The sequence below is a fragment of the Gammaproteobacteria bacterium genome (assembly GCA_009845905.1).
In the GTDB taxonomy this organism is placed as follows: Bacteria; Pseudomonadota; Gammaproteobacteria; order Steroidobacterales; family Foliamicaceae; genus Foliamicus.
The window spans coordinates 804,919-890,134 of record VXYS01000004.1; the positions used below are offsets into that span (position 1 = coordinate 804,919).

Here is an 85,216-nt window from a genome sequence, read left to right on the forward strand (position 1 = left end):
TATGGCCCCGAAACTCATTCCGGAAACGTGAAAGATGCGGTTGGTCGTGTAGGGGTTGGGACCGTCTGCGCCCACCGTCACCTTCGAGGTGTCGCGGCACTCCTCTTCCAGCAGGCCGAAGGGCGCGTTGGCGAAGATGGCCGTGCCCGGCCAGCGCGTTTCGCGGGTTGAACCGAATGGCACGGTCATGGAGCCGGCGCTGGAAGCACGGCCGACCCAGTTGCGCTGGGCCCGGTTGAACGGCATTTCCTCCCGGTCCATCGCGAACATGTACTGCCGCATGAACTCGCCCATGACCTCGAAAATCCGGCGGAAACGGCCGATGACCGGGTAATTTCGGCGAACGGCGTTGGCGGTCTGCGCAAGGTCCACGATCAGCAGCACCAACAGCACCAGCAGCGTGGTCCCGACCGCAAGCAGAAACAGGCGCGTCAGGAGTTCGACGGCTTGATCAACGAATTCCATCATGCTCAACCCCCATGCGGCCACCCGGTCACGGAAGGGGCGGCCTGGTGTGCTGTCCGACGGCACACAGTGGGCCTGGCAGGATTCGAACCTGCGACCAAGTGGTTATGAGCCACCTGCTCTTACCACTGAGCTACAGGCCCTCCGAAGGCCCGAAGTATAGCCGCTCCGGCTATTTTCGCCGGGCCGGCCCTGGCACTCCGGATCCGGTGTTGCGAGAAGCGCTGGGTGCGAAGGCGTCCCGCCTTCGTGGAGGGCGAGACGCCCTCCCCCCGACGTTCAGCGCCGGCGTTTGCGCCAGGCGCCGGGGCCGGTGTTACCCCTGATGGGATAAGAGTAGGGAAGCACGGCCAGCCGGGCGAGATGCTGGCGCTGCGGATCATCGGATCGCGCCGCCTCCAGCAGTTCGCTCCACACCTTGGGCCGATCGGCAAACCGGGCCTTCAGAATGCTTCCCGAGTGGGGAGCCAGACCCTGAATGTCGCCGAAATTCAGATCGCGCACGGGCTCTCCTTCCTGGCCTGCGGCGCCCAGCCAGAGCGACGAGAGCGTGTGCTTCTGCTGGGCGTCCTGGGTGAGCCAGGTCATCAGCGCCGCGCCGAACACCTGCTCGGCGGCCACGTTCCCGCGCATGCCCCGGTCCTCTCCCTCGCCGCTGTCGCGCACCGTCTCCGCCTTCTCGACGGCGCCGCGGGTAACGGTAACCAGCAGCAGCGGAACGCTGGCCACCAGATCGCGCTGCGAATCCGTCAATGCCCTTATTTCGGCGCACAACTTGTCGGGCAGCCCATACCTGCTTCCGGCTTTGTCGCGGTCAAGTCGAGCAATCAAATCGACAAAGCGACGGTTGATTTCGAAGATCTCTTCCAGTCGCTTTCGTTCTTCTGATTCGTCTGCCATTCGTTACTCCTTGCGGGTTCGACATATTGTCGTTGTTTTTCTTTCCTTTACTATTCAGACAAACACCGCGTTCGCGATCAACCCCGAAAAAGTGGCCTAATTGCCCAATTTTTCGATTGCATTCGCAGTTGGAATTCGGTAGAAAGCCTGCCCCATGCGCGTCACGCAAAGCCGTTATGACGGCGAACTGGACCGTTTCCATCTGGCCATCCGCATGCTCGGCCTGCAGGCCCGTACGAGCACAATCGGGCGGTACACGGGCCTTTCGAGCGACCGCATACGAAAGGCTTATGTCAGCTACGTGGCCGAGCACGGCAAGAACAGGCTGCCCCGGCGCAAGCGGGGCCGGCCGCCCAGCCGCGTGGCCCATTTCTTCAAGACCCGCCACCGGCATTGCGAATCGACCGTGCTGGTTTCGCTGTTCATGCACGCCGGACTGCTCGTGCCCGACGGCCCGGCCCGCTGCATGGTGCCGAGCACGCTGAGCCTGCTGTCGCAGGGGCGCCGCCTGTGCGACGCCTACGAAATGCACCGCCGCATGATGCCCGGCGGAGAAATGTCGCTGGAACTCGCCGCCACCCTGCTTCGCGCCCTGGGGGAGACGCACGAACTCGTGATCACCGAGTGCGATTACTGCGGCGCGTTATATGTCCACGACGCGTACGCCCTCGACTACGGGCGCAGCCCATTCTGCGATCCGCCCTGGCCGGGCGGGCGGACGCAGTTTCAGGAGCGCTAGCGGTCCCGGCTACCCGGCCAGTTCGGCCACGAAAGCGTCGAAGCTGCGCAGGGAATGGCCGACCGCCTCCTGTGACGCGGCCACCTCGGCTTCGCTGGCCGCGGGGCCATGTGCCTGCTGGGCCAGGAACATCTTCTTGAGCGATTCCAGCAACCAGGGCGCGAGGAAGGCCTTGACCGACTCGCCCCATTTCTCCACGTCGTCGCCGCCGTAGAAGACCTCGCGCCCGAAGTGCCTGGCGTAGACGGCAGCGGCGCCGGGGCCGCTGATCGTGTCCGGGCCGTGCAGGTCGTATTCCGCCCCGTTGTGCCCGTCTTCCGTCAATGCGCGCACCGCGCAGTCGGCGATATCGCGGGTGTCAACGCGGTTCTGGCCGATCGTCCCGATGGGCATCGGATAGACGCCGAAGTCCTTGACGACGCGCACCACCGACAGATCGGTCTGGTTGAAGTAACTCGGGCGCAGGATCGTGTACTCCGCGCCGCTTTCCCTGATCGCCGCCTCGATGGGCAGTTTGCTGCGGCTGTGCGGAATCGGGGGTTCCTGGTCCGGGTTGTGCACCGACAGGTAGACGATTCTCCCGACGCCGGCCGCCTTCGCCGCGTTGACGGCGTTCAAGCCGCGCTGCGTCTCCGTTTCGCCGTTGGCGGTGATCAGGAAAAACCGGTCCACGCCGTCGAAAGCCGCATCCAGGCCGCTGCCCGTTTCCAGATCCGCCACGGCCCCTTCCGCGCCTTGCGGAAGGTCGCCGAGCTTGTCTTCCGAGCGGCTCAGCGCGCGCACCGTTTCACCCGAGGAAAGCAGGGCCGCCACCGTCGGGCGGCCGACATTGCCGGTCGCGCCGGCTACGAGAATGGTCATATGAGGAGGTTCCGTCTGACTGCAGGAAATCGCACGGTACATGTTATAAACACGGTCGCAGCATCGCAAGGAATGAGCATCCTGACCGACATTGAAAACCGGGCCGGCCTTGCCCGCGTCACCTGCGGCTGGAAGAAGCCGGAACTGCCGCTTTCCTGGGTGCGCCGCTACTGGCGGGACGTCCACAGTCCCGCCATTTCACGCCGTGCCGGAATCTACGACTACCGGCACTACCAGTACGACGAGGTCGATCCCGCGCTGTTCGGCGCGGTCGGAGGCGTCGAGCTGGAATGCACTCCCGGCGAGCAACTCATGTGGAATTCGGACGTCCGCTACCTGGACGAGGCCGGCCTGGCGGCTTTCGACGCCACACCGCCGCCCGAAGTGAAGCCCCACCTGCTCGGCGACATCGATCTCATCGTTGACAGGAGCACGACCTATCGCGCCGTGGGGTCGAACGCCCTCACGCTGGTGGACCGCACGGCCGACGCCACGCCCCAGGGCCCGCCGGCCAGGCCGTCTTACGCGCTGTTCATGCGCCGGCGCGCTGACGAATCCTCGTTTCGGGAATGCGTCCGGACCCTGGCCCGGAGCTGGTCGGAGTTCGATGGGGTGCTTCGGGTGCGCATGAGCCTTTTCGAAGTCCCGGACATGGAGGCCGAGCGCAGGGCCGGTTATCCGATCAGGACGCATCCGGTGGAACAGCAATACCAGGCCACGGTTGAAATCGTGCTGAGCGAGCGTGAGGTGGGCCGGGAGCTGCTTGGCGACCGGGTGGAAGTCGACCGGGCAGGCCCGATCCGCACGATTCATGCCTATCCGATCGCGGCCTGTTACACGAGCGTGTACGCCGGCCGGCCGACCCTCGTCGGGCTGCGCGGATATGCCGCCCATCGGGCCATACGGGCGCTGGACGCGGAAAACCAGACCGAACCCGGCCTGCTGGAATGGATGTACGGCGCGGTGGCGCGCGACGGCGCGTCCGGAGAGGACGCGTGAACCCCACGGTGGCCGAGCGGCTGGTGGCGTTTGCGCAGGAACATGCCCGAGACGGCGTCCCGGGTGACGTCCGCCACGAGGCGAAACGCCTGTTGCTGAATCAGCTCAAGGCTTCGGTGGGCGCGACCGATCACGAAGTGGTCCGCATACTCAACGACTGGGGCGGCGCAACCGGCGGCTACGGAAAAGCGCAGGCGCTGTGGCTGGGGACCCGCCTCGAACCGGCCCGCGCGGCGATGGTGAACGGCGCCCTGTTCGAGGTGCTGGATTTTCACGACACCTACATTCCCTGCTACATGCACGCCACGTCCGCGGTCCTGCCCGCGGCGCTGGCGGCCGCCCAGTCCGGCGGCAACAGCGGCCGTGAGATGGTGGACGCGCTGGCGCTGGGCATCGAAGTGGAACTGGCCTGCGCCCGCATGCTGATGCCCACAGGCTACTACCGCGGCTTCGTGCCGGCGGGACTGACGGGCGGAGTGGGCGCGGCCGCCGCCTGCTCCCTGCTGGCGGGACTGGACGGCGAGCGCATGCGCAACGCGCTGGCCATCGCCATGTGCACGGCGTTCGGCACCTACGAGTCGGTGGGGAGCATGACGCTGTCCTACATCACCGGCGCCACGGCCATGTCGGGTCTGACCGCGGCCGAACTGGCCGGACGCGGCATGGACGCCCCCGCGACCGCCTTCGAGGGCGACAAGGGAATGCGTGAGTCGTACTCGGACGAACCGGCGGAGAAGATCGGGGAAATCCTGGACTCGCTCGGAAAACCCTGGTGCATCCACGGCCAGAGCTACAAGTCGGTGCCCACCGAAACCATCACCCACGCCCCCATCGAATGCGCGCTTGCGTTGCTGCCGAGGACGAAAGGCCGGGAAGTCGCCAGGGTGCGCATCCTGGTCGAGCCCATCGTCGTGGACATCTGCGACGAACGCATGGAGCGCTTCGGCGATCCGCACAGCGAACTCACGGCGCGCTTCGACCTCTGTTTCTGCGTCGCGGCGGCCTGGCGGCGAGGCCGCTTCACGCTGGACGAGATGCGCGAGGCCGCCTACACCGATCCCGATATCCTGGCGCTGCGCTCGCGAGTGGAACTCGTGCGCGACGAGACCCGCGAGAGTTTCGACGGCTGCTCGATGGAAGTCGAGTTCACCGACGGAACGACCGAGTCAACCTCGGTGGATGCGTTCCTCGGCAGCCCAAGCCGGCGGATGAGCGACGAGGAACTGGCCGCGATCTTTCGCGCCGCGGCCGACCGCGTATTGCCCGCGGGCCGGGCCGATGAAATCCTGGCCGCGGTGTGGGACCTGGAATCCGCCCCCGGCACCGATGGCATGATGGCGCTTTGCCGACTGACCTGAACCGCTCGCCATGACGACCCTTTCACTTTCCCACGGAGAGACCATCTGGTACCGGCGCGTCGGTGGCGGCGTTCCGGTGCTTCACATCCACGGATCGGCGTTCGGCCACCGCAATTTCGAGCGCCTGACGCCATTCGTCTCGGCCGACTTCGAGGTCATCGATTTCGACCTGCCCGGTTACGGGAAGAGCACCGGCGAGCCCAGGGAAGGCGGACTGGAAGGCATTGCCGAACAGGTCCGTGATTTCATCGACGCGCTGGAACTTGCGCCGGTGCACGTACACGGCACGTCGTTCGGCGCCATGGTGGCCCTGGTCCTGGCCGCGAACCATCCGCGCTCGGTCGACCGGCTGGTGCTGAGCTGCTTTGTGGCCCGCTACGACAATGCGGCCCGCGTGATGCGCTCCACCTGGCGAAGGGCCGCGCGCGACAGCGGCATGGCGGCCGTTTCCGACCTGACCGCCGTGGCCGGCTTCGGAAGGGCGTTCTACGAGCGGGAGGAGTGCGAAGCCCAGCTGGCCTCGATGCGCGAGGCGTTCAGCCGGACCGACCCCGAGGCCTTTGTGCGCGGCACGAAAATGCTGGAGGAGGTGGATCTGAGTCCCTGGGCCCGCAGGGTCCGCGCGCCCACGCTCCTGATCGCGGGGGAAGAGGACAACATGACGCCCTTCACCCCGGCCGACAGCGGAATCGGCTTCTCCAGGATCCGGCACATGATTCCCGGCTGCGAACTCGTCACGGTGCCCGACAGCGGCCACTACCTCGTGATCGAACAACCGGAAGCCACGGCGGCCCTGGTCAGGAAATTCCTTCAGGCCGCCCCTGCGTTCACGTCGGCCGGTCGCCCTTGATCGTGACGCGCCGCCCCTTGCGCCGTTCGGGCCGGTAGTCCCAGATCGCCCGGTGCATCGCGCAGCGGTTGTCCCAGAATGCGACGTCGTTGCGCTCCCAGCGATACCTGATCTGAAAGTCGATGCCTTCGCAGTGATCGAAGAGAAATCCAAGCAGCGCTTCGCTCTCGGCCGCTTCGAGTTCGTTGATCCGGGTCGTGAACGTGCGGTTTACGTACAGCGCCTTTCGGCCGGTTTCCGGGTGCGTACGGACGACCGGGTGAGTCGCGCTTGGATATTCCTTGCCGGTGTCGTCCACGCCCCGATCGGAGTAGCGCTCGCGGTAAACGTGCTCGGATTCGTGCAGGGCGCTCAGTCCCTCGAGCATCCGCTTCATCGGCTCCGATAGAGCGTCATAGGCCGCGTACATATTGGCGAAAAGCGTGTCGCCGCCCACCGGCGGGAGGATGTGCAGTTGCAGGATCGTGCCGAGCGGCGGCACTTCGTCGCAGGACACGTCGGAGTGCCAGAATTCGCCGTTGGCGATCTTCGAGTCCCTGCTCACGTAGATTTCGAAGATCTCGGGAAAGCCCGCCATCTGTGGGGCGGCGGGGTGCATGTGCAGCTCGCCGAACATCCTGCCGATTTCGATCTGGGTTCGCGGGGCAATCTCCGTCTGGTCCTTGAAGAACAGCACCTGGTGCGCGAGCAGGGCCGCGCGAACCCGCTCGTAGGTTGCGGGATCGAGGCCGTCCGCGAGATCGACGCCCCTGACTTCGGCGCCGAGCGCGGGCGCGTAGGGCCTGATGTCGAGTGCCGGGCCGGCGCCGTCACGGGTTGTTCGCGCATTGGAAAAGCGTTTCGGCATTCTCGATATGGTAGCCGCGCGTCTATCCCGCCCTGCAGGCGTCCCCTTCTTCCCGGAGACGCCATCCTGGCTCGATTCTCGCTGTCCCTGCTCCAACGCTCCTGGAAGAAGGGGACGCCTGCAGGGCTACGGCAGTGCCAACCGTAGCCGCGGGCCGTATCATGGAATTCCTTCAGCGTGATGCCGGGGAGGACACGTGAAGCCCGACAAGCAGCCGCATTCAGCCCCATCAGACCGGGAGGAACCGGCGCCCGTCAACCGCAGGGAATTCGTTTCGTCGGCAGTGGCGGCCGGACTGGCCGCGGCGGGAGCCGGGGCCGCCGGCACGGCGTCGGCACGACAGGCGACCGGCGATGCGCAGCCGCCCGGCGCACTGCCGCCCACGGCCGCCCAGGAGGCGATGGAATCGGAAATACCGGACGGCTACAGCGCCGGACAGGCGCGCGAGTATTTCGTCAGCAATCCGGGTTCCGATTTCATGCTGGATGTCATCCGGCGGCTAGGCCTGGAATACATCGCCACCAATCCGGGTTCCAGCTTCCGCGGACTGCAGGAATCCATCGTCAATTACGGCGGCAACCAGTCGCCCGAACTGCTGACCTGCGTGCACGAGGAACAGGCGGCGGCCATGGCCCATGGCTACTACAAGGTCGGCGGAAAGCCCATGGGCGTGCTCTGCCACGGCACCGTGGGACTGCAGCACGCTTCCATGGCGGTCTACAACGCCTGGTGCGACCGGGCGCCGATGATGCTGCTCGCGGGCAACCACCTGGAGGCGACGGAGCGGCGGGCGGGCGTGGAGTGGTCGCATTCCGCGCAGGACTGCGTTCGGGTCATACGGGACTACATCAAGTGGGACGACATGCCGCTTTCCCTGCAGCACTACGCCGAATCCATGGCCCGCGGCCTGAAGATCGCGATGACGCCGCCGGCGGGGCCCGTGGCAGTGGTGCTGGACGGGCATCTGCAGGAGGCCGAGGCAGGCGATCGGGACCTCGGTCCAATCGCCGTTCCCCTTAACCGGCCGCCCACCGGCGACGAGGCCGCGGTCGCCGAGGCGGCACGCTGGCTGCTGGAAGCGGAATCGCCGGTGATCGTGGCGGACCTGATGGCCCGTGACCAGGAGGGCGTGGAGCGGCTCGTCGCGCTGGCCGAAGCCCTGCAGGCTCCGGTGATCAACCAGTTCGGGCGCATGAATTTCCCCAACACGCACCATCTCTCGCAGGGAGCGGTTGCGGTGGCCCAGGCCGACGTCGTGCTCGGGCTGGAGCTCTTCGACGTCTGGGGCGTGATCAATACCGTGCGCGACCGGGTCCACCGGGACAGCGTGCGCAAGGCGCGGCCGGACGCCCGCGTGATCAGCATCGGGTCCGGCGAGCTGTTCACGAAGTCCAACTACCAGAGTTTCCAGCGTTTCTATCCGTCGGACCTTTCCATCGCCGGGGACGCGCAGGCCACGTTGCCGCTGCTGACCGAGGCCGTGCTCTCGGGGATGACGCCTGCGCGGCGCGCAAGCAACGAGGCGAGGGAAGCCCGCTGGCGGGAGACCCATTCGCTCGCCCGCGGCCAGGCCCTGGACGACGCGCGCTACGGCTGGAACGCGATTCCGGTAAGCACCGCCCGCCTCTACGCCGAACTGTGGCAGGTGGTCAAGGACCGGGACTGGGCGCTGGTCTCGGACGACGGCGCACAGAGCCGCTGGGCCCGGCGGCTGTGGCCCATCGAAAGGCACTACCAGTACATCGGCCGTTCGGGCGGCGCCGGTCTCGGCTACGGCGCTCCGGCGGCGGTCGGCGCGGCGCTGGCCCACCGCCCCGAAGGCCGGTTCGCGGTCAACGTGCAGAAGGACGGCGACATGATGTACACGCCGGGCGCGTTCTGGACCGCCGCCCATCACGGCATTCCGCTGCTGACGGTGACCCACAACAACCAGGGCTATCACCAGGAATACATGCACCTGCAGCGCATGGCGGCGCGGCGTCAGCGCGGAATCGAAAGCAGTTGGCGGGTGGGAAACGAATTGCGCAATCCCGACATCGACCTGGCCGGCATTGCCCGCGCCACGGGCGTGTGGGCCGAAGGGCCGATTCTGGATCCGGCCGATCTGGGCCCGGCTTTGGCCCGCGCCGCGGAGGTCGTCGACAGCGGAGAGCCGGCGTTCGTGGACGTTCGCTGTCAGCCGAGATGAGCGCGCGTTCGCGGATTCCCCGGCCGCGGGGCCTTGCCGTCCCGGTGCTGGTGCTGTGGACGCTGGGTTCCGCGCTTGCGTGGTCCGACGAGCCGGGCGGCGATGTCCAGCAAGGCCTTGCGCTGTATATCAGCCAGCAGTGCTGGCAGTGCCACGGCTATGAAGGACAGGGAGGCGTGGCCGGCGTCCGGCTCGCTCCGACACTTTTGCCCTTTGAAGCATTCGCGCGGCTGGTCCGGTTCACGAACCTGATGCCGGCCTATTCGCCGAAGGTGCTCAGCGACGAGCAGCTCCGGCTGATCTATGCCTATGTGCGCTCCATTCCGGAACCGCCGCCGCTGGAAGAGATTCCCGAACTGGACTTCGACTAGATCGCGCAGTTCGTCGCGTCGAATCCGTAGACCCACTCGGTGCTGGCGGCGCGCTGCCGTTTCTTGTCGCCGGTCAGGCGCTGGTACAGGTTCGTCTGCGCCCTGGATTGCAGGATGACGCGCGCCGTGCGTTCGCTCCGCACCGCCTGGTAGCGGGAGAGCGCCACGTCGAGGTCGTCGAAGGCCTCGATGCAGCGCGCCAGGACCGCGGCGTCCTCGATCGCCATGGCCGAGCCCTGCGCCATGAAGGGCAGCATGGGATGGGCCGCGTCGCCCAGCAGCGCGATGCGCCCGTAAACCCATTGCTCCAGCGGGTCGCGGTCGAACAGGCCCCACTTGTAAAGCGCGTCCGCTGGGGTTGCCGACAGCAGGGACTGCACGTCCGGATGCCAGCCGGCGAATTCTCCCTGCACTTCTTCCAGCCGCGCGGGCCGGTTCCAGCCCTCCTCCGCCCATTCCTGCTGCGCGGCGATGGCCACGTAGTTGACAAGCGAACCTCCGCGCAGCACGTATTGCACGATGTGCCGGTCCTCGCCGATCCACACGACCGACGCTTTGTCGGTTGCGCGTTCCGGCAAACCCAAGGCGGGCGCCAGCGCGCGCCACGCGACCTGCCCGCGGAACCGCGGCTGGGTATGTTCGACAAGCTGCGCCCGCATCGTCGAATGCACACCGTCGCACGCCACCAGCAGACTGCCCTCCGCCGAGGCGCCGTTGTCGAATCGCACAGTGGCGCCTGCGCCGTCCTGCGCGCAGCCCGTCGCCCGGTGTGCGGCGTAAAGGTCCGTGCCGCCCTGGTCCTTCACGGCGGCGAGCAGCGCGTCCAGCAGATCGCTGCGGTGGATGTGCAGCCAGGGAGCGCCGTAGGTCGATTCCATGCCGTGAGCCAATGGCGCGTCGCCCATCAGCGCCGCGTCGTCGAAACGCCGGTAGCGGGAAGCGGGCGGACGCATGCCGGTTCGATCCAGGGCCGCGCCCAGACCGAGATGGCGCAGCACCCGCGTTGCGTTGGGCGTCAGCATGATGCCCGCGCCGATTTCTCCGAACGCCGGGGCCTGCTCGTAGAGCCGCACGGAATGCCCGGCGCGGGTCAGGGCCAGCGCGCACGTCAGGCCCCCGATCCCGCCGCCCACAATGAGGACGTGCCCGGCCTTCATCACGCCCGGGCCGCGCCTAGCCCTTCAGCAGGAAGCCGGCGATCGCCTCGTGGATCCTGTGCCGGGCCGGCTGCAGATGCGCGTAGTCCCCGCCGCCCGGCACCAGGACCAGGGCCTTGTCCTCGGCCGGCAGCCTCTCGAAGTACTCGGCCCGCTGTATTCCGCCGTGCATGTACGCGGCCTTGCCCGCGCCGCTGCCGTAGATCATCAACACAGGACAGGCCAGCGCCTCCGGGTCGGCCGCGATGCTGCCGCGCGCGTTCTCGCGCCGGATGCCGTTGGGCGAACGCGGCTCGTGCTCGACCGCGTAATCCGCCAGCGCGCGTCGCATGTCTTCCGACCCGTACTGCGCTTCACGTTCGAAGAAGTAGTCCCAGCCCCCGCGCCACCAGGGCTCTTCCGGCTCGAACGGAATCAGGTTGCCGCCGCCCAGCGCAGGATCGAGCAGGACCATGCGGGCGACGCGGCCGGGGTTCTGCTCGCCGTAGCGGGCCACGATGCGCCCGCCCCAGGACCAGCCCAGCAGGTGCGGCCGCGGGTGGCCCTCGGCCGCCAGCCAGTCCATGACGCTGGCCAGGTCCTCGATCGCCGCGTCGGTATCAACGGTCAGCGGATCATCGGGAGCGTCGGACTGCCCGTATCCGCGCAGCGCAAAGGTCACGGCGCCCAGGCTGCGAGCGGCCAGCGCGTCCATCAGCGAATAGTCCTCGCCGCCCGGAAAACTGAAATCGAAGCCGGCCTGTCCGGTCAGGTTCGCCCCCTGCACCAGCACCACCACGTTGGAGGGCCGCTTATCGAGGCCTGTGCTTCTCGCCGACAGCTTCCCCACCGGCCCGGGAATGAAGAAATCGGTGCGCCGCGCCATCGCCGCTCCTGCGAAGCTGATCGCGCGAGATGATACATTCGCAGTCCTTGATCGCTTCCCGGGGGAGAGTTACATGAATAGACGCGATGTGCTGCAGGCATCCGCAATGGCGGTCTCCGCCGGCATTCTCGCGGGCACGTCGTCCAGCGGGCGGGCGGCCCAGGCGAAGCCGCAAGTCCAGCAGGGTTCCCTTCTGACGCCGCTGGACGAATCGAACCCGCTGGAGGCAAAGATCGTCGTATTCACGACGGTTTCGCCGGACGTGGACGCCAGCATCCGCTTCTACACAGAAGTGATCGAAATGGAACTCGCCGACGAGGGCACGCTGCCGGCCGACGTCACGACGGCGCCCGGCGCCGGACAGGCCGGCAGGCGCTACGCGGTCCTGCAAATGCCCGAACCCTCGATCAGCGCGCAGGTCCGGGTGCTCGAAGCGCCGCAGGGGGCTGCGGCCAACCGTCCGCGGCCCGATTCCGGCCCCTGGGACCCCGGCCTGCTCGTCATGGAGGGCGTAACCCGCGATCCGGCCGAGTCCTACCATCGCCTTGCGTCGGCGAACACGCCGGTAATCTCTCCGCCGCGCTACTACTTTTTCCGCAACTCGACCTGGGGCCGCGACGTGGACGTGATGAGCTACGCGGCTTTCGGTCCGGGTGGAGAACAGATGTTCATTACCGCCGACGTGCGCGGCGACCGGGCCGAGTGGACGCTGCCGAAACTGCATTCCGGGTTCGCCAATGCGGCGATCACCAGCCTCGACCAGCGCCCGGTGGACGCGTTTTACGAGCAGGCGCTCGGGCTCAGGCGCACCTCCCAGATGGAGTGCTTCCAGCGCAACACCAACGAGCTGATCGGGGCGCCGCACGACAGCTATTTCCTCTGGGGCAACGTGGGCGCCGGAGTCAGCATCGAAGTCTGGGAGTTCAAGGCGGCCTCCGGAACGCTTTACCCCACTTCGCTGGACCGGACCGGCCTTGCGATGATGACGATGCGCGTCAGCGACCCGTCCCGGATCCGCGAAATGTGCGAAGCGAACGGCATCGAGCCCGTGGGCGAAGGCGCGCTGCCGATCCCCGGCAACCCCGAACCCGAAGGTTTCACGCTGCGCGGCGCCGTCGGCGAACTGATCGAAGTCATTGCCTGAGCGTCCCACGCCGGGAGCGAGGGCATGACCCTCGCAGCGTCTCGCCTTCCCCGAGGGCGGGACGCCCTCGCCCCCAGGGACGCCCTCGCCCCCAGGGACGCCCTCGCTCCCGGGGACGGGTTCTCCGCCTCGTGCGGATACCGGCGCTATGTTCTCGGTCTGCTGCTGATCGTAATGACGCTCAACTACGCCGATCGCTACGTGATCGGCATTCTGCTGCCGCAGATCAAGATCGACCTGGCGCTGAGCGACACCCAGATCGGGTTCATCACCGGCGCCGCGTTCACGGTCTTCTACGCGCTGCTCGGCGTTCCCATCGCCAGCCTCGCCGACCGCCGGTCGCGCCGCAGGATCATCGCCGCGGCGCTGGCGCTGTGGAGCCTGATGACCTGCCTGTGCGGACTGGCCCGGTCGTTCGCGCAACTGGCGGTCTTCCGGGTGCTCGTGGGTATCGGCGAGGCGGGCTGCACGCCGCCGTCACATTCTCTGATATCCGACTATTTCTCTCCCAAGGAGCGCGCCATGGCGATGGCCGTGCTCGGCCTGGGCTCGTCCGTGGGCGTGTTCGTGGCCTTCCTGATCGGCGGCTGGATCACCGACGCCTATGGCTGGCGCGTCACGCTGGTGGCCTTCGGCGCCCCGGGCGTCCTGATCGCGCTGGTGGTTTATCTGACCCTGCGCGATCCGCCGCGCGGGCACAGCGAAGGCCTCGAGGTTGCGGAGAAGGCGCCGCGGATGTACCCGGCATTCCGCAGCCTGTGGTCAAAAGGCACGTTCCGCTACATGGTCCTGGGCGGCAGCCTGTACGGCATGGTCAGCACCGCGCTGCTGGCCTGGCTGCCGTCCTTCTACACCCGCACCCACGGACTGGAAGTCGCCGCCGTCGGCACCTGGCTGGCCTTCACCAAGGCCCTGCCCCACGCCGCCGGCACCCTGCTGGGCGGGCTGTTGGCCAGCCGGCTCGCGAAGTACGGAGCGAAGCCGCCCATCTATCTCTGCGCAGCCGTCCAGGCCCTGGCCGCGCCCTTCTATGCCCTCGTGCTCCTGGCCCCCGACCCTACGGCCGCGCTGCTGTGGCTCATCGTGCCGGCCTGCGTGGGCGTGATGCAGGGGCCGGTGCTGTTCGCCACCATCCAGGGCGTCGCGGAAGTCCGCACCCGGGCGGTCGCCTCGGCCCTGATGATCCTGATCATCAACCTGATCTCCGGCGTTATCGGCCCGCAATCGGTGGGCGTGGCCAGCGACTTGCTCGCGGGTTCGCTGGGCGCCAATTCGCTGGGCGTGTCGCTGCTGATCGTGTCCGTCACATGCAGCGTCGGCTCGGCCGCCCTGTTCTACCTCGCGTCCCGCAGCATCGAACAAGACCTCCAGCACTAGCCGCGGGCGCGCATCAGGATTATGCTTTGATGCTTTCCTGTATGATGCTATTATGCTTCCGACACTCATCCGGGAGCGCAAGATGAGAACCACCCTCACCATCGACGATGAAATCGCCAGCAGGCTGAAGGAAATTGCCTATCGCACCGGCAAGTCCTTCAAGTCGGTCGTCAACGAATCGCTGCGCGCCGGCATTACCGGCAGCGCAGACGTTCCGGCGCCGAAGTCCTATCGCTTGCGGCCGGCTTCACTCGGGGAAGTGGTGGGGCCGTACAACATCGACAAGGCCCTGCGTCTGGCGGATCGGATTGAAGACGAAGAGATTGCCCGCAAACTGCAAATGCGGAAATGATCCTTGTTGACGCCAACCTGCTGATTTATGCCGTGAACAGCGACGCGCATCAGCACAAGGCCGCGCGTGATTGGTTCGAACAGGTCCTCTCCGGGGACGGATCCGTGGGGCTGCCATGGGTTTGCCTGCTGGCGTTCCTGCGGATCACGACCCGTCCCGGCATCCTCGCCAATCCGCTTACCGTGGAAAAGGCCGTGGGGTTTGTCGAGAGTTGGCTTAAGCAACCCTTCGTCGAGCCGGTTACTCCCGGACCCGGCCACTGGCCGATACTGCGACATTTGCTGCATGCGACCGGAACGGCCGGCAACCTGACTTCAGACTTGCACCTTGCCGCGATGGCAATCGAGCGGGGCGCCCCGATCTACTCCGCCGATCACGACTATCAGCGGTTTGCCGGGCTGGATCACGTCAATCCGCTTGGCGAAATCTCCTGATCGCGGGCCCGGCGGAAAAGCGAACAAAACAACACCTGGCCTGGCCGCAGCGCCCGCGCACGGAGACGTCACTTCGGACGGGCCGCCAAGGAGGTCGTTCAGGGTGTTTTCGGGCATTTTTTCAGAATGGCGCCCCCCCCCCCATACCTCCCAGATGGGAGTATGGCGATTTCCCCTGGATTCTGTAGGATGCTCCGGCATCTCCCGCAAGCCAGGCTGCCGTTCAGGAAGACGTGTCGTGAACCCGCCCGATGCCTTCGACCGCATCCTTGCCTTGCTGCACCGGGCCACGCTCGACGAAGCCCGCTGGCCCGCCGCCACGGCCCTGATCGAAGAAGTCTGCGGCTTTGCGGGCAATCTGCTGATTGTCGGGGAACTGGTCGGCGACGACGTGCGCGTGGACTTCTTTCGTTTCCTTCGCCGCGGGGAGGCCCGGCAGGACCTGGGACGCTTGTACTTCGACGTGTATTACCCGCGCGACGAATTGCCGCGGCACGTGAGGGCGCGGCCCGCGGGCCAACTGAACCATATTCCCGAACTGTACACGGAACTCGAGCGGAGCACGTCGGTGGCCTACCGGGAGGGGCTGCTCCGCACCCAGGCGCAGAACGGCCTGATCGCGCGCCTCGACTGGCAGCATGGCCTGCGCGTCGTCTGGAGTCTCGGCGATCCCGTGGGCCGAGGCGGCTGGCAGTCCGACCACGTCCGGCTGATCGAGTCCCTGCTGCCGCACGTTCGCCAGTTCGTCCGCGTCCGCCAGGCGCTGGCCGGCGCCGACGCGCTCAGCGCCGGGCTGGCCGGCCTGCTGGAAATCAGCGATATCGGCGTGCTGCACCTGGACCGGGACGGGCGCGTGCTGGCGGCGAACGGCCCCGCCCTGGAAATCCTGCGCCGCGGCCAGGGGCTGTCCGACCGTGAAGGCGCGCTCCACGCCTCGCTGCCGGCGGATGACGGCCGACTGCAGCGGCTGCTGAAACGCGCGCTGCCCGGCGGTGCGAATGGGGCGCCGGCCGGCGGATCGATACGGATCCAGCGCCCCCGGCTCAGGTCGCGGCTGGAACTTCACGTGCATCCCGTGGACTCCGCGCAGGCGGACTACGGAGGCCGGCGGGCAGCGGCGCTGGTGCTGGTGGTCGATCCCGAGAACCGTCCGCCCATCGATCCGGTCCGGGTGGCGGCGCTGCTCGGCCTGACGCCGTCCGAGGGCCGCGTGGCAGCGCTGCTGGCCGAGGGCCGGCCGGTGCGCGAGATCGCTGAAACTACAGGCCTCAAGGAAAGCTACGTGCGCTGGCTTTTGAAGCAGATTTACAGGAAGCAGGACATTTCCGGGCAGATCGCCCTGGTGCAAAGGGTCCTGTCCGCCCAAGGTCTGCCTCGGCGATGACGGCCGGGCGGGCGACACGCCGCTTCGCCCTACTGCCGCCTTTACATCGTCCCTCTCTATCTCCCAAATGGGATATGACACGCAACCTCTACCAATAAGTGTGCGGGTGGGGTGGGAGTAGCCAGTTCGGGATTTCTGTGGAAACATAGGCGGAGTCCGGCGCGAACGTCGGGCACTAGGGAGAAAAGCGGGAATCGAACATGAGCGACAACTACGACGTGATCATCATCGGCGCGGGTTCGACCGGAATGCCGGCGGGCATTTTCGCGGCCGAGCGCGGCGCCACGGTGCTGCAGATCGAGGCGGACAAGCGGATCGGGGGCACGCTGTACTGGTCGTCCGGCCAGATGAGCGCGGCCGGCACCCGGCTGCAGGAAGCCGCCGGAATCAACGACAGCGCCGAGGAGCACTACGAGGACGCGATGCGCATCTGCAACGGCACGATGGACCCGGCCCTGGGCCGCATCGCGATTGACAACGCGAGCGACACGCTGGACTGGCTCATGGGCCTGGGTTTCGAGCCGCTGCCCGGCCACCCGGTCGCCGGCAGCGCGCATGAGCCCTACCGCACGCGCCGCTATTGCTGGGGCGAGAAACTGGGCGTCAGCGTTCTCGACGCCATGACGCCTCCGTTCCAGCGGTTGATCGCGAACGGCCGCATCGATCTCAGGCTTGAAACGCGATTCACCCGGCTGCTCCAGGACGATTCGGGCGCCGTGAGCGGCGTCGAAGTCGAAACGCCGTCCGGATCCACGGAGCGCCATTACGGAAAGAACGTCGTCCTGGCCTCGGGAGGCTATGCGGCCAACCTCGAGATGTGGGCCGAAATCACGCCGCAGTACACGCTCACCTCGTACTGCAATCCGTACTCGCGCGGCGACGGCATCCGGGCCGCGCAGGAACTGGGCGCCACGGTGTCGGGAGGCGACTCGTTTCTCACGACCGTGGCCGGCTTCCGGCAAGACGCCGACGACCCGCTGTCGGGCGCCCACCTGCGCCTGAACCCGGCCATCCGCAAGCCCTGGGAGTTTTACGTCGATGGCCAGGGCAAACGGTTCGTGCGCGAGGACCATCCCAGTATCGACCACATCGAACGGGCGGTGCTGGCCTTGCCCGACTTCACGCTGTACGTGATATTCGACGAACCGATGCGGCAGAACGCGCCGGTGATCACGATGGAGACCCGCGGGGAGATGGCGGCGCGATTCGGCAAGCACGCGCACTTCCTCAGGGCCGACAGCCTTGCCGATCTGGCCGCGCAGATCGGAGCGGACCCCGAAACGCTGGAGCGCTCCACCGCGCAATTCAACCAGGCGGTGGAGTCGCGCCACGATCCCGCGTTCGGACGCGAGCACATGATCCGCCCGATCGGCACGCCGCCGTTCTACGCAATCAAGGCGGTCGGCTTTACCGTGGTCAGCCCGGCGGGCATCGACGTGGACGCGGACCTAAGGGTCCTGCGCGAAGACGGCTCGGCGATCCCGAACCTGTATGCCGCGGGTGAAGCACTGGGCTTCAGCAGGCTCAGCGGCAATGCGTTTGTGGGGGGCATGTCGCTGACACCCGCGATCACGTTCGGCCGCCTGCTGGGACGGGACATTCTCCGTTGGGAGAACGGCGGGGGCTGACCGCCGGGAAACGACGCCGCATGTCCGGCATCATCGACATCGTCTGCAACCTTTATACGCCCCGAACGGTGGCGGAGGGCCGCACCGGCATGGACGACGCGTTCAGGGACCAGATCCGCATGCCCGGGGACATGCGCGGCGGCGTCGAAATCGACGACTACCTCGCCCGGATGGACCGCGCCGGGATCGAGCGGTCGCTGCTTGTCGCCGTGCGGGCGGGGCAAATCGGCATGCCGGAGTCCTTCGCGGTGCCTTATATGTACGTACGCGAAGTTTGCGAGAAGCATCCGGAGCGCTTCTCGGGACTGGCGGGAATCGACCCCACGCGCGGAATGGCGGGGCTGAAGGAGCTGGAGTACGCGGTGAAGGAACTGGGTTTCGTCGGCGCCCACTGGTACCCGCACTGGTTCTCGATGCCGCCCGACGCGGCCCGCATGTATCCGTATTACGCCAAGTGCTGCGAACTCGATATCCCGATCATGATGCAGGTCGGCCAGAACCTCGTTTACAGCCGCTCGACGCGCCTGCCTTCGGTCGGGCGGCCGATCGCGCTGGACCCGGTGGCGGTCGATTTTCCCGATCTGAAGCTGATCGGCATTCACATCGGCGTACCGTGGACGGAGGAGATGATCGCGATGTGCTGGAAGCATGAGAACGTCTACACCGCGGGCGACGCCTACGCCCCCCGCTACTGGCCGGCGCCTTTCGTCCACTACCTGAACTCCTACGGACGCGACAAGGTCATGTTCGGCACCGACTGGCCGGTCATCGAGCCCGAGCGCGCGGTGGCCGAAGTCAACGAACTGGAACTCAGGCCGGAATCCCGCCGGCGCTTGCTGCGCGACAACGCGCTGCGCGTCTTCGGGCTCCCCTCGCAGTGAACGACACGATCCCCCGCCCGCCGTCGTCGTACCGGCCATTGTCCATCGCCGGCGGAATACGTGCGGCCATGTACCGCGATCCCTCGAAAGTCGCCGTGCGCTGCGGCGAGGCCGAGCGGACCTACGGGGACCTCGTCACGCGCATCGACAGGGTCAGCACCTTCCTTCTGGAGGGCCTGGGTCTTGAACGGGGCGTCAACGGTGCCATACTCGCCGGGAACAGTATCGAGTACCTGGAGATCGTGGCCGGCGCGGCCCAGGCCGGGATCCCGCTGGCCACCGTCAATCCGCGCCTCATCGCCACCGAAGCGGCGGAGATCTGCGAGGATTCCGAGGCCCGCGTGCTGTTCGTCGATCGGGCGCGCGCGGAACAGGCGCACGACGGCGCCTTCGGTTCCTTCGAGCATGTCGTGGCCATGGGCGACGACCTGGAACAACGGCTGGCGGGCGCCCGCGCGCGCTCCGACCATCCGCCGGTCCACGAATGGGAGCCCTTCACCATTCCGTACACCTCCGGAACGACGGGCAAGCCCAAGGGCGTCGTCGTTTCCCACCGGTCGCGAATCCTTTCCTTCTACGGCATGGCGGTGGAGTACGGCTGCTATTCGCCGGACGACCGTTTTCTTGGCTTTACGCCGCTGTGCCACGGCGGGGGCATGGGGTTCAGCCTGGCGGCGATCTACTGCGGCGGCTACCTGGAACTGTGCGAGCGCTTCGATCCAGAGCAAACCTTGCGCCGCTTCGGGGAGGACCCCATAAGCGGCGTGTTCATGGTGCCCACGCACTTCCACGACATCTTTGCCCTGGAGGAGAAGGTTCTGTCGCGCCACGCGCGCCCGTCGCTGAAATCCATCATCTCCAACGCCGCCCCGCTGCCGCAAGTCACCACGGAGCGGGTCGTCGACTACTTCGGGGAAGGCGTTCTGCATGAAACCTACGGGTCCACCGAGGCCGGCATCGTGAGCAACCTGCGCCCGGCCGACCAGCTCCGCAAGCAGCGCTGCGTGGGACTGCCTTTCACCTCCACGCGCATCCGCCTGCTGGAGGGGGACCGCGAGGTCGGTCCCGGCGAGGTGGGCGAACTGTTCTCCCTGAGCCCCTTCCTTTTCAACGGCTACTGGCGAAAGCCGGAGGAGACCGCGCGGGCCTTCCGCGGCGGGTGGGTGTCCGTGGGCGACCTGGCGCGCCGCGATGAAGAGGGTTACCTCTATATAGTGGACCGGAAGAAAGACATGGTGATCAGCGGCGGGATCAACGTCTATCCCAGCGAGATCGAGGAAGTGCTGGCGCGGCATCCGGGCGTGGCCGAAGTGGCGGTCGTGGGCGTGCCGGACGACCGCTGGGGAGAAAGGCTCGAGGCCTTTGCCACTGTTCGCGCCGGCGCCACGCTGCGCCATGCGCAACTGGCGGATTATTGCGAGGGCCGCCTGGCCCGGTTCAAGGTCCCCAAGAGGCTGACGACGCTGCCCGAACTGCCGCGCAACGCGGCCGGCAAGATTCTGAAATCCGAACTGAGAAAGCTCGCGGTCAGCGATTGAGGGCGCCTGGTGCGCCGCGCATGTCGGCGAGCTGCTTCTCGGTGAGCCGGTAGGACACCAGCCAGAACAGGGCCAGCGCCTGCAGGGTCGCGGGAATCCAGGCCTTGCCGTTCACGATGGCGGTAATCGCGCTGTCCGGCTGCTCGACGGCGCCCAGCGTCGTTTCCACGAGGCCCGTGGCGGAGAAATAGAATCCCATCAGCAGCGGCCCCAGCGCAAATCCGGTCTTTTCGACAAAGCCCAGGACCCCGGTGTAGAGCGCTGTGCGGACCTTGCCTGTCCGGATGCGGTCGTATTCGATCGTGTCCGGCAGCATCGAGAATCCGATCGTCAGGCCCCCCGCGCCGAATATGCCGACAAGACAGGACCTTATGACAAACACTAGGTCGCCTTCGGTCGGAGTCGCGAACGCCCACGAGATGAGCATCGCGCCCGAGCCGACGATCGCGACCATATAGACCCAGCGCTTGTCCTTGCCTCGGCTGAAGTGAGCCCAGAGCGGCACCGTGCAAAGGCCGGCGAGGTTGCCCGCCAGCGTGGAAAGCGCCACACCCCCTTCGCCCCGTTCCAGGAAATAAGTCATGTAGAACAACAGTGCGCTGCCGTTGACGCCAACGCCCAGGTACAACGTGGCCTTGAGCGCGGCCAGTGTAAGGAAGGGCCGGTTGTTCGCCAGCGCCCGGAAGTAGTCGGCGATCGAATAGCGGTCCTGCTGCGAGCTGGGCAACTCCCGCGCGCGCCTGGTCAGCAGCACCGTCGTCATCATTGTTGCCGCGATCAGGATGCCCACCAGGATCGCGACGATCCCGTAGGCCCTGCGATCGGCGCCCAGGTAGTTGATCAACGCCGGCATGCCGGCGCCGATGAGGATGCCCGCGAAATTGGAATACCCCACCCGCCACGCCATGATGGACGTGCGCTCGTTGTAGTCGTCGGTCATTTCCGCGGGCATCGCCATGAACGGCACGTAGAACAGCGTGTAGCCGGTGAAATAGCCGATCAGCACGATGAGCTGGTAGATGGCGAGGGCATTCATCGACGCCAGCGCCGGTACGTTGAACGTCAGGATCAGCGCCAGTCCGGACATGAACGCTCCCAGCGCCATCCACGGGCGACGGCGGCCCCAGCGGCTGCGGGTGGTGTCGCTCAAGAACCCGATCATGGGGTCGCTGAACACGTCGTAGATGCGCGTGATGAACAGGATGAGTCCCGCCAGGGCCGGGTCCACTCCCAGATGATTGACGAGGAAGAACAGCACGAAGACGTTGACGATGAACAGCATTCCCAGGCAGCCCATCGAGCCGACGCCCCAGCCCGCCTTCAGCGACAGCGGCAGCTTGCCGACGTAGCCTGGCGGGTGCTGTTGCGGGGATCCGGCCACGGCCCGGGCCTGTCCGCTGTCCGCGGCGGCCATGCTCAGTCCTCGGCGGCCATTTCGCGCAGACGGGGAAACACTTCGCTGCCGAGAAGTTCCAGGTTGCGCAGCGTGTGGCCGTAGTCTTCCACGGCGAAGTGCGACACGCCCAGGTGCCCCACGCCGAACCTCACGCGCAGTTCGTTCAGTTGCCGCGCGACCGTTTCGGGGCTTCCGACAATGATCTGGCGGGTCTCCAGCGCCTTTTCGTAGCCCTGGGTGAAGAAGGCATAGGGCGTTCCGCCCATGTACCGGCGCCTGGCGATGGCCGCCTCGCGGCTCACGTAGCCCGGCGGCGCCATCCAGGCGCCCACGTCGGGATGGATCTTCATGTCCACCATGCTGGTGACCTGCGCCACACGGCCGCCGAACTGCTCCCGGCCCTCCTCCAGCGCCTGCTCGTCGGTGGGCGCCACGTGCACGCGGGTGAAGTAGCCGCGGTGGGCGGGCGTCGGCGTATGGCCGTGCTCTACCGCGATCTCGTCGTAGGCCTTGAACAGCGCATCGGTCGCCTCCAGCCGGGTGGCCAGGGCCACGTAGGGGTAGCCGCGCTCGGCGGCGAATTCAACCGTCTCGCGGCTGGTGGATCCCGGAATCATGACCGGCGGATGCGGCTTCTGCAGCGGCAGCACCCAGGGATTGACGCAACGGTAGTTGTAGTGCTTGCCCTCCCAGACGAACGGTCCGGGCTGGGTCCAGGTCTTCAGGATCAGGTCGTGCGCCTCGGAGAACATGTCCCGGTTGTGCAGCGTGTTGACCGACATGGCCAGCGACTCAACCGCCCCGCCCCGCACGAAGCCGGAAATGAGCCGCCCCTTCGAGAACAGGTCGATCAGCGCCAGCTCCTCGGCCAGGCGGACCGGGTTGCCGTTGATCGGGAGGATGTTGCCGGCGATGAAGATCTTCACGCGTTCGGTGAGCTTGGCCACGACGGCCGCGTACAGGTTGGGTGCGGGAGACATCGCCGCCGGGGCGTTGTGATGCTCGTTGACGACGATGGAGTCGAAGCCCACCTGCTCGGCCACCACGTATTCCTCGTGATAGCGCTCGAACAGGTCGGCGGCGCGCTCTCCGTCGAAGTGGCGATTGGAGAACTTGAGCATCACGGCGCCGAACTCGGCCGCCGCTTCATGCGGATAACCAAGATAGGGATGGTTGACGAAGTAGTGCAGTTGGAACATGGATCAGACCGCCTACAGCCCGGCGCCGAAACCGGTCACGGCGTCTGCGAACTCGACGGGCTTTTCCAGGTGCGCGTAGTGCCCGGCGTCGCCGATCGTGGCCAGTTCGGCCGCGGGCAGCGCGTCCAGGAAGCGCTCTGCAACCACCGGCGGCGTGATGACGTCGTTCGCGCCCCACAGGAGCAGCGCCGGGTTCGTAAAGCGCGCCAGCGCCGGCAGCAGCGACCGGTCGTGCATGTACGGCTTGAAGCCCAGCAGCGCCGCGAGCTCCATCACTTCCAGGTCCTGGGTGACCGCGTCGTCGTCAAGTTCGCCCGACCACAGCTTCTGGAACGCGGCCGAGCGTGCGTCGTTGTAGCCGAATGAGATGTAGCGGCGGTACGGCATCAGGAACAGGTCCGGCGTGTTCATCTCGCCGGTGGCGGTGCCCTGCGAACCGGTCAGCACCAGTCCCGCGAACCGGCCGGGCTCCATCGAAGCCATTTCCGCCGCGATCCAGCCGCCCATCGAGACGCCGCCCAGGATGCAGTTGCGGATCCCGCCGCCGTCGAGCGCCGCAAGCAGGACCTTTGCGATGTCGCGCACGCCGTTCACCCACTCGGGCAGCACCGATGCGCCGATGCCGGGCAGGGTCGGCGCCAGGACCGTGAAGCGCTCCGCCAGGCGCGCGTGGTGCGGCAGCCAGCCGCGCTGCCCTTCTTCACCATGCAGCCAAAGGAGTTGCGGGCCGCTGCCTCCCTTGAGGACTTCGAGCGGCGCAAGGCCCGTCAGCGTGACGGTTGCCCGCCCATCCGAGTTATTCATGAAAAATGCCGGAGTCCCTCCGCCCGGTAATGTAGCCTCACAGCCGGTCCATTGCCAGCTTCCGGCTGCAACTCACGACGCTTCGGCCGCCGATTTCCGGCCGAAAGGCGCGCCTGGACGGGGGTGTAAAATGTTGCGGTTATGACCGATGACACCAACGTAATGCCGGCAGCCCGGCCATTTGAGATCGTGACCCTGGAACAGACCGCTTCTCCGGACGGTTCCGACGCCGACAACTGGTATCGCTACGAACTGACCCAGGGGACCACAACCATTACGGGCTACAAGCAGGGCGAGGCCGACGAGGTGCGCGAAGAGGTCACCAGTCTCGTATCGCGATTGAACGAGCGGCGCGCGGGCAAGACCAGCCGCGTGCATCTCACGCGGATCGGCCGCAAGAGCCAGCAGCGGGCGCAGGCGGCCACCCGCAACAGTTGAAACCGGCGCCGTATGTCCATTGACGTTCTCGTAAGCGAAGTGGGGCCGCGCGACGGCCTGCAGAGCCTCAAGGTGATCATGCCCACCGAGGCCAAGAAGGCCTGGATCAGGGCGGAGGCCGCCGCGGGCGTGCCCGAAATCGAAGTGGGCTCCTTCGTGCCCCCCAAACTGCTGCCGCAGATGTCCGACTGCGAGGAACTCGTGCGTTACGCCGTGACCATCCCCGGTTTGCACGTCACCACCCTGGCGCCGAATCTCAAGGGCGTGGAGCGGGCGGTGTCGGCCGGCGCCCACAAGGTGAGCATCCCGGTTTCGGCCAGCGAGACCCACAGCAAGGCGAACGTACGCAAGAACCACGCCGAAATGCTGGAAGAGGTCCGCCGCATCAACAAGATGCTGGACGAACTGCCCGAGGAGCGCCGCCCGATTTTCGAGGCCGGAATCGCCACCGCATTCGGCTGCACGATGGAAGGGCCTGTGCCCGAGAGCAAGGTGCTGGAACTGGCCCATGCGTTGGTCGAGGCGGGTTGCCGGGAAGTGGGGCTGTCGGATACGACCGGCTACGCGAACCCCGCGCAGATCCGGCGGCTGGTGCGCCGCGTGCGGTCCGAGATCGGCGAGGAGAAGCTCACCGGCGTGCATCTCCACAACACCCGCGGCCTGGGGCTGGCCAACGCGATGGCGGCGCTGGAAGAAGGCATCACAACGCTCGACAGTTCGCTGGGCGGCATCGGCGGCTGCCCGTTCGCCCCCGGCGCCAGCGGCAACATCGTCACCGAGGACCTGGTCTTCATGCTGGAATCGATGGGCCTCAACACCGGCATCGACCTCGACCGCCTCCTGAAGGTGCGCGACGTGGTCAACGAAGCATTGCCCAGCACCGAGATGTACGGCTTCACCCCCGAAGCCGGCCTGCCCCTCGGGTTCCACCCCGGCTGGGGCACCGCCTAGGGCGCATACCTCTCATAGACGCAATTCTTGGCATATACGCTGCAATAGTTATTGCTGATAGCAGCCGCGAACGCTAAACTGGGTCGCGCATAAAAATACGCCGCGCCGTACGCTGCAATCCAAGAGAGCATCAGCTCCGCGTACGGTTGCGGCATTTTTGTTGCTTGATTCAGTCGTGCGGAGATACGCAGTCCTTATTGACGCTGGCTTTCTGAAACGGAAGCTGGGCTCGTCTGACCGTCCACTTGGAGCCGACAGCGTTCAAGGATTCATCGAGGGACTTTCGAAGCTATCCGAACTGAAGGATTTACATCTTCACAGGGTGTATTTCTACGATGCACCTCCACTGAGATCAACTCAAAGGAAACCTCTCTCCGGCGGGAAAATATCACTCGCCGATACGTCACTGGCCGCGAGCAACCAAAAACTGCATAGGGAACTTAAGGCTGTGCCGTTCGTTGCGCTACGTATGGGAGATCTTAAGTTTCGGGGATGGAGGTTGAGGGCACGTGAACTACCCGAAGAGACGCATGCCATGCAGGTTACTGCAGAACACCTGATTCCCAACATCCACCAAAAAGGAGTCGACATGCGTGTCGGCCTGGATATTGCGTCGCTGACACTTAAGAAGCAGGTCGAAGTCATCGTTCTTGTTACGGGGGATAGCGACTTCGTCCCAGCCATGAAATTCGCCCGGCGCGAGGGCGCGCAGTTATTTCTTGTCTGCTTGGGGCATCAGATTACGGGAGAAATGCGTGAACACGCCGATCTGTTGCTGGAGTTTTCCAGCAACTAAAGCTTCCGTTGTGCAAGAAGACCGCGCATAGGGCATTTTCGCTCTCGTTCAGGAAGACAGGTCGTGAATCCGCTCGACGCCCCCCGGCGTTACGGGAGTTCGGTGGAACCCATGAGGTGGCGGTCGATTTCGCGGGCCGCTTCCCGGCCTTCGTTGATGGCGTTTACGATCAGTGACTGGCCCCGGCGGCAGTCGCCGGCTGCGAACACGTTTTCCACGTTGGTCCGGTACTTGCCGTACTCGGCCCGATAGTTGCCGCGCTCGTCGTAGGCCAGGTCCAGCGCGTCGGAGACGGCGTGCTCGGGGCGCAGGAAACCCATCGCCAGAAGCACCAGGTCGGCCGGCCACTCCCGTTCGCTGCCGGGCACGTTTTCGAACTTGCCGTCCTTCAGTTGGACGTCAATAGTGCGAATACCGGACACTCTTCGTCCATATTTCATGGTTCCGTTAGCACCGGACGCGCCCCCAACCGTGTGCGCGGTGAATTCCGTTGACGAAATCAGGTAAACACGTGGGTCCTTCCCGAACAGGGCCGCGGACTCCTGGTGGCCGTATTCGGTGCGGAAAATCACCGGCCAGGTGGGCCAGGGGTTGTTCGGCGCCCGCGTCGCCGGCGGCTGCGGCAACAGCTCGAAGTTGACCAGGCTCCTGCAGCCGTGGCGAAGCGCCGTGCCGATGCAGTCGGTTCCGGTGTCGCCGCCGCCGATCACGATCACGTCCTTGTCCTTCGCGGAAATGTAGTTGCCGTCGGCGAGATTGGAATCGAGCAGGCTGCGGGTGTTCTGCGTCAGAAAATCCATCGCGAAGTGCACGCCTTCGAGGTCGCGCCCGGGAATCGGCAGGTCGCGCGGAACGGTCGCCCCGGTCGCCAGCAGCACCGCGTCGAACTCCTTCGCCAGGTCGCGCACGTCGATGGAGCCGCCGCTGCCGTCGCCGACGTCCGCGTTCACGCGGAACTCCACACCCTCCTCCCGCATCAGGTCCAGGCGCCGCTCGACGATTTCCACCTTGTCGAGCTTCATGTTCGGGATGCCGTAGGTAAGCAGTCCGCCGATACGGTCGGCGCGCTCGTAGATAACGGCGATGTGGCCGGCCCGGTTCAACTGCTGCGCCGCGGCCAGTCCGGCGGGCCCGGAACCGATCACCGCGACGCGCCGTCCGGTTCTGGAAGACGGCGGCTCGGCGACGATCCAGCCCTCCGCGAATCCCCGGTCGGCGATGGCCATCTCGATGTCCTTGATCGTGACCGCGGGGTCGGTGATCCCCAGAACGCAGGCGCCTTCACAGGGTGCCGGGCATACGCGGCCGGTGAATTCGGGAAAATTGTTGGTCTTGTGCAGGCGGTCGAGCGCTTCCCGCCACTGGTCCCGGTAGATCAGGTCGTTCCACTCCGGGATCAGGTTGTGGATCGGGCAGCCGTCGTCCGACTGGCAGAACGGCACTCCGCAATCCATGCAGCGCGCGCCCTGCCGGGCGAGGTGCGCGGTGTCAGGTCCCGTGTAGATCTCGCGGAAATCGCGCAGGCGCTCGTTCGCGTCGCGATACGGCGCGGACGCGCGCGCGTACTCCATGAAACCCGTCGTCTTGCCCATCGCGCTTGTGCTCAGGCTGCGGCGGCAGCGGTCTTGAGCTGTTCAAGCACCCGCTTGTAGTCCACGGGCATGACCTTGACGAACTGCCCGACGCTGTTCCGCCAGTCTTCGAGTATCGCCCGGGCGACGGTGGAACCGGTGAAGCGCAGGTGCCGCTCGATCAGCTCCCTGACCTCGGCCCGGTCCGGTTCCGCCTCCAGCGGTTCCAGCTCCACCATCTCGGGGTTGCAGAGGTCGGCGAATTCCCCGTGCGGGTTCCACACGTAGGCCACGCCGCCGCTCATGCCGGCGGCGAAATTGCGCCCGGTGCGCCCGAGTATGACCACGCGCCCGCCCGTCATGTATTCGCAGCCGTGGTCGCCGACGCCCTCGACGACCGCGCGGGCGCCGCTGTTGCGCACGCAGAACCGCTCCGCCGCCACCCCCCGGAAGAAGCACTCGCCGGAGGTGGCGCCGTAGAGCACGACGTTGCCGACCAGGATGTTGTCCTCCGGCGTGAAGCGCGACTCCGCGGGCGGGTAGATGATCACGCGCCCGCCCGACAGGCCCTTGCCCACGTAGTCGTTGGCGTCGCCCTCGACCTCCAGCGTGACGCCGCGGGCCAGCCAGCAGCCGAAGCTCTGACCGGCGTGACCGCGGAACTTGAAGTGGATGGAGCCGTCCGGCAGCATCTCCGGACCGCAGCTCCGGATGATGGCGTTCGAAAGTATGCCGCCCACGACCCGGTTCGCATTGCTGATGGGCAACTCCTCGTAAACCTGTTCGCCTCGCGCCAGCGCCGGTTCGGCCAATTCGATCAGCCTGTAGTCCAGCGCGCGCTCGAGCCCGTGGTCCTGCTCGTGCATGGCGTAGGCGCCCAGGAAATCCGGCGGCTCCTCCGCCGGCGTCAGCAGTTCCGTCAGGTCGATGCCGCCGGCCTTCCAGTGATCCACCGCCGCGGAGGCATCGAGCGCATCCACCCGCCCCACCATCTCGTTGACCGTGCGGAAGCCCAGGTCGGCCATGATCCGGCGCAATTCCTTCGCGACCATGAAGAAATAATTGATGACGTGTTCCGGCAGGCCCTCGAATTTCGCCCGCAATGCCGGGTCCTGCGTAGCGATCCCCACCGGGCAGGTGTTGAGATGGCACTTGCGCATCATGATGCAGCCCAGCGCGATCAGCGGCGCGGTCGAGAAGCCGAACTCCTCGGCGCCGAGCAGGCAGGCGATCGCGACGTCGCGCCCGGTCTTGAGCTGGCCGTCGGTCTGCAGCACTACCCGCGAGCGCAGGTTGTTGACGACCAGCGTCTGGTGCGTCTCGGCAATGCCCAGTTCCCAGGGAAGCCCCGCGTGCTTGATCGACGTGAGCGGCGAGGCCCCGGTGCCGCCGGAATCCCCGGCGATCACGAGGTGGTCCGAGCGCGCCTTGGTCACGCCCGCGGCCACCGCCCCCACGCCGATCTCCGCGCCGAGCTTGACGCTGATGCGCGCCTCGGGGTTGCCGTTCTTCAGGTCGTGGATGAGCTGGGCGATGTCCTCGATCGAATAGATGTCGTGGTGCGGCGGCGGGCTGATGAGCCCCACGCCGGGCGTCGAATGGCGGATCGCGGCGATGGTCTCGTCGACCTTGCGGCCGGGCAGTTCGCCACCCTCCCCGGGCTTGGCGCCCTGCACGATCTTGATCTGCAGTTCGTCGGCGTTGGTCAGGTAGTTGATGGTCACGCCGAACCGGCCGCTGGCCACCTGCTTGATCGCGCTGCGCGCCGAATCGCCGTTCGGCATTGGCGTATAGCGGCGTGAATCCTCGCCGCCCTCGCCGGTGTTCGACTTGCCGCCGATGCGGTTCATGGCCACGGCCAGCATTTCGTGGGACTCAGCGCTGATGGAGCCGAAACTCATGGCCCCGGTGGCGAATCGCTTGACGATCTCGCTTTCTGGTTCGACCTCGTCGACTTCGATGGACCCGCCGTTGACGCCGCTCACGAACTCCAGCAGCCCGCGAAGGTTGGCCTTGGCGGTGTTCTCCCGGTTCGCGTGGTCGGCGAAGCGCCAGTAGGCGCTCTCGTCATTGGTCCGGGCGGCCACCTGCAGGTCGGCTATGGCCTGCGGGTCCCACATGTGCGTGTCGCCGTGCCGGCGCCAGTGGAAGTCGCCGGGGTTAGGCAGCACAACGACGTTGCCGTTGCGCCCCGGATAGCCGAGCGCGTGACGGCGCTCCAGCTCCTCGGCGAGGACCTCCAGGCCCACGCCCTGCACCCGGCTCGCGGTGCCGCGGAAGGCGCGCTCGATGACGTCGTCCGCCAGCCCCACCGCCTCGAAGATCTGCGCGCCCTTGTAGGACTGCAGCGTGGAGATGCCCATCTTCGCCATCACCTTGAGCATGCCCTTGGCGGTGCCCTTGCGGTAGGCCTCGACGACATCGCGGCGGGTGGCGACGTGCGGTGCATCGTCGAAATAGCCCTTCTCGAGCGAGTCCCACAGCGCCTCGAAGGCGAGATACGGATTGATGGCGTCGGCGCCGTAGCCCGTCAGCAGGCAATGGTGATGCACTTCCCGGGCCTCGCCGGTCTCCAGGATGATGCCGATGCGCGTGCGCGCGTGGGTCTCGACCAGGTGATGGTGCACGGCCCCCACCGCGAGCAAGGCGCTGATCGGCACCCGCTCCTGCCCGACGGCGCGATCGGAGAGCACGATGAGGCTGTAGCCCTCGTCGATGGCCCGGCTTGATTCGGCGCAGATGCGGTCCAGCGCGGCCGTCAGGCCCGCTACGCCCGAACCGGCCCCATAGGTGATGTCGATGGACGCCGTCTTCCAGCCCCGGTAATCGAGGTGCCTGATGGCCGCCAGTTCTTCGTTGGACAGGATGGGATGCGGGATGCGCAGCCGGTGCGCGTGCTCCTCCGTGGTCTCCAGCAGGTTCCGTTCCGGGCCGCAGTAGCAGTCCAGCGCCATGATGACCTCTTCCCGGATCGAGTCGATGGCCGGGTTGGTCACCTGGGCGAAACGCTGCTTGAAGTAGTCGTAGAGCATGCGCGGCTTGTCGGACATCACGGCCAGCGCGGCGTCGTTGCCCATGGAGCCGAGTGGATCGCGCAGTTCCCGGACCAGCGGCTGCAGCATGATGTCCATGGTCTCGACGGTGTAGCCGAAGGCGTTCATGCGCGCCGTCAGCGTGGCCGGTTCGCGCGCCGGCGGCAGCGCGGGCGGCAGTTCCTCGAGTTCGATGCGCTGCTTTTCGAGCCAGTCGGCGTAGGGACGGGCGGACGCCCATTCGCCCTTGATTTCCTCGTCCGGGATCATGCGGCCCTGCTCGAAGTCGATCAGGAAGATGCGCCCCGGCTTGAGGCGCCCCTTCCTGACCACGCGTTCCGGGGCGACCCGCACCACGCCCACTTCCGAGGCCATGATGCAGCGGTCGTCGTCGGTGATGTAGTAACGGCTCGGCCGCAGCCCGTTGCGGTCGAGCACGGCGCCGATATAGGTGCCGTCGGTGAACGCGATCGAGGCCGGACCGTCCCAGGGCTCCATCAGGCAGGAGTGGTATTCGTAGAAGGCGCGCCTGGCCGCGTCCATGCCGCCGTGCTGCTGCCAGGCTTCGGGAATCATCATCAGCACCGCTTCCTGCAGCTTGCGCCCGGTCATCAGCAGGAACTCCAGCACGTTGTCGAAGGACCCGGAGTCGGAACAGTCGGGCTCCACGATCGGAAACAGCCTGGCCAGGTCGTCGCCGAACAGCGGCGAACTCAAGACGCCCTCGCGGGCGTTCATCGCGTTGACGTTGCCGAGCAGCGTGTTGATCTCGCCGTTGTGGCACATGAAGCGGTTGGGCTGCGCGCGGTCCCAGGACGGGAAGGTGTTGGTGCTGAAGCGCGAATGCACCATGGCCAGGTGCGACTCGAAGTCCGGCTGGCCCAGGTCCGTGAAGAACGGCGCCATCTGGTTGGGCGTGAGCATGCCCTTGTAGATGATGACCTTGGACGACAGCGAACAGATGTAGAACAGCTGTCGCTGCGCCAGGGTTTCGTCGCCGCGCAGCACGTGCGTCGCGTGCTTGCGGATCAGGTACAGCTTGCGCTCGAACTCGTCGGTATCGAGGCCGTCGCCCGCGCCGCCCGGACCCCTGGGAGCGAGGGCGTCCCGCCCTCCGCCCGAACCGGCGCCGACGAACAACTGGACCATGTGCGGCATGGCGGCCCGCGCCGCGGTGCCGATGTCCGCGCCTTCGGGATCGATGGGCAGCTCCCGCCAGCCCAGCAGCCGCTGGCCCGCGCTTTCGATTTCGCGCTCCAGAAGTGCAAGGCAGCGTTCCCGTTCCTCCGTGTCGGTGGGCAGGAACACGATTCCGACGCCGTAACGGCCGCGCTCGGGCAATTCGACGCCGAGGTCTTCGGCCGCGGCGCGGCGCAGGAAGCGGTCCGGCAGGCCCAGCAGGATGCCCGCCCCGTCGCCGGTGTTCTTTTCGTAGCCGATGCCGCCGCGATGCTCCATCGAGCAGTTCATGCCGAGCGCGTCCTCGACGACGCCCCTGCTTTGCCGGCCCTTGATGTCGCAGACGAAGCCGATGCCGCAGCTGTCCTTCTCCAGCGCCGGATCGTACAGCCCCTGCTTCGGCGGGAGGCCGAAGTTCCGCCGTCCGGGCAAGGATCCGTTTTGTGCAGTCATGGGCCGATACTCAAACCGTGTGCAGCGCCGCCATCGCTGCGCCGGCCGCCCAGCCGGCGCGGGAAAATCAGTTGGTGGCTTGAAATGCGAGCAAACCGGCGCTTCGTGCTGAAACGCCAACCAACTAGCTTCCCAAAAAGCGCCGGATAAATCAAGTTTTCCACGCGCGTTGTGTGGCAATATGATCCCGTGAAGGAGAGAACGTAATGGCTGATTTACTTACACCGGAGGCGGTGGCGGAGAAGCTGGAAGCGCTGTCGGACTGGAGCCTGGACGACGGCAAGCTGCACCGTTCGTTCCGCTTTGCGGACTTCCGCCGCGCCTTCGCTTTCATGACCGGCGCCGCACTGGCCGCCGAGCGCTTCAACCACCATCCCGAGTGGTTCAACGTCTGGTCGAAGGTGGACGTGCATCTGAATACGCACGAGGCCGGCGGTATTACCGAGCTCGATTTTCAGTTGGCGCATGCCATGAACGAACTGGCCGACGCGCTGTGAGAGCCGTCTACGAACGCGGGGCCGGCCAGCCGTTCGCCTCGCGTTCCGAAGCATTCAGCACCCGCGGCATGGTCGCGACCAGCCAGGTGTTCGCCACCCAGGCCGGGCTGGACATACTGCGCTCCGGCGGCAACGCCATCGATGCGGCGATTGCCGCCAACGCCGTGCTGGGGCTCACCGAACCGACCGGCTGCGGCATCGGCGGCGACCTGTTCGCGATGGTCTGGGAGCCGGACAAGGACGCGCCCGTGGGCCTGAACGCCAGCGGCCGCGCTCCGCGCTCGCTGAACCCGGACGTGTTCCGCCAACTCTCGCTGGATTCGATTCCTTCCCTCGGTCCGCTGCCGGTTTCGACCCCGGGCGCCGTGGACGGCTGGTTCGAGCTGCACGGGCGCTACGGCTCCCTGGACTTCGGCGATCTGCTGGCGCCGGCCATCGAACTGGCCCGCGAAGGGTTTCCCGTAGGCCAGCTGACGGCGTCCGCCTGGGCTCGCAACGCACGCTCCCTGCGCGAGTTCCCGGGGTTCGCCGACTGCTTCATGCCCGGCGGCGAGGCGCCCGCGAAAGGCCAGGTCTTCGCCAATCCGCGTCTCGCACGGACCTACGAAACGCTGGCGGCGGACGGCCGGGAGGCGTTCTATCGTGGCGAGATTGCCTGGAAGATCGCCGCCTACATGCGCGAGAACGGCGGCTACCTGGACGAGTCGGACCTGGCCTCGCACGCTTCCGAGTGGATCAGGCCGGTGTCCTCCAGCTACCGCGGAAACGACGTCTACGCCCTGCCCCCCAATACCCAGGGCATCGCGACGCTGCAAATCCTCAACCTGCTGGAGCAGCATGACATTCAGCCGCTGGGGTTCGGCTCGGCCAATTACCTGCATCTGCTCATCGAGGCCAAGAAGCTGGCGTTCGAGGATCGCGCGCGCTATTACGCGGACCCCTCCTTCGTGGCGACGCCCACCGAGGAACTGATCTCCAAGGAATATGCGCTGGAGAGAGGCAGGCTGATCGACCCCGAACGTGCCGCCACCGGCGTTGTTCACGGCGACCCGAGGCTGGATTCGCCGCAGACCGTCTACCTGGCGGCCGGCGACCGCGACGGCCTCCTCGTCTCGTTGATCCAGTCCAACTACCGGGGCATGGGATCGGGCATGACGCCGGGCGACCTGGGCTTCGTGCTGCACAACCGCGGCGAACTGTTCAACCTCGATCCCGACCACCCGAACGCGCTGGTTCCGGGCAAGCGCCCGTTTCACACCATCATCCCGGGCCTTGCGCGTTTCGCCGGCGGCGAGCGGCTGGCGTTCGGGGTCATGGGCGGCTCGATGCAGCCGCAGGCCCAGGCGCAGGTCATCGCCAACGTCGTGGATTTCGGCATGGACCTGCAGGCAGCCGGCGACGCTCCGCGCGTCTTTCACGGCGGTTCCAGCCAGCCCACCGGCGAGGCGGCGCAGGAGGACGGCGGAAGGCTTGCGCTGGAACCGGGTTTCGGGGAGGCGGTGCGCGAGGAACTGACCGGCTTGGGACACGTCATGGGCAGGGCGCGCGGCGTCTTCGGCGGTTACCAGGCCGTGATGCACGACGGAAAGACGGGCGTGCTGACCGGCGCCTCGGACCCGCGCAAGGACGGCCAGGCCGCGGGGCTGTAGGATGTCGCCGCGATGAACGACAAACAACTCATCACGCTGACCGGGATCACGACCACCGGCACGCCACACCTCGGCAACTACGTGGGCGCCATTCGCCCTGCGGTGGAGGCGAGTCGCAGCGCGCCGGCCGGATGCAGCTTCTTCTTCCTGGCCGACTTCCACGCGCTGGTCAAGAACCGCGACGCCGACGAGGTGGCGCAGTCCAGCCTGGAGGTGGCCGCCGCCTGGCTGGCCGCGGGCCTGGACACCGAAAACGCGGTGTTCTACCGGCAATCGGACATCCCCGAGATTCCGGAGCTGACCTGGGTCCTCACGACGCTCACGGCCAAGGGCCTGATGAACCGCTCGCACGCCTACAAGGCCGCGAACGACGCCAACCGCGATGCCGGCGTGGCCGACCTGGACCGCGGGGTCACGATGGGCCTGTTCTGCTACCCCATCCTGATGGCCGCCGACATCCTGATGTTCAAGGCCGACCGGGTGCCGGTGGGCAAGGACCAGCGCCAGCACGTGGAAATGGCCCGCGACATCGCGCAGCGCTTCAACCATCACTACGGCGAACTGCTGACCGTGCCTCAAGCCGACATCGACGAGCACCGCGCGGTGCTGCTGGGCCCGGACGGGCGCAAGATGTCGAAAAGCTACGGCAACGTCGTCCCGCTGTTCTGTCCCGCGAAACAACTGCGCAAATACATCATGCGGGTCAGGACCAACTCGCAGGCGCCCGGCGAGCCCAAGGACCCGGACGACAGCCTGCTGTTCGACCTGTACCGCTCGGTGGCGAGCCCGGAAGAAACCGCCGCGATGCGCGAGCGCTACGCGGCGGGCATCGGCTGGGCGGAAATGAAGAACGAACTTTACGAATACCTCGACGCCTTGCTGGCGCCGGGACGGGAGGTATACGACCGCCTGATCGCCAATCCGGGCGACGTCGAGGCGGAACTGAAGCGCGGCGCCCAGCGGGCCCGCGAAATCAGCGAACCGCTGATGAAAGACATCCGCCATGCGGTCGGATTGCGCGCCCTCAAAGCCTGACGGCGCGAATATTGGTTAACATACGCGGCCTGAATATCTCGGGACAACATCGATGCGTACATTGGTATCGCTGCCTGCAGCCGTCGCGGCCTCCCTGCTGATCGCCGTGTCCGGACAGGTCGGCACGGCGGAAGCGGAAGAAGCGTCCGCGGAAGAAGACATGAAACCGCTGGTCCTCGTGGCGGGAGCCACGGGCAAGACGGGGGCGCTGGTCGTTGCGCAACTGCAGGCAAAGGGCTACCCGGTGCGCGCCTTCGTGCGTGACGCGGCCAAGGCCGCCGAGCGCCTGGGCGCGGACGTGGAAGCCGTGACCGGCGACCTCAAGAACCCCGCCAGCATCGCCGCCGCGCTCAAGGGCGTGGATGCGGTCATCAACGCGGCCGGCTCCGGCGTCCCGGCTGCGGACGACAATATGCCGGAGCACGTCGATTTCCAGGGCGCCCGCAACCTGGCCGAGGAGGCTGTGGCGGCCGGCGTGGGCCACTATGTCCTGGTCTCCTCCATGGGCGTGACGGACGACGACCACTACCTGAACCAGATGTTCAACAACGTCATGCTCTGGAAACGAAGGGGCGAGGAGGCGGTCATGGCGAGCGGGATCACCTACACGATCGTTCGTCCGGGCGGACTGAACGACGAGCCCGGCAGCGCGCAGACCATCGTCTTCGAACAGGGTGACAATCCGGGCCGGGGAAAGGTGATCAGCCGCACCGATCTGGCCCGGGTCTGCGTCGCCGCGCTCCGGGACGAGGGGGCCGTCAACAAGGTGTTTGAAATCTACACGCGGGATGGCGAACCGCAAACCGACTTTTCCGGCGAATTCGCGGCACTCGGAGGATCATGACTATGCGCCCATTCAAACTGATCGGTTTTCTGGCGGCGGCCTCCCTGGCCGCGGCCGCCTGCGGGCAGAGCGGCGAGGCGCCCGTCGAACAGGCCGCGCCCCAGGAGGAATCCAAACCCCTGGTGCTGGTGGCCGGCGCCACCGGCGGGACCGGCTCGCTGGTCGTCGCGGAACTCATCGGGCAGGGCTACCCGGTGCGGGCCTTCGTTCGCGACGCGGCCAAAGCCGCCGAGCGCCTGGGCGCGGACGTGGAGGCCGTGGTCGGCGACCTCAGGGACCCGGCCAGCATCGCGGCCACGCTGGATGGCGTGGGCGTAGTCGTCAACGCGGCAGGTTCCGGCGTCCCGGCGCCGGACGACAACATGCCGGAGCACGTCGATTTCGAAGGCGCCCGCAATCTGGCCGACGCTGCGGCGGCGGCCGGCGTCGGCCACTATGTCCTGGTCTCCTCGATGGGCGTGACGCACGACGACCACCAGTTGAACCGCCTGTTCAACAACATCCTGGTCTGGAAGCGCAAGGGCGAGGACGCGGTCGCGGCCAGCGGCATCCCCTACACGATCATTCGCCCGGGCGGTCTGAACGACGGACCCGGCAACGAGCAGACGGTCATCTTCGAGCAGGGTGACATCATGGGCCTGGACAAGGCCATCAGCCGGACCGACGTGGCGCGGGTGACCGTCGCCGCGGTCAAGGACGAGGGAGCGCGGAACAAGGTGTTCGAAATCTATGCTCGGGACGGCGAACCGCAGACCGGCTTTTCCGGCGAATTCGCGGCACTCGGAGGATCCTGACCATGCGTCCGTTCAAACTGATCGGTTTTCTGGCGGCGGCCTCCCTGGCCGCGGCCGCCTGCGGGCAGAGCGGCGAGGCGCCCGTCGAACAGGCCGCGCCCCAGGAGGAATCCAAACCCCTGGTGCTGGTGGCCGGCGCCACCGGCGGGACCGGCTCGCTGGTCGTCGCGGAACTCGTGAAGCAGGGCTACCCGGTGCGCGCCTTCGTACGCGACACGGCCAAGGCCGCCGAGCGCCTGGGCGCGGACGTGGAAGCGGTCGTGGGTGATCTCAAGGACCCCGCCAGCATCGCGGCCGCGCTGGACGGCGTAGGGGCCGTGATCAACGCAGCCGGAGCAAGCGCAGGCGGAGGCCCCGGCAACACCGCCGAGAACGTGGACTTCGAGGGCGCCCGCAACCTCGCCGAAGCGGCGCTGGCGGCGGGAGCCGGCCAGTACGTGCTGGTTTCCTCGCGCGGCGTGACCGACGACGACCACTACCTGAACCGGATGTTCAACAACATCCTGATCTGGAAGCGCAGGGGCGAGGAAGCGGTGGCGGCCAGCGGAATTCCCTACACCATCGTTCGCCCGGGCGGCCTGAGCGACGATCCCGGCGGCAACCAGACCATCATCTTCGAGCAGGGCGATACCCGCTCGGAGGGCATCTGGATCACGCGCGCCGACGTGGCGCGGGTCTGCGTGGCGGCGCTGGCGCAAGACGCGGCGCTCAACAAGGTGTTCGAGATTCACGCCGAGGACGGGGAGCCGCAAGCGGACTTCGCCGCGGAATTCGCGTCGTTGAGCGCATCCTGACGCCCACGAATCATGCAGGACCTGGGAGCGAAGGCGTCTCGCCTTCGCCGAGGGCGGGACGCCCTCGCTCCCAGGTTGGCGTCCGCAACTGACCGATTGAGGCTGCCGGTCCCATGCCCGGAGCCCGCACTACCGTCGTCTGCGGCTCGCTCGCGTACGACAACATCATGCTGTTTCGCGGGCGCTTCGGCGAACAGATCCTTCCCGACAAGGTACATATCCTCAACGTAGCCTTCGAGGTTCCCGAATTCCGGCGCGAATTCGGCGGCTGCGCCGGAAACATCGCCTACAACCTGGCGCTGCTGGGCGACCGGCCGCTGATGCTGGCTGCCGCCGGCAGCGATTTCGCACCGTACCGCGAGCGTATCGAGCAACTGGGAATGGACGCGGCGCTGATCAGCGAACTGCCCGAGCAGCTCACCGCGCAGGCCTACATCATCACCGACCTGGACGACAACCAGATCACCGCTTTCCACCCGGGCGCGATGAACCACGCGCACTGCCGGGAACTGCCGGCGGACACCGGCGCGCAACTCGGGCTCATTTCGCCGGACGGCCGCCAGGCCATGCTCGATCACGCCGCGCAGATGCACGAGGCCGGCCTGCCGTTCATGTTCGATCCGGGCCAGGGGCTTCCGAACTTCAGCGGCAAGGAACTGCGCGACTTCATCCGCATGGCGGCCTGGGTGGCGGTCAACAGCTACGAAGCGGAAATGCTGAAGCGCGCCTCGGGCTGGAACCGGGGGCGGATCTGCGCCGAGGTCGAAGCGCTGATCGTGACGGAAGGCGCGCAGGGCGCGAAGATCTACCATGCGGATGAATGCGAAACCATTCCGCCCGCCCGCGTCGAAGAAGTCGTGGACCCGACCGGTTGCGGCGACGCCTTCCGGGCCGGCCTGGCTTACGGTATCGTGAGGGGATGGGACTGGAAAGACTCGGGAAGGCTGGCGGCGCTGCTGGGCGCCATCAAGGCGGGCAGCGCGGGAACGCAGAACCATCGGTTTGATCGAGAACGGCTTGAACGTGAATTCAAGGAAAACTACGGCTATGAGATTGACCTGGGCGACGGCGGCACTGACGCTGCTTTGCCTGAGCGCGCAGGCGCAGGATAACGAGGCCGCCTGGCGCAAGACGCTGGAGGAAATACGCCCCTCGGTCGTTTCGCTGAGGGTCAACAAGACACGGCCCTTCGACACCGAGTCCAACACGCTGCTCGACGGGACGGGCTTCGTCGTGGACGCGCAGCGCGGGATCATCCTGACGAACCGGCATATCGTATCGACCGGCCCGGTGAAGGGCGAGGCGCTGTTCGCCAACCAGGAGGAGATCGAACTCCAGCGCCTGTACGCCGATCCGGTGCACGATTTCGGCTTCTTCCGCTACGATCCGGCCGGGCTCCGCCACATCCGGCCCGAGGGCCTGGAACTGGCCCCCGAAGCGGCGCAGCTCGGGCGCGAAATCCGGGTGGTGGGCAACGACGCGGGCGAACGGTTCTCGATTCTTGCCGGAACCATCGCGCGGCTGGACCGCACCGCCCCCAACTACGGCTTCGGCCGCTACAACGACTTCAACACCTTCTACATTCAGGCCGCTTCCGGCACCTCGGGCGGCTCCTCGGGCAGCCCGGTCATCGACATCGAGGGCCGCGCGGTCGCACTGAACGCGGGCGGTCAGGTGCGCGCGCAAAGCAGCTATTTCCTGCCGCTGGAACGGGTCCGCCGTGCGCTGGCGCTGGTGCAGGAAGGCCAGCCCGTGCCGCGCGGCGGGCTGCTGACCACCTTCGAGCAGTTGCCTTACGACGAATTGCGCCGGCTGGGGCTGGGAGAGGAAGCCGAGGCGAACGCCCGCGCGACGTTTCCTGGCAGCGCCGGCCTGCTGGTCGTGCGCTCGACGCTGCAGGGGTCCGCGGCCTCGTCCGCGTTGATTCCGGGCGACATCCTGCTGCGGATCGAAGACGAGGAGTTTCCCGACTTCCTGCGCCTGGAAGCCGTGCTCGACGGGAGCGTCGGCCAGCCGGTATCGCTGCTGATCGAGCGCCGCGGCCGCGTCATGGAAGCGGTTATCGAGGTGGCCGACCTGCATGCGGTCACACCGCGCGAATACGTCGCTTTCGGCGGGACCTTTCTGCACCCGACCTCGTATCAGCAGGCGCGCCATTTCAACGTGCCGCTGAACACGATCTACGTGGCGCAACCCGGCTACATGCTGGGCCTGGCCGCGATCGAGAACGGATCGATCCTGCGCGAAATCAACGGACGGCCGCTGGAGACGCTGGACGACGTCGAACAGGCCCTGTCGGTGCTGGGGCATGAAGACGTGGCCCAGCTCCGCTACAGCACGCCGCGCAACCCGCGCGCCAACCAGGTGCGCAGCGCCCGCACCGGCCGGGGCTGGTTCGCGGCCGAACGCTGCCGGCAGGGCGAGTCCAGCCAGGACTGGTCGTGCCGGCCGCTTGCGCCCGCGGCGTCGGCCGGGCCCGCCGAGCCGCGTATGACCCAGCCGCGCGAGTTCGACGATTCGCGGCTGCGCCGGATCGCGCCTTCGCTGGTGCACGTGCGCTTCGACATGCCGTACGTCGTGTCCGCGGTCAACGGCCAGCACTACTACGGCGCGGGCCTGATCGTGGACACGGAAAGGGGCTGGGTCGTCGTGGATCGCAATACCGTGCCCGAGACCATGGGCGACGCGGTGCTGACCTTCAACGGAACGCTGGAGGTCACGGCCCGGGTCGCCGCCATTCACCCGGTGCACAACCTCGCCGTGCTCCAGTACGACCCGGCGCTGCTGGGCGACACGCCCTTGCGGGCCGCGGTCTTCGCTCCGCGGGCGCCGCGGGCGGGCGAGGAGATCTTCCTGGCCGGCTTCCGCCCCGACCTGGAGCCGGTGATCCGGTCCTACGAAGCCGGCGATCTGAAGCCGATCAACGTGATGCCGTCGAACTTCGGCGGCTTTCGCGAGGCCAACCTCGAAATACTGGAAGTGGAGAACGCCGACGTGCAGATTTCCGGCGTGCTGCTGGACTCCCGCGCCCGGGTCGCGGCGCTGTGGAGCAGTTTCGCGTCGGGATCGAGAAACCGTCCCAACGAGATCGTCGCCGGCCTTCCGATCGAACACGTCCAGGTGATGCTCGATCACCTCCGGCGGGAGGCGTCCTGGCGTTCGCTGGAGGTCGAGTGGCAGCGTGCACCGCTATCGGTGGCCTTGCGCCGCGGACTGCCGGAGGACTGGCGGCTGAAGGTGGAGGAGCACGACAGGGAACGCCGCCAGGTGCTGATGGCGGAGCGGACCGTGGCCGGCACGCCCGCCGCCGACCAGGTGCGCCCTGGAGACCTGTTGCTGACGATCAACGGCCGGATGGCCACGCGGCCTCGGGAGGTCGAGCAGGCCATCGCCGGCCAGCCTCGGGCCGAGTTGCTGGTCTGGCGCAACGGCGAAGAAGTGAAGCTCGATTTCGACACGGTGGAACTGGGCTGGGAGGGCCTGCGGGAGGTCCTGTTCTGGGCCGGCGCGCTGATTCAGGAACCGCAGCGCGGAATGGCTGCCCAGCTCGCGATCCGGCCGCAGGGCGTCACCATCCAGCACTACACCTACGGATCGCCGGCCCACCGCTACCTGCTGCCGATCCGCTACCTGCAGGTCACCGCGCTTGACGGACAGCCGGTCGCCAGCCTGGGCGAGTTCGCCGGCGCGCTTCAGATGGTGGGAGACAAGCCAATCGTTCGCGTCGAGGGCATAACGCCCACCGGCGCAACCAAGGTCGCCACGGTCAAGCTCGACCCCGCCTACTGGCCAAGCTCACGGATGCGCCTGAGCGACGGCGCCTGGGAACGCTTGAATCTGGCCGAGTAGGAGGCGCTTCGATCCCGCTCCTTTGTGTGCTTCCCTCTTTCCGGAGGCGCCATCCTGGCTCGATTCTCGCTGTCCTGCTCCAACGCTCCTGAAAGAGGGAAGCACACAAAGGAGCTACGGTCGGCGAATCTCCCGAAGGAAGGCACTTGGTTAGCGCATGGCGCGGGCGGCAAGCTGGCGCTTTAGAGGCGGGAAGCGATCGACTGCCGCCATTCCACGCGAGGCGAGCGGCGCCATGGGGCCGCTGAAGGCGGCGTTGATCGCGTGAATGCCGAATGACATTTCCTCGCCGTAACGGGCCCGCTCGCGCGCGAAACGGCCCAGCACCCGCGCGTCGCCGATCATCGCATCGCCCTGGCCGGCGCAAATCCGGGCCAGCGCCTCGGCATCACCGAGTCCCAGGTTGAGCCCCTGGCCCGCGAGGGGATGCACGGTGCGCGCCGCTTCCCCTACCAGCGCATAGCGTTCCCCGCAGGCTTGTTCCGCCTGGCCGCGACGCAGGGGAAACGAGGCAATCGGGGTCGCGGGAACGAGTTCTCCGGCCACCGACGCACCGGCGTCGTTCAGCGCCGCCTTCAGGCCCTTCTCGTCGAGGCGCTTGAGTCGTTCGGCGCGCTCGTCGGGCAGGCTCCAGACGATGCTCATCCGGCTCTCGCTCAACGGCAGCAAGGCCAGGACGCCGTCATCTTCAAACCGCTGCCAGGCCATGTCTCCATCGGCTTCGCTGCAGTCCGCCTCGAATACCAGTCCGGTCTGGCCGTAGCCGGACGAACGGAATTCGATCCCCAGCGCCGAACGCAGCTTCGACTGCGCTCCGTCGGCGCCGATCAGGAGTTCGGCGCCGATCTCCTCGCCGTTGTCGAGATCGAGGTATCCGCAATCCTCTTCGATCCGAACGGACGCCAGCGCGGCGCCGGAGTAAACGCGAACCCCCATGCACTGCTGCGCCCGATCCCAGAGCGCGCGCCGCAACGGCGCCTCGTGGGCCACGCTGCCCAGCATCCGGACGCCCAGCTCGGCCGCGTCGAACGTGATCGAGTTTCCGGATGCGGGTCCGCCTTCTCCCCGCCACACGACCATCCGCGAAAACGCATGCGCGGGGAACGAAGGCGTCCCCGCCTTCGACGAGGGCGGGACGCCTTCGCGTCCAGCCCCGCATTCGGTGAGCACCTCCACGGCGCCGGGCGAGAGCGTCAGTGCGCGTTGCGGTCCCTCGCCATCCGTTTCCCGCGGAGCGGACCGCTCCACCAGCGCGACGTCCCAGTCGCAGCGGCGGTTGAGCAGCAGTGCGCATGCCAGGCCCACGGTCCCGCCACCGGCGACCGCGGCCTGAAAGCGCGCACTCATAAAGGCAGTCCGCGCGCCAGTCGCGACATGCGGCCACCCTGCCCCAGCGCGAAACGAGCCAGCATCGGCCTTGCCTGCGGCAGAACGTCAAACGCCTGCAGGCCCAGTCCGCGCAACGGCCGCAGCCAGGCGCTGCGACTCAGCCGCGCAAGGCCGTCGGTAAAGCGGACCACGTTGGCCTGGTCCTGCCGACGCCACGAGGCATAGCTCGCCAGCAGGGCCGGATCGCCGGGGTCGGACGGCGGCCGTCCGGCGGCCGCCAGCGTTTCCGACAGCGCCGCTACATCGCGCAGCGCCAGGTTGAATCCCTGGGCCACCAGCGGATGCACGCTGTTGGCCGCCGCGCCCACCAGCACCGACCGGGGCGCCGTCACCCGCTCCGCCCGGTGCAGCGACAGCGGATAGACGGCGCGCGGCCCGACCGCAACGAACTCCCCGGCTCGGTAACCCATCAGTTCCTGCAAGTGACCCAGCAGGTCGCCGTCGCTCATTTCCCCAAGTCTTTCCGCGCCCCGGTTCGATACGATCACGAACCCGTAGCGCCGCCCGCCCGCGGGCAGCACGGCCAGCGGGCCGTCGGCGGTAAAGCGCTCCCAGGCGGTGTCCGGCCGGATCACCTTGCGGACCTCGGCCAGGCCCGTCAGCGCGACCTGCGGGTATTCCTTGTGCTCGGCTTGAATGCCGAACTTCTCGCGCAGCGGCGAACGAGCGCCCTCCGCCACTGCCAGCAAACGGGCGTCGAGCGTCTTCGCCTTCCCTGATTCCGCCTTGACTCTGACGCGCACCCTGTCGGCCTCCACCTCCACCGAACGCACCTTGGCAGGGCAAAAGATGTCGACGCGTTCCGACTCGCGCAGCTTCTCCCACAGCGCCTGTCCCAGCACCCGGTTGCGGACCACGCTGCCCAGGCTGTCCAGCCCCTGCGAAGCGGCGTCGATCCGCGCGCCGCCGAAGCAGCCGCGCTCGGAAATCTCCACGGCCCGGATCGGGCTCGGCGTCTCGGCAAGCCGCGTCCAGACGCCCAGGTTCTCGAGGATCCGAACGCCGGTGCGCGCGATCGCGCTGGTGCGGTCGTCGAGGCTGGGCTGGCCCGGGTCCTCCGGCGGAACCGCCTCGACCACGGCGACCTTCAGTCCCAGGTCCGCCAGCGCGACCGCGAGGCTGGCGCCCGTCAGCCCGCCGCCGGCCACCAGGACCGCGTACATCAGCCGGAGCCGACCAGCGCTTCGATTTCGTCCGGGTCTTTCGACAGCGCGGCCGTCAGCACCTCGTGCCCGGACTGGGTCACCGCCACGTCGTCCTCGATCCGAATCCCGATTCCGCGGAACCCCTTGGGCACGTCGCCGTTCTCCGCGGCGATATAGATGCCGGGTTCGACCGTGCAGCACATGCCGGGTTCCAGCTTTCTCGGCTCGCCGTCGGTCTCGTAGTCGCCCACGTCGTGCACGTCCATCCCCAGCCAGTGCGAGGTGCGGTGCATGAAGAACTCTCGGTAGCCCCCGTCGCGAACCAGCTCGGACACCTTGCCCTTGAGCAGTCCGATCCGCTTGAGCCCGCGCGTGATCACGTCGATGGCGGCATGGTGCGGGTCGAGGATGGCCGCGCCGGGTTCCATCTTTTCGATCGCCGCCCGCTGCGCTTCCAGCACGATCTCATAGACGGCGCGCTGCTCGGGCGTGTACGTGCCGCCGACCGGCCAGGTCCGGGTAATGTCCGACGCGTAGCCTTCGAGTTCGCAGCCGGCGTCAACCAGCAGCAGGTCGCCGTCGCGCATCCGGCTCGTGTTCTCGTTGTAATGCAGGATGCAGGCGTTGGCGCCGGAGGCGACGATCGACGGATACGATTCGGTCGCCCCGCTCTGGTTGAAGCGATAGACGATCTCCGCTTCCACCTGGTATTCGTACATGTCCGGGCGGGTGCGCCGCATCCCCCGCTTGTGGGCGCCCACGGCCACCGCCGCGGAACTGCGCATGCATTCCAGCTCCGTTTCGTGTTTGCACAGGCGCATTTCGTGCAGGTAAAAGTCCAGTGCGGCAACCTGCACCGGCGCCTTGTTGCGTTCCTTGGACCCGTCGCGCATTTTCTTCAGCCATCCGCCCAGCCGCGCCTCGAAAGCCGGGTTGCTGCCCAGGTCGTAGTGCACGGTGTCGCAGCCCTTGAGCAAGCCGGGCATGACTTCGTCCAGCGCGTCGATGGGATAGGCGCTATCGGCGCCGAATTGGTCCTTCGCGCCCTCGGGACCGGCGCGCTTGCCGTCCCACAATTCGCGCAGGGGATCGCGGTTGCGGCAGAACAGCACGAACTCGCCGTCGGCGCGGCCGGGCACGAGCACGGCCACCGCTTCGGGCTCGCGGAAACCGGTCAGATAGAGCAGGTTCGTGTCCGGTCGATAGGGGTAATCGACATCTCGGCTGCGGACCCTCACCGGGCTTGCGGGGACGATGGCCGCGCAGCCGGGACCGAGCGCGCCCAAGAGGGCGCGGCGCCGGCGGGCGAAGTCCTGAGCCTGGAGCATTTGCCGATTTTAGCCGGTCGCCGATCCTGGGAGGGAGGGGGTTCCGTGCTATATTCGCGGGTCATGGCACAGGAACAAAACCTGCACAACGAGATCGAATTGCTGTCGGAGCGCGTCGACGAACTGCTCGATCTGAACGATCAGTTGCGCCGCGAGAATGCCGCGCTGCTCACCCAGTGCGAGAAACTTCAGGGCGAGCGCTCCAGGCTGTTCAATACCCGGGAGGAAGCACGCCAGCGGGTCGCCGAGATGGTTCAGCGTCTGCGCAGCATGGAACGCAGCGTGTGACCGAAAAGTTCGAGACCGTCAGGCTTCGAATCCTGGGCGAGGACCACACAATCGCCTGTGAACCTGGAGACCGCGAGGTGCTGAAGAGCGCGGCTTCCCTGCTCGACGAGCAGATCGAGAACGTGCAGCACGCGGACCCCCTGCTCGACACGACCAACGTATTCATGCTGGCGGCCCTGAGGCTTGCCACCAACCTGCTGCAATCGCAGCGCGCGAACGACAGCAGCGCCACGGAAACCATCGACAGCGTGCGCAGCGTCCGCCGGCGCGTCGAACGGCGCCTCGAGAAAGCCGCCGCAACCAACGGCGCCAAGGCGCAAGCCGCCGGCTGACCCCGCCCGCACAACGTCGTCCTGGGAGCGAGGGCGTCCCGCCCTCAAAAAAGAGCGACAAAATGCCCATCGACGCCCTGCGCTCCTCCCTGCGCAAGAGGCGCGCGATCCTGAGCGCCTCCCAACGCGACGAAGCCGCCAAGCAATGCGCACAACTGGCGCGCTCCCTGCCCGCACTCCAACACGCACGCTGCATCGCCGCCTACATCGCCCACCGTGGCGAAATGTCCTGCGAACCGATCATCGACTGGGCGCTGGAGCGCGGCGTCACGGTGCTGCTGCCCGTGATCGTCGGCCGGCACATGCGGTTCGCGCCGTTCGATCCAGGCGAGGCGCTGGCGCAAAACCGATGGGGAATACTCGAACCGGAATGGCGCCCCGGGCGCTGGGTGAGCGCGAGAAGGCCGAACGTGGTCCTGCTGCCGCTGGTGGCCTTCGACTCCGGCGGCAACCGGCTCGGGCAAGGCGGCGGCTACTACGACCGCGCGTTCGCGTTTCGCAATGCGTCGAAGAACTGGCGGCGGCCGTTGCTGGTGGGGTTGGGCTACGAGTTTCAGCAGGTGGGCCAGCTTTACGCCAAGCCGACTGACGTGCCGGTGGATGCGGTGATCACGGAAATGCGGATCCACGAGTTCGGCGGTGATTGAGGGCGGGACGCCCTCGCTCCCAGGGGGAAGCCCGCGTTTCGAGGGCGGGACGCCGCAAGGGACATGCCCTTGCTCCCAGGCGGCGCCGGCGCTCCATATAATGGCCGTGGCCGGCAAACTGCGAGGCTGTTTCTCTTTCCCCGTTACGGTAGAGCCGAGTGCGATCGAAAAAGACCGATAAAGAGGCAGCGCTGGCGGCCAAGCGCCATGCCGCGCGCGCCGCGATCGAGCACATCCGCCACGACTGCCGCCTGGGCGTAGGCACGGGCAGCACCACCAACGAGTTCATCGCCCTGCTTCCGGAGGTGCGTGACCGGATCACGGCCATCGCGTCCAGCTCGCAGGCCACCACCGATCTGCTGAACGACCTTGGGTTCGAGGTGTCGCCCCTGAGCCAGTGCGGCACGCTGGACCTCTACGTGGACGGCGCCGACGAGACCGACGACCACCGGCGCCTGATCAAGGGCGGCGGGGCCGCGCTGACCGGGGAAAAAATACTCGTGGCGTCCTCGCGCCGTTTCGTCTGCATCGTCGACGAAAGCAAGCGGGTCAAGCTGCTCGGCAAGTTCCCTCTGCCCGTCGAGGTCATCCCGATGGGGCGCTCGGCGGTAGCCCGCAAGCTCGTCGAACTGGGCGGCCAGCCGCAGTACCGCGAAGGCGTGGTCACCGACTACGGCAACGAGATCCTGGACGTGCACAACCTCAAGATCCTCGACCCGGTGGAAATGGAAACCGAAATCAACCAGGTCCCCGGCGTCGTGACCGTGGGCCTGTTCGCCCGCCACCGCCCCGAAGTCGTGATCGTCGGCACGGCAGAAGGCGCCTACTCCCTATAATTCCCCTATGTTGGGGGGGCACGTAACGTCGGCGGGTTTCGCGCTCGCGCTGGTGCTCGCCACGGCGCTGGCCGCCCCGGACGCCGCGGCGCAAACCGACCAGACCGACCAGTCAGACACGATCGAGGAGATCGTCGTCATGGCCAGGACCGGCAGCCGGATCAGCCGGCAGAGCGATTCGCCGTCGCCGCTCACGATCCACGAGGGGCCGGACCTGACGGATGCAGGGCTCAAGGACATTCGCGACGTGGTGGGCGTCCTCTCGATCAACGCGGGCTCGGAGAACAATTCCGACAACCTGTCGCAGAACTACACGGTGGGCACGGCCAACGTCAATCTGCGCGGCTTGGGCGTCGCCTCCACGCTGGTGCTGGTGAACGGCAGGCGGCAGGTGCTTTCCTCGGCGCAGACCGACGACGGGTTCAGTTTCGTGGACCTGGCGGGCTTGGCGCCGATGCTCGCCATCGAGCGCGTCGAGATCTTGAAGGACGGCGCCGCCGCGATTTACGGCTCCGAGGCGGTGGCCGGCGTCGTGAACTTCATCACCCGCGGCGGCTACAACGGGTTCGAGCTGCGAACCGAGTTCCGCACACGCACCAGCGAGGGTTCCCAGGAAGACCTGACCGTCGATGCGGTCTATGGCGGCGAATTCGCCCAGGGCGAAGGCGACTTCCTCGTAGCCGCCAGCTACCTGGACCGCACCAGCCTGATATTGGCCGAGGTCGACTGGCTGGCGCCGTCCACCAGCGGTTTCGGCAATCCGGCCAGCTTCAACGTACCGTCTACGGGACAAACGGTGGCCGATCCGGGTTGCGCCCGCTACGAGGGCCTTCTGCAGCAGCTTTCCGGCGGCGCCGGCGAAATCTGCCGTTTCGACTACGCTCCGCAAATCACGACGGTGCCCAACGAACGGCGCCTGCAGCTCTGGGGCCAGGGCGACTGGAACCGGGGCGGCAAAACAGCCTTGTGGGCCGAGTTCGGCTACGCCAGGAACGACATCAACCGCGAGGTGTCGCCCAGCTTTCCAGTCCTAAACACGCCCGTGGTGCCGGCCTATCACCCGGCCAATCCCTACGGCGAGGACGTGTTCTTCCAGGGTCGGCCGTACGGTTACGCGCATCCGCCCGAGGTCAACTACTACGAGCACGAAACCCTGAGGTTCGCCGCCGGTATGGAGGGCGAACTGACGGATTCCGCGTCCTGGAACGTCTCCGTGGTCTACGGCGCCAACGACGCCCTGCAAAACCCACGCGACGTGCACATAGCGAACTTCCAGGCCGCTCTGAACGGCTTCGGCGGCAGCGGCTGCGCGCCCGGACCGGACCGGACGCCCGGACAGGGCGGCTGCCTGTTCTTCAACCCCTTCAGCTCGAACTTCGCGGCGGAACCAGGCTCGCCGCTTGCCAACGGGCGAGAACTGTACGAGTTCATCATCGGCGACTTCATCGGCCTGGGAGACTCGCGGCTGACGACCGTTGAAGCCAACGTCAACGGCGACCTGCCCGTTTTGGGGGGCGCCTATGCTGTCGGCGCACAGCACCGCAAACAGACGCTGGACTTCCGCTACGACACCGTAACCCGCCAGGACGGCTGGGCGTTTCTGATCGGCAACCCCAACTTCGACGCGGACGATTCCGTCTATGCCGTCTATGGCGAAGCCTGGCTGCCGCTCACCGACAGCCTGGAGGTGACCGGCGCGTTGCGTTACGAGGATTACGGTTCCGGCGTGGGCAATACGCTGGACCCGAAAGTCACGCTCCTTTACCGGCCTTCGGACGCGTGGTCGCTGCGGGGCTCCTACAGTACCTCCTTCCGGGCGCCATCGCCGTTTCAGACCCGCGGCGCGCAAACCAATTTCACCAATATCGTCGATTACGACGCATCGAGGACCTTCGCCGGTCGCCGCACCGTCGGCGATCCCACGCTGCAGCCGGAAACGTCGAGCGCATACAACCTGGGCGTGACCTGGCAGGGAAGCGCGACCTGGGCGCTGAGCGCCGATTTCTGGCGCTACGAGTTCGAGGACGTGCTGCGCAAGGAAAACGCCCAGGCGATCGTGAACGCCGACCCGTTCGATCCGCGCATCGAACGAACGTCCGCCGGCACCATCACCATCGTCAACGTGGCGTTCATCAACGCCGACAGGATCGAAACCACCGGCGTCGATCTCTCGGCGCGCGGCACCGTGGATACCGGCGCGGGACTGTTTTCTGGATGGGCCGAGGCCACCTGGCTTTTCAGTTACGACGTGACCAACGCGGGCGTTGAAATCGATGCGCTGGGCAAGCTCAATCGGGCCAACGTCGGCGCACCCAACCAGCGATTCCGGGGCGCGGCCGGCCTGTCCTGGACCAGGGGTGCGTGGGAAGTGAATGGCCTGGTGCGCCACATCGGCGGCTATGAAGACGACGGCGGCGGCTCCATCGACAGCTTCACCACGCTCGACGCAAACGTCCGCTGGTCGTTTGGCGGTTTCTTTGGCGTCGGGGCCGATAATGAGACGACCCTCACGCTAGGCGCCGCCAACCTGCTCGACCAGGACCCGCCATACGTAGCCATAGGCGGCAACTACGACCCCCGCTCCGCCGACCCCCGCGGCCGCCGCATCTTCCTCGGCTTCCGAATCCGCACCCAGTAACCTAGCAGAGAGGACATAGCCTGGGAGGGAGGACGTCCCGTCCTCCCCGGGAAGGCGAGACGCCTTCCCTCCCAGGACATGGCAAAATGCCCGCCTCACGACCAAGGAACCCCGCCCATGTCCGCACCCGCCTCCTTCGCCCCGATCCACGTCCGCAACCCGCGCACCGGCGAGCGCGACTACGTCATCAAGCCCGCCACGCCCGACGAGGTCGCGGCCACCGCCGACCGCCTGCGCATGAACCAGCCCGCCTGGCTGGACCTGGGGCTGGAGAAGCGCATCGAGGCGCTCAACGCTTTCGCGGACGCCGTGCAGGACAACCGCCAGGCGATCTTCGACGCGCTGGTGGCGGATACCGGCCGGGTCCTGATCACGCACATCGAGATCGACAACCTCAAGCACATGACCGACCGGATGGCCGGATTCGCCCGGGAAATCATCAAGAACGAAGCCGCCCGCAACAGCTCGGTGCCAACGATCATGGCGCGCACCCAACTGGTCCCCTTCCCGCTGGTGGGCATCATCTCGCCCTGGAACTTCCCCTTCCTGCTGGGAATGATCGACTCGGTTCCGGCGCTGATCGCCGGTAGCGCGATCCTCTACAAGCCCAGCGAGATCACGCCCCGTCACGCGGACCCCGTGCGCGAATGCTTCGCCCAGGTGCCCGGACTTTCGGACGTGGTCGATTACGCCATGGGCGCCGGGGCGACCGGCGAGGCCGTGATCGACAACTCGGACGCCGTCTGTTTCACGGGCAGCGTGCGCACCGGGCGCATCGTCGCCGAGCGCGCCGCCAGCAACTTCATCCCCGCCTTCCTGGAAATGGGCGGCAAGGACCCGGCCATCGTCCTGGAGTCGGCGGACCTGGAGCGCACCGCCCAGGTCCTGCTGCGCGGCTCGGTCGCGGCAACGGGCCAGGCCTGCCAGTCCGTGGAGCGCATCTACGTGGCCCGCCCGATTCACGATGCCCTGGTCGAGCGGCTCGCCGAACTGGCCGCCAACGTCACGCTCAATACCGAAGCGCCCGACAAGGGCCACATCGGCCCCCTGATCTTCGAGAAGCAGCTCGCGACCATCCAGTCGCACGTCGACGACGCCGTCGAAAAAGGCGCCACCGTGCATTGCGGGGGCAAGCCCGTCGAGGACGGCGGCACCTGGTATCCCGCGACCGTCGTGAGCGGCGTCAACCACACGATGCGCATCATGACCGACGAGACCTTCGGGCCGGTGCTGCCCGTCATGCCCTTCGACAGCCTCGACGAGGCCGTCGAGCTGGCCAACGACTCGCGCTACGGCCTGAGCGCCAACGTCTTCGCCGGAAGCGAGGAAGAGGGCGTGGAAGTGGGCCGGCGCCTGAACGGCGGCGTAGTCAGCGTCAACGAAGCCTCGCTGTCGGGCTCAGTGCACGAATTCGAGCAGGATCCCTTCAACCTCTCCGGCCTGGGCCGCTCCCGCATGGGCCCCCCCGGCATCGACCGCTTCTACCGCCACAAGCTCATCCTGTCCGAACTGTCGCCCGAAGCCCGCAACATCGACGCCTACGCCGAACCCGCCACCTAAGGAAGGAGGGCGTCTTGCCCTCCCTTAAGAAGGCACTCGGTCCATTTGAATTGAACGCCAATATAAGGGGGATTCCAGGAGGGGAAATCACCTCTCTTACCTGGACATAGGTTTATGGTTCCCATTCCTCCCGCTACGCCACGGTAATTGCAACTTATCGCCGTTCTCTGTAAGGAAAGAGGGCAGGACTATGAAGAATCCTGCCGCTTGATCCTGGATGGCGCTTCTCAAGTGCGGAACGTTGCGGAGGCTGAAACCATGATCGCGTGGCTGAAAGTACATGACGTGGTTTGTGTCGTGGATTCATCAGACATACCACCTGAATTCCACACACGGAAGGATGCGTGAAAAACCAATGCCACGCTGTCAAGCGTGATACATTGACCCCGCAATAGGGAACCAGCCTTCCGCCGGGGCTCCCGCAGAAACCAGGTTATGCAAAACCCCTCCGCGCCCGAGCTTTATATTGCAGGGCACACTTTCGAGCACCTAGGCTTTATCCGCCTGGAAAGGCAACCGGACGGAAGCCCCGTCCTGGATAACCCACAGGAGGAGCTGGCCGAGACCGAACGGCACAAGGAACTAACGCCTCCCTTTTGCCGGTTGCGACTACCCAAGCTGCCCAGTACCGCCGGGGTGTATGTCGTGGTAACCAATGGCACTCCGGCCTATGTCGGAACCGCAGAGAACCTATACAAACGCTGGCACAGCGGCTACAAGAAAATCAGCCGGTCCAATTGCAAGCACAATGGCCAGCCCACGAACACCCGAGTCAACCACTTGATCCTGGAAGCCCGGGAAAGAGGGCTAAAGGTCGGGATACTATTCTGTCGCTACGATACCCTGGAACAACTGGCGATCGCTGAACTAAGCCCACCCTGGAATATCCAGTAGTGGGTAGCTAAAGATATGGTTCCCGGGACTGGGTTAGTCGTTGCCTGTTACTCGAAATTACTAAAGAGACCGCGATTTTCCTCCCAAAACCCCCCAAGTGTTATCATGCCCACCGCTGGCTCGGCACGCGGCGGGGTATGGCGCAGTCTGGTAGCGCGTCTGCTTTGGGAGCAGAAGGTCAACGGTTCAAATCCGTTTACCCCGACCACTGCGCCAAAGGGCCGCCGCTTTCCCGGTCTGACCAGTCGATGCGCCTGTAGCTCAACTGGATAGAGCACCGGCCTTCTAAGCCGGTGGTTGCAGGTTCGAGTCCTGCCAGGCGCGCCATCGGCGGAAGCGGCGCCCCAGGCGGCGGGCCGGACAGCAGCATCAACCGTGGTGGGCGTAGCTCAGTTGGTAGAGCCCCAGATTGTGGATCTGGTCGTCGTGGGTTCGAGTCCCATCGTCCACCCCACCCTTCACCACCGCTGTGGCAATATTGCACCCCCACCGGCTGGCGTAGTGCGCCGGCATCCCACTGGGCCGTTAGCTCAACTAGGTAGAGCAGTGGACTCTTAATCCATTGGTTGCGGGTTCGATTCCCTCACGGCCCACCACTACTTTTTATAAGATATTGATAACTAAAGATATAATATGTATTTTTGATAATGGTGGCCCTTATGGTGGCCTTTGCGACAGATTGGGATCACTATTGTTCTCAGCCAAATGCAGTGTGGTTAGAGTAATTTAAGGGGCGACTATGTGAATTCCGCCCCTGGCCACCAGTAACCTAATATATCCGTGTGCCGCCTAGAAGTATCCTCGCTGGTTGACAGGTCCCGCAAATTGCCAGATGATTCGTTGTTGGAGAATTGCTGTGTTTGAACGCATTAATGGGTGTGCGTGTAATGTCCGCTTAGCGGTTCAAGTTACGACCCTAGGATCGCACATCGTGAGTCTGAATACCGTCCTGGCCGATAACCCCTCTCGCTTTAGTAACCGAACCAGCAAGGTTGCGCCGGAACTTCGGCACGCATGATCACGTACCTATCCGGTGACTTGTTCCAGTCACCAGCAAACGTCCTAGTTAACACGGTGAATACCGTAGGCGTCATGGGCAAGGGCATCGCGCTCAAGTTCAAACGCATCTATCCCGAAATGTTCGAAGCGTACCGAGACGTATGCGAGCGAGGCGAATTGCAGATCGGCAAACTGTTCCTCTATCCGACGCCGAATAAATGGATTCTGAATTTCCCGACCAAGAAGCACTGGCGCAACCCGTCGAGGGTGGAGTATATCGAAGCCGGCCTTAGTAAACTGCGGGCACGATATTCGGAGGTGGGCATGACGTCGATCGCATTCCCCGAACTCGGTTGCGGCAATGGGGAACTCGACTTCGAGACGCAGGTCAAACCGCTCATGGAGCGCTACCTGGGAAACCTTTCCGTCCCCACCTTCATCTATCTAAGTGGCGTCAAAACCGACCCCCCAGAACACAAGGACGTGCGCAGCATCAAGCAATGGCTGCGTTCGGAACCGGCCGCGCTGCCCTTCGACGAAGTGTGGCAAGACATTGTGGAGGTGCTGAGCAGACAACAGGAGTTCGCTACGCTGGCGAAGGGCCATGCCTACAGAGCAATTGCCACGCAGAGCCCCCCAACCATCACGGTAGAGGTAGGTGACAGAAACACACGGATTCTGTCGGAAGAACTGCTTAGTTTCTGGCAGCAATTGCGGGACTTTGGCCTGACGCACGGCAGCATCGCGCCGGAGCACCGGTTCGCGTCGTATCTGCTGCCGGTGTTTGCGGAACTGCCGTACGTGGAACCAGTCAAGGTGTCGACATCGTCCAGCGGGCTGCGCTCGAACCCGGCAGCGGGCCTCCAGGTGGTTCCGCCCCCCATGCCGGCGGCACCTGAGAAGCCTGCGACAGGGGACCTGTTCGCAAGACCGGACTATGCCGCTCAAGGCTGACGCGGACGAAATCCTCGAACACATGCAGCGATTGCGGTCCAGCCTGCGGCTGGACCGCAATCGGCGCTGGTGGTGGCGTTGGCTTTACCGATCCGATCACGTCGAGAACGCCGCCGAGATCCTGAATAGTGGTCAACTGCTGTCACGAGCGGCGGCGGAGCAAAGGCAGGTGATACACGTGGACAGCGGAGCCCCGGGTTACGTGGAGCAACTATCCAACACGCACCGCAACCTGGTCCGGCTCTATTTCCGGCCACGAACGCCGACTCAATACACGAATGAGGGCGTTCGACCGCGAGGAGAGATTAAATACGGTGTACAAATGCCGGTGCCGGTCTACCTATTGTTCCCAGTGAACCTGCTAGCTGAGGAAGGCGTGTCCTTCACGAAGGGCCGCCTGACGCAAGTAGCGGCGGTCGGTGACTCAGCCGAATTCCTGAAGTCGATCGACTTTGGCAAGGTCTATCATGACAGCGGCGTCGGCGACCTGGGTCAGTCCGGGCGCCCGGAGATCCTGAACGCCAGGAATTCCGAGGTCGTGATCGAGAACGCGCTGTCGCTCGACACGCTAAAGCACATAGTCTGCAGGTCGCCGGCGGAACGGGAGACGCTATTGAATCTACTTGGACCCAAAGCAAGGGCCCGGTGGCTCAAGATGATCCGCGTCGATGAGGGCGATCGAAGAATGTTCGAGAAGCGAGGCACGTTCATTAAGAAGGCAAAGCTCTCGAGTACCAAGTCCCAGTTCCTGTTCTACATGAATAACTTTCCAAACATGCGCGGACCGTTTGATCTCACTGTCGAGTGGACATTTGGCGAGCGGACGGTAAGAGAGCGCAAGAACGGGTTCCTGGTCTCGAAGCAGCCAGTCGCCTATTCGATCAGTCGGCCCGTACCAAGGTATCAAGTTCGCGTGCTACTAGACGGGTACCTGGCCTATCTGGGCGACTTCGATGAGCGGGATGAATCTGATTTGGTGATTTGACGCGAAGCGGGCTGGTCATGAGTACCCATGAATGACGTACTGAAGGACCATGACCTGCCCCGCGCGGAGCTCGTCGCGGCACGCATCGCGGCGCTTGAGCGGGGCGAACACACCATCGAGACACTGCTGGTGGCGCTGGCGACTACGCGCCTGCGCGTCATTCGACCGGACATTCCCAATGTGGCCGCTTAACGTCGGGGTCGCTACGACAAGTGCTTCCGAAGTGTCTCCCGGACCTTACGCCACATCTTCGCCGATAAGATGTGGCCGGCGCCGGGCTCGATTAACCAAGTGAACCGCTCACCAGCCCCGGCCCCGGCATAGGCTCGGCTGATGCGCTCCAGGCTTCGGTGCACGTCTTCGATGGGCGAACCGGCATCATTTTCGCCAAAGTTCAGATGGAGCGCCCTGGGCGCAATCAGCCCGACGATATCGGGCGTATCCCCGTATTGGTGAAAACCCGGGATGAAGGCGGGAAAACAATTGAGGAGCTTGTGGCGGTCAATCGCCGAGTAGGTGGGCAGGCAACAGTTGCCCACAAGGCACTTCAAGCGCTGCTCCCAGGGCCCCACCAGCCAAGTGTGAATCGACCCCATGGAGTGGCCGTAACATCCCAGACGCCCAGCGTCGACCTCCGGGCGAGTGCTCAGATAGTCGACGGCTCGACGCATATCCAGAATGTTTTTCCACGCCATGCAGCGTCCCTGCACGACGTGGCGCAGAAACTCGAAACGCTCGAAGTCGCCGCCCTCGAACCTGCCCTGCGGGTCCCGTCGGTCTTCAAAGCAAAGAGCATCGGGGCAGAGCACCACGTATCCCAGTTGGACCAGCGCCACTCCCGTATGGTGCATTGGATCACCGGCCAGACCGGCCGGTTCACTCTTGCCCAGATGCCACTTACCCGCATGTTGGTGCCACACGGCCACCCCGGCCGCCGGCGATGCCGGAGTGACTCCGTCCGGAATCATCAGGATAGCCGGCACCCGATGACCGGACTCCACCGCATAATCGACCCACAGCAAGCGGTAACCGTTGAGTTGCTCCTCCCGTGTGACCTTGGGCTCCAGCTCGCAAGGCTCGGGCCAGTCACCACCGAGGCATTCCAGCAACCTGGATCTCAACTCGGCAGCGTCGGTAGGCCCATCAGGGGGTTCCAGGGACTTGGACATCGGGCCGGAAGTCATCGCCGAATCTCCCGCAATCGGTTCCGAAGAAATTGCAGGATGCCGATTGGACCAGGAAGTTGACCCGATCGGCGATTCCACATGCAAGTCAAGTTCGGGTTACGAATTAGCATGAACTGCCAATGCATGCATTGAGCTTGCCAACGTGAACCGCACCTGCACCTACAAAAGGTTCACGGATCCCGGCAGCCCTAAGAATATCTGTTCCAATGCGCCCCAGTGGTGCAGCTGTCAGCTTAAGCGAGGCTGCAACCAAGCATATGCAGGCGGTCAAAGCCCCGGAATCGCGCCATAGCAATGATTCCGCATTTTCATAACAAGCGGTGAGTTTTGACCAGTCCGCAACAAACTGCAAAGTCGTTCCGGCCGTCGCCCCCGTAAGCTCAGCAACGCTGGCCGTGTTCAAAGCGCGTGCTCTCTGGCCACCGTGCATCTTGAGTAGCGCATGATCTTTTCCGCGATATAGTCCATCGCGTTCGCGTTCTCCAAGCGAAAGGCACAGTACTTCTATTGGATGTAGGCCTCCGCCGGACGGCGCGGATCTGCTCTCCCATGGAATTCCGAACCGGCCGTCGTATTTCCTTTCGCGAAGAAGCATCGAATGCCACAAGAGCGAAGACAGATCGTCAAGATCCAGCGGGCCTCCTACTGCCGTCCGCCTCGCATTCAGCGTCTCCAGGAAGCTGCATTCCGGCATACGAATGGTACGCGGCAGAACATAAGAATCAGTGAAATCAATATGCGGCGCGCCCCATTTGCGGGGCACTTTCCTGGGCCGGGGCTCCTGATTAGTAGGCATCCCCATAAAGTTTGTCCATCGTTTGGAAGTGCTTCACGCAGCCTCTGCACCCTCCGCAGGCGAACGCGCCCGTATGGCACGAATGCGACCAGGCAAGCAGCGATCGCGGTATGCCGGAAGCACGAACAAGTTCCAGCGCCGTCATTGCCATCGCCGGGGCGGTGACCCGCAGGCCACCTTCTTGCATCGCCATCAGCTGATCAATCTGCGAGAAAAAGTCAGGGCGTGCGTCGGCGTGGCGTCCGTCCGAAACCACCGTACCAATCAAAAGTTCCGTAACGCCTAGACTGAGCGCTCTTGCGCCGGCGAGTGTAACCAGCAACTGATTGCGGAATGGCCACCATTCAGGGACAGGCGCCACCTTCAGCGACGCCCTTCCCGCCATATCTCCAGATCCCACGGCGGAGCAATCAGCCGACACGATGTGATGCTGAATGCCAAGTTCACTTGCTACTTTGGAGGCTGCGGCAATCTCCCCAGGCGCAGCAATCTGGCCGTAGTCGATCGTGATCGCGAATCGCGGTTTTTTCCAGTATGCAAGAGATACCGAATCCATCCCTCCGGATAACAGCAGCGCGTTCATGCGAGCGACCAAACGGCGTGGTGGATTGCGGATACCAGATCTTGTGTGATCCTGCATCCCGAACCCTCAGGCATCTTGAGATCCTCCGGACGCATATTCTGCGCAAGCACCACTACGGGAATGCCACGTGCGACCGCGTATCCCACTTCGAAAACAGTGCCAGGGTCGCCGCTATTCAGGATTGCGAGCACTGCGTCCGACTCGTCCAGTCCTTTCAGGTCTTGCTGGGTCACGCGACTTGCCGGTCCGATTCCGACATCGTGAAGCGGAGAAAATACTCGGACCCCCATCTTAAGAAGGTGCGTTCTCGCCTCTTCGACCAGCCATTGCTCACCGAGATCAAAGAACGGCGCTGCGATATAGACCTGACCACTTCCAGGTCGAACAGGCTCCGTCAACTCACTACACAGAATATCTGCAGGGGGGATGGGCAGCGCGCGTGTACCGCAATAGTGGCTGGTTGCACGGGAAGCGAGGTCGGCAGCTTGCGTGGGGTCTTTGTGTTCAACGGCCCAGTACAAGGTGAAAGCGGCAGAAAATACATCGCCCGATCCAATTTTCCATACGCTTTGGCTCTTGTAGGCGGGAATGACATCGCTTCCCTCCTTGGTCGCAACGAGAGCGCCGTGGCCGCCCAACTTGAGAACAACCACGCTGGCCTCCCCATTCGAGATCAACTTCCTTGCCATCGCATCCGTATCGGTTTCGTCTGTAAGACAATGGGCTTCCGCGCGATTGAGGATGAGAGCAAGTGTGTCGGCGTTCGAACCGTTTTCGCCAAAGGGGCGGGGGTCGAACGCGGATTGAGGGTCATAAACGGCTCGTTTCGCCTTTACATGTGCGCTTCCTTCCATCATTCCGAACCGGAGGACGACATCGTCCTCGACGCTGAGTTCGCCGTGCTTCTGAATCGCGTCCGGTCGAGGGGTAATCCGCGGGACGGACAGCGAATGTACGTATTCGAAGCAAATGCCGTCGTGCGTGCTGATGCCGCTGATCGCAATGCGGTAAGCAGCCTTTAGATTCTCCAGGCCGTCCTTCAGTGACTGCGCGCAATAGGTAACCAGACGCAAATCCGGAATCGCCGTGCTCAGTGCGGCCGCGGCTCTGCCACCAGAACCGTATACATCATCCCAATAGGGTTCGATGCAATACTCGTCATACACCCCACCGACAACCGTCGTCATTTGAGTTCGACGCGAACTTGAACCGCCCCGCCCGAAACAGACAGCACGACCGCTTTGTATTCTCGGCCGCCTTCAATGCACTCGATGATCTTCAAATGACCGCGGTGGGTGAGTGCTCCGGCAGCACCCGCACGACTGATCACTTCCAGCACGGGGTGATCGCCACCCGTGTTAAGGCTTACGGCAAGTTCGTCTCCAACGGAAAGGGTCTCAATTACGTCCGCCCGAGGGCTATTGAGCGGGGCTTGCTGAACGATGTTGCATGGGTCGCCTTGCTCACTCCCTGGGCCATCCGCACCACCCTGGGTCTGGTTGCCCGGCTGCCGTTTGGTTCGCCGTGCGGTGTAGCCGTCGCCACGATCGCCTCCGTTTCCTGACATTCGCGTTCTCCTCGGTTCTCTATGGATCCAATGGTTTGCTCGCATACCGTCGCCAGCGGCATTTGCCTCGCACCGCTAGCCTTGAGTTGGCCTGGCGGCGCATCTTAGACGCTACGCGAGAGCGCGGCAATCATAGCCGGACCCAAACGCCGCATGGTCATCCACATCACGGAATCCAGCACGGAAGCTCGGGTGTCAATGTCTCTGGCGAATTGAAGGTAGGCTCGCTCAAGTAACGCGTAATGACGATCTACTCGCCATTCTTGGGGAAATATTCCCAAGATCCGGCCAGCCCTCATGATATGGATATCGAGAATGGAGACCTCATCACTCTGGCGCCAGTTGCGTACGATCCAGGAAGCCGTCTTCGGTCCGACCCCAGGCAGTTCCATAAGACTGTCGCGCAATTCACGATCGTTCTGTCCACGCTCGATCCGTTCCAGGCCAGTCAACGCAGCTGCGATGTACCGGGACTTCTGCCGTGCGAACCGATAATGCACGCTGCGCCCGTTCAGCAGAATCGGTTGTTTGAGCACAAAATAGACAGAATCCGCGTCGGTCAGAGAACTGTGATTTCTGGATAACTCAACGCGTAATCGCTGATAGGCTGCCAGCCCGATTTCTGCTGGAATGCCATACCCACCCAACAGGCAAGCTAAGACCTCCTCCTCGAGACTGGAGCCCAGCCGGTAATGTTCCGGTTCATCGAGCTCCCACATCCAAGACTGTGCCGCCCAGTACGCAGGGCTGCAAATCTCCTCCCCGCGGCCCCAAACAAGCGGCCCTACTCCAACAGGCACGTCCGGAGCCGGAAGCTGTTTGACCATTAGACCTGACGGGGTTAGAGCAGTAATTTCCTGAACTGATGAACACGTGTTCACTGGTGTTTCTCGTTTCTCTGGAACTCGATCAAAACTTCAATGCAGAACGCCGCCTACTGTGCGATTTCCGGCTTGCCATGCTTCGCAAAAAAGTCGCTAATCGCCTCGCCGAGCAATGCCTGGACTGTCGTTTCGTCCTTTGCCGCCATGATCTTGAGCCGGCGGCGAACCCGGGGGTCGAAGAATCCGGCGATGGGCACCTTTCCTTCGCGGCTGGGCCGGTAATAGACGCGTGAAGGAGCGTTCTGCTCCGGAGACTTCGAAGCCGTAGCGGCAGGCTTGGCGGCCTTGGCCTTTAGGGATCGGCGCTGGCCGGCCGATTTCCCCTTCTTTTCCTCTTCAGAGCTAATTCTGCTGTGCCACCACCATCGGCAGCCTCCTGGATGCAGATTGAGGATAGTGAGTATACATATCTTTGTTACGTAGTGTATACACTTGAAACAGAGCCAGAGAATGGAAGGAAAGAACTTGATTGTGCGGGCGGTCTAGCTCTTCACACGCTGCACCGTTGCGCCGCTTCGACTTTCTCTTAGCCCCGCGTTTCCTCGTACACTTACCTTCCTCGCAAGTGCGGCTCCATACAATGGCGCACCCTGCCACATGAGAGTTCCCGAAATATTCGAAGCCGCGAGCCGCCAATCCATCATCCGCCGCCGCGAACAGCAGGACCGCGTCCGGATCCTGTGGAGCGATACGGCCTGCCTAGTCGTTTTGGCCGACGGGTTGGGGGGCGAGTTCCGCCCCGCGTTCGCCGCTCAAACGGCGATTCGCGCGGCCAAAGAGGTTTTTGATGCGACACCTTCAAGCGAGGCTGCCGAGCTCTTCGAAGCCATTGTCGCCCTCGCGCGTCAACGCATCGAGCGAGGGCGGAAAATGGCTGGTTGGCCACCACCTGTGTCCTGCTCCACCTCACGGCTTCAAAGGCAACCTGGACGCACTTGGGCGACAGCCGCCTCTATCGATTCGAGGATGCCTGTTTCGTTGAGCACACCGTTGATCACCGATTACGGGAATTGCTGCTCAAGGAAGGCCTCTATTCTGAATCGGACGTACACGCCCACCCAGGGGCGCACCTGATGTATGCGTGCCTGGGAGCCGGGCCCCATTCGCCGCGGCTCCCTATTGCCTCTAGGGGAATCTCCCGGCGTGAAGGCTTCCTCTTGTGCGGCGACGGGCTCTGGGAAAACGTGGACAAGGCAGACCTGGAGGCGATATTCAAGGCGAAGGATCTAGCCGGTGCCTTGCGCAGCGTGGTATCGCGGGCCAGGACCCGGGGCGGGGAATATTGCGACAACATTTCGGTGGCTGCGGTACGGCGAGTAGATTGAGAAGATCGATTCTTCGCAACTGCCTGGCCCGGGTGCTCGAGAGCAGGTGCAAGGAATCATGCCGTATTAAGCCCCTTTTGGGTCTTGGATTTCTGCAGGTGATCCCTACAATGACGCGCCCTGCTCTACCTCTGCCGCGGCCATGAAGATCAGATCGCCTCCGACCTGCACCTGGAGAGGCGCCGAGACCACGAACCGGATCCGATCACGGAGTATCGACCCGTAGTCTGGGCGTATCTGCGACCGCAAGCAACTATTGCTCAGCGTTTCTTTCTTCTCCTCTAGGGGGTCCGTTTAGTGACCAGTTCCTCCAGCGCCTCCACCCCGATCTCTTGCAGCGTCTTCCGCTCCGCCAGCGCCACGATCTTGACCTGGTGCAGTAGCTCGGGGTCCAGGTAGACAACGAACCCTTTCTTCCCCACGCGCTCGGGCCTCTTCCCGGGCGCGGCGCCGGCGCGTGCCAGGCGCAATGACTCGGCGAGGTCGGCCTTCTTCTTCATTTGCTTCTCCGTGGGGGCTGCAGCCGTTTCCGCAGCCATTGCCACAGCGCCTGGATCTCGGCCGCAGCCTTGCTGGATGGTTCCCGCTCACCGGCGGCCTGGCCGGCAGTGATGGCGTAGGCGTGGGCGACCCGCTGGTACACCACCGGCGCGATGGTCACTCCGACATCGAGCAGCGCTCCCTGGGCCTGGGCTACCAGGGGGCTGCGGATCCCGCCGGCGTTAAGAACCACGGCCGCCGGTGTGCGCGCCTCTTGGGCAATGGCGATGGTGCCGGTGATCGCCGCCAGGTCCAGCAGACCTGGGCGGCACGGGACCAGCACGTAATCAGCCGCCTGGGCGGCCTGGGTTGCGGCCCCAGCGACCTGCGGCGCGGTATCGATGAAAACGATGTCCACGCCAGCCTGCCTGGCGGCCCGCAGGTGACCGTCCAGCGCGCTGGGACGCGTCGACGCCACGGACGGCGGTTGCTCCCGGCGCACGCGCCACCAGGCGCTCGCGGATCCCTGCGGGTCCATGTCCAGGATCACGGCGGCCCGGCCATCGTACTGGGCGGCTATCGCGAGACTGCATGCGAGTGTCGTTTTGCCGGTGCCTCCCTTGCGGGAGATGATGGCGACGGTGTGCATACCGGAGAGTATAAAGGTGTCTAGACGGACTAGACAAGATTGGAAAGTACGATCTGTTGCCGATATCATCCACCGCCTGATAGGCAAGGCACTAGCCACTATGGACCGCAAACGGCGCGATTCGCCGAGGATCGGCGATCAGGATATCGAGAATTGGGGGCCGCTTCAGGACGCGGAACTGCTTCGGGGTTTACAGGAACTGATCGAGGCGGAACAGAACGCTGGGTATCCGCCGCTGGAAGCTGTTCCCGACGACGACGCCAAGGGATGGCAGGAATTATCCGATTGCGAGGATTTCGCTACCGAACTGGAGTTGGAATTTGGCGTTCCTCTCTGCAACATCGAGAAAAACCCCGAGCAAGCGTTGCCGGACTGCTTTGGAAAAATCGACGGACAACGTGTGGGAATCGAGGTTACCCGGCTAACGATCACTCCGGAGGAAATCGCTTGGCAAAGGGATTGCCGTCTCTCGAACATTGACGGCCTCTGCTTAGAAATTGAAAGGGATGACCCAGCGCGAGCCAGGAAAATCCGGAGTGCCCTAACGGCAAAGCCGTTCAAGTTCGCCAAGGCGCTCAAACATATCGCTCCGTTCGAGCAGGTGCGAATTGAGCCTCCTCGGCCGGCGTGGCTCTTTGATTACTTTCAGAAGCGGCTGCGCGCGGCCATCCGCGAGAAGGAAGAGATCGCGGCCAACAGGGCCGAAGAAGGAAGGCTTGATGAAATCGAGAAGCTGTTCTTGCTGATCAGAACCAATGAGTACAACTTACCCGAGGAACGCGTGGGCAAGTACTTGCAGCGAGTTGAAATCCCAGCTCTCCAGCACTTTGATGACGCCTATTTGATATTGCCCGCCCGGGCGATGGACGGCCCAGGGAGGCACAGTTGCCCGGTGTTCCGAATTCCGGCGTAGCGGTCTCGCGCCGGAAAAACCACGGAGCGCCCGCAGCCAAGGAAGAGTGGTAGCTTGGTCCTGTCTGATGGCGGAGGGAAACGCCCTCCGAAGGATCGCTTTAGGGACTGGCACGGCCCGCGCTATGTAGCGTTGCTTGGTCGGATTGTGGCTCGCCGGCGGCCCAATTCAGCCCGTCTCAGCTAATCTGTCCATTCAGGCCTAATTTCCGAGCCGTACGCGGGTTCGCAGCAATCTATGATGCGAGCGCGTGCATGCTTGGCGATTGATGCGACCGTGACGATCCGGAACGAATGGTCTGCAGAGGCCGCGCATCGCGCCGGCCGCGCCGCCGTGCTGCACGCGATGGTCAACGGCCTTCTGGCCGTACAGCATCTGACCAACGTTGAGGCCCAAGCCTTTTTCAAGACGGTACGCAGCGCGCTCGAGGAAGAAGTCGCGAAGAGCGGGAGAATCCAGGCCGTACTCGAGGAGTCCGGCTTCGAGGAAACAGCTGGCGGCAGGATCGTTCACGCCTTCCGGGAAGCGATCGAATTGCAGCTGAGGCTGATCGAGACGAAACTTCCTAATTCAGGGACAAGCGCTGCTCGGCTAGGGTTTGCGCGCCACCTTGCCGTAAGTTCAGTCCGGTTAGAGTTGTTGCATGGCCGACATCGTAAGCCTCGAGCGCAGAAGCGAGATCATGTCCGGAATCCGGGCGAAAGGCACGAAGCCCGAGATGGCGGTGCGTCGGCTCGTGCATTCCATAGGCTACCGCTACCGCCTCCATCGCTCCGACCTTCCGGGAACGCCGGACATGGTCTTCCCGAGCCGCCGCAAGGTCATATTCGTGCACGGCTGCTTCTGGCACCAGCATCTCGGCTGCAAGAAGTCCGGGATCCCGAAGTCCAATCAAGACTATTGGACGCCGAAGCTGGCGAGAAACGCCGAGCGGGATCGCGAGCATCGTTTCCAACTGCAGGAAATGGGCTGGGACGTATTGGTTGTCTGGGAATGCTCTATCCGGTCGCGCGAGTATGTCGCCACAGCGATTCGTCGTTTTCTCGACCCTTGATGCGAACGCCTGCTCTCGCCGGCCGGAAGGCGGCGTTGTGCTTAACCCGCGTCGCGCCAGAATCGGCTATTCGTTCACCGACTGGAAGGTTGGGAAAAAGCGATGGAATCGCTCGTAGGCGCCGATGGCAGGACCGTCGAGATCGAATCCCAATTTCTCCTGGATTACGTCGGCATCCTCGTGCATGCACTTGTCGAGCGCGTATTGCTCACGGGGCGAAAGATCCGGCGCAACGATCTTTTCTATGTCCGCCAGTCCCTCGCCTGGCAGGAACTGCCAGCCTTTGGGAGGGTCCAGCGGACGCGTCCCGTTTGTCATCCTGAATGTTGCCGTGAGCATTGACGTGGTGTCCTTGTAGTTGGTTACCAACAGGGGAACGGGGGATGTACGCTGGTCCGCCGCTCTGCCCCCGAGCTCGCACGCCCGCTCAATGCTCCTGGCGACAGCTACGGCGATACCCTCGTTCGATAGCTCGTTGAGGTCACGAGGCATGTACACGCCAAGGTAGCGCCTAAGTAAAAGCGCGCGCTGCTCTTCCGTTGAAAGTTCCCTTTGCGCCGCCGTGAGTTCTGCCGTGCGCTGCATCAGATTCGAAAACTCAATGTTCATCGTGACCCGAAGGATATCTTCGGACGCTAGTTTGGCAGTGATCGCCTCGACTTCTTTCAATTGTTTGAAGTGCTCCGCCGTCGTGAAATCAAGCCAGATAATGACGCGGTTCGCGTCCAAACTTGTGACGATTTCCTGAATATCTGCTGGAAGCTCCTCGCTGCCATGGCTTTCGCATATCACGCCTTCGAAGGGCGCATTGAATCGCTGTCGATCCGTGATACGAGGGTCGTTGTCGAAAGCATAGAGTTTTCGAATGCCCGCCCTTCGGTACATTGCCAGATGGTCGCTTAGGTGCTTTCCGCCCATAGACACGTAGGCATACTCTCCCGGATCAGCTTCGGCAACCAGCAGAGATACGAGTTCGGCGAATAGTTCCCTGTCAATGAACTTGTTCGGTCGAATGCGGTAGGGCAGTCCGATCTGAGTCATGCTTTCGTAACTCTCCGAAGAGTATCGACCCAGGCCGCGATTCCGACTTCGCCCGGCTTCTTGGTATCGTTGCCGAAGAAGTGCTCTCGAACCGCATTGATTTCTTCAACGTCTCGGGAGAACGCTATTCTGCGCCTCGTATTGCCTCTCTCGGGACGCGGCAGTTCGGGTTTGTAGCGTCGCGTCCCAGTTGTGTCTCCCCTGACCGGTCTGCCCTTCTCCACTGCCAGCCGAACCGTTCGGGCCTCTACTCTATCCTTCCGCTGCAGCAAGCCGTCCACTTCCTCTTCGATGCCTTTCCATTTGTTTGTAAAGCCAACGCACATGCTTAGCCCGTCCATGGCGGCGTTTCTAGCCGGACGATAGATGTCGCTGTCGGTATCCAGGTCACGCTTGGTCGTCGAAATCGGCAAATCCTCCGGATTCGCGGTCGAAAAGCTGATTAGACCCGCTATTGCCCTGAATTGCGGATGGTAGCGCGGGGTGGTAGCAACGCCCCACCCCGTTATCGAGGTCTTATCTGAAACAACGACAATGCGATCATTGCAAATCACGGTAATTCCCGCCTCGTCGGTAGCGCTCTCCCCAGGCTTGCTTATGTCGGGATCCGTCGATTCTTCCAATTCCGTTTGACGTGTCAGATTGCGATAGAAGCCCACAGTGACCTTGATCTCCACTCCGTCAACCACGGTTTGGAAATCGAAAGGCTCAATTTGCCCAGTCAGAATCAACTGAACGGTAACCGGCGTAATCGGCGCGTCGTTCAATCGGATCTCGAATCCCTTTCCCATAATGTAGGCAAAATGCTGCCCCAGTTTGTCTTTCAGCTGGTCGATGAAGGATTTCTGCTGGAATTTCTTCGAAATGCTCTCGTGCAGAGCCGGAATGGTTATCGTCACCCCGCATTCCGCCCCGTTCCCGATTTCCTCGAACGGAAGTTCCCATGTATTCGAGTTGGGATCCAGCCACTCGCGACTGTAGCGCACTTTGACCGCGCGGTTCTTCGAGCAAGAAACCACCTCGGCTTCTTTTCCCATCTTGAAGATCGCACGCTTCATCCCTATTCCGTAGATTCCGATGGTGGGTAGTTTTTCGTCTGGATCTCCAGCGGGCCGCCCCAAGCGAAAGGCTGCGTTCAGGTAAGAACTCGGAATCCCTCCGCAGTTGTCCTCAATTACGAATTTCTCGGCGCTAATGGTGATATCGCAGCGGAAACCCGCGAATGGTTGTTCCGTATCGCGCCCTGCCGGCCGCGACCGCATGGCGCCGTCCACGCAATTGTCGACAAGATCCAAAATTGAATCATCGAGGTCGATGTCCCTAGGTAGCATGGAAACGAAAAAGCGCTTCGTCGGCGCTCCGTCCAAATGCGTTGGCTTAGGTTCGGTCTTCCCCTCTTGCGAGGGCGATTGCTCTTTATTCATTACGGTTGCTCAGGAAACGCTTGTGCGCGAAGTGAATCTGTTTTCGCCGGCCAGAACCGACCATCCTCGATGCTGAAGTTCGTCCCTGTTAATCAAGCGCTAGACCGATTCTCGCGCTTCGCAGTTGGAGGAGATCGCCGATAGAACCGCGCTCCCCATGAACGGCGATACGCTATTGCCAATCATTCGGAAGCTGTGCCAAATTGTCGGGTGGAAGCGGTGGCTGTCGGGAAAACCCTGGAGACGCGCCGCTTCGCGGACGGTGATTACTCTGGGCTCGCCTGGATGGATGGGCCTGACAGACTGGTACGATCCTTTGTCAGACCCCGTCCCCGCGCGTAGCGTGGGACAACGGCCATTCCATTCAAGCCGTTGATGCCGGCCCACTTTGTCGATTGCCCCGGGCTCCAATTCCGAAAATCGCTTGCGCACTCGCTCGCAGTGTTTCGTGCGCCGATTGCCTGTAAAACTGCTGTCGTCAGACCTCATGGCTATTGCGTACTTCGAGAGCGAACTGTCATCTGGCAATTGCCATAGATCGAATCCCGCTTCGTCCGTCCCCGCACATACGGCGTTAGAAATGTCTTCGATCGCATCTCTAACGGTAACGCCCGGCACCGTGCGCATCGCGTCGATGTCCGGCATTGATCCTCGCCTATTGTCGATTCCAATTATGAAAACGCGCCGCCGTCGCGTAGGTGCTCCGAAGTCTGCGGCGTCAAGCACGATGGGGTCTGATACCTGATAGTGCTCTGGCACCCTCTCCAGCCCGGCGTCCAAGATTCTTCGGGATTCGCCTTGGCTGATGCCCACAACATTCTCCATGGCGAAAAATGTGGGCGACAGTTCCGCCACCAACCGAAAGAAATGATTGACGAGTGCGCTGCGCGGATCCTTGGCATCGCGCCGTCCGATCATGCTGAAGCCTTGACAGGGCGGCCCGCCAATTAGCCCGTCGATCAGCGAATTGGTATGCCGTAGAACTTCCGCCCCCGAAAGTTCCGATACATCGGCGAGCGTTATGGGTGTATCAGGGAAATTGAGAGCAAACGAAGAGGTGAGCACGGGATCATTGTCATATGCCTGCACGACATTGAGGCCCGCAAGGTGCGCTCCGCGCGAGAAGCCCCCGGTGCCACAGAACAAATCAACTACTCGCATCGCTTCTACTCAAGCGCGGCCCTCGCGAACCGCCACGATAGCGCGTAGTTTACCCTCCCGTCCGCCGGATCAAACCGTTAACGGGAAGCCGTCGTTATTCGCGATACGCAACAAGCACGCGATACGAATCGTCCCGTCCAGCCCGGAATCCGGTCATCCAGTTAGGCCGCTAGCCCGACCAACGGACAGGATATCCGATCATAACCCCGCTTCGCCCAAATTTACGTTAACCGGGCTTATAGAACGGCATTGCCAACCCGAATCGGACAGATTCAGCGCGTACTCTAGTCTCCTGGGCGGCGCTCGTAATCGTACTGCCAAAGCGCCTCGTCCAGTGCCCGCAGAGTAACGCCGTAGTGCTTACACGCTCGCCTGCAAAAGGCGCCGTATTGCAGCCAGCGATCAAACTGGTAGGCAATGGGTGCCCCGATAGTCCGCATGACTCGCTTATCGAGCACGGGGTAACGATCCGGAAAAATAAAATGCAATATGACGCTCGCCATCGGTCCGGCGACGCCATGCAGCGTCATAAGGGCGCCGATGCGCAGACGCTCGCTGTCGGTCGCAAAGGAAACGCGGGAGATTTCCTCCACATCGGCAGAGGAGTTTACGGCTACCAGCTGGCGAACCGCCGGACCAGGATACTTCCAGCGGGCAACCTCCTGCAGATCGGAAGGCTTCATGTGTCCGCGTCGGCGCGCAGCTGTCAAGATATCCGCCAGCCTGCGGTCTGCTCAGCATTGGACACTCCGGCCTGATAAGAGTCTAGCGCCCGGTAGCGCTTACCGAGCCCCCCCACGTCAGAGCGTTCGAATGGAATGTTCCAAGACATGCGCAGATTATGCCGTTTGCTGGCCAGTCAGCGCTTAAGAGATCTGGCAGTCCTGACCTTCTTCAAGACCTTACGCGGCGCGCTGGAGGACGAAGTCACCAATACAGAGGCAATCCAGTAAACGCGCTTCCACTTGGCTCTTGAATTGCCAACTTGCCGACTCGTTCATTGTTGTTCTTGCTCCCAATGCGTATTTCAAGTGTACCGGTGGGACAGGATTTGGCTCTTGCGCGACGCACGCGGTATACATTGAGCCGGAGCCATTACTTTTTCAAAGTCCCCTTTGAATAAGCTATTTTCGGCGTCTCATTCGACTCTGTCCGCCAAGAATGTGTCCTCGCGGTCAGAAATCGCATCCGACATGGAGACTAGCAGAACGATTTTGGGTGTGGATACGGCCAAGCAGCGCCAGCCATCCCAAGCCTCTCCTTTCCCTGGCGAATTAGGCGCGTTTGCGCGTCCGAAGGAGCGTCAGCGATGGCAGAGAGAAGAACCGGACTGCCCCGAACTTGCCGAATCTTGCCGGCCGCCAAGTCGCGATCCAGCGGACCGGTCTCAATCCAGTAATGGATCGTGCGCCGGGCGATACCAAACCGTCCCGATCCAGGTAATACTTCAAGCACATCCTCGTCTCCCATCGGCGCGTTACGCGCTGCCTCCACCCTGTCGATGAAGACAACAGGATGGACCGGCAAAACCAACTCGCCAATCCGATGTGCGCGATCCTGAGCCGAAACACATGCGCAATTTACGGTCGAAAACAACATGAATTCGAGTACGCAGGCCGCGGCAGACTGCAAGACGTTAGAATTGGATGGGAAACATACGCGTACCGGGCGGAGTTCGCGAAGCCAATCTTGGAAGGGCGAATTCCCCGACACAGATTAAGCACTGGATGGTTGCAGTGGCCTCGCTCCCGTTAAGTCGTTTCCGCCCAATGGTTCCCGGTTCTATGACCGGACGTGCGATGCATGGGCAAGGGTCCACGATCGATACGAGCGGGATTACTTGGCCCGCTCTCCAAAAAAGAACGTACAAAAGCCGGACAAGGGAACCCAAAAAGCGCATCGCGGCTGCAGTTCACTATGCAGTAAGAACGATTGCCAGGGATATCGGATCGCCGCAAGGATGACTACTTCGCCTGAGTCCGTCCTGAACAACGTCGGTTTAGGCTGCGCCGCGAACGCCAGAAAAGCGAAAAACACGACCCTGTCACGAGGCGTTCCATGAAGGTCTCCCCACCCAACCTACCTCGGGCCGCGGGAAACAACAACGGTCACGCAAGTTCTCTTCATGTCAAGTAAGCTAATTCCCTCAAGAGTGGGAGACGTAATCAAATCAACTCGGAAATAGAAAGGCACGCAAGCAGGAAGATGTTGAAATACTTGTATGTAAAGACGGTTTTTGCCGCATTGTGCGTGTTTTTCGTTGTGGCCTGCGGGTGGATCCAACATGTATCTGCGCAATCCCATAGCCGCGTCAGCGGATCATTGGGCCCGGCAGAGCAGGAACCGGAATACGAAATTGCCCAACCGGTTGATATGGCGGGCAGCAAACCAAACATCGTTTTTTTTCTGATCGACGATTTGGGGTATTTCGATGTCGGTTTCACGGGCGGTAGGTTTTACGAGACACACAACATTGACCACCTGGCTGGACAAGGCATGGTGTTTGAACGTGCCTACGCCTCCGGGCCTAACTGCTCGCCGACTCGCGCGAGTTTCCTATCAGGCATGACGACGGCCCGGCATCGGCTTTACTCACTCGGAAAGGCATCCAAGATTGCTCCGCACGCGGCTCCTTTGTGGGTGCCCATTGAGAGCTGGTTCTTCAATTCACGTGGCCGGTCCGCGCCCGGCATTACGATGGACGATTACGATTCTCAGTACGCCGAAGATGGGCTTCGAACGTTCGAGGTATCCGCCGGGTTGCCCGATCAAATCGTGTCCGTCGCCGAGATCTTGAATCTTGCCGGCTACGTTACCGGACGTTTTGGCAAGTGGCATGTCGGCAAAAGCACGCAGGGCTTTGACGTATCGAGTACCGACGGTTCGGATGCAGTGGAAACTGGCGCGGCAGACACAACAAAACACTACCGCAATCCGAACTCGGCTCATTCGATAAGCGATGGTGTCATAGAGTTTATCCGGAACAATTCGAAGAAACCCTTCTTCGTTTACGTCGCGCACTGGGAAGTACACGACCCCAAAATCGCCAATCCGGAAATCGTCCGCCGGTTCGACCGGAAGCTGAGGAACTGGGAGGGTGAAACCAAAGACTATGACACGACCTACGCAGCAATGGTCCATGCTGCTGACACGAGCGTCGGTCGAATACTCAAGGCATTGGACAATGCCGGCGTTTCAGAGAACACCGTAGTTGTTTTTTCATCCGACAACGGGGGAACAGGACCCTCACAGATTCTACCGCTGAGGTCGGAGAAAGGATCTTTGTATGAAGGAGGCATTCGCGTACCGACCATCGTTCGGTGGCCGGCCGCGATTCACCCCGGCACACGCTCGGTTGCGACGGTTTCCAGCGTGGATTGGCTACCGACTTTTGCTGATTTGGCGGGTGTCGATCTAGCGAACGTGAACTTTCCGCCAACCCAGATACTGGATGGCCGTAGTATCTTGCCCGAATTGGCCGGAAGGCACAGCGGATCGGGTGAAGCATTTTTCCATTTCCCACTGTATTTCGGTGGCGCGACTCGTCCCGGCGGACCCAGACCCGGATTTCGCGGCTGGCCCTCATCTGCCTTGATATCCGGCCAATGGAAACTCATTGAATTCTTTGAACGCAATGAAGAGGAAAGCGGTCCGGAAACCGTCAGTCGATTCGAGTTCTACAATCTGGACAACGACATCAGCGAGAGCCGTAACTTGGCAGAACATGTCGAATCGCTAGCGCCTGATGTTCGAGGGCGGTTTGAGAGCATGCGAAAACGATTGTCGGACTGGCGCGCCGAGACGGACGCAGACGTACCAACGCGCAAGAATAAATTCTTCCAAGGGTTGCCGTCGAATTCCAATCACGCTATTGGCACTCGCTAGCGTGCCCGGATTGAAACGGAAAAGGTACGGCGTGGCCATCAGTTGGACCGACGGCCTCTTCAAGCGAGAGAGCTAAAGGAGCACGAAGCGGCCGGCCGGGAGGTCAGCATCTCAAGTCTTGCTGCAGGTTCTGCGCGCTTCGCGACGCCAGAATAGTTCATGTTCCCGTACCCGAAGTACCAAATACATATCCTTTATTTGGGATGAGGCGGCGCAGGATGCCCCGTTACCGAGACAGATGAGGAGTAGTGAATCCCGCCTCAGATGTCCGGTCTCTTTTTCCGTCACAAGCGCTTCCCCGCACCTGTCTTTCATCTAACCCCAAGATCAATCCATCACGTGGTTTATTTCTTCACGCAAAAAAGAGAACTCGGACAGCCCTCCATCCAGGCCTCTTCGCCATAAGAAAAACAATCCTCCTCCGCAGACCCAGGCATGCGGACTCCCTGTAGGGACCTCTCCGGGTACCGCGGAGAAGGGAAGCCGGGTACACCGGATAGAGTGGCGGCCAGATGCCGCGAAAACCCCCTTCCCACGGGCCGGTTTCGAGGGCCGTCCGAAGGACCATTTTTCATACGCCGAAAAACGAAGTCGATTTTTCCGTGCATGAAAAAGTCGGTGGGACACACGTCAGATGGCGCCATCAGAGCGGCCACGCCCTTGAGAGGGCTGCTTCGAAACTGAGCCACTTCGGATGCGTTTTCCTGCAAACTCTGGACAGCGAAGGAGGATATTGGATGAAGCGCTACGGACTTGCCGAATAACAGGTCATTTCGAAACGATCCCAGCACGAGGCCTGTGAGATGGTCGCAAGGCTAGAATGGCAATCCGTTCAGTAGCGGAGACCGGCTGATGGCGAAGGTCGGGCCGGTCTGCGAAGCCATCTATAGGGGAAGGAAGCGCGGTGGACTATTACGTCAACAAGAACGCGCAGGAGAGCGGTGATCACGAAGTACATACGAGTGCGTGCAATTTCCTGCCAAGCCCGGAGTTCCGAATCTACCTGGGCCGTTCCACAAATTGCCGAGAGGCCGTGGCCGAAGCGTGGAACCACTACCATCGGGTAGACGGTTGCTACCATTGTTCAACCGCCTGCCACAGACACTGACAAAAGCGTTTGCAGTAGCTGCTCGGAGTGCGTGTGGATCAGCCTGGGCTCATGGCCTTGTAGTCACGCACGGGTTACATCGGGGAAATCCAGACGCCACCGGGTTGGCATCTCACAGGCGTTGTGCGGCGCGCAGCCAGCCGATGACTTCCTCGGCCTGCGCTTGGGGCGTGCCTTGATCGGTGCGCAGGTGGATCGCCGGGCGCTCCGGCGCCTCGTAGGGGGCATCGACGCCGGTGAGCCCCGTGATCTTCCCGGCGCGCGCCTTGGCGTACAAGCCTTTCGGATCCCGCCGCTGGCAGACTGCAAGAGGCGCGTCGACGAATACTTCCAGTAGCCGGCCGGTTCCGGCGATGCGGCGCGCCCGCCGCCGTCCCGCCCGAAACGGAGCGATCAGCGCGACCACCACGAAAACGCCCGAATCCAGCAGCAGTCGGGTCACTTCCGCGCACCGGCGCACGTTTTCCTCGCGGTCGGCTTTGCTCAGCCCCAGATCCACATTCAGGCCGCGGCGCAACTCGTCGCCGTCGAGCACCGCCACCGTAAGGCCGAAAGCGCGCAAGCGGCGGGCGATCTCGCCGGCCAGCGTGGTCTTGCCCGCGGCGGGCAGGCCGGTGAGCCAGAGCGCACAGGGCGACACCCCGCTCGAGCCGTGATCCGCACCCATTAGAAGTAGTCTCCTTGCGCATTCCCAGCCGAGCCCTTCCCAAGGTCTTCGGCACGCCCCTGGCGCTCGAGGGTTCCCGCTTGCCGCAGTTCGCGCACGATCGCCGGAATGTCGTTTGCCCGCGACTCCACCGCGCCCGTGAGCGGCCAGCAGCCGAGCGAGCGGAAACGCACGCTGCGTAGCTGTGGCTCCTCGCCCTGCTCCAGCGGCATTCGCTCATCCACGCGCACGATGAGCATGCCATTGCGCTCGACCACCCACCGGGGGGCGGCGAAATACAGATCCGGAATCTCGATGCCTTCCCGCTCGATGTAGCGCCAAACGTCCATTTCGGTCCAATCGGCGAGCGGGAAGAATCGTTCGGGTGCTGGATTCCCTCGCGCCTGGAGTTCCGTTGGAGTCTGTGAACCGGCCGTGCCGACTCCGGAGCGCCCCCGCAACCGCTTCTCGTCGCCCCGCGCGCCGTCCATCACCGCGTCAAAGCCGTAGGTGTCGAGTGCTTCCGTGAGCGCCGCGCTTTTCATCAGCCGCGTATGTTCCTTCGCGCCGTGCGTGAACGGCCCGACCCTCCTTCGCGCGCCATCGCGATTGACCTGAACGATCAGCGCCATGCCCGCGGATTCCGCCATCCGGTCGCGGAACGGATGGGTCTCCGGAAATTCCCAGGTCGTGTCCACGTGCAGCAGCGGAAATGTCGGGATGTTCGGTGCGAAAGCCTTGCGCGCCAGATGCAGCATCACGCACGAGTCCTTGCCCGCCGAAAACAGCATTGCAGGCCGAGCGCAGTGCGATACGGCCTGGCGCAGGGCCGCCAACGACGAAGTCTCCAGGCGGTTCAGCCGTTCAAACTCACACGCGTTCTCATTCATGGCGTTGGACATTCTGGTACGTTGGATCGGAGATCGCCGCTAGCGGACGGGCCCGTTACGCCGCCCGTTCTTCCGCGCAGGATGCGGTGATCCCATCAAGATCAGGCTGGCGCATCTCAATTGCTGGAGGAGTTTGTACCGCCGGACGTGGCGGCCCCGGCCAGGGAGAGAACCAGCCGCACGAGTTCCGCTTGGCGCCTGAGTCCGTGCTTTGCGTAGATTTGCTTGACGTGGTAGCGGATCGTGCTTTCCTTGCGTTCCATCGCGGAGGCGATATCGCGCACGTCGATGCCCTCGGCCAGCATCACCGCCACGCGGCTCTCCGTCGGCGTGAGCCCCAATACGGCCGCGGCCAGGTCCGGATCGATCCTGGCTCCCCGTGCCGGTTCGGCGAGCAGCACGAGCGCCGCAGCCGGCCAGCCACGAAGCGACGCCTCCCTTCCAGGCAACGGGTTCACATGCAGCACCAGCGGCGGCATTGGCGCCGAACGCTTGATCGTCAGCGAGCCGCCCTCTCCCGGATTGCCGAACGGCGTGAGTGCCCGCGCCAGCGCGGCCTGCAGCGCTTCATCGTCCGTCTGAGCCTTCGCAAACAGAAAACCGCTCTTGTCGCGCAAGGCGTCGCCGGCTTGGAGCACGGACAGGGCACGGTCGTTGGCCGCTACGATCCGCCTGCGCGCGTCGAGCTGGATGACGCCCACGCCGGTGATGTCGAGCAGCTGCGTCAGCGTCGCGCCCAGAGCGCCGGCGCCGGCCAGCGTTTGTCCGACGCGCACGGTTTGGCGGATATGCGGCTGGAGCCGCCCGACCCGTTCGAGCCGCTCGGACGACCAACCGTCCCGGTCCACCGGGTCGTTGATTTGCCAAAGGACGCGCGAAGCGCCCGGCCCCTTCAGGCGAACGTTGATCGCGTTCCCGGCATGGGCGCGGGTCCGCAGGATGTGGTAACCCAGGGAGGTTTTCAGCTCCTCCTCGGTATAGACCTCGCTGATGTGAATCGTCCGGTCAAAGGGGAAGCGCCCATAGCGGGACACCGACCGGTCCTCGGGAAAACCGGTCTCCAGCCACAGGCGCTCCAGGTCCGGGCGCCGTTCCCCGTGAAGGCAGGTCCAAAGGAAGTAGATCTGATAGTCGTTGTCCGATTCCCCCTCGCCGCACGCCAGGGAGCTGCCGTGCACGCCCAGGGAATCTTCGATCAGCGCGGCGGCGCGGGGCCACTGGGCCGGTTCGAGCGCCGACTCGTGCAATGCGGCGAGTATCCGCCCGAACGCGTCCGGTTCACTCACGCCCGTGCCCGCACGTCCCGACGCCGCAGCTTGAACGGCACGGTCCCATTCGGTCGGTTCTCCCGCTTGTGTAGCCACGAAGATGCGGGTGTCTCAATGCGACGCCTCTATCGGTTTTAGCCACGTTCACGCGCCCGGCTACATTCCCTCATTTTCCTGCCGCCACATCCGGACCCTACGGCAGCGTTGCATGAAGAAGGGAATGCAGAACGAGTGTTCCCAATGAACCCCAATATGGGGGAATTCGGGAATGTTAAATCGACCGCACGACGTTGAGAATCCCCAATATTGGGGAGGACAATGCGTGAATTGCCCGTTGGGGCGACTCGAGCGAGCGAGGGCGGTCGGAACCGGGCCATCCCGCTGGCTCGCGAAGTCCTTGTGCAACGCGTCCCGCGAGCCGGCGCTCGAATCGGGGCGGACGGTGCGACGTTCCGCGAAGGCAAGCCAGGCCCCGGGCGGCTGCGGCAACGAACACTCCCCCGGAAAACTTGCCCACCGTGCATCCCCGAAATCCTTCGGATACGGCCAGGGTTTGAATTCCGCACGCCGTCCACTATATTGATGCGCAACTCGTGCTTCGCCTTGAGGAGGATGCAATGCGGGTTAAAAGATCATCCGAGTTGCGGATCCGAAAATCGGGGCTGGCGTCTGCCGCCGGGCCCGCAAGGGACGCGCCTGCGTCGGCGTTGCACTCGCCGGTTCCGTCCCGCCGGGCTGCGTCAAACCGCAATCCTGCGCACCGGCCGCAGGCGGCCGGCTCTGACCGTCGTTGTGTCGATGATCCGGTTGCGGCAAGGCCTGCGTGACGCACGCCCGCGCCATCGGGCGCTGATCCACATCGGCAAGTGCGGTGGGGCGTCGGTGCGGGCGGCCCTGCACGAGGCCGGCATAGCCGACACGCTGCGCGTCTTCCATGTGCGCCGGCCGGTTTACAGGCGGAACCTCAACTATGTCGTGGTCGCCCGGAACCCCCTCTCCCGGGCCGTTTCGGCCTTCAACTGGCGCTACCGGCTTGCCGTGTCCGAGCGGAGGCAGCCCTACCGCTTTTCGGGAGAACGCGAGGTGCTGGTGCGCTACGGCAGCCTCGGCAAGCTCGGCGAGGCGCTCTACGATGACGATGGCAATCCGCGCGGCGCGAGCATCCGCGATGCGCGCAGGATCCACCACATCCGCGAGGACATCGGCTATTACCTGACAAGGCTGCTTGCGCGCTGCCGCCCGGAACAGATCGAAGCGGTGCTGATGCAGGAGACGCTTGATGCGGATATCGAGCGGGTGTTCGGGATTTGCAACCAACACCGTATAAATGACAATTCCGGCATGGGCACCGGGAAACTCTCGGCTCGGGCCCGCGCAAACCTCATGCGATTCTTCAGCCGCGACTACGAGGCGCTGGCGCGCCTGTACGCCTGGGGCAAGATCGACCGGGAGGCGTACCTGGCGGCGGTGTCTTGATCGGGGGGTGCAGGCCGGGCTCCAGCGGGCCGTGATGCAGTCCAGCTATCGCATTCGCTCGTAGTCGAACAGTCCCTTCAGTCTGGCCTGGTCGCCGGCGAATAACCGCTCAAGGCGCTTCCTGAGCGCCGGGTCAATCGAGTATCTGCGCTGGCCGGTGAACTTACCCACCGGCAAGCGGTGTGGCGGCAACCCGAGAAAGTCGTAGACCCGGTTCGCGGTCCGGTTGCCGTCCGCCCAGAAGTCCTCGGTGCGCAGCATCAGGAGGTTTCCGCGCGGAAAGTGCTTCAGCCAGGCCTGAAGTTGCTCGGCGTAGCGCCCGCGCTTCAGGTAGGAGTGCACCCGCACGCTGTGGTACTTGTAGCGCGGACCGTCGGGAACCGCCTCCCCGATGCTGGACAGGCGCTCGGCTTCGGCGTCTACCGCGGCTTCGAAGGGGAGCCATTCGCGCCCTTTCCGGGTCGACATGGCGTGGTGGGACAAAGCCCTCTCGACGGGGTCGCGCAAAATGGCGATGAGCTTCATCCGAGGGTCGAGAGCGGCCGCTCGCCGCGGCGCCAGCGGGTGGATCATGTAGCTCGGCGAGGCCTCGCCCGTGATGTGGGAACCGCCGCGGTTCAACGGAAAGTGCGAGCGGTACCAACGCCGGCCGCGGTCGTGGAAGTCGTCGAAATAGTGGACCTCATTGCGCAGGGGACGCAGTACGAGTGGATGCGCCGCCAGCAGGCCGAACAGCGCCGTGGTGCCACTCTTCTGCGCACCGATGATCAGGAACGAGGGGCGAAGGCGCGCCGGGGCCGTGACGCGCCGCCACAGCCCGATGCCGATGCGGCGAAGCCACCGGCGCGAACCGCGGCCGGGAATCACCGCGCCGGCCTGCTGCGGTGTGCCGGAGTCCCGTCGGGGCTCCTGCGCTGGCGGACGCGGCGCATGCTCTGGAACGGCCGGGCGTTTGCGATTGGAGTCCCCTTTCATGAGCCGTGCGCTACAATCGCGCCGGTACGGAATCCGCGAAGGCAAGCCCGTGGCAACGAAACGCCGCCTGTTCGTTCATATCGGCCTGCCGAAGACCGGATCCACCACGATTCAGGTGCTGGCGTACGCGTTGCGCGGAGAGCTCGCGAGCAAGGGTATCGGCATCGCGCGGACCGGGTGCCGAGCCGGGCGTTGTTGCCACAACGCTCTGGTGCGTCAACTGTCGCGCAGGTCACTGGCGAACCCCCGCCGGGACCTCTGGCAGGCGCTGGCCGGGGAACTCGATGCGTCCTCGTCGCCATCGCTGCTGGTTTCGGCGGAACTGTTCACCGCCGGCGGCGTCTTTACCCCGACGCCCGGGCGCGACAGCGCCGCGCGGCTCGCGGGGCTCGCCGCGGACCTTGATCTCGATGTGCGCCTCATCGCCTACGTGCGGCCGCTGTGGCAATACGCGGAGTCGCTGTACTCGCAGCTGGTGAAGAGGGGATTCCTGGCCGAGCGGTTCGAGACCTGGCTCGGCGGAGCGCTCCGCAGCGGGGTGCTCGACTACGGCCGCGCGCTCGGGCCATGGCGCGAGGCTTTCGGAGAGCGGTTGTCGGTGCATGCGGTGGACCTGTCCGGATCCGGGGGGGCGCTGGTGGCGCATTTCTTCGCGTGGCTGGGGGTCCCCGGCAGTAACGCCGCGGAATGGCGTCACGCGCATGAGAACCGCCGCCCGGGCGCGAAGGAACTGGAAGCACTGCGCCGGGCCGGGGCGGCGCTGATGGAAAAGGGTTATGGATTGGGACTGCGAAAGCGCCTGTTGGGCCGGCTGGTCGGGCTGGCGCCGCTTCTGGAAGGAGACGTGCCGTTCGCACCGTTGAGCGCCACACAGGCGCAGGAGCTGACCGGGCAGTTCGCGCAGGTCAATTCGGATCTTGCAACGGTTTACGGTGTGGATGCGGGAGACGTGCTGTTTCGTGAGATCGGGCCGCGGGAGCCGTGCAGCGCGGGATGGAACGACTTCCGGTCCGCAGAGCGCCGGCGGGTGAACCGCTACGTGCTCGCGCAGACAGGGGCGAACCTGGAACGGGCGCGGGACCGATCGAGGTCGCTCCCCCAATCGTTTTGGACGGCTGCCGCGGTGGGAGCGCTGCGGGTCGCCGCGACGCGGATGAGCCTGTACCGGCCGCGGTGGTGGCACCGCGCGAAATCGCGGCGGCCGCACCCGATGCACTGACGGGCCGCGTCCGGGACACCCAAAAGGTGCAAAGCGGGCCGCCCCATGAACGACGTTCAATGCGAGGGAGCGGGCGCCGTGCTTCACCGCACCGGAGGCGCGGCGTCGCCGATGGCGTGCGGATCATTGGGTACCAGCGCCTTGTGCGCCTTCACGTGCGACACCAGCGGCCGGCCGGCCCGGGCGGCGGCAATGCGATCCACGAGGCGCATGGGAATGACACCGACGCGCAGCCCGTTGGAGAACCGGCCGTCGATGATGCGTTCGCTGGTGAGGATGAGCGCCGAACGGGCGAAACCGAGGGCGCGGTCGAGGGCAGCGGCCGAAACGCGACTTGCCAACAGGCCGGCCAGCAGCGTTTTGCCGGCCCGGCTCGCGGGAACGGACCGCCACTGCCACCGGTACCGCAAGGCGAAGGCGGGGTCTTCGATGCGCCAGCGCCGGCGGGGGTCCTCGAGCAGCGCGAGGTTGAGCGCGGTCTGGTCGTCCATTTCGGCGCCTGCCGTGTCGTGGGAAACGGCGGGGCTGGCCTGGATCAGCGCGTCAGCCCGCGCAAACAGGTCCCGCGTGCGGTCGTTGGCGCGGCAGTAGAAAAACCCCGCGCACAGCACGAAGCGGTGCGCGAGGTAGTGGGCGCGCGGCAGGGAGGTGCCCTGCGAAGCCAGCAGGTCGAAGTCCGCTCCTTGGCGGATGAGCCACGGTCGCGGGTCGTCGAGCCAGAAGGCGTCGGCGTCGCTGTGGATGAAGTCGCAGCCGTTTTCGACTAAGAAGCGAAGAAACTTCAAGCGCAAGGGCATGAGCACCTGCATGCGCTGGCGGTGTTTGCGCCACCGCCGTGCGCGGTCCGTGTCGTGCGGCCGGTCAGGCGGTTCGTCGGTGAACCGGGGCAGGTGAGGAAGAAAATCATAAAAATACGGCGCGCGTTGTGCGCCCACTTCGCGGCGCAGGAGCCGGGCGAGCTCCCGATCCATGCACACGATGCGAAAGTGGCGGCAGCAGGCGCGGTTCGCGAGTTCGATCCAGCGCCGAACAAGGATGTGGTAGCGCAGGGTCGCGAAGACCACGGTGGCCGGACCTTCCTCGCCGGCCCCGAACGCCGTTGCAATTGTGGAGCGGCTCGATGACATGCTTCAGGTGCGTCTGGAAACGGGCGAGGCGAGTGGATGTCAGCGTGCCGGTGCGTCGGAGCGGCGGGCGGCCGGGAGCGGACGCCGGGCGGCGGGGTCGTTTGCGATGGTGGCGCCGGCGAAAGGCAGCAGGTAGCGCTCGTAGATTCGCTCGCGGCGACGAATGCGCCCTATCAGGCCATCGGCCTGGAGCGCCGCGGCGATCCGGAGCTTGAGATCCACGGGGGAAACGTTCCGCCGGCCGACGTGCTCGACGAGGAAATCGAGGATGGCGGGGTGGTAGCGGAGTTCCCCCGCCATGACGGCGCACAGCTCGTCCGTAAGCGCGTCGAAACGAAGGTAGAGGTCCGCGCGCAGGTCGCGGCGGAACCGGCCGCTGGCGAAGTACTCCCGGATCGCACCTTCCGGCTGATTCAATACCCGCGCAGGATCCTCGAAGAGCAACGTGATTGCCCAGAAGGTGAGGTAGCCGATGCCTCTCGGCCAGGTGTCGATCCCGAACCAGCGCAATAGTTTGAACGGACCTCTGACGGTGTGGGTGAACCAGATGAAGAAAGGTACCGAGATGTTCTCGATGGACTCCGGGCCAGCGCGTTCGGTGCGGAACCGTTCCAGGAACTCGGCCTTGTGATGGAGCAGGATCGTTCGAAGGCGGGGGTCGAGCGCCACCTCCCGGCCGTGGACCAGGAAAGCGATGGCGCGGCTGAGTTGCGGAGGCTTCAACTTGCGCGTGTAGTGGAGGTACTGCGAGCAGTACCAGTCCTTCACGCCGCGCAGTGCGCAGAGTCTGGGGTAGACCCGAAGGCGGGCGGGCAAGATGCTGTAGCCGGCGTGGCGGCGTAGCGCGGGATTGAGGCTGCCGTATCGAAAGCCCAGGCGTTTGAACGTGTTCATGAACTCGACGGCGGCACGGTTCGGCACGTACAGGCTGCGCAACCGGCAGGCATGCTGCAAGTGCAGCCAGTCCGCAGCGGCGAAGAACCGCGCGGTGTAGGTGGTGCCGGTCTTGGGAATGTTCAGGCACAGCGACGTTCTGGGCAGCACGGGCGGTCTCCTCAGCCGATGGCCGGGCGCACCATGGGCGGCGGGGAACCGGCAAGGCCGGCGAGTTCGGGGCGCCAGCCACGATATACGGCTTGCGCAGCAGCAAGAAACTCGCCGTCGTCGCGGCGCCAGGTTTGGCTGCGTCCGTGGCGCACGAGCAGGTAATCCGCGTCGTGGGTGCGATAGACGCCCCCGCCGCAAGCGTGCACGTCTTCCGCGAGCGCCGCGTCGACGTGCCGGGGCACGTCGCGCCAGCCCCCGGCGCGTTGCAGGTCGGTGCGGGCAATGAGCATCGTGCCACCCGTGATGGAACCGGACCAGACCTCGGGCGGAACCTCGCGTACGCGCACGGTGCACTCGGCGTGGGCCAGATAGACCGTGGCGGGGAACTTGCCAACGAGCGCGGCGCCGGAGTACTCGCGCGCGAGCACCAGGTCCCAGAGATGCTCAGAGCCGTAGAGGTCGTCGTCATCCATCTTGGCCAGCAGGGGGCCGGAGGCGGCCGCGCTCGCCCGGGCGAGCACCGCGCCCAGCGTGTATTCGCTGTCCAGGCGCAGGACCTGCACCGGGCGCGCAAACGGCGCCAGCGCCGCGTTCACGGATTCGGCCGCGAACCCCGTTCCGTGCAGCGCGAGCACGAGCTCGAGGTTCGGCCAGGTCTGGCGGGCAACGTTTGCAACGGCGTGGGCGAGACACGGCGGCCGCCGCGTGGCGAGCAGGACGGACACGAGCGGCAACGGCGGCGGCCGGGCGCCCGCCGCCTCGCATACCTGGCGGGCGCGTGCGGCAACGGAGTGGCCGCGCAACGCCTCGCGCCGCTGGGCGATGCTGAGCGCCTCACGCTCCGCGACGCCCGCATTGCGACTGTCGGCGGTCAAGAGCCGGAACAGCGATTCGCCCAGCAGCGGCTCCATCGCCCGGTGGGCGTCGGCAAGGCGCACCGGCAGCCCGAGGGCGGCGATGCGCGCAAGCGTTCCCGCCCGCGCGATGGCGCCGGCGTGGTATGCGGCCGTGTCTTCCAGGCGATGCGCGTGCAGCAACGCCCGGCGGTCGCCGGGCGCGACGGACCGGCGCGCGCACGCGCCGGTCGGCAGACGGGCGTGCGGCCCGAGCGAGACCGCGCGGTTCTCCACGTGGCGCACCCAGCCGACCGGATTGTTAAGCGCGGGGTCGAAGGCCGGGACCGCGAGCGCGGGCGCCCGGCTGAGCAGCGCGCGCGGTGCGCGCACCCCGGCGGCCGCAGCCGCCGTGTCGGCAAGGACGGCGTCAGGACGCCGTGTTCGCGCCTCGTGCCGGACACGGGTCGATGCCGCGAACACGGCGCGGGAACGGGGCCCGAGGACGGCCAGATCGATGCCGAGCGGTGGATCGGGGGTGGCGGCCGTGCGTGATTTGCTGCGGCCAGGGGGCACGACGTGCGCGGGGGAAGCGGACCTCTCAAAACCCTGGCGCACCCGCCACCGTACGCCCACGGCAAGCCACCGCAGGAACCGCCACGCGGTACGGAGCCCCCGGACATGGCGCGCTTCGGCCGCAACGCGCGACAGGACAGCGCGCGCGCCTTGGGCGGCAGCGGACCGCGGGCCCGCTGGGCGACCGCGGGCGGCGGTCGTGGGCGCGGTCACCCGGCGGCGGACGGGGCGAAGCACGCGGGCCGGCAAGACGCGGGTATCGCCGAAGTCGGCCGCCTGGCCGCCGCTACGGCGAGCGCGGCGCAGCGCCCAGGTGCGGGTGATCGTGATCCGCTGACCGCTGCCGTCGAGGCCCGCGCTGGCAGTGACGGCATCGCCCAGGGCTGATTCGAGCCGGGCCAGCGCCTCGGGAGCGACGGTGGCGGCTGCGGGCAGGACCGCGTGCAGGGGCGATGCAGGGAACACGTCGAGCGCCGAGGCGCCTGTAGCCACAGACAGGCGCGGTTCGTGCCTGTACCGCCGGCGCAGCCGGTTCCGGTCGGCGTCTCGGCCCGGGGCCAGGTCGATGCACACGGCCAGGTCGCCGCCGGGGTTGGCCAGCAGCGCTTGTACGCTGTCGGAAATGCGCTGGTAAGGTGCCGTTCCGGCCACGAGCGTGACGACGAGGCGCGGCACCGCGTAGCGGCGGGTGGCGCCGGCCGGCCGGAAGCCCGGCTCGGCGATGAGGTCGGCCAGCTTCCCCGCCTGCCCTTCCCTGTCGCGGCGCTTGGCCTGCCTCCCGTCGCGCCAGCGCCCCTGGTGCCAGGCGAAGGCCTCGCGCACCGGGATCAGCAGTCCGCCGGCGTTTTGCACACGGTAGGCGAACTCGGTGTCCTCCCCGCCGTAGCGGGTGAAGGACTCGTCGAACGCGCCCGCCTCCTCGAACAGCGCGCGGGAGATCGCGAAGTTGTTGCCGGTGACGGCCCGGAAAAGGTCAGTGTGCCGGGAGGTGAAATCGTCCGTGCGGGCCATGTGTCGCTCGATCCACGGCGGATCGGACGCCTTGCCGTCGAACAGCGTCCCAAGCGCGCCGCGATGGCCGCGCACGGCTTCCGGACGAAGGCCCTCGGGGGACACATAGGCGCAGAATCCCTGCGTGAGTGCGTCTCCGACGGCGTGGTGCCAGCGCGCGTGCGCGCGGATCAGTCCGGATTCGGCGATGACGTCGCCGTCCAGAAACACGAGGATGTCGTTCGAGGCGGCCTTCGCGCCCGTGTTGCGGGCGCGCGCGAGCCCGAACCCCCGGCGGGGCTGGCGCGCGACGCGCAGATCCAGCGACGTGGCGGGCGCCGTTACCGGCGGGTCGGAGCCGTCGTCGACGACCACGACCTCGAGCAGCTCGCCCGGCCAATCCTGGCGTTCGATCCCGGCCAGCGTGAGGGCGAGCGCGGCGGGCGCCCGGTAGGTGGGAATGATGACGCTGACGGGGCGGGCGGGTTCGAATTCGGC

Annotated in this window: 74 protein-coding genes and 5 tRNA genes (1 of these 79 cut by a window edge); 46 read left to right on the plus strand and 33 right to left on the minus strand. The window is 64.7% G+C overall.

Annotated elements, in window-relative coordinates; all coding sequences use genetic code 11:
• From F4036_05095 to F4036_05105, 3 genes are all read right to left on the minus strand, one after another.
• Positions 1-468, minus strand: partial view of an FMN-binding glutamate synthase family protein gene (locus F4036_05095; protein ID MYK37120.1) — the 5' end (the start) only. It extends 1,014 nt beyond the left edge of the window; 468 of the gene's 1,482 nt are visible here — the first part of the coding sequence; it begins with the start codon at positions 466-468; its stop codon lies off the left edge, out of view.
• 67 nt (positions 469-535) lie between these two features.
• Positions 536-608 (minus strand) — tRNA-Ile (locus F4036_05100).
• A gap of 136 nt (positions 609-744) precedes the next feature.
• Positions 745-1,365, minus strand: coding sequence for a hypothetical protein (locus tag F4036_05105; protein MYK37121.1), 621 nt, complete (start codon positions 1,363-1,365; stop codon positions 745-747).
• Positions 1,366-1,519: 154 nt separating this feature from the next.
• Between F4036_05105 and F4036_05110 the strand changes: the two genes are divergently transcribed.
• On the plus strand, positions 1,520-2,104 hold the full coding sequence (locus tag F4036_05110; protein MYK37122.1) for a hypothetical protein: 585 nt from the start codon (positions 1,520-1,522) through the stop codon (positions 2,102-2,104).
• A 9-nt stretch (positions 2,105-2,113) separates the two neighbouring features.
• On the opposite strand, the gene F4036_05115 is transcribed toward F4036_05110, so the two are convergent.
• Positions 2,114-3,007, minus strand: a complete 894-nt coding sequence (locus F4036_05115) for an NAD(P)H-binding protein (GenBank protein MYK37123.1) — start codon at positions 3,005-3,007, stop codon at positions 2,114-2,116.
• Positions 3,008-3,037: 30 nt separating this feature from the next.
• Here F4036_05115 and F4036_05120 point away from each other — a divergent pair, with 30 nt between their 5' ends.
• The 3 genes from F4036_05120 to F4036_05130 are packed head-to-tail and all read left to right on the plus strand — an operon-like array spanning position 3,038 to position 6,172.
• A complete protein-coding gene (locus F4036_05120; protein MYK37124.1) occupies positions 3,038-3,964 on the plus strand; it encodes a hypothetical protein in 927 nt (308 codons plus the stop codon).
• Entirely contained in the window at positions 3,913-5,322 is a 1,410-nt protein-coding gene (locus F4036_05125) for an MmgE/PrpD family protein (GenBank protein ID MYK37125.1), read from the plus strand. Before F4036_05120 ends, F4036_05125 begins: the two co-directional genes overlap by 52 nt.
• A gap of 10 nt (positions 5,323-5,332) precedes the next feature.
• The gene (locus F4036_05130) at positions 5,333-6,172 is read left to right on the plus strand and encodes an alpha/beta fold hydrolase (GenBank protein MYK37126.1); all 840 of its coding nucleotides are present in this window, start codon (positions 5,333-5,335) and stop codon (positions 6,170-6,172) included.
• Here F4036_05130 and F4036_05135 read toward each other — a convergent pair.
• A complete protein-coding gene (locus F4036_05135; protein ID MYK37127.1) occupies positions 6,150-7,019 on the minus strand; it encodes a taurine dioxygenase in 870 nt (289 codons plus the stop codon). The two genes, F4036_05130 and F4036_05135, sit on opposite strands and share 23 nt — an antisense overlap.
• A 196-nt stretch (positions 7,020-7,215) precedes the next feature.
• Between F4036_05135 and F4036_05140 the strand changes: the two genes are divergently transcribed.
• Together F4036_05140 and F4036_05145 are read left to right on the plus strand one after the other, a co-directional pair.
• The gene (locus tag F4036_05140) at positions 7,216-9,207 is read left to right on the plus strand and encodes a thiamine pyrophosphate-binding protein (protein MYK37128.1); all 1,992 of its coding nucleotides are present in this window, start codon (positions 7,216-7,218) and stop codon (positions 9,205-9,207) included.
• Positions 9,204-9,578, plus strand: coding sequence for a cytochrome c (locus F4036_05145; protein MYK37129.1), 375 nt, complete (start codon positions 9,204-9,206; stop codon positions 9,576-9,578). Before F4036_05140 ends, F4036_05145 begins: the two co-directional genes overlap by 4 nt.
• Here the strand turns inward: F4036_05145 and F4036_05150 are convergent.
• Together F4036_05150 and F4036_05155 are read right to left on the minus strand one after the other, a co-directional pair.
• A complete protein-coding gene (locus F4036_05150) occupies positions 9,575-10,735 on the minus strand; it encodes an FAD-dependent oxidoreductase (GenBank protein MYK37130.1) in 1,161 nt (386 codons plus the stop codon). The two genes, F4036_05145 and F4036_05150, sit on opposite strands and share 4 nt — an antisense overlap.
• A 16-nt stretch (positions 10,736-10,751) precedes the next feature.
• A complete protein-coding gene (locus F4036_05155) occupies positions 10,752-11,600 on the minus strand; it encodes an alpha/beta hydrolase (GenBank protein ID MYK37131.1) in 849 nt (282 codons plus the stop codon).
• A 73-nt stretch (positions 11,601-11,673) separates the two neighbouring features.
• Between F4036_05155 and F4036_05160 the strand changes: the two genes are divergently transcribed.
• The 8 genes from F4036_05160 to F4036_05195 all read left to right on the plus strand — a co-directional run bounded on the left by F4036_05160 (position 11,674) and on the right by F4036_05195 (position 20,338).
• The gene (locus tag F4036_05160) at positions 11,674-12,744 is read left to right on the plus strand and encodes a VOC family protein (GenBank protein ID MYK37132.1); all 1,071 of its coding nucleotides are present in this window, start codon (positions 11,674-11,676) and stop codon (positions 12,742-12,744) included.
• 24 nt (positions 12,745-12,768) lie between these two features.
• A complete protein-coding gene (locus F4036_05165; GenBank protein MYK37133.1) occupies positions 12,769-14,121 on the plus strand; it encodes an MFS transporter in 1,353 nt (450 codons plus the stop codon).
• 82 nt (positions 14,122-14,203) lie between these two features.
• Positions 14,204-14,473 carry a DUF2191 domain-containing protein gene (locus tag F4036_05170; GenBank protein MYK37134.1) on the plus strand — a complete coding sequence of 90 codons (270 nt, stop codon included), beginning with the start codon at positions 14,204-14,206 and terminating at the stop codon, positions 14,471-14,473.
• The gene (locus F4036_05175; protein ID MYK37135.1) at positions 14,470-14,907 is read left to right on the plus strand and encodes a type II toxin-antitoxin system VapC family toxin; all 438 of its coding nucleotides are present in this window, start codon (positions 14,470-14,472) and stop codon (positions 14,905-14,907) included. Before F4036_05170 ends, F4036_05175 begins: the two co-directional genes overlap by 4 nt.
• Before the next feature lie 238 nt (positions 14,908-15,145).
• On the plus strand, positions 15,146-16,291 hold the full coding sequence (locus F4036_05180; GenBank protein ID MYK37136.1) for a hypothetical protein: 1,146 nt from the start codon (positions 15,146-15,148) through the stop codon (positions 16,289-16,291).
• A gap of 200 nt (positions 16,292-16,491) precedes the next feature.
• Positions 16,492-17,919 carry an FAD-dependent oxidoreductase gene (locus F4036_05185; protein MYK37137.1) on the plus strand — a complete coding sequence of 476 codons (1,428 nt, stop codon included), beginning with the start codon at positions 16,492-16,494 and terminating at the stop codon, positions 17,917-17,919.
• Between the two features lie 20 nt (positions 17,920-17,939).
• The gene (locus F4036_05190) at positions 17,940-18,800 is read left to right on the plus strand and encodes an amidohydrolase (protein MYK37138.1); all 861 of its coding nucleotides are present in this window, start codon (positions 17,940-17,942) and stop codon (positions 18,798-18,800) included.
• Entirely contained in the window at positions 18,797-20,338 is a 1,542-nt protein-coding gene (locus F4036_05195) for an acyl--CoA ligase (protein ID MYK37139.1), read from the plus strand. The genes F4036_05190 and F4036_05195 overlap by 4 nt, the downstream gene beginning before the upstream one ends.
• On the opposite strand, the gene F4036_05200 is transcribed toward F4036_05195, so the two are convergent.
• Genes F4036_05200 through F4036_05210 form a run of 3 tightly spaced genes read right to left on the minus strand, consistent with a single transcriptional unit; the run spans position 20,328 to position 23,737 of the window.
• Positions 20,328-21,752 carry an MFS transporter gene (locus tag F4036_05200; protein MYK37140.1) on the minus strand — a complete coding sequence of 475 codons (1,425 nt, stop codon included), beginning with the start codon at positions 21,750-21,752 and terminating at the stop codon, positions 20,328-20,330. The two genes, F4036_05195 and F4036_05200, sit on opposite strands and share 11 nt — an antisense overlap.
• A gap of 2 nt (positions 21,753-21,754) precedes the next feature.
• On the minus strand, positions 21,755-22,933 hold the full coding sequence (locus F4036_05205; GenBank protein ID MYK37141.1) for an LLM class flavin-dependent oxidoreductase: 1,179 nt from the start codon (positions 22,931-22,933) through the stop codon (positions 21,755-21,757).
• A 12-nt stretch (positions 22,934-22,945) separates the two neighbouring features.
• Entirely contained in the window at positions 22,946-23,737 is a 792-nt protein-coding gene (locus F4036_05210) for an alpha/beta hydrolase (protein ID MYK37142.1), read from the minus strand.
• Between the two features lie 141 nt (positions 23,738-23,878).
• On the opposite strand from F4036_05210, the gene F4036_05215 reads away from it, so the two are divergent.
• The 3 genes from F4036_05215 (at position 23,879) to F4036_05225 (ending at position 25,922) form a co-directional block, all read left to right on the plus strand.
• A complete protein-coding gene (locus F4036_05215) occupies positions 23,879-24,175 on the plus strand; it encodes a hypothetical protein (protein MYK37143.1) in 297 nt (98 codons plus the stop codon).
• A 12-nt stretch (positions 24,176-24,187) separates the two neighbouring features.
• Positions 24,188-25,126 carry a hydroxymethylglutaryl-CoA lyase gene (locus F4036_05220; protein MYK37144.1) on the plus strand — a complete coding sequence of 313 codons (939 nt, stop codon included), beginning with the start codon at positions 24,188-24,190 and terminating at the stop codon, positions 25,124-25,126.
• 469 nt (positions 25,127-25,595) lie between these two features.
• Positions 25,596-25,922, plus strand: coding sequence for an NYN domain-containing protein (locus tag F4036_05225; GenBank protein ID MYK37145.1), 327 nt, complete (start codon positions 25,596-25,598; stop codon positions 25,920-25,922).
• 89 nt (positions 25,923-26,011) lie between these two features.
• Here the strand turns inward: F4036_05225 and F4036_05230 are convergent, their stop codons facing one another.
• Positions 26,012-27,514, minus strand: coding sequence for a glutamate synthase subunit beta (locus tag F4036_05230; GenBank protein ID MYK37146.1), 1,503 nt, complete (start codon positions 27,512-27,514; stop codon positions 26,012-26,014).
• A gap of 11 nt (positions 27,515-27,525) precedes the next feature.
• The gene (gene gltB, locus F4036_05235) at positions 27,526-32,157 is read right to left on the minus strand and encodes a glutamate synthase large subunit (GenBank protein MYK37147.1); all 4,632 of its coding nucleotides are present in this window, start codon (positions 32,155-32,157) and stop codon (positions 27,526-27,528) included.
• Between the two features lie 206 nt (positions 32,158-32,363).
• Here gltB and F4036_05240 point away from each other — a divergent pair, with 206 nt between their 5' ends.
• The 8 genes from F4036_05240 to F4036_05275 all read left to right on the plus strand — a co-directional run bounded on the left by F4036_05240 (position 32,364) and on the right by F4036_05275 (position 41,619).
• Positions 32,364-32,654 carry a 4a-hydroxytetrahydrobiopterin dehydratase gene (locus tag F4036_05240; GenBank protein ID MYK37148.1) on the plus strand — a complete coding sequence of 97 codons (291 nt, stop codon included), beginning with the start codon at positions 32,364-32,366 and terminating at the stop codon, positions 32,652-32,654.
• 68 nt (positions 32,655-32,722) lie between these two features.
• Positions 32,723-34,303, plus strand: a complete 1,581-nt coding sequence (gene ggt / locus F4036_05245) for a gamma-glutamyltransferase (protein ID MYK37149.1) — start codon at positions 32,723-32,725, stop codon at positions 34,301-34,303.
• Between the two features lie 12 nt (positions 34,304-34,315).
• On the plus strand, positions 34,316-35,338 hold the full coding sequence (gene trpS, locus F4036_05250) for a tryptophan--tRNA ligase (protein MYK37150.1): 1,023 nt from the start codon (positions 34,316-34,318) through the stop codon (positions 35,336-35,338).
• A 52-nt stretch (positions 35,339-35,390) separates the two neighbouring features.
• On the plus strand, positions 35,391-36,182 hold the full coding sequence (locus F4036_05255) for an SDR family oxidoreductase (GenBank protein ID MYK37151.1): 792 nt from the start codon (positions 35,391-35,393) through the stop codon (positions 36,180-36,182).
• The gene (locus tag F4036_05260; protein ID MYK37152.1) at positions 36,179-36,976 is read left to right on the plus strand and encodes an SDR family oxidoreductase; all 798 of its coding nucleotides are present in this window, start codon (positions 36,179-36,181) and stop codon (positions 36,974-36,976) included. The genes F4036_05255 and F4036_05260 overlap by 4 nt, the downstream gene beginning before the upstream one ends.
• A gap of 2 nt (positions 36,977-36,978) precedes the next feature.
• The gene (locus tag F4036_05265; GenBank protein MYK37153.1) at positions 36,979-37,770 is read left to right on the plus strand and encodes an SDR family oxidoreductase; all 792 of its coding nucleotides are present in this window, start codon (positions 36,979-36,981) and stop codon (positions 37,768-37,770) included.
• Positions 37,771-37,883: 113 nt separating this feature from the next.
• A complete protein-coding gene (locus F4036_05270) occupies positions 37,884-38,882 on the plus strand; it encodes a carbohydrate kinase family protein (GenBank protein MYK37154.1) in 999 nt (332 codons plus the stop codon).
• Positions 38,818-41,619, plus strand: coding sequence for a hypothetical protein (locus F4036_05275; GenBank protein ID MYK37155.1), 2,802 nt, complete (start codon positions 38,818-38,820; stop codon positions 41,617-41,619). Before F4036_05270 ends, F4036_05275 begins: the two co-directional genes overlap by 65 nt.
• 150 nt (positions 41,620-41,769) lie before the next feature.
• Here the strand turns inward: F4036_05275 and F4036_05280 are convergent, their stop codons facing one another.
• The 3 genes from F4036_05280 to pepP are packed head-to-tail and all read right to left on the minus strand — an operon-like array spanning position 41,770 to position 45,481.
• The gene (locus F4036_05280; GenBank protein ID MYK37156.1) at positions 41,770-42,966 is read right to left on the minus strand and encodes a hypothetical protein; all 1,197 of its coding nucleotides are present in this window, start codon (positions 42,964-42,966) and stop codon (positions 41,770-41,772) included.
• Positions 42,963-44,171 (minus strand): 2-octaprenyl-6-methoxyphenyl hydroxylase, encoded by a 1,209-nt coding sequence (locus F4036_05285; GenBank protein ID MYK37157.1) that lies wholly within the window; start codon positions 44,169-44,171, stop codon positions 42,963-42,965. Before F4036_05285 ends, F4036_05280 begins: the two co-directional genes overlap by 4 nt.
• Positions 44,171-45,481 carry a Xaa-Pro aminopeptidase gene (gene pepP / locus F4036_05290; GenBank protein ID MYK37158.1) on the minus strand — a complete coding sequence of 437 codons (1,311 nt, stop codon included), beginning with the start codon at positions 45,479-45,481 and terminating at the stop codon, positions 44,171-44,173. The genes F4036_05285 and pepP overlap by 1 nt, the downstream gene beginning before the upstream one ends.
• Here pepP and F4036_05295 point away from each other — a divergent pair.
• The 11 genes from F4036_05295 (at position 45,397) to F4036_05345 (ending at position 55,614) form a co-directional block, all read left to right on the plus strand.
• Complete coding sequence (locus F4036_05295) at positions 45,397-46,101, plus strand: cell division protein ZapA (GenBank protein ID MYK37159.1); 705 nt, start codon at positions 45,397-45,399, stop codon at positions 46,099-46,101. The genes pepP and F4036_05295 overlap by 85 nt on opposite strands.
• Before the next feature lie 62 nt (positions 46,102-46,163).
• Positions 46,164-46,748, plus strand: a complete 585-nt coding sequence (locus F4036_05300) for a 5-formyltetrahydrofolate cyclo-ligase (protein ID MYK37160.1) — start codon at positions 46,164-46,166, stop codon at positions 46,746-46,748.
• 191 nt (positions 46,749-46,939) lie between these two features.
• Positions 46,940-47,584 (plus strand): ribose-5-phosphate isomerase RpiA, encoded by a 645-nt coding sequence (gene rpiA / locus F4036_05305; protein ID MYK37161.1) that lies wholly within the window; start codon positions 46,940-46,942, stop codon positions 47,582-47,584.
• Positions 47,585-47,591: 7 nt separating this feature from the next.
• Entirely contained in the window at positions 47,592-50,222 is a 2,631-nt protein-coding gene (locus F4036_05310) for a TonB-dependent receptor (protein MYK37162.1), read from the plus strand.
• 117 nt (positions 50,223-50,339) lie between these two features.
• Positions 50,340-51,782 (plus strand): aldehyde dehydrogenase family protein, encoded by a 1,443-nt coding sequence (locus tag F4036_05315; GenBank protein ID MYK37163.1) that lies wholly within the window; start codon positions 50,340-50,342, stop codon positions 51,780-51,782.
• A gap of 1,025 nt (positions 51,783-52,807) precedes the next feature.
• A tRNA-Pro gene (locus F4036_05320) sits at positions 52,808-52,884 on the plus strand.
• A gap of 42 nt (positions 52,885-52,926) precedes the next feature.
• Positions 52,927-53,003, plus strand: a tRNA-Arg gene (locus F4036_05325).
• A 51-nt stretch (positions 53,004-53,054) separates the two neighbouring features.
• Positions 53,055-53,130 (plus strand) — tRNA-His (locus F4036_05330).
• Between the two features lie 65 nt (positions 53,131-53,195).
• Positions 53,196-53,272 (plus strand) — tRNA-Lys (locus F4036_05335).
• Between the two features lie 418 nt (positions 53,273-53,690).
• The gene (locus tag F4036_05340) at positions 53,691-54,629 is read left to right on the plus strand and encodes a macro domain-containing protein (protein MYK37164.1); all 939 of its coding nucleotides are present in this window, start codon (positions 53,691-53,693) and stop codon (positions 54,627-54,629) included.
• Positions 54,613-55,614 carry a DUF4433 domain-containing protein gene (locus tag F4036_05345; protein ID MYK37165.1) on the plus strand — a complete coding sequence of 334 codons (1,002 nt, stop codon included), beginning with the start codon at positions 54,613-54,615 and terminating at the stop codon, positions 55,612-55,614. The genes F4036_05340 and F4036_05345 overlap by 17 nt, the downstream gene beginning before the upstream one ends.
• A 203-nt stretch (positions 55,615-55,817) precedes the next feature.
• Here F4036_05345 and F4036_05350 read toward each other — a convergent pair whose 3' ends face one another.
• From F4036_05350 to F4036_05360, 3 genes are all read right to left on the minus strand, one after another.
• Positions 55,818-56,783 carry a hypothetical protein gene (locus F4036_05350; protein ID MYK37166.1) on the minus strand — a complete coding sequence of 322 codons (966 nt, stop codon included), beginning with the start codon at positions 56,781-56,783 and terminating at the stop codon, positions 55,818-55,820.
• An 803-nt stretch (positions 56,784-57,586) separates the two neighbouring features.
• On the minus strand, positions 57,587-58,180 hold the full coding sequence (locus F4036_05355) for a 7-cyano-7-deazaguanine synthase (protein ID MYK37167.1): 594 nt from the start codon (positions 58,178-58,180) through the stop codon (positions 57,587-57,589).
• Positions 58,177-59,367 (minus strand): nucleoside 2-deoxyribosyltransferase, encoded by a 1,191-nt coding sequence (locus F4036_05360; GenBank protein ID MYK37168.1) that lies wholly within the window; start codon positions 59,365-59,367, stop codon positions 58,177-58,179. Before F4036_05360 ends, F4036_05355 begins: the two co-directional genes overlap by 4 nt.
• A gap of 17 nt (positions 59,368-59,384) precedes the next feature.
• On the opposite strand from F4036_05360, the gene F4036_05365 reads away from it, so the two are divergent.
• Positions 59,385-59,744, plus strand: coding sequence for a hypothetical protein (locus F4036_05365; GenBank protein MYK37169.1), 360 nt, complete (start codon positions 59,385-59,387; stop codon positions 59,742-59,744).
• Positions 59,745-59,851: 107 nt separating this feature from the next.
• Here F4036_05365 and F4036_05370 read toward each other — a convergent pair whose 3' ends face one another.
• On the minus strand, positions 59,852-60,466 hold the full coding sequence (locus F4036_05370) for an 8-oxoguanine DNA glycosylase (protein MYK37170.1): 615 nt from the start codon (positions 60,464-60,466) through the stop codon (positions 59,852-59,854).
• Between the two features lie 146 nt (positions 60,467-60,612).
• Between F4036_05370 and F4036_05375 the strand changes: the two genes are divergently transcribed.
• Together F4036_05375 and F4036_05380 are read left to right on the plus strand one after the other, a co-directional pair.
• Positions 60,613-60,864 (plus strand): hypothetical protein, encoded by a 252-nt coding sequence (locus tag F4036_05375; protein ID MYK37171.1) that lies wholly within the window; start codon positions 60,613-60,615, stop codon positions 60,862-60,864.
• Positions 60,865-61,566: 702 nt separating this feature from the next.
• Entirely contained in the window at positions 61,567-61,956 is a 390-nt protein-coding gene (locus F4036_05380; protein ID MYK37172.1) for a hypothetical protein, read from the plus strand.
• A gap of 281 nt (positions 61,957-62,237) precedes the next feature.
• On the opposite strand, the gene F4036_05385 is transcribed toward F4036_05380, so the two are convergent.
• The gene (locus tag F4036_05385; GenBank protein ID MYK37173.1) at positions 62,238-62,456 is read right to left on the minus strand and encodes a hypothetical protein; all 219 of its coding nucleotides are present in this window, start codon (positions 62,454-62,456) and stop codon (positions 62,238-62,240) included.
• Positions 62,453-63,154, minus strand: coding sequence for a ParA family protein (locus F4036_05390; GenBank protein ID MYK37174.1), 702 nt, complete (start codon positions 63,152-63,154; stop codon positions 62,453-62,455). Before F4036_05390 ends, F4036_05385 begins: the two co-directional genes overlap by 4 nt.
• 31 nt (positions 63,155-63,185) lie before the next feature.
• On the opposite strand from F4036_05390, the gene F4036_05395 reads away from it, so the two are divergent.
• Positions 63,186-63,998 carry a hypothetical protein gene (locus F4036_05395; GenBank protein MYK37175.1) on the plus strand — a complete coding sequence of 271 codons (813 nt, stop codon included), beginning with the start codon at positions 63,186-63,188 and terminating at the stop codon, positions 63,996-63,998.
• A 201-nt stretch (positions 63,999-64,199) separates the two neighbouring features.
• Here F4036_05395 and F4036_05400 read toward each other — a convergent pair whose 3' ends face one another.
• Positions 64,200-64,511: a hypothetical protein gene (locus F4036_05400; protein ID MYK37176.1), complete on the minus strand. Its 312-nt coding sequence runs from the start codon at positions 64,509-64,511 to the stop codon at positions 64,200-64,202.
• Between the two features lie 130 nt (positions 64,512-64,641).
• Here F4036_05400 and vsr point away from each other — a divergent pair, with 130 nt between their 5' ends.
• Positions 64,642-65,052, plus strand: a complete 411-nt coding sequence (gene vsr / locus F4036_05405; GenBank protein ID MYK37177.1) for a DNA mismatch endonuclease Vsr — start codon at positions 64,642-64,644, stop codon at positions 65,050-65,052.
• A 66-nt stretch (positions 65,053-65,118) separates the two neighbouring features.
• Here vsr and F4036_05410 read toward each other — a convergent pair whose 3' ends face one another.
• The 4 genes from F4036_05410 to F4036_05425 all read right to left on the minus strand — a co-directional run bounded on the left by F4036_05410 (position 65,119) and on the right by F4036_05425 (position 69,361).
• The gene (locus F4036_05410) at positions 65,119-66,093 is read right to left on the minus strand and encodes a hypothetical protein (protein MYK37178.1); all 975 of its coding nucleotides are present in this window, start codon (positions 66,091-66,093) and stop codon (positions 65,119-65,121) included.
• A complete protein-coding gene (locus F4036_05415; GenBank protein ID MYK37179.1) occupies positions 66,090-67,517 on the minus strand; it encodes a hypothetical protein in 1,428 nt (475 codons plus the stop codon). The genes F4036_05410 and F4036_05415 overlap by 4 nt, the downstream gene beginning before the upstream one ends.
• A 99-nt stretch (positions 67,518-67,616) precedes the next feature.
• Positions 67,617-68,678, minus strand: coding sequence for a DNA cytosine methyltransferase (locus tag F4036_05420; GenBank protein ID MYK37180.1), 1,062 nt, complete (start codon positions 68,676-68,678; stop codon positions 67,617-67,619).
• A 284-nt stretch (positions 68,679-68,962) separates the two neighbouring features.
• Complete coding sequence (locus F4036_05425) at positions 68,963-69,361, minus strand: hypothetical protein (protein MYK37181.1); 399 nt, start codon at positions 69,359-69,361, stop codon at positions 68,963-68,965.
• 1,040 nt (positions 69,362-70,401) lie between these two features.
• Between F4036_05425 and F4036_05430 the strand changes: the two genes are divergently transcribed.
• The 3 genes from F4036_05430 to F4036_05440 all read left to right on the plus strand — a co-directional run bounded on the left by F4036_05430 (position 70,402) and on the right by F4036_05440 (position 73,671).
• The gene (locus F4036_05430; GenBank protein ID MYK37182.1) at positions 70,402-70,740 is read left to right on the plus strand and encodes a formylglycine-generating enzyme family protein; all 339 of its coding nucleotides are present in this window, start codon (positions 70,402-70,404) and stop codon (positions 70,738-70,740) included.
• A 143-nt stretch (positions 70,741-70,883) separates the two neighbouring features.
• Positions 70,884-72,563, plus strand: coding sequence for a sulfatase (locus F4036_05435; protein MYK37183.1), 1,680 nt, complete (start codon positions 70,884-70,886; stop codon positions 72,561-72,563).
• Between the two features lie 904 nt (positions 72,564-73,467).
• The gene (locus F4036_05440; GenBank protein ID MYK37184.1) at positions 73,468-73,671 is read left to right on the plus strand and encodes a hypothetical protein; all 204 of its coding nucleotides are present in this window, start codon (positions 73,468-73,470) and stop codon (positions 73,669-73,671) included.
• A 112-nt stretch (positions 73,672-73,783) separates the two neighbouring features.
• On the opposite strand, the gene cysC is transcribed toward F4036_05440, so the two are convergent.
• From cysC to F4036_05455, 3 genes are all read right to left on the minus strand, one after another.
• Positions 73,784-74,338 (minus strand): adenylyl-sulfate kinase, encoded by a 555-nt coding sequence (gene cysC / locus F4036_05445; protein MYK37185.1) that lies wholly within the window; start codon positions 74,336-74,338, stop codon positions 73,784-73,786.
• The gene (locus F4036_05450; protein MYK37186.1) at positions 74,338-75,207 is read right to left on the minus strand and encodes a phosphoadenosine phosphosulfate reductase family protein; all 870 of its coding nucleotides are present in this window, start codon (positions 75,205-75,207) and stop codon (positions 74,338-74,340) included. The genes cysC and F4036_05450 overlap by 1 nt, the downstream gene beginning before the upstream one ends.
• A gap of 116 nt (positions 75,208-75,323) precedes the next feature.
• Complete coding sequence (locus tag F4036_05455) at positions 75,324-76,493, minus strand: helix-turn-helix transcriptional regulator (GenBank protein ID MYK37187.1); 1,170 nt, start codon at positions 76,491-76,493, stop codon at positions 75,324-75,326.
• Positions 76,494-77,273: 780 nt separating this feature from the next.
• On the opposite strand from F4036_05455, the gene F4036_05460 reads away from it, so the two are divergent.
• The gene (locus F4036_05460; GenBank protein ID MYK37188.1) at positions 77,274-77,951 is read left to right on the plus strand and encodes a hypothetical protein; all 678 of its coding nucleotides are present in this window, start codon (positions 77,274-77,276) and stop codon (positions 77,949-77,951) included.
• 45 nt (positions 77,952-77,996) lie between these two features.
• On the opposite strand, the gene F4036_05465 is transcribed toward F4036_05460, so the two are convergent.
• Positions 77,997-78,926 (minus strand): sulfotransferase domain-containing protein, encoded by a 930-nt coding sequence (locus F4036_05465; protein MYK37189.1) that lies wholly within the window; start codon positions 78,924-78,926, stop codon positions 77,997-77,999.
• Between F4036_05465 and F4036_05470 the strand changes: the two genes are divergently transcribed.
• Positions 78,925-80,145 carry a hypothetical protein gene (locus F4036_05470; protein MYK37190.1) on the plus strand — a complete coding sequence of 407 codons (1,221 nt, stop codon included), beginning with the start codon at positions 78,925-78,927 and terminating at the stop codon, positions 80,143-80,145. The two genes, F4036_05465 and F4036_05470, sit on opposite strands and share 2 nt — an antisense overlap.
• An 83-nt stretch (positions 80,146-80,228) precedes the next feature.
• Here the strand turns inward: F4036_05470 and F4036_05475 are convergent, their stop codons facing one another.
• From F4036_05475 to F4036_05485, 3 genes are all read right to left on the minus strand, one after another.
• Positions 80,229-81,272 carry a glycosyltransferase family 77 protein gene (locus F4036_05475; protein MYK37191.1) on the minus strand — a complete coding sequence of 348 codons (1,044 nt, stop codon included), beginning with the start codon at positions 81,270-81,272 and terminating at the stop codon, positions 80,229-80,231.
• Between the two features lie 39 nt (positions 81,273-81,311).
• Complete coding sequence (locus F4036_05480) at positions 81,312-82,316, minus strand: hypothetical protein (GenBank protein MYK37192.1); 1,005 nt, start codon at positions 82,314-82,316, stop codon at positions 81,312-81,314.
• Positions 82,317-82,327: 11 nt separating this feature from the next.
• On the minus strand, positions 82,328-85,216 hold a 2,889-nt coding region (locus tag F4036_05485; protein MYK37193.1), incomplete at its 5' end, for a glycosyltransferase.

Coding starts and splice junctions, on each gene's coding strand:
- F4036_05105 (MYK37121.1), bottom strand. CDS start 1,365: ATGGCAGACGAATCAGAAGAACGAAAGCGACTGGAAGAGATCTTCGAA.
- F4036_05110 (MYK37122.1), top strand. CDS start 1,520: ATGCGCGTCACGCAAAGCCGTTATGACGGCGAACTGGACCGTTTCCAT.
- F4036_05115 (MYK37123.1), bottom strand. CDS start 3,007: ATGTACCGTGCGATTTCCTGCAGTCAGACGGAACCTCCTCATATGACC.
- F4036_05120 (MYK37124.1), top strand. CDS start 3,038: ATGAGCATCCTGACCGACATTGAAAACCGGGCCGGCCTTGCCCGCGTC.
- F4036_05125 (MYK37125.1), top strand. CDS start 3,913: ATGGATGTACGGCGCGGTGGCGCGCGACGGCGCGTCCGGAGAGGACGC.
- F4036_05130 (MYK37126.1), top strand. CDS start 5,333: ATGACGACCCTTTCACTTTCCCACGGAGAGACCATCTGGTACCGGCGC.
- F4036_05135 (MYK37127.1), bottom strand. CDS start 7,019: ATGCCGAAACGCTTTTCCAATGCGCGAACAACCCGTGACGGCGCCGGC.
- F4036_05145 (MYK37129.1), top strand. CDS start 9,204: ATGAGCGCGCGTTCGCGGATTCCCCGGCCGCGGGGCCTTGCCGTCCCG.
- F4036_05150 (MYK37130.1), bottom strand. CDS start 10,735: ATGAAGGCCGGGCACGTCCTCATTGTGGGCGGCGGGATCGGGGGCCTG.
- F4036_05155 (MYK37131.1), bottom strand. CDS start 11,600: ATGGCGCGGCGCACCGATTTCTTCATTCCCGGGCCGGTGGGGAAGCTG.
- F4036_05160 (MYK37132.1), top strand. CDS start 11,674: ATGAATAGACGCGATGTGCTGCAGGCATCCGCAATGGCGGTCTCCGCC.
- F4036_05165 (MYK37133.1), top strand. CDS start 12,769: ATGACCCTCGCAGCGTCTCGCCTTCCCCGAGGGCGGGACGCCCTCGCC.
- F4036_05170 (MYK37134.1), top strand. CDS start 14,204: ATGAGAACCACCCTCACCATCGACGATGAAATCGCCAGCAGGCTGAAG.
- F4036_05175 (MYK37135.1), top strand. CDS start 14,470: ATGATCCTTGTTGACGCCAACCTGCTGATTTATGCCGTGAACAGCGAC.
- F4036_05185 (MYK37137.1), top strand. CDS start 16,492: ATGAGCGACAACTACGACGTGATCATCATCGGCGCGGGTTCGACCGGA.
- F4036_05190 (MYK37138.1), top strand. CDS start 17,940: ATGTCCGGCATCATCGACATCGTCTGCAACCTTTATACGCCCCGAACG.
- F4036_05200 (MYK37140.1), bottom strand. CDS start 21,752: ATGGCCGCCGCGGACAGCGGACAGGCCCGGGCCGTGGCCGGATCCCCG.
- F4036_05205 (MYK37141.1), bottom strand. CDS start 22,933: ATGTTCCAACTGCACTACTTCGTCAACCATCCCTATCTTGGTTATCCG.
- F4036_05210 (MYK37142.1), bottom strand. CDS start 23,737: ATGAATAACTCGGATGGGCGGGCAACCGTCACGCTGACGGGCCTTGCG.
- F4036_05215 (MYK37143.1), top strand. CDS start 23,879: ATGACCGATGACACCAACGTAATGCCGGCAGCCCGGCCATTTGAGATC.
- F4036_05220 (MYK37144.1), top strand. CDS start 24,188: ATGTCCATTGACGTTCTCGTAAGCGAAGTGGGGCCGCGCGACGGCCTG.
- F4036_05225 (MYK37145.1), top strand. CDS start 25,596: ATGGGAGATCTTAAGTTTCGGGGATGGAGGTTGAGGGCACGTGAACTA.
- F4036_05230 (MYK37146.1), bottom strand. CDS start 27,514: ATGGGCAAGACGACGGGTTTCATGGAGTACGCGCGCGCGTCCGCGCCG.
- gltB (MYK37147.1), bottom strand. CDS start 32,157: ATGACTGCACAAAACGGATCCTTGCCCGGACGGCGGAACTTCGGCCTC.
- F4036_05240 (MYK37148.1), top strand. CDS start 32,364: ATGGCTGATTTACTTACACCGGAGGCGGTGGCGGAGAAGCTGGAAGCG.
- ggt (MYK37149.1), top strand. CDS start 32,723: ATGGTCGCGACCAGCCAGGTGTTCGCCACCCAGGCCGGGCTGGACATA.
- trpS (MYK37150.1), top strand. CDS start 34,316: ATGAACGACAAACAACTCATCACGCTGACCGGGATCACGACCACCGGC.
- F4036_05255 (MYK37151.1), top strand. CDS start 35,391: ATGCGTACATTGGTATCGCTGCCTGCAGCCGTCGCGGCCTCCCTGCTG.
- F4036_05260 (MYK37152.1), top strand. CDS start 36,179: ATGACTATGCGCCCATTCAAACTGATCGGTTTTCTGGCGGCGGCCTCC.
- F4036_05265 (MYK37153.1), top strand. CDS start 36,979: ATGCGTCCGTTCAAACTGATCGGTTTTCTGGCGGCGGCCTCCCTGGCC.
- F4036_05270 (MYK37154.1), top strand. CDS start 37,884: ATGCCCGGAGCCCGCACTACCGTCGTCTGCGGCTCGCTCGCGTACGAC.
- F4036_05275 (MYK37155.1), top strand. CDS start 38,818: ATGAGATTGACCTGGGCGACGGCGGCACTGACGCTGCTTTGCCTGAGC.
- F4036_05280 (MYK37156.1), bottom strand. CDS start 42,966: ATGAGTGCGCGCTTTCAGGCCGCGGTCGCCGGTGGCGGGACCGTGGGC.
- F4036_05285 (MYK37157.1), bottom strand. CDS start 44,171: ATGTACGCGGTCCTGGTGGCCGGCGGCGGGCTGACGGGCGCCAGCCTC.
- pepP (MYK37158.1), bottom strand. CDS start 45,481: ATGCTCCAGGCTCAGGACTTCGCCCGCCGGCGCCGCGCCCTCTTGGGC.
- F4036_05300 (MYK37160.1), top strand. CDS start 46,164: ATGCCCATCGACGCCCTGCGCTCCTCCCTGCGCAAGAGGCGCGCGATC.
- F4036_05310 (MYK37162.1), top strand. CDS start 47,592: ATGTTGGGGGGGCACGTAACGTCGGCGGGTTTCGCGCTCGCGCTGGTG.
- F4036_05315 (MYK37163.1), top strand. CDS start 50,340: ATGTCCGCACCCGCCTCCTTCGCCCCGATCCACGTCCGCAACCCGCGC.
- F4036_05340 (MYK37164.1), top strand. CDS start 53,691: ATGATCACGTACCTATCCGGTGACTTGTTCCAGTCACCAGCAAACGTC.
- F4036_05345 (MYK37165.1), top strand. CDS start 54,613: ATGCCGCTCAAGGCTGACGCGGACGAAATCCTCGAACACATGCAGCGA.
- F4036_05350 (MYK37166.1), bottom strand. CDS start 56,783: ATGTCCAAGTCCCTGGAACCCCCTGATGGGCCTACCGACGCTGCCGAG.
- F4036_05355 (MYK37167.1), bottom strand. CDS start 58,180: ATGAACGCGCTGCTGTTATCCGGAGGGATGGATTCGGTATCTCTTGCA.
- F4036_05360 (MYK37168.1), bottom strand. CDS start 59,367: ATGACGACGGTTGTCGGTGGGGTGTATGACGAGTATTGCATCGAACCC.
- F4036_05370 (MYK37170.1), bottom strand. CDS start 60,466: ATGTGGGAGCTCGATGAACCGGAACATTACCGGCTGGGCTCCAGTCTC.
- F4036_05375 (MYK37171.1), top strand. CDS start 60,613: ATGAACACGTGTTCACTGGTGTTTCTCGTTTCTCTGGAACTCGATCAA.
- F4036_05385 (MYK37173.1), bottom strand. CDS start 62,456: ATGAAGAAGAAGGCCGACCTCGCCGAGTCATTGCGCCTGGCACGCGCC.
- F4036_05390 (MYK37174.1), bottom strand. CDS start 63,154: ATGATATCGGCAACAGATCGTACTTTCCAATCTTGTCTAGTCCGTCTA.
- F4036_05395 (MYK37175.1), top strand. CDS start 63,186: ATGGACCGCAAACGGCGCGATTCGCCGAGGATCGGCGATCAGGATATC.
- vsr (MYK37177.1), top strand. CDS start 64,642: ATGGCCGACATCGTAAGCCTCGAGCGCAGAAGCGAGATCATGTCCGGA.
- F4036_05410 (MYK37178.1), bottom strand. CDS start 66,093: ATGACTCAGATCGGACTGCCCTACCGCATTCGACCGAACAAGTTCATT.
- F4036_05415 (MYK37179.1), bottom strand. CDS start 67,517: ATGAATAAAGAGCAATCGCCCTCGCAAGAGGGGAAGACCGAACCTAAG.
- F4036_05420 (MYK37180.1), bottom strand. CDS start 68,678: ATGCGAGTAGTTGATTTGTTCTGTGGCACCGGGGGCTTCTCGCGCGGA.
- F4036_05425 (MYK37181.1), bottom strand. CDS start 69,361: ATGAAGCCTTCCGATCTGCAGGAGGTTGCCCGCTGGAAGTATCCTGGT.
- F4036_05435 (MYK37183.1), top strand. CDS start 70,884: ATGTTGAAATACTTGTATGTAAAGACGGTTTTTGCCGCATTGTGCGTG.
- cysC (MYK37185.1), bottom strand. CDS start 74,338: ATGGGTGCGGATCACGGCTCGAGCGGGGTGTCGCCCTGTGCGCTCTGG.
- F4036_05450 (MYK37186.1), bottom strand. CDS start 75,207: ATGAATGAGAACGCGTGTGAGTTTGAACGGCTGAACCGCCTGGAGACT.
- F4036_05460 (MYK37188.1), top strand. CDS start 77,274: ATGATCCGGTTGCGGCAAGGCCTGCGTGACGCACGCCCGCGCCATCGG.
- F4036_05470 (MYK37190.1), top strand. CDS start 78,925: ATGAGCCGTGCGCTACAATCGCGCCGGTACGGAATCCGCGAAGGCAAG.
- F4036_05465 (MYK37189.1), bottom strand. CDS start 78,926: ATGAAAGGGGACTCCAATCGCAAACGCCCGGCCGTTCCAGAGCATGCG.
- F4036_05475 (MYK37191.1), bottom strand. CDS start 81,272: ATGTCATCGAGCCGCTCCACAATTGCAACGGCGTTCGGGGCCGGCGAG.